Origin of the sequence: Salinicola corii (assembly GCF_008298015.1) — a bacterium.
GTDB lineage: Bacteria > Pseudomonadota > Gammaproteobacteria > Pseudomonadales > Halomonadaceae > Salinicola > Salinicola corii.
Genome location: NZ_VTPX01000008.1, coordinates 1 through 110,330, shown reverse-complemented (window position 1 = coordinate 110,330; position 110,330 = coordinate 1). Strand labels below are relative to the sequence as shown.

The 110,330-nt window shown below is 63.3% G+C and carries 117 protein-coding genes (1 of these 117 running past the window's edge); 66 read left to right on the top strand and 51 right to left on the bottom strand.

Annotated features, from left to right (window positions below; all coding sequences use genetic code 11):
• On the bottom strand, positions 1 to 846 hold the 5' portion of the coding sequence (locus F0A16_RS14490) for a LysR family transcriptional regulator (protein WP_149436115.1). It extends 81 nt beyond the left edge of the window; 846 of the gene's 927 nt are visible here — the first part of the coding sequence; its start codon is at positions 844 to 846; the stop codon falls past the left edge of the window.
• Positions 847 to 998: 152 nt separating this feature from the next.
• Between F0A16_RS14490 and F0A16_RS14485 the strand changes: the two genes are divergently transcribed.
• Positions 999 to 1,775: a ferredoxin--NADP reductase gene (locus F0A16_RS14485; protein WP_149436114.1), complete on the top strand. Its 777-nt coding sequence runs from the start codon at positions 999 to 1,001 to the stop codon at positions 1,773 to 1,775.
• A gap of 198 nt (positions 1,776 to 1,973) precedes the next feature.
• On the opposite strand, the gene glnK is transcribed toward F0A16_RS14485, so the two are convergent.
• The 3 genes from glnK to F0A16_RS14470 all read right to left on the bottom strand — a co-directional run bounded on the left by glnK (position 1,974) and on the right by F0A16_RS14470 (position 4,097).
• Positions 1,974 to 2,312, bottom strand: coding sequence for a P-II family nitrogen regulator (gene glnK, locus F0A16_RS14480; RefSeq protein ID WP_075568466.1), 339 nt, complete (start codon positions 2,310 to 2,312; stop codon positions 1,974 to 1,976).
• A gap of 170 nt (positions 2,313 to 2,482) precedes the next feature.
• Complete coding sequence (locus F0A16_RS14475; protein WP_149436113.1) at positions 2,483 to 3,733, bottom strand: ammonium transporter; 1,251 nt, start codon at positions 3,731 to 3,733, stop codon at positions 2,483 to 2,485.
• 25 nt (positions 3,734 to 3,758) lie between these two features.
• On the bottom strand, positions 3,759 to 4,097 hold the full coding sequence (locus tag F0A16_RS14470; RefSeq protein WP_071231037.1) for a P-II family nitrogen regulator: 339 nt from the start codon (positions 4,095 to 4,097) through the stop codon (positions 3,759 to 3,761).
• Between the two features lie 267 nt (positions 4,098 to 4,364).
• Here F0A16_RS14470 and F0A16_RS14465 point away from each other — a divergent pair, with 267 nt between their 5' ends.
• Positions 4,365 to 4,691: an accessory factor UbiK family protein gene (locus F0A16_RS14465; RefSeq protein WP_149436112.1), complete on the top strand. Its 327-nt coding sequence runs from the start codon at positions 4,365 to 4,367 to the stop codon at positions 4,689 to 4,691.
• Between the two features lie 171 nt (positions 4,692 to 4,862).
• Complete coding sequence (locus F0A16_RS14460) at positions 4,863 to 6,383, top strand: YifB family Mg chelatase-like AAA ATPase (protein ID WP_149436111.1); 1,521 nt, start codon at positions 4,863 to 4,865, stop codon at positions 6,381 to 6,383.
• 12 nt (positions 6,384 to 6,395) lie between these two features.
• On the opposite strand, the gene F0A16_RS14455 is transcribed toward F0A16_RS14460, so the two are convergent.
• From F0A16_RS14455 to F0A16_RS14445, 3 genes are read right to left on the bottom strand one after another with little or no spacing between them, the layout of a single operon-like run.
• Positions 6,396 to 7,508, bottom strand: coding sequence for an aminotransferase class I/II-fold pyridoxal phosphate-dependent enzyme (locus F0A16_RS14455; protein WP_149436110.1), 1,113 nt, complete (start codon positions 7,506 to 7,508; stop codon positions 6,396 to 6,398).
• A gap of 24 nt (positions 7,509 to 7,532) precedes the next feature.
• Positions 7,533 to 8,030, bottom strand: coding sequence for a hypothetical protein (locus F0A16_RS14450; RefSeq protein WP_149436109.1), 498 nt, complete (start codon positions 8,028 to 8,030; stop codon positions 7,533 to 7,535).
• Positions 8,027 to 9,022 (bottom strand): alpha/beta hydrolase, encoded by a 996-nt coding sequence (locus tag F0A16_RS14445; protein WP_149436108.1) that lies wholly within the window; start codon positions 9,020 to 9,022, stop codon positions 8,027 to 8,029. Before F0A16_RS14445 ends, F0A16_RS14450 begins: the two co-directional genes overlap by 4 nt.
• A 249-nt stretch (positions 9,023 to 9,271) precedes the next feature.
• Here F0A16_RS14445 and F0A16_RS14440 point away from each other — a divergent pair, with 249 nt between their 5' ends.
• Both F0A16_RS14440 and F0A16_RS14435 read left to right on the top strand, forming a co-directional pair.
• Positions 9,272 to 11,452, top strand: a complete 2,181-nt coding sequence (locus F0A16_RS14440; protein ID WP_149436107.1) for a malate synthase G — start codon at positions 9,272 to 9,274, stop codon at positions 11,450 to 11,452.
• Between the two features lie 157 nt (positions 11,453 to 11,609).
• Positions 11,610 to 12,026 (top strand): PaaI family thioesterase, encoded by a 417-nt coding sequence (locus F0A16_RS14435; protein WP_149436106.1) that lies wholly within the window; start codon positions 11,610 to 11,612, stop codon positions 12,024 to 12,026.
• Between the two features lie 62 nt (positions 12,027 to 12,088).
• Here F0A16_RS14435 and F0A16_RS14430 read toward each other — a convergent pair whose 3' ends face one another.
• Entirely contained in the window at positions 12,089 to 13,306 is a 1,218-nt protein-coding gene (locus F0A16_RS14430; protein ID WP_149436105.1) for an MFS transporter, read from the bottom strand.
• A gap of 103 nt (positions 13,307 to 13,409) precedes the next feature.
• Between F0A16_RS14430 and F0A16_RS14425 the strand changes: the two genes are divergently transcribed.
• The gene (locus F0A16_RS14425) at positions 13,410 to 14,327 is read left to right on the top strand and encodes a LysR substrate-binding domain-containing protein (protein ID WP_149436104.1); all 918 of its coding nucleotides are present in this window, start codon (positions 13,410 to 13,412) and stop codon (positions 14,325 to 14,327) included.
• 190 nt (positions 14,328 to 14,517) lie between these two features.
• Here the strand turns inward: F0A16_RS14425 and F0A16_RS14420 are convergent, their stop codons facing one another.
• Positions 14,518 to 14,898 (bottom strand): DUF423 domain-containing protein, encoded by a 381-nt coding sequence (locus tag F0A16_RS14420; protein ID WP_149436103.1) that lies wholly within the window; start codon positions 14,896 to 14,898, stop codon positions 14,518 to 14,520.
• A 194-nt stretch (positions 14,899 to 15,092) separates the two neighbouring features.
• Here F0A16_RS14420 and F0A16_RS14415 point away from each other — a divergent pair, with 194 nt between their 5' ends.
• The 4 genes from F0A16_RS14415 (at position 15,093) to trmB (ending at position 18,528) form a co-directional block, all read left to right on the top strand.
• On the top strand, positions 15,093 to 16,571 hold the full coding sequence (locus F0A16_RS14415) for an alanine/glycine:cation symporter family protein (RefSeq protein WP_149436102.1): 1,479 nt from the start codon (positions 15,093 to 15,095) through the stop codon (positions 16,569 to 16,571).
• 86 nt (positions 16,572 to 16,657) lie between these two features.
• On the top strand, positions 16,658 to 16,858 hold the full coding sequence (thiS, locus tag F0A16_RS14410) for a sulfur carrier protein ThiS (RefSeq protein WP_149436101.1): 201 nt from the start codon (positions 16,658 to 16,660) through the stop codon (positions 16,856 to 16,858).
• A 33-nt stretch (positions 16,859 to 16,891) separates the two neighbouring features.
• Complete coding sequence (locus F0A16_RS14405) at positions 16,892 to 17,689, top strand: thiazole synthase (protein ID WP_149436100.1); 798 nt, start codon at positions 16,892 to 16,894, stop codon at positions 17,687 to 17,689.
• Positions 17,690 to 17,790: 101 nt separating this feature from the next.
• A complete protein-coding gene (gene trmB / locus F0A16_RS14400; protein WP_149436099.1) occupies positions 17,791 to 18,528 on the top strand; it encodes a tRNA (guanosine(46)-N7)-methyltransferase TrmB in 738 nt (245 codons plus the stop codon).
• Between the two features lie 36 nt (positions 18,529 to 18,564).
• On the opposite strand, the gene F0A16_RS14395 is transcribed toward trmB, so the two are convergent.
• Positions 18,565 to 19,464, bottom strand: a complete 900-nt coding sequence (locus F0A16_RS14395; protein ID WP_187776024.1) for a DMT family transporter — start codon at positions 19,462 to 19,464, stop codon at positions 18,565 to 18,567.
• Positions 19,465 to 19,555: 91 nt separating this feature from the next.
• Between F0A16_RS14395 and F0A16_RS14390 the strand changes: the two genes are divergently transcribed.
• A complete protein-coding gene (locus tag F0A16_RS14390; RefSeq protein WP_149436097.1) occupies positions 19,556 to 20,491 on the top strand; it encodes a LysR family transcriptional regulator in 936 nt (311 codons plus the stop codon).
• Between the two features lie 182 nt (positions 20,492 to 20,673).
• Here the strand turns inward: F0A16_RS14390 and F0A16_RS14385 are convergent, their stop codons facing one another.
• Complete coding sequence (locus F0A16_RS14385) at positions 20,674 to 21,594, bottom strand: AEC family transporter (RefSeq protein WP_149436096.1); 921 nt, start codon at positions 21,592 to 21,594, stop codon at positions 20,674 to 20,676.
• 92 nt (positions 21,595 to 21,686) lie between these two features.
• Between F0A16_RS14385 and F0A16_RS14380 the strand changes: the two genes are divergently transcribed.
• A complete protein-coding gene (locus tag F0A16_RS14380) occupies positions 21,687 to 22,223 on the top strand; it encodes a hypothetical protein (protein ID WP_149436095.1) in 537 nt (178 codons plus the stop codon).
• Positions 22,224 to 22,296: 73 nt separating this feature from the next.
• On the opposite strand, the gene F0A16_RS14375 is transcribed toward F0A16_RS14380, so the two are convergent.
• Together F0A16_RS14375 and F0A16_RS14370 are read right to left on the bottom strand one after the other, a co-directional pair.
• On the bottom strand, positions 22,297 to 23,046 hold the full coding sequence (locus F0A16_RS14375; RefSeq protein ID WP_149436094.1) for a BamJ family beta-barrel-assembly machinery protein: 750 nt from the start codon (positions 23,044 to 23,046) through the stop codon (positions 22,297 to 22,299).
• A gap of 86 nt (positions 23,047 to 23,132) precedes the next feature.
• On the bottom strand, positions 23,133 to 23,645 hold the full coding sequence (locus F0A16_RS14370) for a TIGR02444 family protein (RefSeq protein WP_187776023.1): 513 nt from the start codon (positions 23,643 to 23,645) through the stop codon (positions 23,133 to 23,135).
• A 67-nt stretch (positions 23,646 to 23,712) separates the two neighbouring features.
• On the opposite strand from F0A16_RS14370, the gene F0A16_RS14365 reads away from it, so the two are divergent.
• Both F0A16_RS14365 and F0A16_RS14360 read left to right on the top strand, forming a co-directional pair.
• Positions 23,713 to 25,641: an ABC-F family ATP-binding cassette domain-containing protein gene (locus F0A16_RS14365; protein ID WP_149436092.1), complete on the top strand. Its 1,929-nt coding sequence runs from the start codon at positions 23,713 to 23,715 to the stop codon at positions 25,639 to 25,641.
• A gap of 66 nt (positions 25,642 to 25,707) precedes the next feature.
• The gene (locus F0A16_RS14360) at positions 25,708 to 25,938 is read left to right on the top strand and encodes a ChaB family protein (RefSeq protein WP_149436091.1); all 231 of its coding nucleotides are present in this window, start codon (positions 25,708 to 25,710) and stop codon (positions 25,936 to 25,938) included.
• A 200-nt stretch (positions 25,939 to 26,138) separates the two neighbouring features.
• On the opposite strand, the gene dtd is transcribed toward F0A16_RS14360, so the two are convergent.
• The gene (gene dtd, locus F0A16_RS14355; RefSeq protein WP_149436090.1) at positions 26,139 to 26,576 is read right to left on the bottom strand and encodes a D-aminoacyl-tRNA deacylase; all 438 of its coding nucleotides are present in this window, start codon (positions 26,574 to 26,576) and stop codon (positions 26,139 to 26,141) included.
• 285 nt (positions 26,577 to 26,861) lie between these two features.
• Between dtd and F0A16_RS14350 the strand changes: the two genes are divergently transcribed.
• Complete coding sequence (locus F0A16_RS14350) at positions 26,862 to 27,482, top strand: TRAP transporter small permease (RefSeq protein ID WP_149436089.1); 621 nt, start codon at positions 26,862 to 26,864, stop codon at positions 27,480 to 27,482.
• Between the two features lie 187 nt (positions 27,483 to 27,669).
• Positions 27,670 to 28,953: a TRAP transporter large permease gene (locus F0A16_RS14345; protein ID WP_149436088.1), complete on the top strand. Its 1,284-nt coding sequence runs from the start codon at positions 27,670 to 27,672 to the stop codon at positions 28,951 to 28,953.
• Between the two features lie 802 nt (positions 28,954 to 29,755).
• Here the strand turns inward: F0A16_RS14345 and dctP are convergent.
• Positions 29,756 to 30,799: a TRAP transporter substrate-binding protein DctP gene (gene dctP / locus F0A16_RS14335; protein WP_149436087.1), complete on the bottom strand. Its 1,044-nt coding sequence runs from the start codon at positions 30,797 to 30,799 to the stop codon at positions 29,756 to 29,758.
• A 222-nt stretch (positions 30,800 to 31,021) separates the two neighbouring features.
• Positions 31,022 to 31,843 carry a bifunctional hydroxymethylpyrimidine kinase/phosphomethylpyrimidine kinase gene (gene thiD / locus F0A16_RS14330; RefSeq protein ID WP_149436086.1) on the bottom strand — a complete coding sequence of 274 codons (822 nt, stop codon included), beginning with the start codon at positions 31,841 to 31,843 and terminating at the stop codon, positions 31,022 to 31,024.
• Between the two features lie 261 nt (positions 31,844 to 32,104).
• On the opposite strand from thiD, the gene ndhC reads away from it, so the two are divergent.
• The 13 genes from ndhC (at position 32,105) to nuoN (ending at position 47,430) form a co-directional block, all read left to right on the top strand.
• Positions 32,105 to 32,560 (top strand): NADH-quinone oxidoreductase subunit A, encoded by a 456-nt coding sequence (gene ndhC, locus F0A16_RS14325; protein WP_149436085.1) that lies wholly within the window; start codon positions 32,105 to 32,107, stop codon positions 32,558 to 32,560.
• Positions 32,561 to 32,694: 134 nt separating this feature from the next.
• Complete coding sequence (locus F0A16_RS14320; RefSeq protein ID WP_149436084.1) at positions 32,695 to 33,372, top strand: NuoB/complex I 20 kDa subunit family protein; 678 nt, start codon at positions 32,695 to 32,697, stop codon at positions 33,370 to 33,372.
• Positions 33,373 to 33,455: 83 nt separating this feature from the next.
• The gene (gene nuoC / locus F0A16_RS14315; protein WP_149436083.1) at positions 33,456 to 35,258 is read left to right on the top strand and encodes an NADH-quinone oxidoreductase subunit C/D; all 1,803 of its coding nucleotides are present in this window, start codon (positions 33,456 to 33,458) and stop codon (positions 35,256 to 35,258) included.
• Positions 35,259 to 35,268: 10 nt separating this feature from the next.
• Complete coding sequence (gene nuoE / locus F0A16_RS14310) at positions 35,269 to 35,781, top strand: NADH-quinone oxidoreductase subunit NuoE (protein ID WP_149436082.1); 513 nt, start codon at positions 35,269 to 35,271, stop codon at positions 35,779 to 35,781.
• A gap of 31 nt (positions 35,782 to 35,812) precedes the next feature.
• The gene (gene nuoF, locus F0A16_RS14305; protein WP_149436081.1) at positions 35,813 to 37,153 is read left to right on the top strand and encodes an NADH-quinone oxidoreductase subunit NuoF; all 1,341 of its coding nucleotides are present in this window, start codon (positions 35,813 to 35,815) and stop codon (positions 37,151 to 37,153) included.
• Positions 37,154 to 37,168: 15 nt separating this feature from the next.
• The gene (gene nuoG, locus F0A16_RS14300; protein ID WP_149436080.1) at positions 37,169 to 39,943 is read left to right on the top strand and encodes an NADH-quinone oxidoreductase subunit NuoG; all 2,775 of its coding nucleotides are present in this window, start codon (positions 37,169 to 37,171) and stop codon (positions 39,941 to 39,943) included.
• Positions 39,940 to 40,923, top strand: coding sequence for an NADH-quinone oxidoreductase subunit NuoH (nuoH, locus tag F0A16_RS14295; protein WP_149436079.1), 984 nt, complete (start codon positions 39,940 to 39,942; stop codon positions 40,921 to 40,923). The genes nuoG and nuoH overlap by 4 nt, the downstream gene beginning before the upstream one ends.
• A gap of 12 nt (positions 40,924 to 40,935) precedes the next feature.
• Positions 40,936 to 41,484, top strand: coding sequence for an NADH-quinone oxidoreductase subunit NuoI (nuoI, locus tag F0A16_RS14290; RefSeq protein ID WP_110707131.1), 549 nt, complete (start codon positions 40,936 to 40,938; stop codon positions 41,482 to 41,484).
• A gap of 72 nt (positions 41,485 to 41,556) precedes the next feature.
• Positions 41,557 to 42,177 (top strand): NADH-quinone oxidoreductase subunit J, encoded by a 621-nt coding sequence (gene nuoJ, locus F0A16_RS14285; protein WP_149436078.1) that lies wholly within the window; start codon positions 41,557 to 41,559, stop codon positions 42,175 to 42,177.
• Positions 42,174 to 42,482: an NADH-quinone oxidoreductase subunit NuoK gene (nuoK, locus tag F0A16_RS14280; RefSeq protein ID WP_110597770.1), complete on the top strand. Its 309-nt coding sequence runs from the start codon at positions 42,174 to 42,176 to the stop codon at positions 42,480 to 42,482. The genes nuoJ and nuoK overlap by 4 nt, the downstream gene beginning before the upstream one ends.
• The gene (gene nuoL, locus F0A16_RS14275) at positions 42,479 to 44,344 is read left to right on the top strand and encodes an NADH-quinone oxidoreductase subunit L (RefSeq protein ID WP_149436077.1); all 1,866 of its coding nucleotides are present in this window, start codon (positions 42,479 to 42,481) and stop codon (positions 44,342 to 44,344) included. The genes nuoK and nuoL overlap by 4 nt, the downstream gene beginning before the upstream one ends.
• 93 nt (positions 44,345 to 44,437) lie before the next feature.
• Positions 44,438 to 45,964, top strand: a complete 1,527-nt coding sequence (gene nuoM, locus F0A16_RS14270) for an NADH-quinone oxidoreductase subunit M (RefSeq protein WP_149436076.1) — start codon at positions 44,438 to 44,440, stop codon at positions 45,962 to 45,964.
• Entirely contained in the window at positions 45,961 to 47,430 is a 1,470-nt protein-coding gene (nuoN, locus tag F0A16_RS14265; RefSeq protein WP_239023841.1) for an NADH-quinone oxidoreductase subunit NuoN, read from the top strand. The genes nuoM and nuoN overlap by 4 nt, the downstream gene beginning before the upstream one ends.
• A 95-nt stretch (positions 47,431 to 47,525) precedes the next feature.
• Here nuoN and F0A16_RS14260 read toward each other — a convergent pair whose 3' ends face one another.
• Both F0A16_RS14260 and F0A16_RS14255 read right to left on the bottom strand, forming a co-directional pair.
• Positions 47,526 to 48,347 (bottom strand): endonuclease/exonuclease/phosphatase family protein, encoded by an 822-nt coding sequence (locus tag F0A16_RS14260; protein ID WP_149436075.1) that lies wholly within the window; start codon positions 48,345 to 48,347, stop codon positions 47,526 to 47,528.
• Positions 48,348 to 48,351: 4 nt separating this feature from the next.
• Positions 48,352 to 48,990: a thiol:disulfide interchange protein DsbA/DsbL gene (locus F0A16_RS14255; protein WP_149436074.1), complete on the bottom strand. Its 639-nt coding sequence runs from the start codon at positions 48,988 to 48,990 to the stop codon at positions 48,352 to 48,354.
• A 303-nt stretch (positions 48,991 to 49,293) separates the two neighbouring features.
• On the opposite strand from F0A16_RS14255, the gene yihA reads away from it, so the two are divergent.
• The gene (yihA, locus tag F0A16_RS14250; RefSeq protein ID WP_149436073.1) at positions 49,294 to 49,926 is read left to right on the top strand and encodes a ribosome biogenesis GTP-binding protein YihA/YsxC; all 633 of its coding nucleotides are present in this window, start codon (positions 49,294 to 49,296) and stop codon (positions 49,924 to 49,926) included.
• Positions 49,927 to 50,264: 338 nt separating this feature from the next.
• Here the strand turns inward: yihA and F0A16_RS14245 are convergent, their stop codons facing one another.
• The 7 genes from F0A16_RS14245 to argH form a co-directional block, all read right to left on the bottom strand.
• Positions 50,265 to 51,002 carry an HAD family hydrolase gene (locus tag F0A16_RS14245; RefSeq protein ID WP_149436072.1) on the bottom strand — a complete coding sequence of 246 codons (738 nt, stop codon included), beginning with the start codon at positions 51,000 to 51,002 and terminating at the stop codon, positions 50,265 to 50,267.
• 12 nt (positions 51,003 to 51,014) lie between these two features.
• Positions 51,015 to 51,929 (bottom strand): tyrosine recombinase XerC, encoded by a 915-nt coding sequence (locus F0A16_RS14240; RefSeq protein WP_239023839.1) that lies wholly within the window; start codon positions 51,927 to 51,929, stop codon positions 51,015 to 51,017.
• Positions 51,913 to 52,653, bottom strand: coding sequence for a DUF484 family protein (locus F0A16_RS14235; RefSeq protein WP_149436070.1), 741 nt, complete (start codon positions 52,651 to 52,653; stop codon positions 51,913 to 51,915). Before F0A16_RS14235 ends, F0A16_RS14240 begins: the two co-directional genes overlap by 17 nt.
• A 68-nt stretch (positions 52,654 to 52,721) precedes the next feature.
• Positions 52,722 to 53,555, bottom strand: a complete 834-nt coding sequence (gene dapF, locus F0A16_RS14230) for a diaminopimelate epimerase (protein ID WP_149436069.1) — start codon at positions 53,553 to 53,555, stop codon at positions 52,722 to 52,724.
• Positions 53,555 to 54,817, bottom strand: a complete 1,263-nt coding sequence (gene lysA / locus F0A16_RS14225) for a diaminopimelate decarboxylase (protein WP_149436068.1) — start codon at positions 54,815 to 54,817, stop codon at positions 53,555 to 53,557. Before lysA ends, dapF begins: the two co-directional genes overlap by 1 nt.
• On the bottom strand, positions 54,814 to 55,080 hold the full coding sequence (lptM, locus tag F0A16_RS14220) for an LPS translocon maturation chaperone LptM (protein ID WP_149436067.1): 267 nt from the start codon (positions 55,078 to 55,080) through the stop codon (positions 54,814 to 54,816). Before lptM ends, lysA begins: the two co-directional genes overlap by 4 nt.
• Positions 55,070 to 56,482, bottom strand: coding sequence for an argininosuccinate lyase (argH, locus tag F0A16_RS14215; RefSeq protein WP_149436066.1), 1,413 nt, complete (start codon positions 56,480 to 56,482; stop codon positions 55,070 to 55,072). Before argH ends, lptM begins: the two co-directional genes overlap by 11 nt.
• Before the next feature lie 269 nt (positions 56,483 to 56,751).
• Here argH and hemC point away from each other — a divergent pair, with 269 nt between their 5' ends.
• The 5 genes from hemC (at position 56,752) to F0A16_RS14190 (ending at position 62,356) form a co-directional block, all read left to right on the top strand.
• Entirely contained in the window at positions 56,752 to 57,702 is a 951-nt protein-coding gene (gene hemC, locus F0A16_RS14210; RefSeq protein WP_149436065.1) for a hydroxymethylbilane synthase, read from the top strand.
• A complete protein-coding gene (locus F0A16_RS14205) occupies positions 57,702 to 58,490 on the top strand; it encodes a uroporphyrinogen-III synthase (RefSeq protein WP_149436213.1) in 789 nt (262 codons plus the stop codon). Before hemC ends, F0A16_RS14205 begins: the two co-directional genes overlap by 1 nt.
• A gap of 6 nt (positions 58,491 to 58,496) precedes the next feature.
• Complete coding sequence (locus tag F0A16_RS14200) at positions 58,497 to 60,071, top strand: uroporphyrinogen-III C-methyltransferase (protein WP_149436064.1); 1,575 nt, start codon at positions 58,497 to 58,499, stop codon at positions 60,069 to 60,071.
• On the top strand, positions 60,068 to 61,291 hold the full coding sequence (locus F0A16_RS14195) for a heme biosynthesis protein HemY (protein WP_149436063.1): 1,224 nt from the start codon (positions 60,068 to 60,070) through the stop codon (positions 61,289 to 61,291). Before F0A16_RS14200 ends, F0A16_RS14195 begins: the two co-directional genes overlap by 4 nt.
• A 132-nt stretch (positions 61,292 to 61,423) precedes the next feature.
• On the top strand, positions 61,424 to 62,356 hold the full coding sequence (locus tag F0A16_RS14190; protein WP_149436062.1) for an ROK family protein: 933 nt from the start codon (positions 61,424 to 61,426) through the stop codon (positions 62,354 to 62,356).
• Between the two features lie 43 nt (positions 62,357 to 62,399).
• On the opposite strand, the gene F0A16_RS14185 is transcribed toward F0A16_RS14190, so the two are convergent.
• Positions 62,400 to 64,886, bottom strand: coding sequence for a mechanosensitive ion channel domain-containing protein (locus tag F0A16_RS14185; protein WP_149436061.1), 2,487 nt, complete (start codon positions 64,884 to 64,886; stop codon positions 62,400 to 62,402).
• Between the two features lie 417 nt (positions 64,887 to 65,303).
• Here F0A16_RS14185 and F0A16_RS14180 point away from each other — a divergent pair, with 417 nt between their 5' ends.
• Positions 65,304 to 65,567: a hypothetical protein gene (locus tag F0A16_RS14180; protein WP_149436060.1), complete on the top strand. Its 264-nt coding sequence runs from the start codon at positions 65,304 to 65,306 to the stop codon at positions 65,565 to 65,567.
• A gap of 2 nt (positions 65,568 to 65,569) precedes the next feature.
• Positions 65,570 to 66,583, top strand: a complete 1,014-nt coding sequence (locus F0A16_RS14175; protein WP_149436059.1) for an alpha/beta hydrolase — start codon at positions 65,570 to 65,572, stop codon at positions 66,581 to 66,583.
• A gap of 413 nt (positions 66,584 to 66,996) precedes the next feature.
• Here the strand turns inward: F0A16_RS14175 and F0A16_RS14170 are convergent, their stop codons facing one another.
• From F0A16_RS14170 to F0A16_RS14065, 25 genes are all read right to left on the bottom strand, one after another.
• Positions 66,997 to 67,722 (bottom strand): DUF3800 domain-containing protein, encoded by a 726-nt coding sequence (locus F0A16_RS14170; protein ID WP_149436058.1) that lies wholly within the window; start codon positions 67,720 to 67,722, stop codon positions 66,997 to 66,999.
• A 323-nt stretch (positions 67,723 to 68,045) separates the two neighbouring features.
• On the bottom strand, positions 68,046 to 69,059 hold the full coding sequence (locus tag F0A16_RS14165) for a coiled-coil domain-containing protein (protein ID WP_149436057.1): 1,014 nt from the start codon (positions 69,057 to 69,059) through the stop codon (positions 68,046 to 68,048).
• 309 nt (positions 69,060 to 69,368) lie between these two features.
• Complete coding sequence (locus tag F0A16_RS14160) at positions 69,369 to 70,073, bottom strand: hypothetical protein (protein ID WP_149436056.1); 705 nt, start codon at positions 70,071 to 70,073, stop codon at positions 69,369 to 69,371.
• Positions 70,070 to 71,596: a YfjI family protein gene (locus F0A16_RS14155; protein WP_149436055.1), complete on the bottom strand. Its 1,527-nt coding sequence runs from the start codon at positions 71,594 to 71,596 to the stop codon at positions 70,070 to 70,072. Before F0A16_RS14155 ends, F0A16_RS14160 begins: the two co-directional genes overlap by 4 nt.
• Positions 71,593 to 72,543 carry a toprim domain-containing protein gene (locus tag F0A16_RS14150; protein ID WP_187776022.1) on the bottom strand — a complete coding sequence of 317 codons (951 nt, stop codon included), beginning with the start codon at positions 72,541 to 72,543 and terminating at the stop codon, positions 71,593 to 71,595. The genes F0A16_RS14155 and F0A16_RS14150 overlap by 4 nt, the downstream gene beginning before the upstream one ends.
• Positions 72,533 to 73,009, bottom strand: a complete 477-nt coding sequence (locus F0A16_RS21770) for a hypothetical protein (RefSeq protein WP_187776021.1) — start codon at positions 73,007 to 73,009, stop codon at positions 72,533 to 72,535. The genes F0A16_RS14150 and F0A16_RS21770 overlap by 11 nt, the downstream gene beginning before the upstream one ends.
• Positions 73,006 to 73,326 carry a hypothetical protein gene (locus tag F0A16_RS14145; RefSeq protein ID WP_149436053.1) on the bottom strand — a complete coding sequence of 107 codons (321 nt, stop codon included), beginning with the start codon at positions 73,324 to 73,326 and terminating at the stop codon, positions 73,006 to 73,008. Before F0A16_RS14145 ends, F0A16_RS21770 begins: the two co-directional genes overlap by 4 nt.
• Positions 73,323 to 73,580 (bottom strand): hypothetical protein, encoded by a 258-nt coding sequence (locus F0A16_RS14140; protein ID WP_149436052.1) that lies wholly within the window; start codon positions 73,578 to 73,580, stop codon positions 73,323 to 73,325. Before F0A16_RS14140 ends, F0A16_RS14145 begins: the two co-directional genes overlap by 4 nt.
• The gene (locus F0A16_RS14135; protein ID WP_149436051.1) at positions 73,577 to 73,762 is read right to left on the bottom strand and encodes a hypothetical protein; all 186 of its coding nucleotides are present in this window, start codon (positions 73,760 to 73,762) and stop codon (positions 73,577 to 73,579) included. Before F0A16_RS14135 ends, F0A16_RS14140 begins: the two co-directional genes overlap by 4 nt.
• A 277-nt stretch (positions 73,763 to 74,039) precedes the next feature.
• Entirely contained in the window at positions 74,040 to 74,237 is a 198-nt protein-coding gene (locus tag F0A16_RS14130) for a helix-turn-helix transcriptional regulator (protein ID WP_149436050.1), read from the bottom strand.
• 638 nt (positions 74,238 to 74,875) lie between these two features.
• A complete protein-coding gene (locus tag F0A16_RS14125) occupies positions 74,876 to 76,108 on the bottom strand; it encodes a tyrosine-type recombinase/integrase (protein ID WP_149436049.1) in 1,233 nt (410 codons plus the stop codon).
• A gap of 366 nt (positions 76,109 to 76,474) precedes the next feature.
• Positions 76,475 to 77,464, bottom strand: coding sequence for an Abi family protein (locus tag F0A16_RS14120; protein WP_149436048.1), 990 nt, complete (start codon positions 77,462 to 77,464; stop codon positions 76,475 to 76,477).
• Between the two features lie 131 nt (positions 77,465 to 77,595).
• On the bottom strand, positions 77,596 to 78,759 hold the full coding sequence (locus F0A16_RS14115; RefSeq protein WP_149436047.1) for a site-specific integrase: 1,164 nt from the start codon (positions 78,757 to 78,759) through the stop codon (positions 77,596 to 77,598).
• A 233-nt stretch (positions 78,760 to 78,992) separates the two neighbouring features.
• On the bottom strand, positions 78,993 to 79,151 hold the full coding sequence (locus F0A16_RS21765; RefSeq protein WP_187776020.1) for a hypothetical protein: 159 nt from the start codon (positions 79,149 to 79,151) through the stop codon (positions 78,993 to 78,995).
• The gene (locus F0A16_RS14110) at positions 79,148 to 79,408 is read right to left on the bottom strand and encodes a Rieske (2Fe-2S) protein (protein ID WP_149436046.1); all 261 of its coding nucleotides are present in this window, start codon (positions 79,406 to 79,408) and stop codon (positions 79,148 to 79,150) included. The genes F0A16_RS21765 and F0A16_RS14110 overlap by 4 nt, the downstream gene beginning before the upstream one ends.
• On the bottom strand, positions 79,405 to 80,010 hold the full coding sequence (locus tag F0A16_RS21900) for a hypothetical protein (RefSeq protein ID WP_149436045.1): 606 nt from the start codon (positions 80,008 to 80,010) through the stop codon (positions 79,405 to 79,407). Before F0A16_RS21900 ends, F0A16_RS14110 begins: the two co-directional genes overlap by 4 nt.
• 87 nt (positions 80,011 to 80,097) lie before the next feature.
• Positions 80,098 to 80,904 carry a DUF2303 family protein gene (locus tag F0A16_RS14100; RefSeq protein WP_149436044.1) on the bottom strand — a complete coding sequence of 269 codons (807 nt, stop codon included), beginning with the start codon at positions 80,902 to 80,904 and terminating at the stop codon, positions 80,098 to 80,100.
• A gap of 95 nt (positions 80,905 to 80,999) precedes the next feature.
• The gene (locus F0A16_RS14095; RefSeq protein WP_149436043.1) at positions 81,000 to 81,374 is read right to left on the bottom strand and encodes a hypothetical protein; all 375 of its coding nucleotides are present in this window, start codon (positions 81,372 to 81,374) and stop codon (positions 81,000 to 81,002) included.
• Positions 81,375 to 81,414: 40 nt separating this feature from the next.
• Positions 81,415 to 81,792 (bottom strand): pyocin activator PrtN family protein, encoded by a 378-nt coding sequence (locus tag F0A16_RS14090; RefSeq protein WP_149436042.1) that lies wholly within the window; start codon positions 81,790 to 81,792, stop codon positions 81,415 to 81,417.
• Positions 81,785 to 82,063: a phage antirepressor KilAC domain-containing protein gene (locus tag F0A16_RS14085; RefSeq protein ID WP_149436041.1), complete on the bottom strand. Its 279-nt coding sequence runs from the start codon at positions 82,061 to 82,063 to the stop codon at positions 81,785 to 81,787. The genes F0A16_RS14090 and F0A16_RS14085 overlap by 8 nt, the downstream gene beginning before the upstream one ends.
• 12 nt (positions 82,064 to 82,075) lie before the next feature.
• The gene (locus tag F0A16_RS14080) at positions 82,076 to 82,378 is read right to left on the bottom strand and encodes a hypothetical protein (RefSeq protein WP_149436040.1); all 303 of its coding nucleotides are present in this window, start codon (positions 82,376 to 82,378) and stop codon (positions 82,076 to 82,078) included.
• 259 nt (positions 82,379 to 82,637) lie between these two features.
• Positions 82,638 to 82,967: a hypothetical protein gene (locus tag F0A16_RS14075; RefSeq protein WP_149436039.1), complete on the bottom strand. Its 330-nt coding sequence runs from the start codon at positions 82,965 to 82,967 to the stop codon at positions 82,638 to 82,640.
• Positions 82,964 to 83,245, bottom strand: coding sequence for a hypothetical protein (locus tag F0A16_RS14070; RefSeq protein WP_149436038.1), 282 nt, complete (start codon positions 83,243 to 83,245; stop codon positions 82,964 to 82,966). Before F0A16_RS14070 ends, F0A16_RS14075 begins: the two co-directional genes overlap by 4 nt.
• Entirely contained in the window at positions 83,242 to 83,418 is a 177-nt protein-coding gene (locus tag F0A16_RS21755) for a hypothetical protein (RefSeq protein WP_187776019.1), read from the bottom strand. Before F0A16_RS21755 ends, F0A16_RS14070 begins: the two co-directional genes overlap by 4 nt.
• A gap of 159 nt (positions 83,419 to 83,577) precedes the next feature.
• The gene (locus tag F0A16_RS14065) at positions 83,578 to 84,306 is read right to left on the bottom strand and encodes an XRE family transcriptional regulator (RefSeq protein ID WP_149436037.1); all 729 of its coding nucleotides are present in this window, start codon (positions 84,304 to 84,306) and stop codon (positions 83,578 to 83,580) included.
• Positions 84,307 to 84,384: 78 nt separating this feature from the next.
• Between F0A16_RS14065 and F0A16_RS14060 the strand changes: the two genes are divergently transcribed.
• From F0A16_RS14060 to F0A16_RS13920, 29 genes are all read left to right on the top strand, one after another.
• On the top strand, positions 84,385 to 84,573 hold the full coding sequence (locus F0A16_RS14060) for a Cro/CI family transcriptional regulator (RefSeq protein ID WP_149436036.1): 189 nt from the start codon (positions 84,385 to 84,387) through the stop codon (positions 84,571 to 84,573).
• Positions 84,574 to 84,759: 186 nt separating this feature from the next.
• Positions 84,760 to 85,260 carry a phage regulatory CII family protein gene (locus tag F0A16_RS14055; RefSeq protein WP_149436035.1) on the top strand — a complete coding sequence of 167 codons (501 nt, stop codon included), beginning with the start codon at positions 84,760 to 84,762 and terminating at the stop codon, positions 85,258 to 85,260.
• A complete protein-coding gene (locus F0A16_RS14050) occupies positions 85,260 to 85,469 on the top strand; it encodes a TraR/DksA C4-type zinc finger protein (RefSeq protein ID WP_149436034.1) in 210 nt (69 codons plus the stop codon). The genes F0A16_RS14055 and F0A16_RS14050 overlap by 1 nt, the downstream gene beginning before the upstream one ends.
• Positions 85,466 to 86,494 carry a PriCT-2 domain-containing protein gene (locus F0A16_RS14045; protein ID WP_149436033.1) on the top strand — a complete coding sequence of 343 codons (1,029 nt, stop codon included), beginning with the start codon at positions 85,466 to 85,468 and terminating at the stop codon, positions 86,492 to 86,494. Before F0A16_RS14050 ends, F0A16_RS14045 begins: the two co-directional genes overlap by 4 nt.
• The gene (locus tag F0A16_RS14040; protein ID WP_187776018.1) at positions 86,494 to 87,954 is read left to right on the top strand and encodes a virulence-associated E family protein; all 1,461 of its coding nucleotides are present in this window, start codon (positions 86,494 to 86,496) and stop codon (positions 87,952 to 87,954) included. The genes F0A16_RS14045 and F0A16_RS14040 overlap by 1 nt, the downstream gene beginning before the upstream one ends.
• Positions 87,955 to 88,265: 311 nt before the next feature.
• Positions 88,266 to 88,649 carry a hypothetical protein gene (locus F0A16_RS14035; protein ID WP_149436031.1) on the top strand — a complete coding sequence of 128 codons (384 nt, stop codon included), beginning with the start codon at positions 88,266 to 88,268 and terminating at the stop codon, positions 88,647 to 88,649.
• 252 nt (positions 88,650 to 88,901) lie between these two features.
• Positions 88,902 to 89,519, top strand: a complete 618-nt coding sequence (locus F0A16_RS14030; RefSeq protein ID WP_239023838.1) for a glycoside hydrolase family 108 protein — start codon at positions 88,902 to 88,904, stop codon at positions 89,517 to 89,519.
• The gene (locus F0A16_RS14025; RefSeq protein ID WP_149436030.1) at positions 89,516 to 89,833 is read left to right on the top strand and encodes a hypothetical protein; all 318 of its coding nucleotides are present in this window, start codon (positions 89,516 to 89,518) and stop codon (positions 89,831 to 89,833) included. The genes F0A16_RS14030 and F0A16_RS14025 overlap by 4 nt, the downstream gene beginning before the upstream one ends.
• Positions 89,830 to 90,294: a 3TM-type holin gene (locus F0A16_RS14020; RefSeq protein WP_149436029.1), complete on the top strand. Its 465-nt coding sequence runs from the start codon at positions 89,830 to 89,832 to the stop codon at positions 90,292 to 90,294. The genes F0A16_RS14025 and F0A16_RS14020 overlap by 4 nt, the downstream gene beginning before the upstream one ends.
• The gene (locus tag F0A16_RS14015; RefSeq protein ID WP_223119798.1) at positions 90,281 to 90,595 is read left to right on the top strand and encodes an HNH endonuclease; all 315 of its coding nucleotides are present in this window, start codon (positions 90,281 to 90,283) and stop codon (positions 90,593 to 90,595) included. Before F0A16_RS14020 ends, F0A16_RS14015 begins: the two co-directional genes overlap by 14 nt.
• Positions 90,596 to 90,769: 174 nt before the next feature.
• Positions 90,770 to 91,285: a phage terminase small subunit P27 family gene (locus F0A16_RS14010; RefSeq protein WP_149436027.1), complete on the top strand. Its 516-nt coding sequence runs from the start codon at positions 90,770 to 90,772 to the stop codon at positions 91,283 to 91,285.
• Positions 91,248 to 92,969, top strand: coding sequence for a terminase large subunit (locus F0A16_RS14005; RefSeq protein ID WP_149436026.1), 1,722 nt, complete (start codon positions 91,248 to 91,250; stop codon positions 92,967 to 92,969). The genes F0A16_RS14010 and F0A16_RS14005 overlap by 38 nt, the downstream gene beginning before the upstream one ends.
• A gap of 13 nt (positions 92,970 to 92,982) precedes the next feature.
• Positions 92,983 to 94,290 (top strand): phage portal protein, encoded by a 1,308-nt coding sequence (locus F0A16_RS14000; RefSeq protein WP_223119797.1) that lies wholly within the window; start codon positions 92,983 to 92,985, stop codon positions 94,288 to 94,290.
• Complete coding sequence (locus F0A16_RS13995; protein WP_149436210.1) at positions 94,241 to 94,954, top strand: head maturation protease, ClpP-related; 714 nt, start codon at positions 94,241 to 94,243, stop codon at positions 94,952 to 94,954. The genes F0A16_RS14000 and F0A16_RS13995 overlap by 50 nt, the downstream gene beginning before the upstream one ends.
• A gap of 69 nt (positions 94,955 to 95,023) precedes the next feature.
• A complete protein-coding gene (locus tag F0A16_RS13990; protein WP_149436025.1) occupies positions 95,024 to 96,271 on the top strand; it encodes a phage major capsid protein in 1,248 nt (415 codons plus the stop codon).
• Between the two features lie 56 nt (positions 96,272 to 96,327).
• A complete protein-coding gene (locus tag F0A16_RS13985) occupies positions 96,328 to 96,840 on the top strand; it encodes a hypothetical protein (protein ID WP_149436024.1) in 513 nt (170 codons plus the stop codon).
• Positions 96,837 to 97,367: a head-tail connector protein gene (locus F0A16_RS13980; protein WP_149436023.1), complete on the top strand. Its 531-nt coding sequence runs from the start codon at positions 96,837 to 96,839 to the stop codon at positions 97,365 to 97,367. The genes F0A16_RS13985 and F0A16_RS13980 overlap by 4 nt, the downstream gene beginning before the upstream one ends.
• A complete protein-coding gene (locus F0A16_RS13975; RefSeq protein WP_149436022.1) occupies positions 97,364 to 97,699 on the top strand; it encodes a phage head closure protein in 336 nt (111 codons plus the stop codon). Before F0A16_RS13980 ends, F0A16_RS13975 begins: the two co-directional genes overlap by 4 nt.
• Positions 97,675 to 98,115, top strand: coding sequence for an HK97-gp10 family putative phage morphogenesis protein (locus F0A16_RS13970; protein WP_223119796.1), 441 nt, complete (start codon positions 97,675 to 97,677; stop codon positions 98,113 to 98,115). The genes F0A16_RS13975 and F0A16_RS13970 overlap by 25 nt, the downstream gene beginning before the upstream one ends.
• Entirely contained in the window at positions 98,112 to 98,441 is a 330-nt protein-coding gene (gp17, locus tag F0A16_RS13965) for a tail completion protein gp17 (protein ID WP_149436021.1), read from the top strand. The genes F0A16_RS13970 and gp17 overlap by 4 nt, the downstream gene beginning before the upstream one ends.
• A 45-nt stretch (positions 98,442 to 98,486) precedes the next feature.
• The gene (locus F0A16_RS13960; protein ID WP_149436020.1) at positions 98,487 to 98,957 is read left to right on the top strand and encodes a phage tail protein; all 471 of its coding nucleotides are present in this window, start codon (positions 98,487 to 98,489) and stop codon (positions 98,955 to 98,957) included.
• Positions 98,958 to 98,960: 3 nt separating this feature from the next.
• A complete protein-coding gene (locus tag F0A16_RS13955; protein ID WP_149436019.1) occupies positions 98,961 to 99,380 on the top strand; it encodes a phage tail assembly chaperone in 420 nt (139 codons plus the stop codon).
• Between the two features lie 26 nt (positions 99,381 to 99,406).
• Positions 99,407 to 99,685 carry a phage tail assembly protein T gene (locus tag F0A16_RS13950; protein WP_149436018.1) on the top strand — a complete coding sequence of 93 codons (279 nt, stop codon included), beginning with the start codon at positions 99,407 to 99,409 and terminating at the stop codon, positions 99,683 to 99,685.
• Between the two features lie 12 nt (positions 99,686 to 99,697).
• Positions 99,698 to 102,700: a tape measure protein gene (locus F0A16_RS13945; protein ID WP_149436017.1), complete on the top strand. Its 3,003-nt coding sequence runs from the start codon at positions 99,698 to 99,700 to the stop codon at positions 102,698 to 102,700.
• A complete protein-coding gene (locus tag F0A16_RS13940) occupies positions 102,684 to 103,040 on the top strand; it encodes a hypothetical protein (protein WP_149436016.1) in 357 nt (118 codons plus the stop codon). Before F0A16_RS13945 ends, F0A16_RS13940 begins: the two co-directional genes overlap by 17 nt.
• Positions 103,041 to 103,055: 15 nt before the next feature.
• Positions 103,056 to 103,547: a DUF1833 family protein gene (locus tag F0A16_RS13935; protein WP_149436015.1), complete on the top strand. Its 492-nt coding sequence runs from the start codon at positions 103,056 to 103,058 to the stop codon at positions 103,545 to 103,547.
• Positions 103,544 to 103,969 (top strand): C40 family peptidase, encoded by a 426-nt coding sequence (locus F0A16_RS13930; RefSeq protein WP_149436014.1) that lies wholly within the window; start codon positions 103,544 to 103,546, stop codon positions 103,967 to 103,969. The genes F0A16_RS13935 and F0A16_RS13930 overlap by 4 nt, the downstream gene beginning before the upstream one ends.
• Positions 103,970 to 104,007: 38 nt before the next feature.
• A complete protein-coding gene (locus F0A16_RS13925) occupies positions 104,008 to 104,421 on the top strand; it encodes a hypothetical protein (protein WP_149436013.1) in 414 nt (137 codons plus the stop codon).
• 63 nt (positions 104,422 to 104,484) lie between these two features.
• A partial coding sequence (locus tag F0A16_RS13920) for a host specificity factor TipJ family phage tail protein (RefSeq protein WP_149436012.1) occupies positions 104,485 to 110,330 on the top strand: 5,846 nt, incomplete at its 3' end.

Sequence of the window (110,330 nt, the reverse complement as noted above, 5' to 3'; positions counted from 1 at the left end):
CATGCCGGTCGTCAGGTACTTCTGGCGGTGCCAGATGAAGGCGAAGCGTCGGGTGAGATCCAGCTCCGGTGTCGCGATCGGCACCAGGCTGCCGCGGCGAAAGGCATCCCTCAACGCCAGGCGGGAGACGCAGCCGATACCGAGGCCTGATTCCACGGCACGCTTGATCCCCTCTGTGTGCTCCAGTTCGAGCAAGATATTGAAGCGTCCCCGACGATGGCGCATGGCATGTTCCAGCGTCCGGCGCGTACCGGAACCTACCTCGCGCATGATCCACGCTTCGCGCAGCAGCCGCTCGACATCGGCGCTGCCTGCCTGGGCCAGTGAGTGGCGCGGCGAGCAGAACACGGTCAAATCGTCTTCGATCCAGGGTTGTATAATGATGTCGTCGTGCTGGCAGTCGCCCTCGATCAGGCCCAGATCCAGCTCGTGGAGCGCGATGCGCTCGACGATGGAGGCGGTGTTGCGGACGTGCAGCCGGACCCGGCTTTCCGGATAGCGCTGCATGAAGTCGCTGATCAGCAGTGTCGCCAGGTAATTGCCGATCGTCAGCGTCGCCCCTACTTCCAGGGAACTGATGCCGCTCTGGCCCTGCAGCAGCTCCTCGATCTCCTCGCCGCGGTCCAGCAGCGCGACCGCCTTGGGCAGCAACTGAAAGCCCAGCGCATTCAGCTTGAGCCGCTTGCCGAGCCGATCCAGCAACTGGCAGTCGAACTGTCTCTCCAGTTCCGCCAGAGCGGTACTCGTCGCCGACTGCGACATCGAGAGCGTCTGCGCGGCGCGAGATACGCTCTGATGCTGGGCAATCGCGACGAAAACCTCGAGTTGCCGTAGGGTGTAGCGCATGGGCAATGCCCTTTATCGATTTTGTGGATATAGGTTATCCAAACAATCCACTTAACAGAATACCATTCTGTTTTTATAGTTCGCACATCTACTCGGCATCTCGTTTATGCCTTTTAGCTATTATCGATTATCGTCATCGCAAGGAGCTGGTCATGAGCAAGTTTGCGCTGGAAGAAGTCCTGAGCGTTCATCACTGGAACGACACCCTGTTCAGCTTCCGTACCACGCGCGAGCGTAGTCTGCGCTTCAAGAACGGACAGTTCGTGATGATCGGTCTGGAAGTGAATGGCAAACCTCTGGTCCGGGCCTACTCCGTCGCCAGCCCCAACTACGAGGACCATCTCGAATTCTTCAGCATCAAGGTGCAGGATGGCCCGCTGACGTCGCGCCTGCAGCATCTCAAGGTCGGCGACCAGGTCATGGTCAGCCGCAAGCCCACGGGCACGCTGGTCTGCGACGATTTGCTGCCGGGGCGAAACCTCTACATGCTCTCCACCGGCACCGGTCTGGCGCCGTTCATGAGCCTGATCCAGGATCCCGAGGTCTACGAGCGCTACGAGAAGGTGGTGTTGATCCACGGCGTGCGCACCGTCAGCGAACTGGCCTATGCCGACTTCATCTCCAAGGAGCTGCCGGCACACGAGTACCTGGGCGACGAGATTCGCGACAAGCTGGTCTACTATCCGACGGTGACCCGCGAGGAGTTCCACACCATGGGTCGTCTGACCGATCACATCCGCAGCGGCAAGCTGGTTGAGGATACCGGCCTGCCGCCGCTGGATCCGAAGCAGGACCGGGCCATGATCTGCGGCAGCCCTGCGATGCTCGAAGAGACCAGCGGGCTGCTCGACGAACTCGGGTTCTCCATCTCGCCGCGCATGGGCGAGCCGGGCGACTATGTCATCGAGCGGGCCTTCGTCGAGAAGTGAACAAAACGTGGCTGCGCTCGGTCAGGCGGTGTTAAAAATCGGCTCATAATGCTCATTTACACCCTGTAAACTCCGTCTATTCGCCGGTTTTTGCCTAGCCTGACCATCGCTCGCCTACGTTTTAACGTGCACGATAAAGCCCTCGCCGACCATAGTCGACGAGGGCTTTATCGATGGTGCTGCACACGAGCTTGGAACTTAAACTGCGTCCTTGCCGGTTTCGCCGGTACGAATCCGGATGACCTGTTCCAGCGGCGAGACGAAGATCTTGCCGTCGCCGATCTTGCCGGTATTGGCCACCTTGGTGATGGCATCGATCACCTGATCGCTCATGCCGTCGTCGACAGCAACCTCCAGCTTGATCTTGGGAAGGAAGTCGACCACGTACTCTGCGCCACGGTAGAGCTCGGTGTGACCCTTCTGACGACCGAAGCCCTTGACCTCGGTCACGGTGACGCCCTGCACGCCGATCTCGGACAGAGACTCACGCACGTCGTCCAGCTTGAACGGTTTGATAATGGCGGTAACCAGTTTCATGGAAGTTCTCCTCGCGTGCGATAGGCGGATAGTGTGCGCTTAACTCTTCGGGTGGCCGTTACGAATGCTCGACGACTAAGTAGTTTAAGCATACACCGCCGGTCGCGGGAATTAAAAAAGGCCCCCCGAAGGGGGCCAGGGGAGCACGCCAGCTCACTCGGTGTGTCGGCTCACTTCTTGCCGACGTTGAATTCAGGATAGGCTTCCATACCGCATTCCGCGATATCGACACCTTCATATTCTTCTTCCTCGGAGACTCGGATACCCATCACTGCCTTGATGATTCCCCACACCACCAGGCTGGCGATGAAGGTCCAGGCGAAGATGGTCACGATACCCAGCAACTGAGCACCGAACGTGGCATCGCCGTTGGAGAGCGGTACGGCGATCAGGCCCCAGATGCCGACGACACCGTGGACCGAGATGGCGCCGACCGGATCGTCGATCTTCACCTTGTCGAGCGTCACGATGGCGATGACCACCAGCAGACCACCGACGGCACCGATCAGCGTTGCGGCGAGGGCGGTGGGGGCCAGCGGTTCTGCGGTGATGGCGACCAGGCCGGCCAGCGCGCCATTGAGCGCCATGGTCAGGTCTGCCTTGCGGAACCACAGCTTGGCCAGGATGATCGCGGCGATGACACCGCCGGCAGCGGCCGCGTTGGTGTTGACGAAGACCTGAGCGACGGCATTGGCCTCATCGACATTGGAAACCATCAACTCCGAACCGCCGTTGAAACCGAACCAGCCCAGCCACAGAATGAAGGTGCCCAGCGTGGCCAGCGGCAGGTTGGAGCCCGGGATCGCGTAGATAGCGCCGTTCTTGCCGTACTTGCCCTTGCGCGCGCCCAGCAGCAACACACCGGCGAATGCGGCCGTGGCACCACACAGGTGGACGACGCCGGAGCCGGCGAAATCCTGGAAACCGGCCGCGTCGAGGAAGCCGCCACCCCATTTCCAGTAGCCCTGAATCGGGTAGATAAAGCCGGTCATGACGACGGCGAAGAGCATGAATGCCCACAGTTTCATGCGCTCGGCGACGGCGCCGGAGACGATCGACATCGCCGTGGCGACGAAGACGACCTGGAAGAAGAAGTCGGAGCGAGCGGAATAGTAGACATCGCCGCCACTGGACATCACGTCGTCGACGTTGTTCTCCGCGCCGATCAGGAAGCCGAGGTTGGGCAAAAAGCCGCCGCTCTCGCTGGAGTACATGATGTGATAGCCGACCAGCAGGTACATGGTGCAGGCAATGGCGTAGAGGACAACGTTCTTGGTCAGGATTTCGGTGGTGTTCTTGGCGCGGACCAGCCCCGCCTCGAGCATGGCGAATCCGGCCGCCATCCACATCACCAGAGCGCCCGTCACCAGGAAGTAGAAGGTGTCGAGTGCGTAGGAAAGTTGGACTACTTGATCATTCATTCTTTTGTCTCCTCGTTCCGCGCCGTCAAACGGCGTCGGCCCCGCGTTCCCCGGTTCGAATCCGGATCACATCTTCGAGTGGCGTGACGAACAGCTTGCCGTCGCCGATCTTGCCGCTGTTGGCGGCATTGCGGATCGAGTCCAGAACGCCATCGACACGGTCGTCCTCGACAGCGACCTCGACTTTCACTTTTGGCAGGAAGTCGACGACATACTCCGCGCCGCGGTAAAGCTCTGTATGGCCTTTTTGACGACCGAACCCTTTCACTTCCGTGACGGTGATGCCCTGCACGCCGTTATCGGCCAGCGCTTCGCGCACATCGTCGAGCTTGAAGGGTTTAATGATGGCGGTGATGAGTTTCATCCCTTGTCTCTCCCGTAATCGGCTTGCGCCTTCAGGTGACAGGCAGGACACATGCCATTTGTCGTCGAGGATAGAAAAATCAATGAGTTGTCTTTGATCTTGGGGGCTGCTTTTATCAATGCTTCACGACTGATGCTATCGATTGCACCAGAACCATGCAGCCCGGTTTTTCGGTTGCACCTTTTGTGCGCAGGCGTAAAGCCGGGAGTTTGCGTAGACTTGAGTGACAGGTCACCGAAGACATCGGGAAATCAAGGAGACAGTTTCATGTCGGCACAGGATCGGTTCGAGCGTCTGACCAAGCAGTTGGGTGACAAGCTTCATGGTGCCTCTCAGGCACCCGGTGATATTCAGCGCAACATGCAGGGCGTATTGCGGGGCGCCATGGAGCGTATGGAGATCGTTTCCCGGGAGGATTTCGACATCATGATGGAAGTACTCCAGCGCACGCGGGAACGCGTCGAGGCGCTGGAGGAGCAGGTCGCGGCGCTGGAGAATACGCTGCAGAGCGAGCAGGCGGCCCAGCCCCGGGTCGAGCCCAAGACGCCGCCCGTCGATGATACCGATGGCAGCGCCCACGGAACCCGGCCCTGATCGCGGCAGGATCGGAGGCTCCCGGTTCAGTTCGTCGCTGGGCGGTCCGATTGTCGGCACCGCTCGAGTTGCGATATCACGTAACATTATGTAGTTGTAGGGCTGCAAGGGATGTCGCGCCGGCATCCCCCGGCCTGGGGCGACTGCCCAGGTGCCGACCTGGGAGACGACATGACGCTTGCCATCGTGCGCGCCCGCGCCAGCCTCGGACTCGAGGCCCCCGAAGTGCTGATCGAGGTTCACCTCAGTAACGGTCTGCCGGGATTGACGCTGGTGGGCCTTCCGGAAACGGCGGTCAAGGAGAGTCGCGAACGGGTTCGCAGCGCGCTCATCAACGCCGGTTTCGAGTTTCCCTCGCGTCGCATCACGCTCAACCTGGCGCCTGCCGACCTGCCCAAGGACGGCGGCCGCTTCGATCTCCCCATCGCCCTGGGCATCCTGATGGCATCCGGCCAGGTTCCCGTCGAGGCGGCCGGGCAGCTCGAAGTCGTCGGCGAACTGGCGCTGGATGGCGCGTTGCGGCCGGTCACCGGCGTACTGCCGACCGCACTGGCCGCACGGCGGGCGGGCCGCGGTCTCATCGTCCCGCTCGCCAATGCCGACGAAGCCGCGCTGGCCGATGGCGTCGAAGTGTTCGCGGCGGGGCATCTTCTCGAGGTGGTGAGCCATCTGCTCGGTCGCGAGAAACTCGTTGCGCACCAATTTGGCGCGCCCGTCAACGCGGAGCTCCCCCAACCGGACATGGCGGATGTCAAAGGGCAGCACCAGGCGCGCCGGGCGCTGGAGGTCGCGGCGGCGGGTGGCCACAATCTGCTGCTGGCGGGGCCGCCAGGCACCGGCAAGACCATGCTGGCCAGTCGGCTGGCGGGCATTCTGCCGCCACTGACACAAGATGAATCGCTCGAGGTGGCGGCGGTGAGGTCGGTCTGCGGACTGCCGATCATGGAACGCTGGGGACAGCGGCCGTTTCGCAATCCTCACCACACGTCGAGCAGCGTGGCGTTGGTGGGCGGCGGCTCGCGGCCGCGGCCCGGCGAGATCTCGCTCGCGCACCAGGGCGTGCTGTTTCTGGACGAGCTGCCGGAGTTCGACCGCCACGTGCTGGAAGTGCTGCGCGAGCCGATGGAATCGGCGCAGATCCTGATCTCCCGGGCCAATCACCAGCGCCGCTTCCCGGCCCGCTTCCAACTGGTCGCCGCCATGAATCCCTGCCCCTGCGGCCATCTCGGCGATCCGCGTCAGCGCTGCCACTGCAGCCCCGCGCAGATCCAGCGCTACCAGTCGCGATTGTCCGGGCCGCTGCTGGACCGTATCGACCTGCAGGTCGAAGTGCCGGCGCTGCCGGCCACGCAGCTCACCGACCGGACGCCGGGGGAAGCATCGGCCAGCGTGAGGGAACGGGTTCTCTCCGCCCGCCGCCGCCAGCAGGCGCGGGGATATCTCAACGCCCATTTGCCAGGCCCCGAGCTGGAGGCCGCCTGCGCCTTGTCCTCGGATGAGCGTCAATGGTTCGCCAGCGTGCTGGATCGCCTCAACCTCTCCGCACGGGCCTATCACCGTGTGCTACGGGTGGCGTTGACGCTGGCCGACCTCGGTAGTGAAGCGCGAGTCGACAAGGCGCAGTTGATGGAGGCGATCGGCTACCGTCAACTGGATCGCATGCTGAAGACCAATGATCCCATGCAGGCCTGAATCGGGGGCGACTCACCCCCCGTCCCGCAGTGCCGACGCCAACGTCTCGAGTCTGCCCGGCACCAGCGCATCGTCGAGCGCGCTGATGCGCAGCACATGGCCCAGCGCTGGGTGCGCCGGGCGATGGATCAGGGTGCCTTCCGCCAGCAGTTGCCGATGGATCGACGTGGCGCGTTCGGCGTCGTCCAGTCGCAGCGCCACGAAATTGGTCGTGCTGGGCAGCACGTCGGCGCCGCGTTCTCGCAGCCATTCGCTCAGGGCCTCGCGTCGGTTTACCACCGCGGTCACGTGCTCCCGGGTCTCGTCGGGGTGTGTGAGCACCGTCTCCGCGGCCGCCAACGCCAGTGACGAGACGGCGTAGTGAATCCTCACCTTCATCAGCATGGTGTGGACTTCCGGCGTGGCGATGGCGTAGCCCACACGCAGGCCTGCGAGACCATGGGCCTTCGAAAAGGTGCGTAGACGAATCACCCCTGACCAGACCACATTGTCCGCTGACGACCACGCATCGTCGCGGAAATCATGGTAGGCCTCGTCAAGGACCAGCGTGCAGCCGTCGGGGAGGCTGTCGCGCAGCGCCAGCACGTCGGCGTCGCTGTGGAGGTGGCCGCTGGGATTGTCGGGGTTGGCGAGATAGACGACGCGGGCGTTCTCGCGATTGGCTTTGGCCGCCAGGGCACCGAGATCCGGCGCCAGCAGGTCGGCGCAACTGGCGTACGCGACTTCCACCTGGCGGCAACCGTGTCCGTGCACGAAGTAGCTCCAGGTGGGATAGGTGCCGGCGCTGGTAACCACGGTGTCGCCCGGCTCGCACAGGGCGCGTAGCGCCAGCGCCATCAGGCTGTCCGCGCCTGCATCCACCAGTAGCGCTTCCATCGATAAGCCCAGGCTCTCGGCCAATCGCTGACGAACCTGCCACGCCTCGGCGTCGCCGTAGGTGCGGGCGAGGTCGGCGACATCCTTTCCGAATCGGGCCGTCAGTGCCCGGTGCGGCATGTCGAGTCCTTCGTTGGAGCCGATACGGTGAGGCAGGGCATGCCCGAGCCTGCGCTCCAGCGCCTGCAACCCGGGGAACGGATTGTGGGGGCCATCTTGATTGCCGAGGTGGCGAGCAAAGCGTGACATGAATCTCTCTCTCGGACGTGGAAATCAGGGGGACTCGGTGGTCTTAGGCAAGGCATCGGGGTCGAGCGCGCCACTGGCGTGCCACTGCCAGTGCTCACCGCCAGGCTGGGAGAGATCGAACTGCAGCAGATAGGGCTGCAAGGTCCGGTCGCTCAATCGCAGCGGAGGCGAGTCGGCCGTCAGCTTGGCCTGGAGCAGCCATTGTCCGTCGGCATGCGCCGACATCGAGGCAGGCGCCCAGTCCAGGACATGGGGGGCATCCTCGTTGCTCAGCAGCGCTCGGCCCAACGCCTCGTTCAGCGCATTCGGCGTGATCGGGAGCGTTTCGGCGACTTCCGCGGGGCGTAGCAGAATCGTGACTGCCGGTGTGTTCTCCGCGGGCCAGGGCGGGGATGCCAGCAATCCCCGAGCGGCATTGGCGGCCAAGCCCTTCAATGCTTCGCGGGCATCCGGCGGCGACTGGCTGATGCCGGCGCATCCGCCCAGTGTGAGCAATACGAGCCCGATGAGCAGCAACTTCATGGGGCGGACAACGGGCCGGGAGGATGCGTCGCGGCGAAGCGCGTCAGGAAATCGTCGAGCGCCTCGAACAGCACCCGACGAATCGGTTCCGCCTCGTTGACCAGATGGTGACGGGCATCTGGATGACGCACGATCTGGGCGCGGGGGAACTTCCTTCGGAGCGCCTTGAGATTCCAGCTCCAATCGACGGTCAGATCCTGCTCACCCTGTAGAATCAGCACCGGCAGCTCGCTGGGTGGCCGCTTGAGCAGAGTCGGCATCCAACGGCGCATGGCAGTGACCCAGGTCAAAGCCAGATGGTCGTCCTGCAGGGGGTCGTGCAGACGCAGAAAGTCGGCGAAATCGAGATTGGTAGTGTTGGCGCGATACTTTCGGGGGATGGTATCCACGAAAGGGCTGGCGATGCGGTGTAGCCAGCGGGACTGATTCCAGCCCCAAGGGCGGACCAGAGGTGCCAGCATCACCAGCCCTTGCCACGGCGCCTGGTCGCCGCGAGCCAGGGCGTCGGTGGCCACGATCGATGCGCCAGTGCTCTGGCCGATTGCCAGCCACGGCCCCGGCGCCAGATGTCGCTCCGCTATCTGGCGTTCGACGTCATTGAAGCATTTCACGTAATCGGTGAAGTCATCGATGGTCGCGCGGGCACCGCTGGAGAGTCCATGACCGGGCAGATCCCACATCACCACCTGCCAGCCAAGTACCAGCAGGCGTTCGAGCAGGTGGCCGTAGAGACCGAGATGATCGAAGTAGCCGTGGACTACGAAGATTGTCCCCCGAGGCGAGGGGGGAGCCCAGACCTGAGCCCAGAGTTCGAACGTTCTGCCTTGCTCTCCTTCGGCCCAAAGAAAACCGGCATGGAGCTCCAGGTTCTCGTTGTTGTTCAGAAGCGCCGACAGCCGGTAGTGGTCGAGATAGTCGGCCAGTGGCGAATCGGAAAGCGTTTTGATGTGATGAAGCGGGCCAACAGCCTTCAATGGCGAAAAGTCGAGCATGTACGTGTCTCCTGATCCACCTATGCTACTCGTCGTGCGCTACCGAGACCATGACGCGGTGCAGGAGGCAGGCGATCGATAGCTCGAGATGCGGAGGGTGACGAAGGTCGAGGGAGACAACATCCGGGAGGCCGATTATGATGTCGTATAATTTATGGAAATATTTTCCACAAACGGTCTGGTGGGTACGGTGGCGGCGAGAATGAGACGGCGGCCGTAACCTGAGTGACTACCGATCTGGAGGCGAACATGATATCCGACACGACGAAACGTACCACTCATCACCGATTGCGGGTAGCGACAGCGCTCGATCGCTTCATTGTCGACGAGGTCCTGCCGGGCACCGATATCGAGGTCGACGCCTTCTGGGCCGGCTTCGACGCGCTGATTCACGACCTGGCGCCCCGCAATCGGGCGTTGCTGGCCGAACGCGATCGCCTGCAGGCCGAACTCGATCAGTGGCATCGCGACAATCCCGGCGAGATCGAGGATATGGCGGCCTATCGCGCCTTCCTCGAGAAGATCGGCTATCTGGTCGATGCCCCCGCGAAGGTCCAGGCCACCACCACCAACGTGGATGACGAGATCGCGCGGCAGGCCGGGCCGCAGCTGGTGGTACCGGTCAACAACGCCCGCTACGCGCTCAATGCCGCCAACGCTCGCTGGGGGAGCCTCTACGATGCGCTCTACGGCACCGACGTGATCAGCGAGGCGGATGGCGCCGAGAAGGGCAACGCCTACAACCCCAAGCGCGGCGCCAAGGTGATCGCCTACGCCCGCAACGTGCTCGACATGGCCGTGCCGTTGGCTACCGGTTCGCATCGGGAGGCGGTCGGCTATGCCATTCGCGATGGCCGGCTGTCGGTGACCCTCGAGGGCGGGCGCGATACCGGCCTGAAGAATCCGGGTCAGTTCGTCGGCTTCCGGGGCGAAGCGTCATCGCCCGAGGCGATTCTGCTCTCCAACCATGGTCTGCACCTCGAGATCCAGATCGACGCGGAGCACTCGATCGGCAAGACCGACCCGGCACACGTCAAGGATCTGCTGGTCGAGGCGGCGGTAACCACGATCATGGATTGCGAGGATTCGGTGGCGGCCGTCGACGCCGAAGACAAGATACTGGTCTATCGCAACTGGCTCGGCCTGATGAAGGGTGATCTCGAGGAGCGGTTCGACAAGGGCGGCAAGACCATCACGCGGCGACTCAACCCGGATCGCGACTACACCTTGCCGGATGGTGGCTCCCTGACCCTGCCTGGCCGCTCGCTGATGTTCGTGCGCAATGTGGGCCATCTGATGACCACGCCGGCCATTCTCGACGACGAGGGTAACGAGATCCCCGAGGGCATACTGGATGCGGTAATGACCTCGCTGATTGGTTTGCACGACCTGAAACGGGAACGAGGCAACTCGCGTGCCGGATCGTTTTATATCGTCAAGCCCAAGATGCACGGGCCGAAGGAGGTGGCGTTTGCCGACGAGCTGTTCGGTCGCGTCGAACAGCTGCTCGGGCTGCCGGCGACTACGCTGAAGATGGGCATCATGGACGAGGAGCGTCGGACCTCGGTCAATCTCAAGGCCTGCATCGATGCGGCAGCCTCGCGCGTCGCCTTCATCAATACCGGCTTTCTCGACCGTACTGGCGACGAGATGCATACCGCCATGAACGCGGGGCCGATGCTGCGCAAGGGCGACATGAAGGGCAGCAAGTGGATCGGCGCCTATGAGCGCAGCAACGTCCAGATCGGGCTGGCCTGCGGACTGCGGGGCCGGGCCCAGATCGGCAAGGGCATGTGGGCGATGCCGGACCTGATGGCGGCGATGCTGGAGCAGAAAGTGGGCCATCCCAAGGCGGGTGCCAATACCGCCTGGGTGCCGTCGCCGACCGCGGCGGTGCTGCATGCGCTTCACTATCACCAGATCGACGTGGGAGCGATTCAGCGCGAACTGGAGGATCAGGGAGAGGTGGATCTTCTCGACGATCTGCTGACCGTGCCGGTCGACCCCGAGGCGGCCTGGGGAGCCGACGAGATCCAGCAGGAACTCGACAACAACTGCCAGGGCATTCTCGGCTACGTGGTGCGCTGGGTCGAACACGGGGTGGGGTGCTCCAAGGTGCCGGACATCCACGATGTCGGCCTGATGGAGGACCGCGCGACGCTGCGCATCTCCAGCCAGCACATCGCCAACTGGCTGCACCACGGCATCGTCGACGAGGCGCAGGTGCGCGAGACATTGGAGCGCATGGCCAAGGTGGTGGACGGGCAGAATGCCGACGATCCCGGCTATACGCCGATGACATCGCATCTGGCGGACTCCACGGCCTTCCAGGCGGCGTCGGACCTGATCTTCAAGGGCCGCGAGCAGCCTTCCGGCTACACCGAACCGTTGCTGCATCACTGGCGCGCCGTGGACAAGGCGAAGGGCTGAAGAGATAAGAACCAAGAGCGCCGCTTGCTTTGCTGGGCAAGTGGCGCTCAGCCTCTTTCCTCTGTGACTTCACGGTGGCTTGCGCTATCTTGACGGCGGCGCCGTTGTTCCCGTCGATGCTGCGCCACCCGTCGAACAGCCATCCAGGGAGAGCCCGATGACCGTGATGACCGCCGCCGAAATCGAGGATTTCCTCGATGATGTCTTTCCCCAGCGTCAGGGCACCATCGAAGCCGTCGATCATATGCGGGCGACCATGAGCCTGGCGATCGAGGACGAGCACCTGCGCCCAGGCGCCTGTGTCTCCGGCCCGTCGATGGTGAACCTTGCCGATGTCTGTCTCTACGTGGCGGTCCTGGCCCAGATCGGGCCGGAAGCGATGGCGGTGACCAGCAGCCTCAACTGCCACTTCCTGCGCCGCGCCCGCGGCGACCGGGACCTGATCGCCAACGCGCGCATTCTCAAGCTCGGCCAGCGGTTGGCGGTAGGCGAGGTGCAGCTCTTTTCCACCGGCGACAACGAGCCCGTGGCGCTGGTCACCGCGACCTACGTGCTGCCGGATCGCGACGATTGATCGAGGGCCTCTCGGTTACGGTGAACACGCCTGTTTATTCTCATGCCCAATCTTTGGAGAACTCAATGTGGTAGACGCCATAGGCGTCCCACGGCGAGTATTTGGAGGGCGATCACCAGCGAAAAGGTCCAGCGCCAAGCGGCGTCCGGATAGTGCCCGTTCGTTGGCGGCCAGAGTTCTATCATCCAACCCACGGCGTACTGGAGCATAAATCCGCCCAAGGTTGCGGCCATATTGAGCAGGCTGATCAGTCGTCCGGAGAGATGTGACGGTAATTCGGCAGCGAGCCAGGCGTAGGTGAGAATAGGGCCGACGGTGAGCAGCCCGAATGCGATCCACAGCAGATTGATTCCAGGCAGCGGTAGCCAGACGATCATGCCCTGCACCGCCACGAAACCGATCGACATGATTCTCATCGGTCGAATCAACGGCACGCCACGCTGAAGCAAGCGGTCGGTGATCGCACTGAGTAACAGTTGGCCTACGACGATGGCTGTCGCCAATCCCAGCAGGTAGAGGGCAGTGACTCTCTCGCTCAACCCGACGACCTCGCGCATCCAGCCGCCCGCCCAGAGCCCTTGCCAGGCCAGCCAACTACCTTCGCACAGCAATGTCATCGGCCAGAGTCGCATGAACAGGGGGTGGCGCATCACCGCCATTAGCCCGTCCAAGGAAGCCCCACCGGCCTCGCGCTCGCTGGGATGGGTAGGCACCACTGTCCAGATCAATAAAGCCAGTAGCAGCGTAACAGCCGCCAGCGCTTGGAAGAGCGTTTGCCAATCGAGCATCTGAAGCAGCATCTCGGTGGGCAGGGTGGCCAGTAGCGCACCCAATCCTGACAGACCCAGCAGCGCACCATTCGCCAGCGCCAGCCGCTCGGCGGGCCACCACAACACATTGGCCCGGTACGCGCCCGCCCAGCAGGCGCCCAGCCCCACCCCCATCAGCAGCCGCCCGGCTAGGGCGGCCCGGTAGTCCGGAAGGGTGAACAGCCAGGCGCCTAGTGCTGCCACGACCATGAAGGAAGCGACGGTTCGGCGCGAGCCACAACGATCCAGCAGCAGGCCTGCCGGGATCTGCACCAGCGCCAGTGCCAACAGAAAGACGCTGGAGAGAAGTCCCAACTGCTCGGGACCGATATTAAGGTTCTGGCGCAGTGCCGGCGCGATCACGCCATTGACGTTGCGATAGAGCTCCGAGATCAGGTAGGCCAGCATGAAGGGAGTAAAGACCAGCAAGATACGGGCTTTGCCAGAGATGTGATTGTCGCAGGTTTTCACGAGGCTCGCCGCTGTTGGAATTTGCTGACATAGTAGTCGCCGGGGCTCGCAGCGACGATCGCGTAATACGACGTCAAAACCTGCAGTTTTTTCAGGTGTTGAAATGACGCGAAGCACACTTCCCTATCATGCCCTGCATGTCTTGGTCGCCGTGGCCGATCGTGGCAGCATCCGCGCAGCCGCACGACACATCGGCCGCTCGGAATCGGCTGTCAGTCACCTGCTCAAGGACCTGGAGCGACGTTTGGGGCGGACACTGCTGGAACGTAAAGGACGCGGCATCGAGCTGACTCCGCTGGCACTGCGCTATGTGAGCCGGCTGCGCGAGCCGTTTCAACACATTGACCAGGCAACGACGGAATTCGTTGCCGAGCCGCTAACCCACCATGTCGTGCTGACGTTGCCACCGGTGCTCGCGACGCTGTGGCTGGTGCCAGCCATCACGGCTTTCGAGCAGGCGTTGCCGGAGGTCGAACTGCGCTTGGTCACGACCAATCGGACGCTGGATTTACGCCGCGACGGTATCGATCTGGCGATCCGCTATCGCGCCGATGGCCGCTCCTGCGAGCAGGCCATGCTGACGTTGCCGGAGTATGCCTTTCCGGTCTGCGCCCCGTCGCTGGCCGAGAGGCTGCGAACGCAGCCGTCGGCACTGAGGGAAATGCGGCGCCTCATCAACGACGCTCATTATGAAGAATGGTCTCTCTGGCAGCGCACTCTGGATGAGCCGGTCGCACTTTCCGCGCGGACCGAGCGATTGGCCGATTCCACCCTGACGCTGGAGGCGGCGGCGCAGGGTTATGCCGTGGCCATAGGGCGTACGCCGCTGGCCAACGCCCTGCTGACATCGGGGCGCCTGTCCGCGCCGCTGGGAGCTCACTATCCTACCGGCGCTATCTATGAGGTGGTCTTCAATGACCAATCCGCGCATTCGGAGGCCTGCTGGCGCGTCATCGACTGGGTCGGTCGGCAATTCGCTCTCCCTCCGATGACAGGTCCAACATCGACGCTCACAACGTAGTCTTGGTCGATGCCACCATATTGATTCTTGTTATCCTCTGGCGACGACGAGCCCGTCGCTCTGATAAAGACAACGTATGTGCTGCCGAATCGGGACAATTGATCGCTGGCGCTATTGCCAAGGCCATTCGTAGAGCCCTGCCCAGGCGCGCTCCAGCATCGATTCTCTTTTCTCGTATCTCTTTTTCGATCTATGCCGGCCGCTGACGCCAGGCGCTCCACGCCAACACCAGCCAGCCCGCCATCAACAGCAGACCGCCGAAGGGCGTGACGATCCCCAGCGGCCGTATGCCACCGAGCACCAGGCAGTAGAGCGAGCCGCTGAACAGCACCATCCCCGCAAACCAAAGCCCGACGGCGAGCATCTGCCCCCGCAGGGCGCGTTGCCCATGCCAGGCGAGCACGGTCATGACGGCCAGGGTGTGCCAGGCCTGGTAGCGCACGGCGGTATGAAAGACTTCGAGATCGCGCGGAGAGAGTGTGTTGGCCAGCGCATGGGCGCCGAAGGCACCGGCCGCCACAAGAACGAACCCGCTCAGGGCAGCGAAACTCCAGGCCCACTTTTGGTGCATGTTGCGACTCCTTGATGGCGGCTATGCTTTAGGGCCTGTTGACACTATTCACGCGGCTCGCGGCGCATAGTGTCAACAAGCCCTAGGGGCGTCAGCCGCGGAATTGACGCCCGCCAGTCTAGCGCGTAAAAAACCGCCTCGGCAGCCGCCTGCCAGCGCTTGCGACGTCATCGTTACCCATAAGGACTTCCGAAATGGAATTCATCAACACGCTTCACGACGCGGTCTATGCCGTCATGACTCCGGTCAGCGATTTTGTCTGGACTTACATTCTCCTGTATCTGCTGCTGGGTGCCGGACTCCTGTTTACCGTGCTCACGCGCTTCATGCAGTTCCGGCTGTTCGGTCACATGGCGCGAGTCACCTTCAACAGCCGGGGAGCCGGAAGTGGCGTCAGCGGCTTTCAGGCCTTTGCGACCTCTCTGGCGGCCAGGGTCGGTACCGGAAACCTCGCAGGCGTGGCCATCGCGCTATGGGTCGGTGGCCCCGGGGCGATCTTCTGGATGTGGATGACGGCGCTGGTCGGCTTTGCCACCTCGTTCATTGAGTCGACCCTGGCCCAGACTTACAAGAAGCGCAACGAGGATGGCGTCTTCCGCGGCGGTCCGGCGTACTACATCGAACGGGCGCTGGGGCAGCGCTGGATGAGCGTGCTGTTCGCGACCTTCCTGCTGATCGCCTACGGTCTGGCCTTTAATGGCGCGCAGTCCAATACCATCGCGCAGGGCCTTTCCCAAGCGTTCTCGATTCCCAACTGGGTGACCGGCGTCGTGCTGGTGATCATTACAGGGCTGGTCATCTACGGTGGGCTCAAGTCCGTGGCGCGCACCGCCGAGAAGATCGTGCCGATCATGGCCATCGGTTACTTCCTGGTGGCGCTGTACGTACTGATGGTGAATATCAGCGAAGTGCCCGCCATGCTGGAGCTGATCGTGAAGAGCGCCTTCGGCTACGGTCCTGCCGTCGGCGGTGCGGTGGGTTACACCATCAAGATCGCGATGGAAAATGGCATCAAGCGCGGCCTGTTTTCCAACGAGGCGGGCATGGGCTCGGCACCGAATGCCGCCGCACAGGCCGACGTCAAGCACCCGGCGGCGCAGGGGCTAGTGCAATCCTTCGGTGTATTCATCGATACCCTGGTGATCTGCAGCTGCACCGCGGTGGTGATTCTGCTCTCCGGCGTCTATGAACGTCTGATGACCAGCTCTCCGGGGCAGGATATCGTCGGTATTCAGCTGACCCAGGATGCGATGGTCGATCACCTCGGCAGCTTCGGCGAGATCTTCATCGCGATCGCCATCTTTCTGTTTGCCTTCACCTCGATCATTGCCAACTTCTCCTACTCGCAGATCAATATCGAATATCTGTTCCGGAGCCGCAGCAAGGCTGCCGTGTCGGTGCTACGTATTGCCGTCCTGGCGATGGTGATGATCGGTTCCGTGGCGCAGCTGCAGTTCGTATGGGACTTCGCTGATCTCGCTATGGGCTTGATGGCCACGACCAACCTCGTCGCCATTCTGCTGCTGTGCCCTGTCGCCCTGCGCGTGCTCAAGGATTACGAGCGCCAGCGCAAGGATGGCGTACGCGAGCCGATCTTCGATCCCAAGGGCGTGCTAAAGCGTCCCGAGCAGGTCGATGCCGATGTCTGGCCTGCACGCGAAAGCACCGTATGAGTTCTTTGCGGCGCCTGGCCGGGATGCCTGATTCTCTCTGAGGCGCTACAATGCGGCTCCTCGAAATCTGCTTTAGGGAGGCCGCCATGCAGATTCAGCTCAACGGTGAGCCCAGTCAGCTCGACGGCGAGCAGACGCTGGCTCAACTGGTCGAGTCGCTCGGCCTGGCAGGGCGGCGCATCGCCATCGAGGTCAACGAGGAGATCGTGCCACGCAGTCTGCACGCGCAGACGCGCCTGAATGACGGCGACAGCGTGGAGATCGTGCATGCCATCGGCGGTGGCTAATTGTCATCGGTTCCATGACCAGGAGAGTCACCCATGTCCCAGTTGATCCAGGACACTCCGCTGACCGTGGCCGGACGTCGCTTTGCGTCTCGTCTGTTGGTCGGCACTGGCAAATATCGCGACTTTGACGAGACCGCCGCGGCGATCGAGGCCAGCGCTGCCGACGTGGTGACGTTCGCGGTTCGGCGGACCAACCTGGGCCAGAATCCGGACGAGCCCAATCTGCTCGACGCCATTCCGCCGTCACGCTATACGCTGCTGCCCAATACCGCCGGCTGCTATACCGCCAAGGATGCCGTGCGCACCTGCCGACTTGCCCGTGAGCTGCTCGACGGCCATAACCTGGTCAAGTTGGAAGTGCTGGGCGACGAGAAGACGCTCTATCCCAATGTGGTCGAGACGCTCGCCGCCGCTGAGACTCTCGTCAACGACGGCTTCGACGTCATGGTCTACACCAGCGACGACCCGATCGTAGCCAAGGAGCTGGAGCGGCGTGGCTGCTGTGCGGTGATGCCGCTGGGTTCGCTGATCGGTTCCGGCAATGGCCTGCTCAATCCGGCGACACTGGCGATCATCCTCGAGCACGCTGAGGTGCCGGTACTGGTCGATGCGGGCATCGGCACGGCGTCCGATGCGGCGCTGGCGATGGAGATGGGCTGCGATGGCGTACTGATGAACTCCGCCATCGCCCACGCCAGGCATCCGGTGATGATGGCGAACGCGATGCGCAAGGCGATCGAGGCCGGGCGCGAAGCGTTTCTCGCCGAGCGCATGCCGCGCCGCCCGAGCGCCAGCCCATCCTCGCCGTTTGCCGGGCGGATCAACGGCTGAGCTGTCCTCAGCTGACCCATCGGTCGACTTGTGCGTCGATCGACACAGGGCCGCCGCCAGCCGGCGGCCATTTCCCCTCACTTGCCTGCTGACCCCACTGGATGACTGACAAGAAGCCCCCTTATACCGAACCCCCCGCCGCCGGTGCGCCCGAGATACCCGCGCGCCGTGGCATCAAAAGCTATGTGCTGCGTGCCGGTCGCATGACGGCGGCGCAGGAGCGCGGCTTGAAAGACGCATGGCCCAAGTGGGGGTTGACGCTGGCCGATGGCCGCCAGGACCTCGAGCAGTTGTTTGGCCGCCAGGCCCCGTGCGTGGTGGAGATCGGTTTTGGCATGGGCAAGTCGCTGGTCGAACAGGCGGAACGCCATCCCGAGACCGATTTCATCGGTATCGAAGTCCACGCACCCGGCGTGGGCAAGCTGCTCGACGAAGCGGACAAGCGCGGGCTCACCAACCTGCGGGTCTATCGCGAGGATGCGCTGGCCGTGCTGGCGGACTGCCTGCCGGAAGCGAGCATCGACACGCTGCAGCTCTTCTTCCCCGACCCGTGGCCCAAGAAGAAACATCATAAGCGGCGTATCGTGCAGTTGCCGTTCGTCGAGCTGGTGCGTTCCCGCCTCGAACCGGGCGGCAAGCTGCACATGGCGACCGACTGGCAGGGCTACGCCGAATTCATGGCGGAGGTGATGGCCGAGGCGCCGGGCTTCATCAATACCGCGCCGGTCGCAACGGCACCGTTCGTTGAGCGCCCGGACTTCCGCCCGCTGACCAAGTTCGAACAGCGCGGCGAGCGCCTGGGGCATGGCGTCTGGGATCTCATCTATCGCCGCGATTGATCGCGCCGGCGTCCCTCGTGGTGACGCCTCGATGGGCTAGGCCTCCAATGTGCCGAAACGGTGCTGGGCGATCAGCGCGATCGCCACGCCCAGCAGCGCCAGGGCCATGCCACCGAGCTGGAGCGTGTCCACGCTCTCGCCGAACATCCATGCGCTCCAGGCCAGCGTGACCGGTGGCGTGATGTAGATCGCGCTCGACACGGCGTTGACGCCGACTCGACGCAGGCAGGCGGTAAAGAAGCCGTACCCGCCGAAGCTCGATAGCACGATCAGCCAGCCCAGCGTCTGCCAGGTCATCAATTCGCTGCCAGGGCGCTCGAGCTGTCCGTCGCCGAGTGCCGCGATCAGAAAGATCAGGCTCGCCGCGGCAAGCTGAGCCGTCAGGGTGGCCGGCATGTCGAGGCCCGACGGACGCCGGGCGGCGAGTATGCTACCGAGTGTCACGCTGATCACCGCCAGCAGTGGAAGTGCATAGGCCCAGCCGCTCGCGCTGCCGGCCCCTTGCCAATCTCCTGCGATGCACAAGGCGACGCCGGTCGCCGCGATACCGAGGCCTAGCCAGGCGACCCAGGGGAGCTGTTCGCGCAGCCAGAGCGTGGTGATCGCGGCTGCCAGCAGCGGCTGTTGGGCGGTGATCAAGGCAGTGGCACCGGCGCTGACGCCTTCTCCGATGGCCAGCACAACGCCAAGCAGATAGCCACCCATGGTGAGCGCGCCGACCCCCATCTCGCGCAACCAGCCAGTCGGCGTGACACCGCGCTGGCGGCTCAGCGCCCACCACAGTGACGCGATCAGCGTCGCGGCGATGAAGCGCCAGGCGAACATGTCCATCGCCGATATCGGTGCCTCGTCCGCCAGACGACTACCGATGAACCCCGAGCTCCAGCAGATCACGAACCCCGTCATCAACATCACGTTCAGCGATAGATTGCACATGCCAAGCCCCTTGCCGGTGTCGTCGAAGTGGCTTGAGTCTGCGCGCTCTTGCGGGTTCAATGAATCGAATAAAAATCGATCGGGATTCAATATGATTGAAGCCAGCTCCACGCTCGATCTCGAACTGCTGCGCACATTCCAGGTGGTTGCCCAAACGGGTTCGCTGGCGGCGACGGCGGAGATCCGCCACCGCACGTTGAGCGCCATCAGCATGCAGATGAAACGGTTGGAGACCGAGCTGGACGTGCGGCTGCTCGAGCGTGGGTCGAGAGGCGTATCGCTGACCCCGAGTGGTGAAGTGCTGTTGCGCGAAGCCCGCGAACTGCTACGCGTTCACGACACTCTGGTCAGCCGGTTCAGCGGCGAGCGCCTGAGTGGCCGCGTTCGACTGGGAATCCCCGAGGACTATGCCCGCGAGCTGCTCGATGACACCCTTCCGCAGTTCATGGCGTGCTATCCGGGCATTCTGCTGGACGTCAACACCGATACCAGCGGTCGACTGGCGCGGGCACTCAGGAAGCGCCAACTCGACCTGGCCATCGTGCTCGACCATGCCACGGGGCTGGAGGGCGGCGAAACGCTATGGCATCCCACGCCGGTATGGGCGGGGCCGATTCAGGGCGCCATTCACCGGGAGGCGGTGGTACCGCTGGCGGTCCATCCCGAGCAGTGTCCCTATCGTCATCTGGCGATCGAGGGGCTCGATTCGATCCAGCGACCGTGGCGAACCGTCTTCACCAGCACCAGCATCCACGCGGTGGAGAAGGCCATCGAGACTGGAATGGCGATCGGTGTGCTCGATCGCGAACGGGTCACCACGGCGATGCGAGCGCTGGACGAGAGTGACGGTCTGCCGCCGATCCGGCGATGTGTCGCCCGACTGCACTTCGCCCAGGCGATCGATGTCGCGTCGCAACCCGCCGTCGAGGCACTGGCCCAGTTGCTCCGGGAGCGATTGCACGGTCGCGGGCCCTGGCAGCGGGACGCCTTGAGTGGACGCGATACCGGACAGCGGCCGCGAGCATGAAAAAAAGCCGCCCCTGGCGGGGCGGCACTAAGGACCGTGACTAGCTTGATGAGGAGATAACCATGGCAGGAACCTGACATTCGCTGCTGTGGTCAGTGGCGTTTGGCGACGCCACGAGAGAAAGGTTAATCATTCTCATTTGTGATTGCAAGCGTAACGAGAATCTTTTTTATTTGCACGCATCAACTCACACCGACGGCGTGCAACAGCAACGGCAGGGTCGCCATCGCCAGTAGCGTCTGACCGGTGATCATGGCGGCCATCAGTTCGGCGTCGCCGCCCAACTGACGGGCCAGAATGTAGGCGGAGGTGGCGGTCGGCAGCGCGGCGAACAGCAGTGCCACGTCGCGATCCGCGCCATGAAGACCGACGGTCCAGGCTAGTGCCACCACGATCAGCGGCGTGACGATCAGCTTGAGCCCGCTCGATAGCCAGAATGCCTTGCCGCTGTGCCAGAGCGCCTGAGGCCGCAGGGCAACGCCTACCGCCACCAGCCCCAGCGGCAGCGCGGCATTGCCGAGCAGGCCGATGGCCTCGAAGCTCCAGCCGGGCAGGCCGATGCCGCCGAGATTCAAGGCGATGCCCAGCAGGCAGGCGAGAATCAACGGATTACGCAGTAACGCCATGGCGCTACTACCCAGGCTGGCGCTACCCAGCGTGCCGGAGGCGATGAACGCCAGCACGCAGAGGATGTTGGCCGCGGGTACCATCAGCGCGACGGCGACGGCCGCTACCGTGGTGCCGGCCGCACCGTGCAGAGCCGTGGCACCGGCGACACCGACATAGGTGTTGAAACGCACCACGCCCTGGAAGGCGGAAGTGAAGGCGGCCGGCGCCAGCTGGAGGCGATGCCGAATCAGCCAAAGCCCCAGACCCATCAGCGTCATGGTGCCGAGGAGCGTCATTCCGAGCCGAATGACCGGCACCTGGCTGACGTCGGCGGTCGCCAGTGTCGCCACCAGCATGGCCGGGAACAGCAGATAGTAGATGAGGCGTTCGAGCCATGGCCAGAAATCGCCGCCGGGAAAACGTGCCCAGCCCAGCGCCGCACCGAGTAAAATCAACAGAAATAGCGGGCCCAGGGCGTTCACGATGTCGCTCATGTGTCATCCTTGTCGAGCGCCTTGATGATGTATAGCGCCGGTGCCGGCTAGTCTATCGACTAATGCCCAACGCTTGGAGTCTCTGAAAGTCCATGGCTGCCTATGAAGAGGAAACTACTCGACCTCGCATGCTCAATCTGCTGATCGGGGTCACCTTGATGACGATCGTCATCGCGCTCTGGTACTTGCTCGATTACTACTATCTGCGAGAGTCGACCCGTGACGTGACCTGGTATCCGCCGGCGCAGGGCTGTGTATTGCTGGAAGGTGGGTGCCACGCCAACCTGGGGATAGACTCGTCCGTGGCGTTCGCGCTGCAGGAGGCGCATGACGAGGCCGACACGCTGACGTTCGAGGTTCGCGTCCAGGGCCGCTCGCCGCAGTCGGTAACAGTCCAGTTCATTGGCCGCGACATGAACGTGCGGTCACGCCGTCTCGCGTTGCAGTCGAAAGGGGATGGGCTGTTCGTCGGACAGGGGCATCTGGGACTCTGCAGCGCGCATGTGGACGCCTGGCGGGCCCAGGTGGTCGTGCTCAGCGATCATGGTCTGAAAGGGAGCTGGTTCGATTTCGACGGTCATGATCTGGGGGCCGCAACGGTGGGTCGGAAAGATAAGCGCTGTCTGTAAACGCAGGCGCCGGTCAGGCGTCAACCTGACCGGCGTCGGAAGAGGCAGTGACTGAGGGCCACTGAGTCAGCGTTTAGTTGCCGCTGTCGTCGCCGTCATCGCTGCTGCTGTCACTGTCCGCATCATCGGGGTTGATGGCGAGGAGTTCGACCTTGAACTGCAGCGCCTGGTTGGGGCCGATGGGGCCACCGGTGCCGGCCGGACCGTACGCCAGGTCGGAGGGGACGGTGATTTCCCAGGTATCGCCGACATGCATCATCGTCAGCGCTTCCTGCCAGCCCGGGATGACCTGGTCGACCTTGAACGAGATCGGCTCGCCGCGCTTGTAGGAGCTGTCGAAGACGGTACCGTCCGGCAGGGTGCCCTCGTAGTTGACGCGGACGGTATCGTCGGCGCTTGGGGATTCGCCGTCACCGGACTCGAGAACTTCGTATTGCAAGCCGGAATCGGTGGTCTTGACGCCATCTTTCTTGGCGTTTTCCGCGAGGAAGGCTTCGCTCTTCTTGCGGTTCTCGTCGGCAACTTTCTTCTGCTCGGCCTTCTGTTCGGCCACCTTCTTCTGTTGATACTGGGTCAGCGTGGTGCTGATCTCGTCCTGGCTCATCTGCAAATCGTCATCGCCATAGACATCCTTGACCGCCGCCGCGAACGCGTCGACATCGAGATCCTTGATGTCCTTGGACAGGCCCTGACCGAGTGTGGCGCCGATGCTATAGCTGAGTTTCGCCTGATCATTGCCGAGATCGACCTTGTCCTGGGCGAGAGCCGTTAGCGGCAGTGTCATGACGCTGCCGAGGGCGACGGCGGTTACCAAACGTTTCATGCAAACTCCTTGGGTCAGGATTGAAACCGATGCTGGCCAGTGTGCGAAAGAAGCCTCAAACACCGGTGGGTGGTCGTGATGTGACTCTAACAGGTGGGTTTTGGTTCCGCATCCGGGGCATCGATTATCCAGCGCGCCAGCAGACGACGTAACGGCGGGTAATCCTCGGAGGGCACCTCGCGCAGCATCCGACAACTGTCCAGCGCCTGTTCGAGGGCCGCGGCCGTCGTGGCGTCGAGGGCGGGCAAGGCGGCGAGCCGCGCCAGCATTTCGCGCTCGGCCTGCAGTTCCGCCTGCTTGAGGGTCTGGCGCAGCGGCTCCAGTCGGTGGTGGCGCGACACTTCGGCTTTCAGCGCCCGGCGGCGACTGCGCAGCGGCACGGTCATTTCCTGTTGCCAGCGCCTCGCCGCGGCCAGGGCCTGGTCGGCTGCGGGGTCTGGGCGTAGATGGCGTTCGCTCAGCCAGGCGACCCACAGCAGTTCGCAGACATCCCAGCCATGATCGTCCTGAAGCCTCAGGCATTCGGCTTCGACGCCGGGGCGGGCGTAGCGGTCCAGGGCGTAGGCCCAGAGCGAATCGGATAGATCGTCGACGGGCATGGCACTCCATACCGGTGGCGGATGGCTGGTAGAATGAGCGCCCATTCGACGCGCCCTGGAGCCCGGCATGATCGCATTTCGCCAACTCGCCCTGCAACGCGGCACCCGACGGCTGTTCGAGGGTGCCGATCTGGTGCTGCACGAGGGCCAGAAGGTCGGCATCGTCGGTGCCAACGGCGCCGGCAAATCGAGCCTGTTCGCACTGATCCGGGGGAAGCTGGGCGCGGATGCCGGCAGCGTCGAGATTGCCGGTGGCAAACGCATCGCCCATATGGATCAGGAGGTCTCGGCCATCGAGCGGCCGCTGGTGGAGTTCGTGCTCGACGGCGACGTGGCCCTGCGCGAGACGGAAGCGGCGCTGGCCGAGGCCCAGGCCAGTGGCGACGTGCAGCGCGAGGCGTCGCTGCATGGTCAGATCGAGGCCCTCGACGGCTATACCGCCCGGTCCCGGGCCGAGCAGCTGCTGGCCGGTCTGGGATTCGCGCAGGAGGATCTCTATCGCCCGCTGGCGGCATTCTCCGGTGGCTGGCGAATGCGCGTCGGCCTGGCCCGGACGCTGTTCACGCCCTCCGAGATTCTGCTGCTCGACGAGCCGACCAACCACCTGGACCTGGATGCGCTGCTATGGCTCGAGCAGTGGCTGACGCGTTACCCCGGCACGCTGATGCTGATCTCCCACGACCGCGATTTTCTCGACGCGGTCTGCGATCACATCCTGCATATCGACCAGGCGCAACTGATGCTCTATCGCGGCCACTACAGCGCCTTCGAGCGCGCCCGTGCCGAGCGGTTGGTGCAGCAGCAGGCGGCGTTCGAGAAACAGCAGGCCCGACGCGCCGAGATCGAGAGCTTCGTCGAGCGCTTCCGGGCCAAGGCGACCAAGGCGCGCCAGGCCCAGAGCCGCCTGAAAATGCTCGAGCGGATGGAAAACATCGCCGCCGCCCGCGCCGATTCTCCGTTCCGGTTTCGACTGCCCTGCGCGGACAAGACCTCGACGCCGCTGCTGGCGCTGGACCATGCCATCCTGGGCTACCCTGATCGCCAGATTCTCGAGGAGGTGAAGGTATCGATCCTGCCCGGCGAGCGCATCGGGCTGCTCGGCCCCAATGGGGCGGGCAAGTCGACGCTGATCAAGACCCTGATCGGCGACCTGCCGCCGCTCGCCGGTACCCGTGTCCCCGGCGAGAATCTGGTGGTGGGTTATTACGCGCAGCATCAACTGGAGCACCTGGACGTAACCGCCACGCCATTCATGCATGTGCAGCGGCTCTCGCCGACGGCAAGCGATCTTTCGATACGCAACTTCCTGGGCGGTTTCGGTTTCCGCGGCGACGACGTGTTCGGTGACGTCTCGCGCTTCTCTGGCGGCGAGAAGGCGCGTCTGGCGCTGTCGTTGGTGGCGTGGGAAAAGCCCAATCTGCTGCTGCTGGACGAGCCGACCAACCATCTCGATCTCGACATGCGCGAGGCTCTGGCCGAGGCGCTGGCGGAGTACGAAGGCGCCGTGATCATCGTCTCCCACGATCGCCACCTGCTGCGGGCCAGCGTCGATACCTTCTGGCGTGTCGCCGAAGGCCGAGTCGAGCCTTTCGATGGCGATCTCGACGACTACCATCAGTGGCTCAAGTCTCGCGAGGCGGAGTTGCGGCGCGACCTGAAGCAGGACGCGCGGCAGGAGAAAGGGACGATGGATGGCGGCGATCGCAAGGCGGCGCGACGGGCGGCCGCCGAACGGCGCGAGCATATGAAACCGCTGCGCAAGCAGCGCGATGCGGCGGAGAAAAAGCTCGAGAAGGCGCAGGCGGTGCTGTCGGCGCTGGATGCGCGTCTGGCCGACCCGGACATCTACGATGCCGGGCGCAAGGACGAACTGACGCAGTTGGTGCGCGAGCAGGGTGAGCGTCAGGCCGAGGTGGAGCGGCTCGAGAGTGAATGGATGGCGGCGGAAGAGGCGCTGGAAGCGCTGGAGACGGAACTGATACAGGCGGAATCCTGAGCCGTTCTTGACGCCTGTCCCGAGCGTCTACACTGAGAAGGAACGTCGCACTCAAGGAGAGAGTCCATGCCTTACGATTCCCGTGACGATATCCCCGACAGCGCGCGCAAGGTGCTGCCGCCGCATGCCCGCACGATCTACAAGGAAGCGTTCAACGACGCCTGGGAAGAGTACAAGAACCCCGAGGATCGGCGCGGCGACAGCTCCCGCGAAGAGGTCGCCCACGCCGTGGCCTGGAAGGCCGTCGAAGCGAAGTACGCGAAGGGCGACGACGGCAACTGGCATCCGAAGGCTTAACTTGAGCCGTAAACCGGAAGAGCGGCGCTACGCGCCTGGAAGCTGGAAGAAAAACCAGCGTTGAAATTAAATATCGCGCGCTCGTGGTGATGCCTGCAGTGGCATCCCGGCTTCCACCTTATTCCGCGTCAATCATCTGCTTGGTTATTCCTCCATCGACGCTGATGTGCTGGCCGGTAATGAACTCCGCCTTGTCGCTTCTATGTCTCCAGCATGAATGTCACCGGGCCGTCATTGGTCAGCGTTACCTGCATGTCGGCACCGAATCGACCAGTCTCTACCCGCGGCCACGCTCGATTGGCCTGCGTTACCAAGTAGTCGTACATCGCCTGACCATGTGCCGGCGGGGCGGCACTGGAGAAGCTCGGGCGCAGCCCTTTGTCGGTCGCTGCCACCAGCGTGAACTGGGACACCAGCAGCAATCCTCCATCGATTTGCTGGAGGTTGCAGTTCATGCGTCCGTCCTCGTCGGCGAACACGCGGTAGTGCAGCAGCTTGTGCAGCAGGCGATCGGCATGGGCGCGATCGTCGGTCGCTGCGACCCCGACGAGGGCCAGCAACCCGTGGTCGATCGCGCTGACGCGTTCGCCGTCGACCGCCACGCTGGCGTGGGTGACGCGTTGAATCAGGGCTCGCATGGTAGGCCGGGGCTCCATCAGGGGTCGCTGAACGAGCCCTAAGCTTAGCACTGCTTGGCACCAGCGGCAGGTCGTGCACATGATGAGCCCGAACCGCTCTCCGAACGAGGCAAGACACGCTGTTACGTGGCAGACACCGGGCTTTACGCGCTAACCTTGGGTAAGCGCCCCGCAGTCATGGCGCCGCGCTGCTCGCGCCGGCGAGGTCTCCGGAGGGCAGCGCCGGCGGAGGGTACGTAGGCGGTGGCGCGGACAACGACTCACCTTGATAATAAGGACAACGTCATGAACTCGACTTCTGCCAAGCGTGACGAGCAGCGCTCTCGTGGCGGGTTTCTCGGGGCCCTGCTGGCGTTAGACCGGCTGCTGGGGCTGCTCGAACGTGTGGTGATCGGCGGCTGCATTCTGGCCATGGCGCTACTGATGAGTGCCCATGTGGTTGGCAACCTGCTTTTCAGCCAGGGCATCGCCGGCACCTACGAGATCACCGAGATGCTGATCGTGGTGATCACCTTCGTCGGGGTGAGCTACGCCGCCCGTCACGCCCGCCATATCAGCATGTCCGCGATCTATGATCAGCTTGAGGGTCGCGCGCGCAAGGCGCTGCTGATCGTGATCTCGCTGGGTACGGCGCTGTTGATGTTCTACTTCTGCTTCAAGTCCTTCGAGTATGTGGTGGCGCTGCACGATCGCGGTCGAACCAGCGCGGCGCTGCACATTCCCTTCTGGATGGTCTATACCGCGCTACCGATCGGCTTCGTACTGGCGGGTATCCAATATGTGCTCACCGCACTGCGCAACATGATCAGCCCCGGCGTGTGGCGCTCGCTCACCGAGCGCGAGGGCTACGACGAGAGCGTGCTGGACGACGCGGCCGCCGAACGCGCCGCCGACACCCAGCCGTGAAGGAGGCAGGGCAGGGCCGCATCATCCGACGGCTGACGGCCCCGACGGTAATCGCGCAGGTCACGCTGCTTGGCGTCGGCTCGCGCCCGCTCCCCGTTCGGGCCGCGACGCCGACGATGACGGTGCCAATGAAAACCACGCCAATACCGACCGTGCCAATAACGACAATCGAAGAAGGATGCCTCTCATGCTGATGGGATTGGGCTTGATCATGCTGGTGCTGCTCCTGCTGGGTTTTCCCATGATGGTGCCACTGGCGGCCGGTACGCTTTACATGATGTTCACCGGCATGACGTTCTTCGGCCCCGATCAGGCGGTCAGTTGGATGATCAGCGGGGTCGGCAGCTGGGTGCTGGCGGCGGTGCCGATGTTCATCTTCGCCGCGGATATCCTGACCAAGGGGCATACCGCCAATCGCCTGCTCGACGTGGTCGATGCCTTTACCCGGCATCTGCGCGGCGGGCTGCCGATCACCACCGCGGCCTCCTGTGCGCTGTTCGGTGCGGTCTCCGGCTCGACCCAGGCGACGGTGGTGGCGATGGGCGGGCCGATGCGTCCGCGCTTGTTGAAAAAGGGCTACTCGGACGACTTCACCCTGGCGCTGATCATCAACGCCAGCGACATCGCGCTGCTGATCCCGCCGAGTATCGGCTTCATCATCTACGGTGTGGCGATGCAGACCTCGATCGGCGATCTGTTCCTCGCCGGCATTCTGCCGGGGCTGTTGATCCTGGTGTTGTTCGCGATCTACTGCTGGATCGATTCGCGAGTCAAGGGCATCGACCCCGAGCCCAGGGCGAGCTGGGGCGAGCGTGCCCGGGCGCTGAAGCGGGTGGTGCTGCCCATGGGCTTCCCGCTGCTGGTGGTGGGCGGCATCTACGGTGGCTTCTTCAGCGCGGTCGAGGCATCGGCGGTGGCGGTGGCCTATGCGCTGCTGCTGGAGGTGGTGATCTATCGCCAGGTGTCGATTCGTGATCTCGGCAGCATTGCCCTCTCTACTGGTCTGATCACCGCGGTAGTATTCATCCTGGTGGCGATCGGCGCCGCCTTTTCCCAGGCGTTGGCGACCGCCGGGGTGCCGAACCAGATCCTCGGGCCGCTGATCGACTCGATCGGTGACAATCAGTTCCTGGCGCTGTCGCTGATCGCGGCGGCGTTCTTCGTCGGCTGCATGTTCGTCGACCCGATCGTGGTGATCCTGATCCTGGTGCCGATCTTCAAGCCGCTGGTGCAGTCCGCCGGGCTCGATCCGATCCATGTCGGCGTGATCGTCACCCTGCAGGCGGCGATCGGCTCGGCGACGCCACCCTTCGGCTGCGATATCTTCACCGCCATCGCGGTGTTCCGGCGCCCCTACATCGACGTGATCCGCGGCACTCCGCCGTTCATCGCCATCCTGCTGCTGGCGACGCTGATCCTGATCGCCTTCCCTGAAATCTCGCTGCTGCTGCCGTCTCTGGGCGGCGATTAGAGCACCTAGGTAGCCAAGGGGGGCCGCGCCCGGCGATCCCCCTGACGGACAGCTAGACGAGATGGATCGAGTAGGAGGGGGAGTCGCCTCCCCCGTCCTCTCACACCACCGTACGTACGGTTCCGTATACGGCGGTTCCTGTCTCCCATTATTGGGCTGAGCTTCGTTCCGCTGAATTCGCCCGCCTATGTGCTCTGAGCGCTTCGACAGTCTTTGGGCTTCCGGCCCGCCATACAGTTATCGAGAGCCCTCCGGGGAGGCTTCTGCTCGTACACAGTAGAGAGCGGTCAACTATCCACTCGTGACAGGTTCAGCCCTTCAGCTCTAGGTTAGAGAGCCTACTATGGCCTCTGCTGACTCCTGTTCCCCCATCCCGATACCTCACGGTGTCGGTAGCCAGTGGCAGGCGAACAGGCCTCCCAGGGTAAGACGCGCGGCCTTCCTCCCATCTACCCGCCGCATCTACTTCCACATCTTCTGGATAGCTATTGGGCTTCGAGTTTCATGGCCCTCTCGCCCAGATGTGGCTGCCTCATATGCGGTTCCTGTTCGTCGGGCCAGGAGTTTGCCTACAGCTTCCTTCAGATTCCGCCTCGCGGCGGACACCCTTGCTGTTCAGCTAACGGTTCCCGCTATCAGGGTCCGTAGGGGACTTTCACCCCCAAGTCATCCAGCCAACCACCACGGCGGACCGGATAGCGCCTAGTCGGCGCTGCACGCCATGCCTGGCGCACCATGAAAAACGCCCCGCCAGCATGACGCTGGCGGGGCGCTTCGGGTCTTGGGTAGTTGGTGCGAGCGGTCAGCTGCTCTGGCTGTCGCCGTCCGACTTGTCGCCGCGGGCTTTTTCCTGCTCGAGCAGAATGTCCAGTGCCTTGCCGCCACGCTCGCCGACCAGGTTGACGAAGTCGTCGCGGATCGGCTTGGCGAGCTTGCGGAACTCGTCGCGCTGCGCCTGATCGAGATGAATGATCTTGATGTCACTCTTCTCTTCGATGGTTTTCAGGCGATCCTGGTTGAGCTGCTTCTGAATCTCGTCACCTTTCTTGACCATCTCGTGGATGGTGGTGTCGAGCAACTGGCGCTGGTCGTCGGAGAGACCGTCGTACCAATCTTCGTTGGCGATCAGGTTGGCGATGAACTGCGACTGCTCGGCGAAGATCATGTAGTCCTGAACTTCGTAGAAGCCCATGTTCTCGTGGGCCCAGACAGGCTGGATATTGCCCTCGGCCTGGCCTTGCTGCAGGGCGCTGTAGAGCTCGCCGTAAGCGATGGTGATGGGCGAGGCGCCGTAGGCCTGATAGGTCGCGCGCAGCAGGCTGTTGTCCATGACCCGGATCTGCAGCCCTTGCATGTCTGCCGGGGTATGGATGGCCTTGTTGGCGGTCCACACCTGGTAGCCTTCGGGCAGTGCCGCCAGCGGGACCAGCCCGCGTGTGCGGAAGGACTGCTGCCAGGCATCGCTCTTCATGAAGGCGTCGGAGTTGAGGATCTCGGTCGCTTCCAACTGGTCGTTGGGCATGACGTAGTTGAGACTCATCAGCTGGCTCTCGGGCACCGTGCCGCCGAGGAAGCCCGAGCCGAAGGAGAGCGGGATGGAGCCGTTCTGGATGGCGTCGTAGAGCGTCGAGTAGCTCGAGCCCCAGACGCCATAGGGCAGGATCTGCACTGTGATGTCACCGTCGCTCTTCTTTTCGATGAGCTGCTTGAAAGCCTGTGCGTATTCGTACTGCACGCTGCCTTCCGTTTCTTCGAGGCCGAATCGCCAGGTGTCGGCGAGGGCGATCGAAGCGCTGCCCATCATGCTCAGGGCCAGAATGCCGGTGGCGATATGTCGCGTCTGCATACGGATACCTCTAGTAGGTCGTTGTATTTAATCGTTCTTTCAATACCGTTTCAGAAGATAACAGGAAGCACGGAGTGTCAAATCGCGTGACGCGATGGTGGCCTCCCGTGATCGCGCCGATTCACTGTACCACGTTAGCCGCTATCTGCCGGTCGTGCCCGGCGACGGCCACCGGGTCGCCAGGTGACCCGAATCCGACATCACCGCCAGGCGTGGAAGACATCACCACCAGGCATGAAAATGGTGCGGCGGCCCCTTGCCTTGACCCACGTTCAGGCGTTCGCTTGCCGTGAGCGCCTGATGCAGCCACTGCTTGGCGGCGTCGATGGCCGCCTCGACGTCGGGGCGGGCTGGCGGGAGGTGCGCCAGCTGGGCCGCGATCGCCGAGGAGAGCGCGCAACCGGCACCATGAAGATTGCGCGTCGACAGGCGCGGGGCGTCCAGCCATCGGGTGCCATCGGGCATCCATAACAGGTCCGGACAACGCTCCAGCGGTAGGTGGCCGCCCTTCAATAAGCCGTAAGGCGCTCCGAGCGCGGCGAGATCGCCGACCATCGCTTCCATGGCGGAGAGGCTGCGGGGTGTGTCCGTGCCGAGCAGTGCGGCGGCTTCCGGCAGGTTGGGCGTGATGATGTCGGCCAGGGGGACCAGGATATCGCGCACGGCGCGCAGCCCCTCATCGTCCACCAGCCTGTCGCCGCTCTTGGCGACCATCACCGGGTCGAGCACGATCCAGCGCGGCCGGCGCCGCGTCAGCGCCTCGGCGATCGTCTGCGCCACGTCGCGGCTGGCAACCATGCCGATCTTGACCGCATCGATCTCGACGTCGTCGAGCAGGTTGTCCAGTTGGGTGCGGATCAGCGCCACCGATACCGGCTCCACCGCCACCACGCCTCGCGTGTTCTGCGCGATCACGGCGGTAATCACATTGGTGGCATAGACGCCGAGCGCCGAGAACGTCTTGATATCGGCCTGCAGCCCGGCGCCACCGGACGGATCGGATCCGGCGATCGTCAAGGCATTGGGAGTCGAATGAGAAACCATGGCTGGACATTGCAAGCGGCAGGAAAGCGTCTAGCCTAAGACAAGATGCTGCCATTGCCCAATGGCAATGACGCCGATAAAGGATAGAGTGACGAAGACGGCCGCCTGATCCCGGCCCGCCAGATTTGTCGGCGGGGTGCAATAGGACTAATTAGCAGGCTTGTTACCAAGTCGTCATCGTGTAAACTCGTAAACTTACGAACCTGTCAGTCTGGTTCGATATCGCCGAGTTCAGGTTCCATCACGTCTGCGAGGGAAGGCATGTCCGATCCGGTCTCCGCATGGATTGCCAGCTACTGGGCTACCGGGCTGTTCGTGGTGGCCGTCGTTGCACTCTGTGGATTGATGATCGGCGCTGCCAGCCTGCTCGGTGGCCGCAGTCATGGCCGCAGCAAGTCCCTCCCGTTCGAATCCGGCATCGTTGGCGCCGGCACTGCGCGCCAGCGGTTCTCGGTCAAGTTCTATCTCGTTGCCATGCTGTTCGTCATTTTCGACATCGAAGCCGTCTACCTGTTCGGCTGGGCCGTCTCCGTGCGCGAGGTGGGCTGGACGGGATTCGCGGCAGCGACAGTTTTCATCCTCATCCTGCTGGCCGGACTCGTCTACGACGCTCGCGTCGGTGCGCTCGACTGGGCGCCGCGCAAGAGAGGGCGCGAAGACGCCTCGAGAGCGCGCGAGCTGGCCGCCGTGCCGGGAGTCGAGCGTCATGCACGCTGACAACGTCCGTCGCGCCGAGCCCGGCAGGCAAGGTCGCCATGGCGATCGCCAAGATTATAACGATGGGAGCCAGGCATCCGTGACCGACCTGCGCTTCCTCGACCGTTTTTCTATCAGGTTTGTTGAGGCCCACTATGCAGTACACCCTGACCCGTGCGGAGGGAGGCGATTCCGCGGCTGATCGTTACCCACTTGGCGAGCGTGAGATCGTCGATGATCCGATGAAGCAGCAGGTTCATCGCAACGTATTCATGGGCAAGCTCGAGGACGTGCTCCATTCGGCCGTCAACTGGGGGCGCAAGAATTCGTTGTGGCCCTACAATTTCGGGCTCTCCTGCTGCTACGTGGAAATGACCACGGCATTCACAGCGCCCCATGATGTCGCCCGTTTCGGGGCCGAGGTCATCCGCGCCTCGCCCCGGCAGGCCGACTTCATGGTCATCGCCGGCACCTGCTTCATCAAGATGGCGCCCGTCATCCAGCAGCTCTACGACCAGATGCTCGAGCCCAAGTGGGTCATCTCGATGGGATCGTGCGCCAACTCCGGCGGCATGTACGACATCTACTCGGTGGTTCAGGGCGTCGACAAGTTCTTGCCTGTGGATGTCTACGTGCCCGGCTGCCCGCCGCGCCCCGAGGCGTTTCTTCAAGGTCTCCAGCTCCTGCAGGACTCGATCCAGGAAGAGCGTCGCCCGCTCTCCTGGGTGGTCGGAGACCAGGGCGTCTATCGTGCCGAGATGCCGTCGCAGCGTGAAAAGCACCGCGACCGGCGCATCGCGGTCAAGGAGCTGCGCACCCCCGATGGCATCTAGCCCGATCGCCCACGTCGATCGTTCCTGCCATTGATCCTTGTGGTCATTTTCGACCATTGATTCTGCACCGGGGGCCGCCAGCCATGACTGCAGCCGATGATTCTCAAAACGAGAGCGCGACCACCTTTAGCGCCACCCATGCCGCCGGTCAGCCCGACGTCGTGGCCGAACTGGCGCGCCAGTTCGGCGAGGCCGCCTTCACGCCACAGACGACGCTGACCGCCATGCCGGTCATCTGGGTCGCCCGTGAGCAACTACGGGACGTGCTCGGCTTTCTGCGGCGCGTGACCGGTCCGTTTTCGATGCTGTTCGACTTGAGCGCCGTCGACGAGCGCCTGCGAACCCATCGCCGGGGGCTACCGCCGTCCGATTTCACCGTCTTCTACCAGCTGCTGTCGGTCGAGCGGAACGCCGATCTGATGATCAAGGTCGCGCTGCACGAGCGTGATCTGTCGTTGCCCTCGATCAGCGATATCTTCGTCAATGCCAACTGGTACGAGCGTGAAGTGTTCGATCTGTTCGGCATCGATTTTGCCGGACATCCGCATCTGACCCGGATCATGATGCCACCGACCTGGACCGGTCACCCGCTGCGCAAGGATTACTCCGCCCGCGCCACCGAGTTCGACCCCTACACCCTGACGGTCAAGGGCCAGGAGGTCGAGCAGGAAGCGCTGCGCTTCGATCCCGCGGCCTGGGGGATGAAGCGCGAAGGGGAAGAGACCGAGTTCATGTTCCTGAACCTCGGGCCCAACCACCCCTCGGCCCATGGCGCGTTTCGCATCGTGCTGCAGCTCGATGGCGAGGAGGTGGTCGACTGCGTGCCGGACATCGGCTATCACCACCGCGGCGCCGAGAAGATGGCCGAGCGTCAGTCCTGGCACAGTTTCATCCCCTATACCGATCGTATCGACTACACCGGTGGGGTGATGAACAACCTGCCCTACGTGCTGGCGGTGGAGAAGCTGGCCGGGATCACGGTCACCGATCGCGCCAAGACGATCCGGGTGATGATGGCGGAGATGTTCCGTATCAACAGCCATCTGCTGTTCCTGGGGACCTATCTGCAGGATCTGGGTGCGATGACGCCGGTGTTCTTCACCTTCACCGATCGCCAGAAGGCCTACGAGGTGATCGAGGCGATCACCGGCTTCCGCATGCATCCGGCATGGTATCGCATCGGCGGCACCGCCCACGATCTACCCAAGGGCTGGGACAAGCTGGTGCAGGGCTTCGTCGACTGGATGCCCAAACGCCTGGCCGAGTACGAGAAGGCGATGATGGACAACGCCATCGTGCGCGATCGCACCCGCTTCGTCGCCGCTTTCGATACCCAGCAGGCGCTCGACTGGGGCGTCACCGGCCCCAACCTGCGCGCCACTGGGCTCGATTTCGACCTGCGCAAGAAGCGCCCCTACTCCGGCTACGAAAATTTCGATTTCGAGGTGCCTACCGCCGTCAACGGCGACGCTTTCGATCGCGGCATGCTGCGGATCGAGGAGATGCGCCAGAGCGTGCGCATTCTCCAGCAGTGCATCGATCACATGCCGGCGGGCGACTACAAGGCCGACCATCCGCTGACCACGCCGCCGCCGCGGGAGAAGATGCTGCAGCACATCGAGACTTTGATCACCCACTTCCTGCAGGTCTCGTGGGGGCCGGTGCTGCCGGCCGCCGAATCGATGCAGATGATCGAGGCGACCAAGGGCATCAACAGCTACTACCTGACCAGCGACGGCAGCACCATGAGCTACCGGACGCGCATTCGCACGCCCAGCTTTCCGCATCTACAGCAGATCCCCGCCGTCATGCGCGGGGGGTTCGTGCCGGATCTGATCGCGCACCTGGGCAGCATCGACTTCGTCATGGCCGATGTGGACCGATGAGGCAGCCATCATGACTACTACCGCGACTATTGGAACGACCATTGCCAGCGACGGTTTTGCCCTCGATCCCGCCGACCGCGAAATGATCCTCGAGGAGCGGGGGCACTATCCCTATCCGCAGGCGGCATGCATCGAGGCGTTGAAGATCGTGCAGAAGCGCCACGGTCACGTGCCGGATGGCGCGATCCCGGCGATCGCCGAAACGCTGGGCATTCGCGTGGCCGACGTCGAGGGCGTGGCGACATTCTACAGCCTGATTTTCCGCCAGCCGGTCGGCCGCCACGTTATCCTGATCTGCGACAGCAGTTCCTGCTTCCTGACCGATTACGAGGAACTGCGTGACGCCTTCACCGAACATCTCGGTATCCAGATGGGGCAGACCACCGCAGACGGCCGCTTCACCCTGCTGCCGGTGTGCTGTCTCGGTGCCTGCGATCGCGGGCCCACGATTCTGATCGGCGAGGATCTGCACGGCCCGGTGACCCCGGGCGAGATCCCCCGGCTGCTGGAGGCGTACGCATGACGTTCAAGAACCTGATGCGGGAGGGCGAGTCATGAGCCGCATTCTGCAATCCGCCGGCGAACGCCGCGCCGAGACCCATCCGCTGACCTGGCGCCTGCACGACGATCAGTCGCCGGTGCTGCTCGAGGAGTATCTCGACACGCAAGGCTACGCCGCGGTCACCAAGGCGCTCGAGCAGCACACCTACGAGTCGCTGACCGAGGAAGTGAAGAGCGCCAATCTTCGCGGCCGTGGCGGCGCCGGGTTCTCCGCCGGGTTCAAGTGGAGCCTGACCATGAAGGGCGAGGGCGTCCCCCGCGGTTACATCGTCTGCAACGCCGACGAGATGGAGCCGGGCACGTTCAAGGATCGCCTGCTGATGGAGCAGCAGCCGCACCTGCTGATCGAGGGCATGATCCTGGCCGGTATCGCCAACCGTGCCAAACAGGGCTACATCTTCCTGCGCGGCGAGTACCATCTGGCTGCCGCCGCGATCCAGCGTGCCCTGGCCGACGCCCGGGCCGATGGCTGGCTGGGTGCGGACGTGCGCGGTAGCGGCTGGGACTTCGATATCGCCCTGCACACCGGTGCCGGTCGCTATATCTGCGGCGAAGAGACCGCGTTGATCAACTCCCTCGAGGGCAAGCGCGCCAATCCTCGCGCCAAACCGCCGTTTCCCGGTCAGTCCGGCGCCTGGGGGCTGCCGACGGTGGTCAACAACGTCGAGACGCTGTGCAACGTGCCGGGTATCGTCAATCACGGTGCCGACTGGTTCCAGGCGCTCTCCGGCGATCTCAGCAGCGACGGCGGCACCAAGCTCTACGGCGTGTCCGGCAAGGTCAACAATCCCGGGCTGTGGGAACTGCCGATGGGCACCACCGGCAATCGGATCCTCGAGCTCGCTGGCGGCATGCGTGACGGCCTGACCCTCAAGAGCTGGCTGCCCGGCGGCGGCAGTACCGGCTTCCTGCTGCCCGAACATCTCGAGCTGGCGCTCGATTTCGACACCATCGGCAAGACCGGCAGCCGCATGGGAACGGGGCTGCTGACCGTGGTCGCCGACAATCAGAGCATGGTCTCGCTGACCCGCAACCTCGAGGAGTTCTTCTCCCGCGAGTCCTGCGGCTGGTGTACGCCGTGCCGCGACGGCCTGCCCTGGAGCGTCAAGCTGCTGCGGGCGCTGGAGGCCGGCGAGGGCGAGGCCGGCGATATCGAGCTGCTGGAGCAGATGGCCCGCGACCTGGGGCCGGGCAAGACCTTCTGCGCGCATGCGCCGGGGGCGGCGATGCCGCTGGCATCCGCGATCCACTATTTCCGTGACGAGTTCGAGCGCGGCATCACCCGACCCAAGGGTGAGGCGCACGCGGACCCGATCCCGGTCGGCAGCGTGTAGGAGGAGTTCGACGCCATGGCCACTATTCACGTCGACGGCAACGACTACGAAGTCGAAGACAGCGACAACCTGCTCCACGCCTGCCTTTCGCTGGGACTGGATATTCCCTATTTCTGCTGGCATCCGGCGATGGGCAGCGTCGGCGCGTGCCGCCAGTGCGCGGTGAAGCAGTACAAGGACGCCGACGATGACCGCGGCATGCTGGTGATGTCGTGCATGGCCCCGGTCAAGGACGACGCCTACATCTCCATCGCCGACGAGGAGGCCAAGGCCTTCCGCGAGACGGTGATCGAGTTCCTGATGGTCAACCATCCCCACGACTGCCCGGTCTGCGAGGAAGGCGGCCACTGCCATCTGCAGGATATGACGGTGATGACCGGTCACGACCGACGCCGTTACCGTTTCCGCAAGCGCACCCATCGCAACCAGAACCTGGGGCCGTTCATCGCCCACGAGATGAACCGCTGCATCACCTGCTATCGCTGTACGCGGTTCTACCAGGATTACGCCGGTGGCGAGGACCTGGGTGCCTTCGGCGCCCATGACAACGTCTACTTCGGTCGCGTCACCGACGGCACCCTGGAGAGCGAGTTCTCCGGCAACCTGACCGAGGTCTGCCCGACCGGCGTATTCACCGACCAGACCCACTCCGATCACTACACCCGCAAGTGGGACCTGCAGTTCGCGCCGAGCGTCTGCCACCAGTGCGCCAGCGGCTGCAACATCAGTCCCGGCGAGCGCTACGGCGACATTCGCCGGATCGAGAATCGCTACAACGGCGACGTCAACGGCTACTTCCTCTGCGACCGCGGCCGGTTCGGCTACGGCTACGTCAACCGCAAGGATCGGCCGACGCGCCCCGAATGCCGGGAGATCGATGGTGAGGCGCGTACGATGGAAGTCGATGAAGCACTCGATCTTGCCGCGGATCGCCTGCGTGGCGCCAGGCGGATCATCGGCATCGGCTCGCCCCGGGCCAGCTTGGAGAGCAACCATCGCCTGCGTCAGTTGGTCGGTGCGGCCAACTTCTCCACCGGTATCGAGGCCGGAGAACTGGCGCGGATCCGACGGATGGAAGCGCTCAACCGAGAGGCGGGGCTGGCCACGCCGAGCCTGTGCGAGATCGAGCAGTGCGACGCGATCCTGGTGCTCGGCGAAGACCTCATCCAGAGCGCCGCCCGTGTCGCGTTGTCGGTGCGTCAGGCGGTGCGCGGCAAGGGCGCGGAGCTGGGCGCCGAGCGCGGCATCCCCGAATGGAACGCCGAGGCGGTGAAGACCATCGCCCAGGACGCCGGCCATCCGCTGTTCCTGGCCACGCCCGATGTCACCAAGCTCGATGGAATCGCCGCTCACGCCGAGCGACTCGCGCCCGACGATATCGCCCGGCTCGGGTTCGCCGTGGCTCATGCCCTGGATTCCACCGCGCCGGCCGTCGACGGCCTCGACGCGGCAATGTCACGGTTGGTCGAACGCATCGCCGATGCCCTGCTGGCGGCGAAGAAGCCGCTGGTCATTGCCGGCGAGTCACTGGGATCGATGGCGATTCTGGAAGCGGCCGGCAACATCGCTCGGGCGCTCGGCCGGCGCCAGCGTTCGGACGCCGGCCTGACCCTCGTTCGCCGCGAGGCCAATAGCGTCGGTCTCGGGTTGCTGGGCGGCGAATCCCTCGATTGGGCGCTGGAACGGCTGGAAACGGGCGACGCCGACGGTGTGGTGATCCTGGAGAACGACCTCTATACCCGGCTGCCGGCGCCACGCGTGGACAGCGCGCTCGGGTGGGCCGCGGCGATCGTCGTGGTCGATCACCAGCGCACGCCGACCTGGGAGCGCGCCAACATCGGCTTGCCTGCGGGCACGTTCGCCGAGAGTGACGGCACCCTGGTCAGCCTAGAAGGCCGCGCGCAGCGGTTCTATCAGGTCTTCGATCCTAGCTATATGCGCCCGGATACCCGGATTCGCGAGAGCTGGCGCTGGCTGCATGCGCTTCACGCCACGCTGGAGCGCCAGCCGGTGGAGACCATCCTGCTCGACGACCTGACCCAGGCCGTCGCCGAGGATGCCCCCGCCCTGGCGCCGCTGCATCAGAACACGCCGGAGGCGATGTTCCGTATCCACGGCCTGAAACTGGCCCGTGAACCCCACCGCTACAGCGGCCGCACCGCGATGCGTGCCGATCTTGACGTCAACGAGCCGCGCGCGCCGATGGATCTCGACACCCCGTTCGCGTTCTCGATGGAGGGTTATGCCGGCTATCGGGAGCCGCGCCGAGAGGTTGCCTTCGCCTGGGCGCCGGGCTGGAACTCCCCGCAGGCCTGGAACAAGTTCCAGGACGAGGTCGGCGGCCATCTTCGCGCCGGCGATCCGGGCAAGCGGCTGTTCACGGCGGCAGCCGCCGGTGGCGACTACTACACCGAGATTCCCGCGGCATTCAAGCCGCGCGAGGGTGAGTGGCAGGTGATCGATCTGCCCCAGCTGTTCGGCGGCGACGACATGTCGCGCCGGGCCGAACCGATCCGCGAGCGCATGACGCCGCCGCAGGTCGCGCTCAACCAGACCGACGCCGCGGAGCTGGGTATCGGCGCCGGCGATGCGGTCTCGATCGCTGTCGATGGCACTCGCTTCAGGCTGCCGGCGAGACTCAGCGCCGGTCTGCCGCCAGGTGTCGTCGGTCTGCCCGCTGGTTCGATCCAGGAAGTCACCGGAGGATTGACGCCAGCTGCCGTGCGCTGGGGAGCGGTCGCGAAAGCGGATCACGATAGCCAGGCGCCGGCCGGGGAGGCGCGCCCATGAATTGGTGGACGCCGCAAGTCGAGGCGACGTTGATCGCCATGGTTCAGGCCGTGGTCATTCTGCTGGCCGTGGTCGTTTCCGGGGCGCTGTTGAGCATGATCGAGCGGCGCCTGCTGGCGCTGTGGCAGGACCGCTACGGCCCCAACCGGGTCGGTCCGTTCGGGCTTTTGCAGATCGCGGCGGACATGCTCAAGATCTTCTTCAAGGAGGACTGGATCCCGCCGTTCGCCGACCGGACCTTCTTCGTGCTGGCGCCGGCGATCGCCATGGCCTCGCTGCTGCTGTCGTTCATGGTGATCCCGATCACGCCCGGCTGGGGGGTGGCGGATCTCAACATCGGCATCCTGTTCTTCTTCGCCATGGCGGGCATCAATGTCTATGCGGTGCTGTTCGCGGGCTGGGCCAGCGGCAACAAGTATGCGCTGCTCGGCGCATTGCGTGCCTCCGCCCAGACGCTCTCCTACGAGGTCTTCATGGGCCTGGCGGTGATGGGCATCGTCGCCATGACCGGCTCGTTCAACATGCGCGATATCGTCAATGCGCAGGAGAACGTCTGGTTCATCGTGCCGCAGTTTTTCGGCTTCTGCACCTTCGTCATCGCCGGTATCGCGGTGACCCACCGCCATCCGTTCGATCAGCCCGAGGCCGAGCAAGAGTTGGCCGACGGCTACCACATCGAATACTCCGGGATGAAATGGGGCATGTTCTTCGTTGGCGAGTATATCGGCATCGTGTTGATCTCGGCGCTACTGGTGACGCTGTTCTTCGGTGGCTGGCACGGGCCGCTGCTGCCGCCAATCGTCTGGTTCCTGCTCAAGACGGTGTTCTTCGTCATCCTGTTCGTGCTGCTGCGCGCGGCGTTGCCGCGGCCGCGCTACGACAAGGTGATGAGCTTCGGCTGGAAGGTGTGTCTGCCGCTGACACTCGTCAATCTATTGATCACCGGGGCGATGATTCTGCTCATCGACCCGGGCGTGTAAGGGAGAGCGACCATGCTGAGTCAGATCCGGAAGATCGTATCCGGCACCGGCACGCAACTGCGCACGCTGTGGATGGTGTTTTCGCACGCCTGGCGCAAGCGCGAGACGCTGCAGTACCCGGAAGAGCAGGTCTACCTGCCGCCGCGCTATCGCGGCCGCATCGTGCTGACCCGCGACCCGGACGGCGAGGAGCGCTGCGTTGCCTGCAACCTGTGCGCCGTGGCCTGTCCGGTGGCGTGCATCTCGTTGCAGAAGGGGGAGAAGGAGGATGGCCGCTGGTATCCGGAGTTCTTCCGCATCAATTTCTCGCGCTGTATTTTCTGCGGGATGTGCGAGGAGGCGTGCCCGACCTCGGCGATCCAGTTGACGCCGGATTTCGAGATGAGCGAATTCCGACGCCAGGAGCTCGTCTACGAGAAGCAGGACCTGCTGATCGATGGCCCGGGCAAGGATCACAACACCAACTTCTATCGCGTGGCCGGCCTGTCGATTGCCGGCAAGGACAAGGGCGAGGCGCAGAACGAGGCCGAGCCGATCGACGTCAAGTCGCTGATGCCGTGAGTGGGAAACGTCAGCCGGTATCGTCGAGAAGGCGGTAGCGGCCAGGAGCCGTTTGCTGGGGGAGAGAGAAGCATGCAAATCGCGTTTTACTTGAGTGGCCTGGTCGCGATTCTCGCCACCCTTCGCGTGGTGACCGGCACCCATCCGGTCCACGCGCTGCTGTATCTGATCGTGTCGCTGATCGCGGTGGCGATGGTGTTCTTCGCCCTCGGCGCACCGTTTGCCGGTGCGCTGGAGATCATTGTCTACGCCGGTGCGATCATGGTGCTGTTCGTGTTCGTGGTGATGATGCTCAACCTCGGCGAGTCGGCGGTGGAACAGGAGCGGGCCTGGCTCCAGCCCAGGGCGTGGATGGGTCCGGCGATACTGACGGCGGTGCTGTTGATCGTGATGGTCGTGACGCTGGCCAGCGGCGACTACGACGGCAGTATCAGCGGCGAGACGTTGACGGCCAAGATGGTGGGCATGTCGCTGTTCGGACCCTACCTGGTCATCGTCGAACTGGCGGCGATGCTGCTGCTGGCGGCGTTGGTGGCGGCGTCTCACCTGGGTCGCAGTGAAGCGCACGATGAAGCCGATCTCGCCCGCGAGCGCCAGCGCGAGCTGAACGAACAGGCTTCCGCCGTGGCGTCAGGCGAGACATCGATCCACACCCGCGAGGAGAGTCGCGATACGCAGGAGGGCAAGGCATGACGGGCATTCCGGTGGAGCATGGCCTGTGGCTGGCGGCGATCCTGTTCGTACTGGGGCTGGCGGGGCTGATGACGCGGCGCAACATGCTGTTCGTGTTGATGAGTCTGGAGATCATGATGAACGCCGCCGGGCTGGCGTTCATTGTCGGTGGCACCCACTGGCAGCAGGCCGACGGTCAGGTCATGTTCCTGATGATCATCACCCTGGCAGCGGCCGAGGCGAGCGTGGGGCTGGCGCTGCTGATGCAGCTCTACCGCCGCTTCAAGACTCTCGATATCGATGCGGCTAGCAGGTTGCGCGGATGACTACTTTTCACGATGTCTTGCTGATACTCACGTTTGTCTTTCCGCTATTGGGTTCGCTGATCCTGGCGCTGTCGTTCGGGCGTCTCTCCGAACGGGCCAGCGCCACCATCGGGGTGGCCTCCATCGGCCTGGCGGCGCTGTGTACTCTGTGGGTCGGGATCGAGTTCTACGACCAGGGCAAGTCGGCCCAGACCTTGACCCTGTGGCACTGGGTCACGGTGGGCGATTTCCGGCCGACCGTGGGGCTGATGCTGGATGGCCTATCGCTGACCCTGCTCGGCGTGATTACCGGCGTCGGTTTCTTCATCCATCTGTTCGCGGCCTGGTACATGCGTGGCGAGGACGGCGTGACCCGCTTCTTCTGCCACATGAACCTGTTCGTATTCAGCATGATCCTGCTAGTGCTGGGGGACAATCTGCTGCTGCTCTACTTCGGCTGGGAAGGAGTGGGTCTCTGCAGCTACCTGCTGATCGGTTACTACTATCGCACCCCCGCCAACGGCTGGGCGGCGTTCAAGGCGTTCATCATTACCCGCACCGGCGATGTCTTCCTCGCCATTGGCATGTTCCTGCTCTACGACCAACTGGGGTCGCTCAATCTGCAGACTCTGCTGGCGCGGGCGCCCGAGATTTGGAGCCAGGGCGGATTGATGCCGCAGCTCACGGCGCTGATGCTGCTCGGTGGCGCGGTGGGCAAGTCGGCGCAGCTGCCGCTGCATACCTGGCTGGCGGACGCCATGGCCGGCCCCACGCCGGTGTCGGCACTGATTCACGCGGCGACCATGGTCACGGCGGGTGTCTACCTGATCGCACGGATGAACGGCATCTTCCTGATGGCACCGGACGTCCTTCTGCTGGTCGGTGTGGTCGGTGCGCTGACGCTGCTGGTGGCAGGCTTCGCAGCGCTGGCGCAGACTGACATCAAGCGAGTGCTGGCCTACTCGACCATGAGCCAGATCGGCTACATGTTCCTGGCGCTGGGCGTCGGCGCGTTCGATGCGGCAATCTTCCACCTGATGATCCACGCCTTCTTCAAGGCGCTGCTGTTCCTCTCCGCCGGTTCGGTGATCATCTGTACCCATCACGAACAGGACATGCGCCGTCTTGGCGGGCTGTGGCGCAAGCTGCCGCTGACCTACGCGGGTTTCATCGTCGGCGGGGCGGCGCTGGCCGCACTGCCACTGGTCACGGCGGGTTTCTACAGCAAGGACGCCATCCTGGTCTCGGCACTCGCTTCCGGTCATGGCGTGCTGATGCTCGCCGGGCTGTTCGGCGCGCTGCTGACCTCGATCTATACCGTGCGGCTGATTCTCGGCACCTTCCACGGTAAGCCCAAGAGCGACAACGCCCGCAGCGCCCATGCCGGCAAGGGGCTGGTGCATGGCACGCCGCTGGTGGTGCTGATCGTGATGTCGACGGCCGTCGGCGCGCAGTTGACCCCGCCGCTGGACGAAGTGCTACCGCCCGGTCCGGTCGCCGAGGGCATGGCGGTCCATATCCTCGAATTCACCGCCATGATCGTGGCCGTCGGTGGCGTGCTGTTCGCGGGTTGGCTGTTCAAGCGCCGGCGCGATCTGATTCGCCGTGGCATGGCGGACCCGCGCGGCGCCCGGCTGTGGACGTTCTGGCACAACGCCTGGGGTTTCGACACGCTCTACGACTGGCTGTTCGTGCGTCCCTACCAGGGCGTGGTCAGGGTCAACCGGGGCGACTGGATCAACTCGCTGTGCAATATCCTGCCGTGGCTGGCACGGGCTTCTCATCAGGGGCTGCGAACGACGCAGACGGGCCTGATGCGTCACTACGCCGTATCGATGGTGCTGGGGGCGACGCTGCTGCTCGTCTTCCTGCTGGTGGGCTGACGGGATGAGCGCAGATACGGTAAGCGGCGTCGAGGCCCCGACGACCCTTGTTCGGGCGCCAACGGAATTCACTCTATCGCGGATGGCTGATTCATGACTCTGGTCTGGCTGATACTGATCCCCTTCATTGGCGGCCTGCTGTGCTGGCAGGCGGAACGCTTTGGCGACCAGGCGCCTCGCTGGATCGCACTGGGCACCATGCTGCTGGAATTGCTGATGGTGCTGGGGCTCTGGGTCAGCAGCGACTTTCAGCTGCCGGCGGAGGGCGCCGCCAGCGCCTGGACGCTGGAGTGGCAGGCGGACTGGATCCCGCGCTTCGGCATTCAGCTGCATCTGGCGATCGACGGCCTGTCGCTGCTGATGATCGCGTTGACCGGCCTGCTCGGTGCCATGGCGGTGGTCTGTTCCTGGAAGGAGATCGTGCGTCGGGTCGGATTCTTCCACCTCAACCTGCTGTGGATCCTGGGCGGGGTGGTCGGGGTCTTTCTCGCCATCGACCTGTTCCTGTTCTTCCTGTTCTGGGAAATGATGCTGGTGCCGATGTACTTCCTGATCGCGCTGTGGGGGCACAGCGGCTCCCAGGGCAGTTCGCGCATCGGTGCCGCGACCAAGTTCTTCATCTACACCCAGGCCAGTGGCCTTTTGATGCTGATCGCCATCCTGGGTCTGGTGTTCGCCCATCACGGGGCGACTGGCGAATACACCTTCGCCTACGCGGATCTGTTGAACACGCCGCTGTCGGAGACCACGGCCTGGTGGTTGATGCTCGGCTTCTTCGTCGCCTTCGCGGTCAAGTTGCCGGTGGTGCCGCTGCACGGCTGGCTGCCGGATGCCCACGCCCAGGCGCCCACCGCCGGTAGCGTCGACCTCGCCGGCATTCTGCTCAAGACGGCGGCCTACGGCATGCTGCGCTTCGCGCTGCCGCTGTTTCCGGAAGCCTCCCAGGCCTTCGCGCCGGTGGCGATGACGCTGGGCCTGATCGGTATCTTCTACGGGGCGATCCTGGCCTGCGGCCAGCAGGACCTGAAACGGCTGATCGCCTATACCAGTATCTCGCACATGGGCTTCGTCTTGATCGGTATCTATGCCGGTACCGAACTGGCGCTGCAGGGCGTGGTGGCGCTGATGGTGGCGCACGCGTTCTCCGCCGCCGGGCTGTTCATCCTCTCCGGACAGCTCTACGAGCGACTGCACACCCGCGACATGCGCCAGATGGGCGGCCTGTGGGGGCGTATCCGCGGCCTGCCGGGCTTCGCACTGGTGTTCGTGGCGGCCTCGCTGGGGCTGCCCGGTACCGCCAATTTCGTCGGTGAGTTCATGGTGATGTTCGGTGCCTTCGGCGTGGCGCCCTGGATCGTGGTCATCGCCAGCGCCGGCCTGATCCTGGCCGCCGTCTACTCGCTGTTCATCATGCAACGGGTCTACTACGGGCCGCCGGCGGAGGAGACGCCGCTGGCCGGCCTCGACCGGCGCGAGACGATACTGCTGTTTGGCATCGTCGCGCTGGTGGTGTTCTTCGGTATCTACCCCCAACCGCTGCTGGATACCTCTGCCAGCGCCATGCAGGTGGTACAGCAGAGCGTTCAGCAAGCCGCAGCGATGACGGGAGGTGCCCAATGAGCGATGTCGTCAATCAAGGTGCCATGATGGCCCTGCTCGCCATATCCCCGCTGATCCTGGTCTGCCTGACCGTGATCGTGGTGATGCTCTCGATCGCCTGGAAGCGCAATCACACCTTGAGCGCCATTCTCACCGCCGTCGGTCTCAACGCGGCGCTGCTGGCGCTGCTGTTCGGCTGGACGCTGGGCACGGTGGACGTCACTTCGGTACTGGTGGTCGACGATCTCTCCCGCTTCGGCGGCGTGCTGGTGCTGATGTCGACGCTGGCCTGCGTCACCCTGGCTCACCACTATCTGGAAGGCTACGAGGGGCCGCGGGACGAGTTCTACCTGCTGCTGACGAGCGCCGCCGCGGGTGGCCTGGTGCTGGTCTCGGCGCGTCACATGACGACACTGTTCTTCGGTATCGAGCTGTTGTCGATGCCGCTGTTCGGGATGCTTGCCTATACCTTCCGGGACCGCGGCGCGCTGGAGAGCGGCATCAAGTACATGGTGCTGTCGGCGGCGGCGACGGCGTTCCTGCTGTTCGGCATGGCGCTGCTCTACGCGGTGACCGGCACGCTGGACTTCGCCGAGCTGGGGGCGGCGCTCTCGACTCGTGGCAGCGACCCCTGGCTGCTGGCCGGGGCCGGCCTGCTATTGGTGGGGCTGGCGTTCAAGCTCTCCATCGTGCCCTTTCACTTGTGGACCCCGGACGTCTATCAGGGTGGCCCCGGGCCGGCGACGACGTTTCTGGCTACCGCCAGCAAGGTGGCGGTGTTCCTGGTGCTGCTGCGGCTGTTCCAGTCGACGCTGGCCTTCCACGAGAACTGGTGGCACGACCTGCTCGGCTTCATCGCCGTGATCACCATGCTGGTGGGTAACCTGCTGGCGCTGACCCAGAACGATCTCAAGCGCCTGCTGGGCTATTCGTCGATCGCCCATTTCGGCTATCTGCTGGTGGCGCTGGTGGTCAACCAGGGCCTGGCGGTCGAGACCGTCGGCATCTACCTGGTCACCTATGTCCTCACCACGCTCGGCGCCTTCGGCGTCGTCACCCTGGTCTCCAGCCCCTACGTCGCCACCGGCGGTACGGCGGATGCGAGCCCGCTGCACCATTATCGGGGCCTGTTCTGGCGTCGGCCCTATCTCACCGCGGTGATGACGGTGTCGATGCTATCGCTGGCGGGGATCCCGTTCACGGCCGGCTTCATCGGCAAGTTCTATATCATCGCCGTCGGTGTCGAGGCGCACCGCTGGTGGCTGGTGGGCAGCGTGGTGGTCGGCAGTGCCATCGGGCTCTACTACTACCTGCGGGTGATGGTGACCCTGTTCCTGCACGAGCCCGGCATGCAGCGCCGCGACGCGACCCACGACTGGGCCGAGCGCGCCGGCGGCATGGTGGTGCTGGGCGTCGCCACACTGGTGATCCTGCTGGGACTCTACCCGACCCCGATGATCAATTGGGTCAATTGGGTCGCGGGGTGACGGCCGCCAGCCGTCGAGCGTCCTGCATCACCGTACGAAAAAGCGCCCGCGACAGGGCGCTTTTTCTTGCTATTCCACCATCCCGCCATCCCGGGTCAGGTGTCGGTGCCACGATCGCTGGCGAGGCCGATGCTGCGACGACAACTGACTGGCAGATGGATGTCCACGGCGATGGGGAGATGATCCGAGAACATCGCCTCCAGCACGCGCGGCTGCTCGGCCTTCAGCGACGCGGAGAGCAGGATATGGTCCAGCGCGCGGCGGGGCTGCCAGGCCGGGTAGCTGAGCTGCGGCTTGAGCGGGTTGAGATCCAGGGCCTTGCAGAACCGGGGGTGCGCCAGCAGTTGTTCCGGCGTGCAGTTGAGATCGCCCATGACCACCACATGGTGCAGCGGCTCGACGATCTCGCCCAGGTAGTCGAGCTGACGCCAGCGCCCGCGCTGGCTGAGTGCCAGGTGTGCGACGAAGACGTGCAGCGCATCCGGCCCTTCGCCGTAGCGGGCGTGAATCGCGCCGCGCCCGCGCATGCCGGGCAGGCGGTGTTCATCCACCTGGTTGGGCGTCAGGCGCGATAGCAGCCCGTTGCTGTGCTGGGCGACGCGACCGAGGTTGCGGTTGAGCTGCTGAAAATGAAAATCGAACGCCGAGCGATGGGCGAGATACTCGACCTGATTGACATGATTGGATCGAAAACTGCCCCCATCGACCTCCTGTAGGCCGACGATATCGTAGGCCGACAGGGTGCTGGCGACGATATCCAGCCGCGAGCTGCGCTTGGGGTGGGGCAGCAGGTGCTGCCAGCTCCGGGTGAAGTAGTGATGATAGGCCGAGGTATGGATGCCGACCTGCAGGTTGCAGGTCAGCAGTTTCAACGTCGACGCGATCTCGCTGGCGGGTGTCGAGACGGCTAGAGACATGGCGTCACTCGCTCTCGGTGCGTTCCTCGCGGACTTTCTCGATCAAGGCGCTGGCAATCTTCGGCATGTTTTCCAGTGAGCCGGCGGAGTCGGGCGTGACCACATAGCGGCCATCGACGATCAAATCCGGTACGCCCATCAGCTGGTAGCCACGCATCTTGGCCGAAGCCTGCTGGATCTCGCTCTTGACGCCGAAGGAGTCGAGCGCCTCGAGGGCTTCATCCTTGCTGACGCCATAGTGGGTGAAGAATTCGGCGATGTCCTCCTTGTCGGTCAGCCGCTTGCCCTGCTTGTGGATGGCGTCCATGAAGTCCTGGCGCATCTCGTGCTCGATGCCCAGCTGCCGGGCTGCGTAGAAAGCGATGGCATGCTGTTCCCAGACCCGACCCAGCGGGGCTGCCATGCGATCGAAGGTGACGTCGTCAGGCAATTGGGCAACCCACTCGTTGAGCGGCTTTTCCAGGGCATAGCAGTGCGGACAGCCGTACCAGAACACTTCGGTGACTTCGATCTGGTCCGCCGGCACCTCGGTTTTCATCGGCTCGTCGACGACCTGATAGTCCTGGCCCTCGACGATGTCCGCCGCCATCACCGCGCCCGAGAACGTCAGCCCGGCCAATAGCGCCACGAAAGACTTGATCATGCGTTACTGCTCCTGAAGGTCGATAAAGTTGTTGTGAAACGGATGTCGAGGAAATCACCGCCAGGCGACGGCGCCTCGGTCGATGGTACGCCACGGCTATTGGAGCCGCGAGGGGCCGCGAGGTTCCCTCGCTAGCCTGCTACCGACCGCTTTCCCTTAGCCTGACAGAAATGGCCGGAAAAGCGTAGGGCACCCAGGCCGTTGTCGGGCGCGGGGAGGTCGACCGCGTTGCCGGAGGCCCGGCCTTGGCGCTCATCCGATGGCCGGCACGCGTGATACACTGCGCGGCGCCACCGTCTCAAGATGATCGAGCCCACCATGACCGCCACGCCCGAGCGCCGCAATTACCAGACCGCGACTTTCCTGATCAGCGCGCCGACGCTGGCCAAATGCCCGTCGGATCGCGGTGTGGAGATCGCTTTCGCCGGTCGTTCCAACGCCGGCAAGTCCAGCGCGATCAACGCACTGACCCAGCAGCGGGCGCTGGCGCGCACCTCGAAGACGCCCGGCCGCACCCAACTGATCAACTTCTTCACCCTGCAGAACGACGAGCAGCTCAGACTGGTCGACCTGCCGGGTTACGGGTACGCCAAGGTGCCGGAAGCGATGAAAAAGGAGTGGCAGGCCCATCTTGCCGATTATCTGCATCGCCGCCGCTCGCTGGCCGGCCTGATCCTGCTGATGGACGTGCGCCATCCACTCAGCGACTTCGACATCCAACTGCTCGAAATGGCCGACGACCGCGAACTGCCGGTTCACATCCTGTTGACCAAGTCCGACAAGCTGAAACAGGGGCCGGCCAAGGCCTCGCTGCAGCAGGTCAAGCAGCGTCTGGCCGAATGGGAAGATCTGGTCAGCGTGCAGCTGTTCTCCGCGCTCAAGCGCCAGGGGCTGGATCAGGCTTATTCCGTGATGGATCGGTGGTTGGCCCGTTGAAGTTCCCTCGGGTTAGCGACTCATTTGAGTTTCCCGCTTACCACTGACCGAGCACTGGCCACCCTTTTGCTCGTTGATGCGAGGGGCAGGCCCCTCGCGCTCCCCTTTTTGACGCCCAGGGCGGCGAAACCCTTCGCGCGCCATCGCTGAGCTCAGGCCGGCGCGAAAGGGCATCCTGCCCAACGCGCCTCTTGCATCATCCATGATGCAAGACCCGGCTCATCGATTCCGCGCGTAGCGCCGCCCTGAACAGGCGTCGAATGGTGGCCGATTCAAGGTTTGTCATGATCTGGTGAGACGAGAATAAGCCATCCGATTGGCACGGTGGCGGGAATCCATTACGGCGGCGTGCCGCCATCCAGTTTAGCGACGATCTCCGGCAGCTCGCGTACGTGCGTCACGCGGTACACCCGTGGCGGCAGTTCGCGTTCGCCCTCGTCCTTGGCGTCGATCCACACCGCATGCATGCCGAGACGCTGGGCCGCCATCACGTCCTCCTCCCAGTTGTCGCCGACGTGCAGGGCGCGATAGGGCTGCGTGCCGAGCCGGGCGACGGCGGTCAGGAACGGACGCGAGTCGGGCTTGGGAGCATGCATCTCACCAGCCAGAATGATCACGTCGAAATGATGCCCTAGACCCAACCGGCGCACGTCTGCGTTACCGTTGGTGATTACACCCAACCGATAGCGCCTCGCCCAGGTCTCGAACATCGGAACGACTTCCTCATAGGGTGTGATGGCGTGACGCAACTCCATATTGTATTCAAATCCAGCTCTCGCCCAGCGCTGCGCGTCCTCGGTCGACAGACCATGCTCGATCAGCAACTCATACATGGCACGTTCGCGAATCCAGCTGTGGTCGCCGCGGCTCAGCGGATAGCGCTGCATCAGCGATGCGCGCAGGGACTGGTAGGCTTCCAGCGGGAAGGCTTCGGCCAGCGGCGTCGCGGTGGGGCCACGGTGGGTGTCGATCTGTTCGGCGAGCCATCGATAATGGGTCGGCTCGGCATGGGCCATGACCGGGCCGTTGTGCCACAGCGTGTCGTCGAGGTCGAAGGTGATGGCGTCAAGCGGCATGGCGAGTGATCCCTAGCGGTTGTCTGAACTCTCGTCCGAGGAGGAAGCCGGCCTGCGCCGTGCCCGGGGATGGGCCTGGTCGTAGACCTCGGCGAGCTGCTGCCAGTCCAGGCGGGTGTAGATCTGCGTCGTCGAGAGATTGGCGTGGCCCAGCAGTTCCTGGACCGCCCGCAGATCCTGGCTGGACTCCAGCAGGTGGCTGGCGAACGAGTGGCGCAGCCGATGCGGATGGAGGTGTTCCGGCAGGCCGCGCTTGCGGGCGGTGTCAGCCAAGCGGACCTGGATCGAACGATGACCCAGGCGACCACCGTGCTGGGCGACGAATAGCGCGGTCTCGCCCTCTCCCGCCAGTGCGCTGCGAAACCCGAGCCAAGTCTGGATGGCTTGCCCGGCGCGTTGGCCCAGCGGTACCTGGCGCGGCTTGCCGCCCTTGCCCACGACCCGAACGTGGCGCTCGTCGAGGCTGGCGAGATCGAGCGCCGCCAGTTCGGCCAGGCGCAGGCCGCAGGAGTAGAACAGCTCCAGCATTGCCTGGTCGCGCACTTCGAGCGGGTCGCCGTCGTGCGGCGTATCCAGAAACCGGCCGAGCAGGTCGACGTCCACCGGACTTGGCAGGTGGCGCGGCTGACGGGGCGCCTGAGTCAGTTGGACCGGGTTGTGATCCAGCTCGCCACGCCTGACCAACTCATCGGCGAAGCGGGACAGCGCGGCGCGTCGCCTCGCCAGGGTCCTCGGCGCCATGCCACGGGTACGCTCATGGGCCAGATAGCGCCGTAGCAACGTGACGTCGAGCTCGCGCCAGGCGTACACGTCCTGTGTTTCGAGATAGCCGATCAGACCGCCGATATCGCGCCGATAGGCATCCACTGTCGCCGGGCTGGCGCGCTGCGCCAGTCGCTTCAGAAAGGCGTCAAGCGCGGCCTGCACGGGGGACCTCGGCACGCCGCAACAATCGGCTGACCACCTCGCCCAGATACTCCGTGAACAGCGTATCCAGGGTGGCCCGGAAGTGCTCTCCATCGTGACTGGCCAGCAGCAGGAAGCCCAACGACTCTCCCTGTGTCAGCCGGGTGATGGCGCAGGAGCCGGATTCCGGCGGGGCGCTGCAGTGCGGAAGCAAGGCCTCCCAGTCCTCCCGGTTGAGAGTGGTGCAGCGGCTGGTCTGTTCGTTGAGCAGCAGTTCCAGACGCTGACGCGCGCTGTCAGTCAATTCGAACCGCGGTGGCTGCCAGGTGGTGGTATCCCGGGGCATGGCGTGGCAGGCCGGTGGCGCTTCGAGCCACAGGCCGATGCCCTGGGTACGGAAGCGTTCGGCCAGCTGCGTCGACAGCGCTTCGGCCAGGGCATCGGCGTTCTCGGCTTCGATCAGGCCCAGTACCAGCTCGCGGGTACGGCGATACTGCGCCTCGTTGTAGCGTGCCGATTCGAGCAGGTTCTCGAGCCGCCACTCCGCGTCCTCGGCCCGGTGGCGCAGGTCGTGCACCAACCGCTCCAGTAGTGATACGGCGCCTGGGATATGCGGGTGCGGTACCTTGAGTTGCTGTAGCAGCCCCTCTCGGCCGACGAAAAAGTCGGTATGTTGTGCCAGCCATTCGGCGACCCGATCGGGATCCAGTGTCTGGCGAGGCTTGGGGACCTGGGCGCGTGACATGCGTTGGTTCTCCTGTGAATCCCTGACGAGGCAGCAGCCTGCCCGTCGTATCTTTTTGTTAGAATTTGCTAGTTCAAGGCTATGCGCCCTTCGAAGACGCGTTCGGCGGGGCCGGTCATGACGATAGGCGTTTCGCCGCCTTTCCACTCGAGTGTCAAGCGACCGCCGCGAAGTTCCACGTCGACGGGGCTTTGCAGCACGCCCCGGCGAATGCCGCAGGCCACCGCCGCGCAGGCGCCGGTGCCGCAGGCCAGTGTTTCGCCGACGCCGCGCTCGTAGACGCGCAGGCGGATGGCGTGGGGTGACTCGATCTGCATGAAGCCGACGTTGACCTGACGCGGGAAGCTCGGGTGGCGCTGCAGCGCCGGGCCGAGCGTCTCGACCGGAGCGCTATTGACCTCCTCGACCTCGATCACCGCATGCGGGTTGCCCATCGAGGCGACGCTGAAGGTGACGGTCCGGCCGTCGATATCGAGATGGTGCGACGCCTCGTCGCGATCGGCGACGAACGGTACGTCCGCCGGTGCGAAGTGGGGGGTGCCCATGTCGACCCGCACCCGGCCGTCGTCATCGACTTTCAGCGACAGCGGCCCGCCCAGGGTCTCGGCCTGGAACTCGCGCTTGTGGGTCAGGCGCTGGTCGATGACGAAGCGGGCGAAGCAGCGTGCACCGTTGCCGCAGTTCTCCACCTCGCCGCCGTCGGCGTTGAAGATCCGGTAGCGGAAATCCATGTCCGGCTTGCGCGGCGGTTCCACCAGCAGCAACTGATCGAAACCGATGCCGAAATGGCGGTCGGCCAGCTGGCGGATCTGGTCGTCCCGCAGGTAGGCGCGCTGGGTGATCAGGTCCACCACCATGAAGTCGTTGCCCAGGCCATGCATCTTGGTGAAGTTCAGCAGCATCAGCTCCCCCCCGGCAGCCGTGACTCCAGCGCCCACAGCGAGTCGAGGCTCTCGCGACGGCGTACCAGATGGCTTCGGTCGCCGTCGACGAGGACTTCGGCGGGGCGGCCACGGCTGTTGTAGTTGGATGCCATGGCGAAACCGTAGGCACCGGCCGAACGCACCGCGAGCAGATCCCCCTCGGCGATTGCCAACTCGCGCTCCTGGCCGAGAAAGTCGCCGCTCTCGCAGATCGGACCGACCACGTCGTAGACGGCGGATTGCCGCGACGGCCGCGCATCGACGCGTTCGATGCGTTGCCATGCCTGGTACAGCGACGGCCGGATCAGATCGTTCATGCCGGCATCCACGATGGCGAAGTTCTTGGTCTCGCCGGGCTTGAGGTACTCGACTCGCGTCAGCATCACGCCAGCGTTGGCGGCGATGGAGCGGCCTGGCTCGAGCAGCAGGGTCAGTTCACGGCCTCGCAGGCGCTCGCGCACCGCGTGAACGAAATCGCCAGCCGCCGGCGGATGTTCATCCTGGTAGGTGACGCCCAGGCCGCCACCGATGTCCAGGTGCTCGATCACGATACCGTGGCCGGCGAGCCGGTCGATCAATGCGAGCAGGCGATCCAGCGCATCGAGATACGGCGAGAGCTCGGTCAACTGCGAGCCGATATGACAATCGAGCCCCATGACCTTGAGGTTCGGCCGTGCGGCGGCCCAGGCGTAGAGATCGAACACCTCTTCCGCTGCCACGCCGAACTTGTTGGCCTTGAGCCCGGTTGAAATGTAGGGATGGGTCTTGGCATCGACGTCCGGATTGACCCGAATCGAGATGTTCGCAACCTGGCCGTGCTCGGTGGCGACACGATCGAGGCGCTCGAGTTCCGGACGCGACTCGACGTTGAAGCACTTGATGCCGACTTCCAGGGCGCGCGCCATCTCGTCGGCCTGCTTGGCGACACCGGAAAAGACGACCTTGGCCGGATCGCCGCCGGCCGCCAGCACCCGCTCCAGCTCGCCGACCGAGACGATGTCGAAGCCGGCACCGAGGCGGGCGAGCACATCGAGCACGGCCAGGTTGGAGTTGGCCTTGAGCGCGTAGCAGACCAGATGCGGCATGTCGCCGAGGGCATCGCTGTAAGCGCGGAAATGTCGGGTCAGGGCGGCGCGGGAGTAGACGTAGCAAGGCGTGCCATACTGCTCGGCCAACTGATCCAGCGCGATGCCTTCGGCGTGCAGCACGCCATCGTGGACGGGGAAAGCGTCGGACGTCACGGCAGCTCCTCGGCGGTCGGCGAGGTGGCTGCCGGCGCCGGGCTTGCCTCAGGCGCTGCCGGCTGGCGACGCTGCGCGTCGGAGCGGCTTTCTCCAGGCGTCTGCTTCGAGGAGGCTGGCTGCGACTGTTCGTAATCCCCTTGCGGATCGTAGGTCTTCGAAGCCTCGCTATCGCCGGGCAGGTAGAGGGGGCCTTTCTGACCGCAACCGGCCAGCGCCAGCAGCATCGCGGCCAAGGCGATGATAAGTGCGTTACGCGACATGACGGCGCTCCTGCAGCGTGGCGAGGGCATCGCGTGCACGCTGGGCGGCGGCGCGAACCTGATCGGGCGCGGTTCCGCCGATATGGTTGCGAGCGGCGACCGAGCCTTCCAGCGTCAGCACCTCGAAAACGTCCCCACCGATCACGTCTGAGAACCGCTTGAGCTCGTCGAGCGACATCTCGGATAGGTCCTTGCCCTGCTCGATACCGTAGGCGACCGCCTTGCCGACGATCTCGTGGGCATCGCGAAACGCGACACCGGCCCTGACCAGATAGTCGGCGAGATCGGTGGCGGTCGAGAAGCCCCGGCGCGCCGCTTCGAGCATGTTGTCCGGCTTGGCTACCAGCGCCGGCGCCATGTCGGCGAAAGCCCGCAGACAACCCTTGACCGTGTCGAGCGTGTCGAACAGCGGCTCCTTGTCCTCCTGATTGTCCTTGTTGTAGGCCAGCGGCTGTGACTTCATCAGTGTCAGCAGGCTCATCAGGTGGCCATAGACACGACCGGTCTTGCCGCGTACCAGCTCGGGCACGTCCGGGTTCTTCTTCTGCGGCATGATCGAGGAGCCGGTGCAGAAACGGTCCGGCAGATCGACGAAATCGAACTGGGCGCTGGCCCACAGCACCATCTCTTCACTCATGCGCGACAGGTGCATCAGCAGAATGCTGGCAAAAGCGGTGAATTCGATGGCGAAGTCGCGATCGCTGACCGTGTCCAGCGAGTTTTCCGACGGGCGCTCGAAGCCCAGCAACTCGGCGGTGACATGACGATCGATGGGGTAGGTCGTACCAGCCAGCGCCGCGGCGCCCAGCGGCAGCACGTTGACTCGCTTGCGGCAGTCGAGCAGGCGCTCGTGATCCCGCGTCAGCATCTCCTGCCACGCCAGCAGGTGGTGGCCGAAGGTCACCGGCTGGGCGGTCTGCAGGTGGGTGAAGCCGGGCATGATGGTGTCCGCTTCGCGGTCGGCCAGCTCGATCAGGCCACTGCGCAGGCGCGAGAGCTCGGCGGCCACGGCATCGATCTCGTCGCGCAGATAGAGCCGGATATCGGTGGCGATCTGGTCGTTGCGCGAGCGCCCGGTATGCAGTTTCTTGCCGGTGATGCCTATCTTGTCGGTCAGCCGCGCTTCGATGTTCATGTGGATGTCTTCGAGCGCGATCGACCATTCGATGTCGCCGCGCTCGATCTCCGTCTCTATGGCATTGAGGCCATCGACGATGAGGTCCCGCTCGTCGTCGGTCAGCACGCCGACCCGGGCCAGCATGGTGGCGTGGGCGATCGAACCGCGAATATCGTGATGATAGAGACGCTTGTCGAACGGGATCGAAGCGGTGAAGGCGGCGACGAATGCATCGGTGGGTTCGCTGAAACGTCCGCCCCAGGATTGGTTGGTTGCCTGCGTCATCGAAAATCGAGCTCTGCGTGGTCTGCGGGTGAAAACTGCGAAACGATTATCCGAGTGTATCAGAGACCGCGTCGGCATAGGACGCTGAAACTCGCGGTCGAAAAGCGGGATGCACGGCCTGTCGCGCTGCGCGCTGCCCGGTTTTTACTCGGTCGGCGACTGCTTTATCATGGGATCCTGAGGTTCGCGCAGACGAACACCCACTTGATGACGAAGCCCGAAGCGCATGCCCTGGCGTTTTGGGGCGTCCATCCGACCCGGAGAACGGCGTGCCCGACGCTAACAGATTGAGAATCGCAACCCGCAGGAGCGCTCTGGCGCTATGGCAGGCCGAACATGTCAAGGCGCTGCTCGAACATCATCATCCGCACCTGAGTATCGAACTGGTGCCGCTGTCCACGCGGGGTGACCAGATCCTCGACACGCCGTTGGCCAAGGTCGGTGGCAAGGCGCTGTTCGTCAAGGAACTCGAGGAGGCGATGCTCGATGGTCGGGCGGATCTGGCCGTGCACTCGATGAAAGACGTGCCGATGCAGTTCCCCGAGGGGCTGGGGCTCTCGGTGATCCTGGAGAGCGGGGCGCCCACCGATGCTTTCGTCTCCAACCACTATGCCGGCGTCGATGGGCTGCCCGAGGGGGCGCGTGTGGGCACTTCCAGCCTGCGCCGCGGCCTGCAGGTCAGCGCGCGCCGGCCGGATCTCGAAGTACTCTCGCTGCGGGGCAACGTCCAGACCCGCCTGGGCAAGCTCGACGCAGGCGATTTCGAGGCGATCATCCTTGCCACGGCCGGGCTGGAGCGGCTCCAACTCGCCGACCGGATCACCGCGGAGCTCACCCCGGAAGAGAGCCTGCCAGCCTGTGGCCAAGGGGCGCTGGGCATCGAGTGTCGCCATGACGATGCGGACCTGGTCTCCCTGCTGGCGCCGCTGGACCACGCCGCGACGGCAACCCGGGTGCGCGCCGAGCGGGCGCTCAATACGCGCCTGGATGGCGGCTGCCAGGTGCCGATCGGCGGCTACGCCGTGCTCGAGAGCGATGGCGATACGCTATGGCTGCGCGGGCTGGTTGGCCATCCGGACGGTTCGACCGTACTGCGCGCCGAGGGCCGGGGATCGGCCATGGAACCCGAGTCGCTGGGCATTCGGGTGGCGGAGGATCTGCTGGCCCAGGGGGCCGGCGAGATCCTCGCCGAGGTCTACGGAGGCGCTGGCAGCGAGTGATGTCAGGCCGCGTACTGCTGACGCGCCCCGGGGAGCGTGGCGAGGTACTGGCGCGGACGCTGGAAGAGAGCGGCTTCGTCACGGCTGCGCTCGATGTCCTGCGCTTCGAACCCGTGGCGCTGTCGGACGTCGGTCGTGCAGCGTTGCTCGATCTCGATCGATTCCACGGTGTCATCGTGGTCAGCCCGCAGGCGGCGACGTGTCTTGCCGAGGCCATTGCGTCATACTGGCCGCAGTTGCCGCAGCGGCTGCGTTTCTATGCCGTCGGCGAAGCCACTGCGGAGAAGCTTCACACGGAATTGGGTGTGCCGGCGGTCATTCCCTCGCGCACGAGCGGCGAACACAGCGAAGCGCTGCTGGAAGTGGCGTCGCTCAGGGCGGTGGCCGGCAAGCGCATGCTGCTGGCTCGTGGCGAGTCAGGTCGCGAGCTCCTGCTGGAACGCCTGCGAGAGCGGGGAGCGAATATCGAGGTCCTGGCGCTCTATCGGCGCCGTTACCGGACGCCCTCGCCGCTCGCGACAGAATGGCTCAAGCACGGTGATTTCGCCGCGCTGGTGGTGACCAGCGGAGAAATATTGCAACATTTGGTCACGTGGTGTGGCCCGGTTGCGTTGAACCAACCGCTAATCGTCTCGAGTCCGCGGTTGGCTACACTGGCGGGGACGTTAGGGTTCGGCTCGCCTCACATGGCGTCGAGCGCCTCTCCCGCGGCATTGGACGCAGAGATTCGCGCGGTGCTCGATCCACGGAGCGCCACCTTCGATCAGGGTGATCACGAAAAAGGCTAGCGATAGATGAGCAAGCAGAGCAAAGATCAGCAACCGCAGTCGGCACCGGCTTCCGATGGCGAGCAGACATCGGACGGCCAGCCCAAGTCGACCGGGCAGGATTCGAAGGCGACGTCGTCCGAGGCATCCAACACGGGCAATGACCGGACGCCATCATCCGCCGGTTCGCCAGGCAAGGCCGGTTCGACCGATCCGATCAAGCCCTATGTCGCTCAGCCAGTCTCCGCCGACGGTGCGACCGGCAAGCCGGGAACCGTGAGCGACTCGTCTTCGACCGATGTGACCGGCAAGAGGGATACCGACGGCAAGTCGCAATCGGCGGGCAAGTCCAAGGCGGGGTCTGGGCGGGAAGCCGGAGCCTCGGCGTCGAGCGCTACCCCGCCGCCGACATCCGGCGCCGCCGCGCAGCCCAAACCCGCGAACGGTAACTCCGGTCACGCTGGCAAAACGTCCTCGGGTGACGGTCAGCCACCAGCGGGCAGTGGTGCGACCTCGGGTGGCGGCAAGCGCGGCACTGGCGGCAAGTTGGGTCTGCTGGCCCTGATACTGGTGATTCTGCTGGCGATCGTCGTGGCATTCGTCGGCTACCGGGGATGGCAGAAACTGCAGGCACAGCAGGCGCAGTTGAGTCAAATCGGCACCAATAGTACCACTCTCGATCAACTCGAATCGAAAGTCGGCGAGCTCGATCAGAGTCGCCAGCAGAACCTGAAGATGATGCGTGGCGAGTTCGATCAGTATCGCCAGAATCTCGACAATACGCTGGACAAGGTGCTCAAGGAGCTGGCCCAGCAGCAGCAGGCCGACCCGCGCGAGTGGCTGCATGCCGAGGCCGAATATCTGCTGCGTCTGGCCAATCAGCGGCTTCAGCTCGAACGTGACGTCAAGGGCGCCAAGGCGCTGTTGAAGGCGGCAGACGACCGGCTTCGGGAGGCGGACAACCCGGCACTGGTACCGATTCGTCGCGCCATCCAGTCCGAACTGGCATCGCTCGATTCGGTGTCGGTCATCGATCGCACCGGCCTTTACCTGGCGCTGATGGCGCAGCAGGAGCAGCTGGCGCGACTGCCGCTCAAACAGGATATCGAAGAGATCGCGGCCGGCAAGGGCGATGCCCAGCCGACCGGCGGATGGCGCCAGCAACTGGCAACGCTGGGTCGCGAACTCAAGGATCTGGTGACCGTGCGACGACATGATCAGCCGCTGGAGGCCTTGATCACGCCACAACAGGAGTCCTATCTGCGCCAGAACGTGCGGTTGCTGCTGGAGCAGGCGCAACTGGCACTGCTGAAGTCCGAGCCCGAGCTCTATCAGGCCAGCCTCGGCAAGGCGACGGAACTGGTCGAGGGCTATTACGCCACCGACAACGACGGTGTGGCCAAGTCGATCGACAAGCTGAAAAGCCTGCGTGACAACGATGTGCGCCCGGACCTGCCGGACATCAGCGAATCCTCGCAGCTGCTCAAGCGCTTCATCGAGCAACGCTTCGACAACGGCAGCGGGAACCAGCAAGGTTCGCAGGGCAGCGGTTCGCGAAGCGGTAGCGCGAACCAAGGGTCGGCACAGGGAGAGGGCGCATGAGGAAGCTGATCCTGCTGATCGTCTTCGGTCTGGCGGTCGGCGCTCTGTTCGGGCAGTTGATGCAATCGCTGCCGGGCTACTGGTTCATTCGTGTCGGTGACACTTCCGTCCAGACCTCGTTCTGGTTCGGCTGCGTCCTGTTGCTGGCGGCCTTTCTGGTGCTGCATTTCCTGCTACGGGCCCTGACGCGGCTGCGTCGTCCCGTGAGCCGGCTCAAGGTATGGAACAGCCGTACCCGCCACCGTACCGCGATGAAGCGCACCGTCCGCGGGTTGGTGGCTCTGGCGGAAGGTCGCTGGAAGCGTGCCGAGAAGTCACTCACCAAGGCGGCCGACGATTCCGGCACGCCGCTGGTCAACTATCTCTCCGCGGCGCTGGCGGCGCATTACCAGGGGCGCTATGAGCAGGCGGACGTTCTGCTCAAGCGCGCCCATCACAGCACCGAGGGTGCGGATACGGCGGTCGGTCTGGTGCAGGCGCAGTTGATGCTGGATCGTCAGCAGTTCGAAGAAGCGTTGGCGACGTTGACGCGCCTGGAACAGCAACTGCCGGAACATCCCCAGGTACTCAAGCTGCTCAAGCAGGCCTATCTCAGCGTCAACGACTGGGACGGCATGCGTCGTCTGCTGCCGCGTCTCGACAAGCACCGTCTGATTACCGAAGACGAGCGTCGGGCACTCGACCAGCGGGTCTATCGCGAGCTGCTGGTGCAGGCTGCGCAACAGGAGGACAACTTGCCGCGCGTTCGCTCGTTGTGGGCCGACATGCCGGACAATCTGCGCGGCGATGTCGAACTGGTCGGGCTTTACGCCGAAGCGTTGATCAAGGGGGGGGAAGAGGGCGACGCCGAACGCCTGCTGCGTAATTCGCTCAAGGAGCATTGGGACACCCGTCTGGTGCTGCGCTACGGTCTGCTCAACGTCGATGCGGCGCGCCAGTTGGTATACGCCGAGAAGTGGCTTCAAGAGCGGCCCAACGATCCCGATCTGTTGCTGACGCTGGGCCGCCTGTCGCTGCGCAATGCCTACTGGGGCAAGGCGCAGGAGTACTTCGAAGCGAGCCAGCGCCAGCGTCCGAGTGGCGTCGTTTGCGCCGAGCTGGCGAGGCTCTACGCCAATCTTGGCGACCACAGCAAGAGCCAGCTCTACTATCGTCAAAGCGTGACGCTGCTGGACAAGTCGCTACCCGCGCTGCCGCAGCCCAGCGACATGACGCGCTGATCTCGGCCTTCGACCGGTTGCTCTCCTCGGCGCCTGCGGGCGCCTTTTTTGTGGCCACCGGGAAATTGCCCTCGGCGACGTCTCGAGGCAGGCTACCGATCGAAATGAAGTCGTCACGAGGAACAATGTCCCATGCACTATGGTATCGATGTCGGCGGCACCAAGACCGAGATCGCGATCTATGACCGGGATTGGGTCTGTCTCGATCGCTGGCGCAAGCCGACGCCGTCGGACGATGGCGAAGCCTTCCTGTCGATGCTGACCGCGCTGGTGCGGGAGGCGGACCGCCGCTGTGACGGGCGCGGCACGCTGGGGCTCGGGTTTCCGGGCGTGCTCGATGAGCGCGGGCATCTGATCACGGCGAATCTGTCGGGACTGCGTCCGTTCGTGCTCAAAACGGCGCTTGCGGCGGTTCTCGATCGTGCCTTCGTGATCGAAAACGACAGCCGTTGTTTCGTGGTGTCGGAAGCCGGCCCCGGTGGAGCGGCAGAGGGGGCGAGTCATGCCTTCGGCGCGATTCTGGGGACCGGGGCGGGCGGCGGCGCGATCGTCGACGGCCGTCTTCTCAGGGGCGGGGGCCGGTTTGCCGGAGAGTGGGGGCACCTGCCGCTGCCCGCCGCCGCGGCAAGAGACTACGGGTTGCCGTGCCCGACCTGTGGCTGTGGCCTGTCGGGATGCCTGGAAACCTACATCGCCGGGCCCGGCCTGGTGAGACTGCATCGTCACTTCGGGGGTGCGTCGTCATCCGCCGAGGAGTGGCACGTGGCCTGGAGGACGGGCGAGGAAGCGGCGCAACGCGCGCGGGAGTGTCACCTCGACCTGCTGGGCGGTGCCCTGGCCAACGTGGTCAAGCTATTGTCGCCGCAGGTGATCGTGATGGGCGGAGGTCTCTCGACCATGGATGGATTGTTGACGGCGTTGCCGGCGGCGATAGCGGCGCATTTGTTCCCCGGTGTCGAGACGCCAGGCGTCGTCCGCTCTCGCTTCGGGAACTCGAGCGGTGTACGTGGCGCGGCGATGCTCGGCGCCGACGTATCGGCGAGCGCCGGGAACGAGCGAATATAAAAAGACCGCCCGAAGGCGGCCTTGAAGAGACAGCGGGATCGGCTCAGCGAGGATCGCCGGCCTCGCCACCGTCGACATCGTCATTGGTAGGCTTCCGATGCGTCCGGTCTTGTGCTTGTTGGTTCGGCGTTGTCTTCGACTGGCTTTCACCCTCGATTGCCGCAGGAGTCCCGGTTTCATGGGCTTTCGGCTGGCCGGCGGGGCTGCCATCGATGGTGAAGTCCTCCTGCATGATGCGCAGGTTGGCGGGCGGTGCCGAGCCGGTGCGGTCCTGGCCGAAGTAGAGCGTGGTATGCGGGAACGGAATCTCGATACCGGCTTTGTCGAAGTAGAGTTTGACGAGACGATTGTATGCGCGTCCGACGCCCCACTGATCCCCAGGCGTGGTCTTGATCACCACGCGGATATTGACCGAGCTATCGGCCAGAGCGATGACGCCTGCTACCGTCATTGGCGCCAGCAGTTTATGACCGTGCTCTTCGCTCGCCTTGAGCTCGTCGAAGGCAGCCTGCAACTGCTCGATGGCATAGTCGATGTTCTCGCGATAGGCGATGCCGTACTCGCCGACGTGATTACCGAATTCGCGCATGTAGTTGGAAACCGTGTCGACCGACGAGAACGGCACGATATGATAGGTGCCCGACAGGTCGCGGATCGCCACCGAGCGGATGCTGACTCGCTCGGCGGTACCGGTGACTCCACCCACGGTGACCACGTCGCCTGTGTTCATGGCGTTCTCGAGTTGAATGAAGACGCCGGTGATGACGTCCTGCACCAGCTTCTGAGCGCCGAAGCCGATGGCCAGGCCCAGCACCCCGGCACCGGCGATGAGCGGCCCGATATTGATACCGATCTGCGACAGCACGATCATCAGTGTCATGATGACCAGCGTGATGGCCAGAGCATTGCGGAATAGGCTCATCAAGGTTTTGGCTCGTGCAGTGGGAGCACCGCCACCCGTATCCGGATTGAGATAGTTCTCGATCAGGCTGGCCAGACCAATCCAGACGATCGCGGCAATGATCAGAATCAGGATGACCTGGATTACCGTCGCGACGGTATGTGCTCCCGAGTCACTCGCGTACCAGGCGGCGAGATTGAAAGCTTTCCAGGCGTCGAGCGTGTACATCACCACGGCGATCAGGATGATGGCACGGATGATCTTCAGCAGCGTCGGGATATAGGAGTTCAGCCTCGCCTCGAGCAGTGGCAAGCGGGTACGCATGTTCTCGCCGAGGTCGATACGTCGCCCGATGAGTTGGGTCAGAATGCTGGAAACCAGCATGCCGACCCCGACGTAGATGATCGTCTTGAGCGTTGCGATCAACACGAATGGCAGTGCCGTCTCGGGATGCAACAGTGTGACGGCGAACACCATGATGGCGTAGAGCAGCGCGATAATGTGCCAGGTCCGTGCGAACAGCCGAAGTGCCACGCGGGAGGCGGCCATCTGTGCCGCATCAGCCTTGGCGATGATCATGTCGCGGACGCCGTTACGGTTCTTGAGGATCACACCCATTGCCCAGATCAGCGCGATGAGCATGATCAATACACCCACGGCCTTGCCGAACGCGAGTGAAAGATTGGTATTGAGAATCGGTACCGCGACCAGCATGCCGTAGCCGACGAAACCTGCCAGCGTTGCCAGGAAGCGGTTGCAGCGCCTTGCCTGTGCGGCCTCGATTGATACCAGGCGCAACCCCTCGTGACGCGACGAGAAAAGAATGCGCAGCGCGCACTTGAACAGCTCGATCATCAGGAAGGCGTTGAGGAATAGCGAGAACCGGGTATTGAGGCTGCCGCTCTCGCCGACAAGGAAGGTCGCGACCAGATTGCCGGCTACGTAGGCAAGCACGACGACGATGACGTCGACGATGGCAGCCAGTACCACGGCGAGGATGACCCGCAGCAGATGGCTGCGCCCGCCATCATGCAAGGCCCACTGGCTGAACTTCGAGAACAGCGGACTCGCTATCCGGCGCAGAATCAGGAAGGCGGCAACGGTCGCGATGATGACCAGCGCGAGCTCGATCGCCGCACTGAGGAAGTCGCTCATGCTGAATGAGGGGCCACTACTTGCCGCGGCGTCTCCGCTGGCGAAGAAGCCGCCGATCATGGCGGCGAGGCTGGTGAATTGCCCGCCGATGTCACCCGCGATATCGCTGGTCATTTGCGCCATTCTACGGGGGAAGGAGACCGTGGCAGGGGAACTCTCGCCATTGTCGCTCGAAGCCGTGGATTCCTGGCTGCTCTGGGAGGTCTCGCTGGCGGCGCCTTTGCCGGATTCCTGCGCGTCGCTTTCCTGCGTATTGCCGGATTCCTGCTGCGCGGCCAACTCTCGCAGCTGGTCGATCAGCACCTGACGCGACTGCGAGTCTTCGAGTAGGTCCGCCATCGTGGAATAAGCCGGGCCACCCTGAGCATTCTGCCCTTCGGAGCCACTTTCCTGAGCCAGTGCCGGCGCGGCGAATATCAAAAGTAGTAGCAACAGCCAGCAACTGAGCCAGCGATCGGGGCGAAGGACTGTCAAGCTCCAATCTCCTTGTCTTATGGATGGATCGATCTGGCGGTATTGCACCAGCCTGATCGTCGGTAGGGTAACACTTTATCGTTTGGGACAAACTGACGCGTCCATGAGGATGACGGCGACTCTATGATGAGGCTAGCCGATATGATCGAGCTTTCCAGAGTTTCGGCAGTGACGTTCGATCCGGATTCCCGTTGCCTCTTCTCGCGAACGTCTGCCGAGTGAGCGCTGGGGGATGATCGGCGATGAAGGCGCCATCCCTGCGAACCATGACAAAGTTCATGCTCGGCGGGCGATGTCCGGCCAGTTGAAGGTTGCGATATAGTCGGGATGAACCAGCAAGCCCGGGCAGCGTGATTCCGCGATTCGCCGGCAGCGTCGTTTCCGGGATTTCTTGTTGCACGCCACCATGGAGTTGTCATGAGTCCATTCTCTTTTGCCGAACGTCTCGAGCGAGCTCCCGAGCTGGTGGCCGAAGCGACGAGGCGTCTGGATCGCCAGGATTTTGACGGCGCCATCTCATTGCTGGAGCCCGCGTTTCGAGCCGGAATCGACAGCCTGGAACTCGCTCGGGCGTTGATGCAAGCCTACGAGGGTGCGGGTGAAACCGCCAAGCAGGAAGCCTTGATGGCTTATGGGCGGCCCGGCCACCAGTTTTCCTGGCTCGAAATGAGAGGAAAATAGCTATGCCGGAAACCAAAGAGTCTGAGGTGCAGGGTGTCCGCATCCACGAGCGCCTGATCCCCGTCCCTGCATCGATCAGCGCCGCGGCGCGAGGGATGCTGCAAGCCGCCGTACGCTACGACGGCACGCCACTGAATGCGCTCTATCCCTCGCCTGCACCGCAAGATCATGACGGCTGGAGACAGATGCAGGAAGCCGCCGACGTGCACTACGCGGAGGCGGTCAGGGGGCTCGCGGGCGAGGTGGAAGCTGAGATCGAGACTCAGTACATTGGCCCAGCAACCGTGCATATCGCGACGCCGCACGATCTTCGCCACGAAGACTGTGTCTGCATCGATCTCCACGGCGGCGCGCTGGTCTTTGGTGGTGGAGAAGCCTGCCGCCAAAGTGCGCGGATGCAGGCGGACCGGCATGGCATGGTATGCTGCGGTGTTGACTACCGGATGCCCCCGGATCACCCCTATCCGGACGCTCTGGAGGATTGCATGGCAGTCTACGGACACGCGATCGAAGCGTACGGTGCCGGTCATGTCATCCTTTGCGGCCGCTCGGCCGGCGGCAATCTTGCGATGGCCATGATCCTGCGCGCGCGGGACGAGGGGCTGCCTCTGCCGGCCGCCGTCGTCCTTCTATCCCCGGAAGTCGATCTGACGGAATCGGGCGACAGCTTCCAGACCAACCGAACCATCGATGTCGTGTTGCCGAACTCCCTGATGTCATGCAACTTGCTCTATGCGGGCGACGCGGACCTGACGCATCCCTATGTCTCGCCACTGTTCGGAAAGATGACGACCGACATGCCGCCAATGTTCCTGCAGAGCGGAACCCGTGACCTCTTTCTCTCCAATACGGTACGCCTCCACCGCAAGCTGCGCCGGGCAGGAGTACCGGCAGAGCTACACGTCTTCGAGGCAATGCCGCATGGCGGGTTCGGAGGTACAGCCCCCGAGGATCTCGAGCTTGTGCAGGAGATTACCCGTTTCATCACGGACAATCTGCCACAGCGCAAAGTGTAAAGCCGGAGTACCCGTCATGCGCGATGTCCCCAAAGCAACATTCAAGGCCCATACGCTCGATACGGGTATCCGGACCAAATAGTTGGCTGCAATATTCTGAGAGGGTTAAGAGGTGGGGATGTAGGAAGGTTCCATCAACCACTTAATCTGGATACCCTACGCGACGAAATTCGATTCAGAGGTTATATAGAAGAAAAGAGCCATGGGCAGGAAAAGCTGACCATGCCATGCCTGATACAGACCATTTCAGGCCATAGAAACAAAAACAGCCACTCTTAAGTGGCTGTTTTCATTTGAAATGTGGTGGAGGCGGGGTCCACTTAAAAGATCGCATATACATCAGTAAAGTAAGCATTTTTTGTAATCCATAGTCAGACGTGCCCCCAAATATGCCCCCAAGCATGATTGGATGGCTAGGGCCCAAATATCTCGTTCGCTGCGTATTCTTGCCAGACCTGCTGCACATTTGGCCGCGGGAAATAAAGCTCTTTGCAGTCCCGGAGGCAGGGCCTGAGAAGATCGAAATACTCGGAGGTCTTGCCTTCATAGTGAAGCTGGATAGCACCAGCCAACATGTCGGCGAATTGGATGCCGTATTCTGCTGCGCTGTCTATCTGCTTTACCCCAAGTTCCGTGAGGTGATGACCATCCACAAACTTCTCGTAGAGCCTGCCTTGTAGGTAGGTGCTCAATGGATGTCCGGCGTTAGGAGCGATCCCACGCGGATCAGGAAAAAGCGTTACGCGTTGATATCTTGAAATCGGCTCGAGAAGAGAACACTTAATTAGATAGTTGTAGAGCATGGCGTCATCGTGTCTAAGGCGCTCCAGTACTCCCTGTTTCGCGATAACTAAGGCTCTATATTCAATCGTTTGATGCTTTTCACAAAGCTGGGCAGCCTTCTCGCAAAACTCTAATCTCAACTCGTGGGGAGTATGTACCCACTTCATCTCATCTTTTTTTGCCCAGCCAGCCTTCTTCTTCAGGTTTATAATTGTTCTCGCTAAATGCTTTTTTGCCTCAATGCAGGTGAATGCGCTGGCGATGGTCAAATGCCGAGAAGATCCGCCTTTGCCAAAAGGCGCATCGAATTTCCAACCTAAATCGCCGCTTTCATCGAGAAATATTAAGCGCTGCATATATAACTTTTTGTTCAGGCAAGAAAAAAGGCCAATGACGGGCATTGGCCTTGGAAGCTGTGTGTGACCCCTAGGGCCGGCGCACCAAACAGTACGCTTACGATGCTATACGCTGTCGCGGCTACCTAGGCCTTACTCACACGACCTCATTATTGGCGCAGCGTGACACAGTGTCAACACCGCTCCTCTCTTTGGAATTGGTCGTGCGGATTCTGCGGATTTGCGGATAAGCCGTTATCACGGAGCTCGGCGGTTGCGGATGAGTTGCGGACGGCTGCGGATATGGCGAAAAGGGTACACAGATGCGCGTACCCTTCCCTGACTCAGATCGGCTGGACGGTGCGACGCTCGCCGGACAGCTCGGCGCGATCGGGGTGGAAGTACAGGACTGGGAGCTCAACCGTGACTTCGGGCGGCAAGCCATAACTTGCCCCTGGCTGGGCTTCCTCGAGCGCCCGCCGATGGCGGCCGATTTCTTCCAGCAGGCACGTCAGATCGCTACCCGTCAGATATTCGACCAGATGGGTTTCCAGCTGCGCCAGCTTCTCACCGTGAACGTGCGTCGCTGCGGCGCTATAGGCTAGCTCCAGGTGGGCTAGGCTGACGTTTGCTTCCGACAGCTTTCGACGTAGACCGCGCTGGAGCGCTTGATGCCGGCTCACATCGGCTTGTGCCTTCTCGACCTGTGTACGTGCCTTGGCGTGCTGTGTGTTCGCGGCCTTGGTTTCGGTCTCGTCGCCGTAGCCGATTGCCGCCAGGGCCTCTAGTTCCTCGAGCTTTTCCTGGGCTGCCACGGCTTCCTGTGCTGCAGTTGTCAGCGAGCCGCTTTCGCCCTCGAGACTGGCCAGCTTCTCGGCAATGCCATCTCGGTAGGCTTGGGCCTCGTCCATATCCTTCTGGATGATTTCCAGCGTGGTCGCGGTGGCTTTCGGGATTCTTCCCTCGACCTTGGCGAGAGATTCAGCCCGCTCATCTTTCAGCTCGCCCGCGGCCTGCTGCGCTTCTCCGGCCTGCTGTAAGTTCTGATAGGCCTGCTGGACGTTATGCAGATACGCTTGGGCCTCTTCTCCTTTCTGTGTCTTAGGCCCTGAGCTTGCCAGTTGCTCGAGCCGAGTCATCAGGGCTTGGATATCCTGTGCGCTGGGTTCCTCTCCGATTTCCCTGGATGTCATGTGACGGGCGTTGCGGACATGGAACGTCAATGCGTGCTGCGATGCCTCCCGTTCTTTCTTGGCTTCCGACAGACTGCTGTCTGCCTCTGAAAGCTCATCGCGCTTTGCCTTGACCGTCTGATACCAGGCGGCCCATTCATCGGTGGCTTTTTTAGATTTGAACATTTGATTCTCCTGCGGTGAGTTAAGTGCCCGTCGTGGGCGGGTTTGACCTGAGCATGAAAGGCGGCAAATTCACTGCATCCATGTACAGGTGGTACAGGTCTCTAGACGCTCAACAGCGGGCCTCATTGCCACCTGTGGTGGAGCATCATAGATCGCCGAAAAAATGCCGAATTCCGCGATGCTCGTCCCCCGTGGCCTGGGGAATCTGGGTGGGGAAGGACCCGCCATTTTCGGCAGGCTGCGGCGACTGAGCGATATCAGGGTTTTGTTGGAGGACGGGGCGAAACGCCCCATCCTTTCGGCTAGCTGTTAGCGCACCAACGCCAGTAGTGAGCGATTGGCCGCGGCTCTGCCGGCGTTCTCTTGCTTCACTGGGCTGGGCTCAACTTCGACGGCTGAGTGCCAGATCGCCACGTATCGCCGGGCGGTGCGCTCTGCGGCCCTGGGTGGCAGGGTCCGCATACGTCGACAGATGAACGTCCTATCCTCCGCCAGTAGCGGGCAACGGCCGGCGATCCAATCGATCCAAGGCTCTCGATTGCCGATCGTCTCCCGGTGTGGTGCCTTGGGGGACGCTTCGCCCAGCAGGGCCAGCGCTCGCCGGCTTGTCTCGTCCGGGTCGCTGGTCGCCGTCATGGCGTCTTCCACGGCTATGGCCAGATCGGCGCGGTCACGCCGGGACAGTGGCGCCATCGTTTCCCGCAGCCGATGAGCCAATCTCGCATCCACGTCATGGCCAGCGGCTACCAGGCTGGAGATGATCGCCTCGATCTCCCGCATTGGCGCGGGGTGCTGCGGATTCTGCGGATCTGCGGATAAGCCGGTATCATTAGGCTCGGCGTTTGCGGATGAGTTGCGGATGGTTGCGGATGAGCTCTCTGCCGTCTCGTCATCCCATAGCTGGCGGCCCAGCTCCATCAGGTCCAAGGCTGGCCGCGCTTGGGTGAAGGACGTACTGGCTTGGGTATCTCCGCTCTCCCATAGTCGGCGTCCGACTTCCATCAGGTCGATCATGATTGCACCTCCCGAATCCGCCAGCCTGTCGGCTTTCCGCTCTGGTTGCTGCTGGCAATCTGCATGTGCCCCGTGTCGACCAGGAAGGTCAGCAGGGCGCGGGCCTTCGTGGCGCTGCGGTACTCGCTGCCCAGTCGCTTGAAGTCGCGGGCGTGTAGCTCTCCGCCGTGCGCCTTGATCCATTCCATCAGGTCGCGAGCCTGTAGCTCCTGCACGTCCTGACGTGCTTCGGCTGTGCGGATCGCCATCGACTCGAGGTAGTACGCCATCAGGCGTCCGGCTCTCTCGATATGCTGGGGTGTAGGGCTGTGTTCTCCCTCGACGATTGCCAGCACGGTGGCGATGCGCGCGGCGTTGTCGGCTGCCTTGCTGGCGAACGCCTGCACGTCGCGAAAGCGACCATCGGGGCTGAGCTGCCACTCGATACTGTCGTGAAGGCGGGCCCACGTATCGAAGGCTGCGCCGTCGATGCTGGCAAGCCTGGGCGACAGGGCGCCGTTCTCGTCGGTGTGAAGTGGTTCACGGATGAGGCTGGCCAGCGTCTCCCAATAGCGGCCGATCGCCGGATCATGATGGGCGCCACGCTTGGGATCTCGTCCTTTCAGCAGTCGGCTACCTACCAGGCTCGTCTCCTGCACAATCAGGAAGCGGGCCAGGAAGCCTTGGCCTTGCAATAGCGGGTCGCCCAGCACCTTGGCAGCTACTACGGGTTGCACCATCAGGTGGGCCGACAGGCGCCGGCCAGACAGAAAGCCAGACTCCCCAGCGGTGCCTCGAGTCCGGGTGATCGGTGAGCCATCCCACAGCTTGGAAACCATCGCTACCGTGCGGCCCCGGCTCTCCTCACTCATTCCATGCCCACCGAAGAATCCCACGCCTTCGTCGCTGAACAGCCCCGCGCTTGGGTAGCTGTGCTGGAGATGTCGGTAGATGCCCTCGGCGGTGGGCTCGGCAAAGGTCATGCTTGGCGTGGCTGGCGGCTGGGGCTCTTGTCCGTCGATCTCCGCCAGTTGCTCTTGGAGAAAGGTTTGCTCCGCCTCCTTCATGGGCTGGCGGCCCTTAGGCTTGCTGGCGCTGATAACAGACTCTCGGCGCATCTCCCACGCTTCACGGGCAGCCTTGAAGCTCGCCATGGCCTCGGGGTGCCCCTGACGCTTCTCGGCTTCCAGGTCGCGGATCGGCGCCAACGCCAGACCGTCCAGGCTTGACTTGCGCTCTCCGCTACCGGCCACGGTCATGCAGAACAGCGAGACCGGACCGCGGCCGATCGGTCCTCGTGCAATATCGATTTGGCCTTGCACCGCCAGCGCGGCGGCCGCCAGCACGGACTGGCCAGCCATGCCCGGCGGTGTCTGAACGTGGAAGGCCAGGCGCTCGGCAGCCTCTCCCAAGATCGGACCCAGTGCCTCAAGAGGAAAGGCGGGCGGCTGCTCTCGTTCAGCGAGAGGAATAGGGTTCAGCTCGAGCACGCTCCCGCGCTCTATGGGCTGCCCCAGTTGCTGTTTAACGGCGGCGTTACTCATGCGGCGCCCTCCTGGGGAGACTGGCAGCGAGCCAGATCGTTGAAGTCGGTACAGGTGCAATCCGGACAGGGGAAGCGTGGCCAGGTCAGATCGGCGCGGACGGCGGCCGCGATCTCTCTGGCGGCGGTGATGCCGGGATTGCCTTCGGTGTGCTGGTCGTTGTCGGCGGCGACGGTGATGGCAACGCTCGCCGGCAGACGCTGACGAAGGGCTTGCCCGACCGGTGCCAGGTTGTTGGCGGTCATGGCGGCGACCACGGGGCAGCCGGTGGACTCATGCAACGTCGCGGCCGTTGCCCAGCCTTCGCAGAGGTACAGGCGCGGTGCATCCGCCAGCCGACCGATGATCGTCGCGCAGCCTTTGAGGCGAGCGCGGGGCATGAAGCGCTTGGTGCCATCTGGTCCGATGCGTTGCAGGTTCACCAGTTGGCCCTCGGCGAACAGTGGGACCAGCAGCCGGTCGCCATGCTGGCGGATGCCGTAGGGTGCTACCTGCTTGGCGACCAGGTAGGCATGGCGTCGATCGGCAGCGCTGGCGCTTGCCCACAGCCGGCGGACGCGTTTGGCCGCGTGCGCCTGCTCTCGCTGCCGCTGGCTTTCCCTTGCCTGCCGGGCTCTCTGCGCAACCTGTCGTGCTTGCTCGGCGGCGATGGGGTCATGCTCTCCCGCCAGCGTCACCGTGTGCTGTTCGCCTGTATGCCAGAAGCCATAGACGGCGATCTCGTGAGTGGGGCACACGTACCAGCCGGAGAGATTGCCGCGACGCTTGTCCGGGGCATCGAAGCGATGGACGCTACCATCGGCGATGATGGAGAGGCCGGCCACGCCTTGGCCTAGCAGGGCGTCGATCAACGCCGATTCGATGCTATGATGGTGATGTGTGGGGAGCACACAACGCGGCTCTGGCGCCCGGCCCTTGTGGTCGGGCGTTCTCGTTTCAGACTTCACGGAACGGCCCTCCCATGCCCTCGTGGGCGTTCTCCAGCGCACGGAATACCGCATGCAACGTGGCGCCGATATGCCCGCTGGCCTTGGCCAGTGGTAGACGCTCGCGGGCCGGCACCTTGGCATGCCCCATCTCCTTCTCGATTCGCTCGATCCGGTTGCCCAGCGTCAGCAGATCGCTTGTGGTCTGCACCAGCTCGATGGCTTGGCCGATCGTCATGCGGGGCTGTCCATCTGCCTCAGCCTGAGGCGGGGTCTCAACGGTGCCGATGTGAGTCGGGAAACGTGTGCCGCTGGCGGACTCGTCCAACGCCACCATGCGGGAGGTGGGCAGCTTGCCGCCTTGCTCACACTCCACGGCCAACTGACGCAGGATCGCCGCCAGCTCGAACCCCGGTGATTCCTCGAGGCGTCGACGTTGCTCGTCGTCGGTCAGGCGGGCGGTGTCGAAGGTGATAATAGTCTTCATCGTTTCGCCCCCCTTGCCTTGGAGACGGGGGTGTCTTGCACACTATCGGCACACTCGGCCAAGGCGCGGCGGGACTCCTCGCGATTCCGTGATTCTTCCAGGCTGCGCAGGCTGGCGGCCTGCTCGTTGGCGAACAGGTCCATGTAGTCGCCCAACATGCCGGCGGCTTCCATCAGGCCGCGCAAGGTGCTGTCGGAGAGCGTGCCGTCATCCTCGGAGGCGGCATCGCTGATCGCGTTGAGGGCGACTTGTAGGCGGCTGGATTCGAGGGTGACGCGCTCCACCATCAGCCGGGCGACTTGAAGGTCATCGCTCATGACTGGCCCTCCTGCTCGTTCTGGCTCAGGTAAGCGATGGAATCCGCCAGGTCGGTGGCCTGATCGCTGAGCGCCAGCAGTGCCTCGAACAGATTCCCTCGGGTGAAGTTGTCCACCAGCGCTGGGCGGCCCTCGTCGCGCTCCATCTCGTCGTTGTGCAGCACGGTGGTAATGCCCGCCAGCGCGGACCCGATGCGGGCGGCCGTATCGGCGCGGTGCTTGATGGCGGTTGGAGTGATCGAGACCATTTTCATGCCTGCACCTCCTGGCCGGCGTTGAAGGTTTCCAGGTGGTGGGCTTTGCTGATGTGGTGGTTGTAGCGCTTGAGCCGGACGGCGGCGCTTGAGTTGCTGAACAGGGCTGCTCTTGCCATAGCGCGATGGGCTGCGGCGCGTGCAGACGGATTGCGGATAGGGAATAGGCGCGGGAAGGCCATAGGGTGACTCCTTTTGGTATTGGAGTCGTCCCCGGTTGCCGCCAAGCAACGGATGGGGGCGACTGTACGCAAGTTGGCGGACCGGCCCAAAAGGAAACACCGGCATGCCCGTAGGCATCTCGCGCACAGCCGCCATAACGCATCAGTCGGGCACAAAAAAAGCGCCGACATGATGTAGGGGCGCTGATGCGCCTTTTGGGATTCGATCCGCCAAGATCGGTTACGGATTTTGCCGTAACGCCTGCAGCATATCGGCGGGGAGTGGCTGGGGCAAGCATTAGGCAGTCTCCCCGTTGTTGCGCGCCCCTTGGATGCGGCTGTCGATCCACTCGCGCACTTCGTTATCGACCCACGCGACCGCTCTCGGGCCTAGGTTGACCGGCTGCGGGAATTCGCCGGACTTGATGAGCCGGTAAACGCTGCTGCGGCTCAGGCCTGTTTCCTTCATTACTTGGGGAAGCCGAATCATGGCCATTGCACTTTCTCCAGGCATAAAAAAACCCGCTCGAGGCGGGTTCGGGTTTCCTTTGGGCACAAAAAAACCGCCTCTCGTGGGCGGTTTATCTAGTTATCGCGGATGCCAATCGGTAACTGTCACTACCGTTCGGCATCTGAAATACCAGCATGGGAGAAAGAATACCCCAAAAGGTCACCTTTTTGAACAACTTCTTGGAATCGCTTGGCACGCTATGGCTATTTGGTGGACTCTAGTTAGCGTCGGCGTGCCATGGTATAGCGAAGGCAATCAACGCAGTAGCGCCGCTTGTCGATGACTTCGGAGGTTGCTCGCTCGGTTTTCTTGCCACAGGCATGGCACCTCATCGGCCGGCCTCCTTTGCGGTAGCCTTTGATTGAAAGGTTGTCGTTTTCCATGTCGCCTCCGCGTTCTCGATGTTATCCGCAGCCGTCCGCAATTCATCCGCAAACGGTATCGCCCGCCGTGGCGGGGCTATCCGCAAATCCGCAGAATCCGCAGGCCCCGTCCGCGACTGCTGGCCACTGCCCTGAAACGGGGGGATGAATTGGAGCTATCCGCAGCCGTCCGCAACTTATCCGCAACGGCAAATACCCGGAATGGCGGGGCTTTCCGCAGATCCGCAGCATCCGCAAGGTTCATGCGCCAGCTTTCCGCAATGGCACCACGTTGGTGGTGCCTGCCTTGAGAGCGTCGAGGTAGTCCGCCCATGCTTGTAGCATTTCCCGGCGCTGCTCGAGGTGCTGGGTGCGGTTGTATGCCCGGCCATTGGCATCGCGTACTGAGTGGGCCAGTTGCTGCTCGATGTATTCGCTGGGGAAGTTGAGACGTTCCGCCAGCACCGTGCGGGCCATGGCTCGGAAGCCGTGGGCGGTCATCTGCCCCTTGAATCCCATCGTGTCCAGCGCGGCCTTGATGGCGGCATTGCTCATCGGGCGAGTATGGCTACGGGCGCCGGGGAATACGTATCGACTGCGCCCGGTCAGCCCTTGGAGGTCGGATATGATCGCCACGGCCTGGGTGGGTAGAGGCACAATCAGCGGCGCGGCGTTCTTGCTGGGCTGGAATGACCACTCGCCAGCCTTGAGGTCGATATCCTCCCACAGCGCCTGGCGAAGCTCTCCCGGCCGGACGAAGACCAGGGGCGATACCTTGAGCGCGGCGATAACGGTCGGCGTGCCGCCGTAGCCGTCGATCGCTCGTAACAGCGGGCCTATCTGCTCGGGATCCGTCAGCGCGGCGTGGTGGCTGCCTCTGGCGCTGCGCAGGGCGCCCTTGAGGTCTGGTGTTGGGTCTCGCTCGGCACGGTCCTTGGAGATGGCGTAACGGAATACCTGGCCACATAGCGTCTTGACGCGGTGGGCGGTCTCCAGATGCCCGCGGTCCTGTATCCGCTTGAGGCAATCCAGCAGCTCCGGGGCGGTGATATCGGCGATCGGCCGGCGGCCAAGTATGGGGAACGCGTCACGCTCCAGCCGGCGCTTGTTGCGCTGGTAGTGCTCTGGCACCACTTCATGCTGGTGTACCTGCTCCAGCCACTCCACGCCCACGGTCTGAAAGGTGCTGGCGGCATTCTCCACGCCATGCTGGCGTGTCAGGCGCTTGGCCGTGCTGGGGTCGATATCTTGAGTCAGTAGCCGGCGGGCCTCGTCTCTCGCTTCCCGGGCATCGGATAGGCTCACATCGGGATAGACGCCGATGGCCAGGCGCTTCTCCTTGCCGTGGATCCGGTATTTCATCCGCCAGTAGCGACCACCTGCTGGAGTTATCTCCAGATATAGCCCTCCACCATCCGCCAGCCGTTGGATCTTCTCTCCAGGCTTGGCGGTGCGAACGGCGGTCGCGCTGAGCTTATTGGTAGGGCGGGACATTGGGGGCACCTCGTGGCGTTATGGTCGCCATGTGCCCCCAATCTTGGAGCTTATGCCCCCACGCTGGGGGCATCTCTCGTTCTCTGCCTGAGCCCATGGGGCGGGGATTTCCTGCCGATTTGGGGGCATAAGATCGGGCGCTATGGCGATGTGCCCCCAAATATGCCCCCATAGAACGGCGGATGTCTAGGAATCTTGTGGGACGTTATGACAACAAAAAAGGGCCCGAAGGCCCTTGTTTGCTGGTCTCATGACACTTTCTGATATGCCCTGAAACCCTTATTTGGTGGAGGCGGGGGGAATTGAACCCCCGCCATGTCTTCTATAAACAACGACTTACATAGATTGCTGACCATTCCCTGACTATCAGCCAATCCCAAAAGCTGCTCTAGGAAAGCCGTCTTCAGGTATCCCCATTGCGCTCAAAGAGCAAGATGGTGGGTTGGGCTTATCATCTATCAATGCCGCTACATCCTCGATCCAGCGTGATCCCGGACCGATCTGTTTCGTGAGATACCCAATCACAGCGATCAAGCCCAACATGCGCTTCTTGCTTTCTCCATTAGATGGCAGACCATGAAAAAAAGGGTCGTTCTCATAATTGAGTGGATTAGAGCTAGACTGATTCCAGATTCTTGCATGATGGGCGCATCTATTACGTAACGTATTTATCTCACGCAGCCAATTAACTAAATTTTTGACTGTCGAGACACCTACTTTTTCTGCGACTCTTGTTTGATGAGACATTTTGAGAAGTTCGAAATATTTTGACATTGTTCCGAAGTCCCAAGCTTCGACAGCCACCCAAAAGGGAATGGCTTTTTGGCTCCGCTTATGCCATTCAATATGGTCTTCTCGGCTCCTGTTGATTTTAGCTTTATGGTTGCCGAGCCAGTCGTGCCATTGATTCCTCACATTGCCATTCTGAAAATAGGTGGCTAGCTTTTTAGGGTTTATAAATGAGGGGTTCTCGTACGCTAGGGCGTCTTGCTGTCCGACAACATGGGCAATAATGGTCCGAATATTGACTTCTATTCGTTCAACTGCGTCGAGAATTAGTTGCCTTAAGCGTTTATCAAAAATATAGAGACGAACAATATCATCGAAGTTAGTGCCTTCTTGAAAGGCGCTAGATCTCATTGGTAGTCCATATCTCTTAACCTGCCTGCCGGTATCATCCAATTCTATCTGGCGACACGGATACCAGTAACCACTCAGCCGGTAGTAGCCGATCTGCGAAATCTTGCGCTCTGCTCGCGCCCGATCAGGAACAATCATGCCGTTGTTCTCAAGCCTACTGACGAGATCGGTGTAGTCTTTCCAGGGTTTCGGCGCAATGGGATTCGGCTGAGACATATTTATTTTTGGACCAGAAACGAGAAGGCCCGCACGTAGCAAGCCATATAGGCAGGCCAGAGGAGCGGGCGCGATTGAGTGTTAAGGTACCTTAACACTACTTTTCCGTCAAATTTTTTCGCGAAATGCTTTCAAGCAATGCTTCCGCGTGAATCAGCATATGCGCGTGTCGCCAAGGCTCCCGCCTGGCTATTCGTAACCGGTATCCACCTGGCGTAGATCCTCGTGGTGGTGATGACGCTGGTGTGGCCCATCTGCCGCGATACCCAGGCGAGGGGCTCCCCGGCGGAGACCATCATCGATCCGAAGGTGTGGCGTGTCTGGTAGGGCCGGCGGTACCGGACGCCAGCGCGCTTGAGTGCGTGGGTCCACATCGTTTTTCGGATCGCCTGGTCGCCGGTCCAGGGTTCGCCGGTTCGCGGGTTGAGGAAGACGTGGCCGCTGGGGTGCAACGCACTCAGCGGCTTCTGCTTTGTGAGAGCGTCGTGGGCGATAGGCAGTAGGTCGATCGTGCGGGTGCCGGCGGCGGTCTTCGTTGCCTCGGCGGTACCGCGGGCCGCTTGCGTCATCGCACGGGTCACGCGCAGTCGTTTGTGCTGCCAGTCGATGTCCTCCCAGCGTAGCGCGACCAGTTCGGACGTGCGCAGTCCACTCCAGAATGCGAACTCGAGTAGCGGCCGTGCCGCCGCTGGGGCTGCCGCAACGATCGCGCGCTGCTCTTCGGCGGTGAACGGATCGATATCGTCGACTTCCCGCGGGGCCTCTTGCTTACGGTAGTGCCAGCCGGCGAGTGGGTTGGCTGGGATCAGCTCGTCGTGCATGGCGTCATCCAGCGCTGCGCGTAGCGGGCTGACCATGTTGGCGATCCGCTTATTGGTGCAAGTAAGCGTGGCCGCCCAGTCACGCACATGGCCACGCTTCAGCTCGCCGAGAAGCAGGTGGCCGAACTCCGGTATCAACTGCCCGTCGATGATCTTGCGGTAACCCTGAAAGGTGCTGGTTTTCAGCGTTGGGCGTTTCTTCTCGAGCCAGCCGGTCAGGTAGTGGTCCAGGCGATCGCCGCGGATGAACTTGCGGGCGTTCTTGCTGCGGGGAAAGGTGACGGCGTAGTCGAAGGTGCCGTTGTCGATGCTGTCCAGGATCGCGGCGCGGTGGCGCGCCGCTTTCTTCAGATTAGCGGGGGTGGGCTGCAGCTTGATTCGTTCGCGGCAGCGCGCTCCCTGGTAGTAGAAGTCGATCTCGATTGTGCTGGCCGAAGCGGCCCGGACGCCGTCGAAGTCGGTCGGTTTACCCACTGTTCGTATCCCTGAATTGAAACGAGGATGCGCCCGTCTGGCGCCTTCTTATACTCGTGCCCTTCGCGCCATACGCCGGTTTTGATCTTCGAGCGAATCGCGCCGGGAGAGTAGCCGCTGTGTTCAGCGAACTTCTCGACGGTGAGATGATCAAGCGCGAGCATCGGGGCCCTCCGTGTCTATCACGTTCGCCGATGCCTGGCATGGCATCCTGCACCCGGTAATGCCAGCACTCATCGCTCCATGCCCTCCCGTTGCCGGCGGGCTTGCTCGGCACGCTTGGCCTTCTGGCGGGCCCGGCGATCCGCGGCGGCGGCTTTGCGGTTCTTCCAACCGAGGCCGGTACCGAACGCGCCGGCGATGGCGGCGATCAGGGTGTGCTTGCTGCTCATTCCAGATCTCCCCGGCTGCTGGCGCCACCCCGGCGGCGGTAGAGTTCCTGGCCGGCGAGCAGGGCCTCGAGGGGACCGAACTGCTGGATGTACTGGCGCAGTTCTTCCGGCGAGAGCCAGAGCACGTCCTCGTCACCTTCGCCATGAACCACGCGCATGCTGAGCGGTGCGAGGCCGCGCTGTAGACGGCGCTTGCTGAACTCGATGACTTCGAATTGCGGGTACTGGCTGATGGGGTGCTGAGCTGGCTGATTCATACCGCACCGCCTTCGCGCTGCTTGGCGCGGGCGATGCGTTCCATTTCGGCGAGGGTGAGGGCGCCGGCTTTTTCGAGGTTGCGCAGGTCGGTGGTCGGGTTCCACCAAGCGCCATCCCATGGCCACAGGGTCATCACGTGCCGATCGCGGCGCGGCATGTCTTGGGGTAGGGCATAGCAAGCCGCCGCTTTCGCGATCTCACCTGTGACGTGTGTATCATCATGCTCTGCCGTCCAGCCTTCGGCATCGACCTGGCGGCGGCGTTCACGGGCCACGGCGGCGAGTGCTTCGCCGGTCTCTTCCTGTGCCAGCAGAAGCTCGGCCAGGGGCGTCAGCGGCTTGAGCGCGAGCAGGACGATGTTGTCCTCGTTCTCGTAGCGCGCGACTTCCACAAAACCCGCGGGTAGCTGAAAGGACAAGGCATCGATGTAGCCCTGCGGATCGCGGGCGTAGTGGTCGAACGCTTCGAGGCCTTCGTCTTCTTCGTCGAGCGGTGGCTCGTGGCACTCGGTGTGCACCTCGAGGCCCAGCGGGGCGAAGATGCGTTCGGGTGCTAACTCGTCGAACTGTGCGTGGTTGTAGACGATCTCGATTAGTCGCATTGGTTTGCTCTCGTGTAGTGGAGGCCCGCCGCCGGTGGTGGTCGGCGGCGGGTGGTCAGTCGTCAAGGATTCCTTGACCGCTGGGGCTCAGCCCTTATTGAAGTTGCCGAGCAGTAGCGTTGCGTTCGCGCCAAGGTGGCTGGCCAGCACGCGCTTGAACTCTTGGGCGATCTCCTCTTTCACCGCCTCCAAGCCGATCAGGCGCAGCTTGAGCTTCGGTTTCTGGTCGTCGGCGATGATGGAGACGCGCAGCGCAAAGGTCCGCAAGCTGAGCCCTTCGTACGGGATGCAGCTGAAGCGGATGATCGCCGGCGTGCGGGCGCCGGTGTTGGCGTCCAGGCGGTCGAGGCCGGATCGGCTGGCGCTCCAGTCGTTGTCCTCGTGGGCACTTTCGCTGCTGGCCTTGATCTCGATGCGGCGGACGGCGGCGGCGAGCTGGTTGGGGCTCATGCTGTCGCCGGTGCTGTCCTCGCCTTCGATGTTGCCGTTCCAGTCCTCGATCCAGGCGGCCAGGTCTTTCTGGCCGTAGGCGGTGCCATCGGCGTTGAGCAGGGCGGCAAAGGGTGCCGTCTTGTCGAGCGCGAGCGTGGCGGTGTGGTCCGCATGGCCGGGATCGAGATGGGTGCCGAGGTCGAAGAAGCCCTTGGCTCTCATGCTGTCGATATCGACGAACACGCGAGACTTGTCCTCGGCGTTGACGTAGGCGGCGTAGTCTTCGATGGAGGAGGTGGCGAAGTTGCCCCGGAAGCGGCCCGGGTTCTCCATGTACTTTTCGAGCGAGACCAGGTCATAGCCACGCGGCACCAGCATCGTCGGCACGTGGGTGCCGGGGTGGCCAATATTGGCGGCTTGGGTCAGGTCCTGGAGCTTGTCGAGTGCGTCGGCATCGAACATGGTTCATTCCTTCATTGGTTTGGTTTGGTGTGGTGGTGCCGGGCTTGGCCCGCCCGGCGTCGGGCTCCGCGACTACCTGTGGTGCTGCGGCTGGGTCAGGCGTTAGCGTTCTGCCCAGCCTTTTCGCCATCGAACTCGAACTTGCCCTGGTTCTCCGGGAACAGCGTCAGCTTGCCGCCCTTGCCGACGTAGAGCGGGGTGGAGGTGGTGTTCTCCTCCGAGCGCTTGCCCTTGGCGGTGGGCTCGACATAGCTGAGCTTGTGGCTGACATCGACCTGCCGGCTGGTGGCGATCTGCTTGACGTCCAGCGTGATGGTGACCTTGCCGGCCTTGCCGTTCTGGATGACGCCGAGGGCAACCGCGGACAACGCGTGGGCGATCTTCTCGTGGAAGACGCCGGCATCGAGATCGCCGAGCAGCTCGGCGAAGTTGGTGCCGGTACCGGTGGTGGTCGGTTGGTTCTGGCTCATGATTGGTTTCCTCGTGGTGTGGTGGAGGCTGGGCGTTGCCTCAGCCGGTGCTACCCGTCGCCTCGGCGATCAGGGTGTGCTCGGTGGTCGGCAGGGCGCGGTGGTAGTGGTGCCACTTGCGCGGGCTAAGCTGCCGAACGCTGTCATGGGCCTGGCGCTCGATCAGCACCGCCAGGTGGTAGATGCAGATGAACCCTTGGGCCTTCTGGCTGCGGTCCAGTGTGATCACGGGCAGGTCGATACGCCCTTCGCGGATCGCGGCGCGGAAGTTGGCCTCGTTGAGGTTGCGGAAGTAGCGGCCGCGCACGGCGTCCAGCGGGATCAGCACGTCGCCGAACTGCTCGAACAGCAGGGCGACGGTGCTGCTGTCGCCGGGCGCGTCTTCGCTCTGCCATTCGGGCGGGGTGATCTCAGGCATCGTTGGCGGCCTCGCGGTGGATGCGCACGCCCAGCTCGCCGGCAAGCCAGAGCAGGCCACGCTCGGTCACCAGCGTCTTGCCGTAAGGCATTTCGCGGCCCAGGCCGGGCGTGACGACGGACTTCGACTCGACCGCGAATCGGCCGGCGCGGATGTGTACCGGCATCGGCAGGTTGTAGCGGTCGAAGATGTGGCGTTCTCGCAGCTGCCGGCAGAGCGTGGTGCGGCCCGTACCGAGCAGGGTGGCGGCGGTTTGCAGGTCGTATCGCATCGGTGGCCTCCGTCAGGTCAGGCGTTCCAGCAGCTTGGCCAGCGCCCAGGTGGCATCCGCCGGTGTGCCGTTGTGCAGGTTGAGCACTCGGACGCCCTGGGCGTTGGTGAGCGTGAGCGAGATGCCGGCGCCGGTGTCCTCGATGTGGCCTTGGGCGACGACCTCGCCGACCCGCTCGATGGAGAGCGGGTAGTGGGTGCGTTCGAGCAGGTTGCCGGTGAGGCTGGCCGCGTTGGTGTGTGCCGGCATCAGCCCGACGATCAGGCAGCGCGGCTGGCCGGTACGGGTGAGCAGGTCATGGGCGGGCGCGTTCATGAGCGAGCCTCCGATGGGCGAACAAACTCGTAACAGTCGATGGCTCGTTCTTTGCCAGTCTTCAGATTTAGGACGACGATTTTCGGGCCGTAGCTCGCCCTCTGATCCCGATGAGCAGTTACGCGGCAGGGTCCTATCCATCGACCGCCGACGTTGTAATCAACGACTTTTCCGACCGGTAGCTCGGCGACAACCAGATGATGCATCGTTGTTATTGCGAGGGAAGCTTGCTGCTCGCATCGCTCAAGGAGAGTGCGGTTCATGAGCAAGCCTCCGGCCTGGCCAGCAGGCTCTGCAGATAGGCGATGGTCTCGCTGAGATCGTCCAGCGCGCATTCGGAGAGCGCGGGGCGACCATCCTGGTTGCGTGGGAGGTAGATGGTCTTCGCCCAGATCGATTGGCAGCCCATCTTGTGTGGCGCCCTGGTCACGCGAATATCAAGCTCGAAGGTGTGGGCCCAGAAGTGCGTGTGGACGTGGTGCTGGCCCTGAGCGGTGATGTCCAGCGCAAGATCCTGAACGCCGTACATCAGGGCACGCATGCCGCTGGTGATCGCCGGCGCGGCAGCGGGGAAGCTGAGAACGGTCATGATCGGGCCTCCGGTGCATCGTCGGCATCGGACAGCACCTGGTACTGGTCCTCGATCCGCTCTGCCAGGTCGGCGTATAGCTCTCGAGGCGACCAATCATTGAGCTTGAGGAAGGTCGTCGGACTGGTAGAGAGCATGGCATCCGCGCGGTCGGGGTGGTTGGCGCGTTGCCTGAGCGTGACCTCGATGGTCAAAGGGCCATCGGTCGTCGGCAGGGTCAGGGTGCCGCCTTGGCGGCAGACATTGCGCAGCGCGCGTTCTTGGGTGCGGTTCATCATGCCGTCACCGCCTGGCCGCGTGCTGCGGTCATCGGGATCAGGCGTGCGGCGTTGGTGCCGAGGACGACGAGCATGCCGGTTTCACGCTGAATGCGTTGGATGCTCTCGGGGCTGGTGCCCGATGCCGGGTGCAGATACACCCGGCCCGGGGTCTTGCGGGTATTGGTTTGCATCTTGCTGTCCTGTGGTGGTGGTTCAGCTGGCGTTTGCAGACGCCGTAATGCCAAACGTAAACACATTTACCATCGCGGTCAATATGCAAAGTGAATTTACATTCGCGGGGCAAAAAAACCGGCCATGAGCCGGTTCGGAGGGCGGGTTAGGGTCGCCTGCTACATTTTGCCGAACGCCCAGCGACCCAGAAAGCGTGCGCAGATCTGGAAATCGTGTGTTTCGTCTATGTCGTAGCTTTCGTAGAGAGGGTTATCAGATATCACCCGGATACGCTTGCTGGGAACGTGCTGCAGGCGTTTGATGTGGACATAGCCATCGAGCTGGAAGATATAGACGCCGTCGTCCTGCATCTCGGTGACGGCTAGGTCAACGATGGCGAGGTCCCCATCGTTCAGTGTACCGAGCATGGAGTCACCCCGGACATTGATGATGCGCAGATGTTTGGTCGGTTCGACCCCAATCGCCCGCAATATCTCACGGGGAACTTCCATGAAGCTGGTCGTCGCCTCTGATAACACGATCGCGCCATGCCCTGCGCTCGCAGTAACCGCGAGAATGGGGATGCGATAGTCGCTGGCGTTCTGGGCTTTGCTGGCTGAGTAGTTGCGTAAAGGCTCCATGACGTTGAATTCCCCGGCTTTGTTGTGCATAGGTATCACGTTGTTGCCGGGAGTTACCTTTTCACGTTTGCCGTAAAGAATCCATCCAGTCGCAACCGAAAGTGCCTTGGCCAGTTTCTCGAGGTTCTGCGACCCGAGCTGCACGGACGGGTTGTTCTCCCATATGGAGATCGCCTCGCGGGTCACTCCGATCCGTGAGGCTAGCTCTTTCTGGGTGAGTTGCAGTTCCCTGCGGCGCTGCTTGATTCTAGATGCCTGATCGTTCATGTAAATAATCTTACGCCTTGCGAAGTAATTGCATTTCGCCTTATGATGCGTAAAAGCATTTACACGGGCTGAACAGGAATGCGTAAATCCGATGTCATCGACCACTTCGGCAGCATCACGGCTGTAGCCGAGGCGCTAGAGATCACCACTCAGTACGTCAGCATGTGGCCTGAAGTGGTGCCGCGCTCACGTCAGTGGCAAATCGAGGTTTTGACGGACGGGAAACTGAAGGCGCAGCGCAAGTTGGCGTCCAAGGCTTCCGCCTGAAAGGTGCCGAGCGGGACTGCAATCCCGCTCGGCGGGTGCCAGCGGCGGTGTTCCCACCACAGAAACGAGCCGTCGCTGGGCTTTGTGTGACGCAGAAGAGCAAACCAATAAAGCTGTCTGCGCCACGGTCTCAATAGTACACCACCTAGAGACCGTGGCGCATGGCAACGATTCAGGAGTAATGCCATGGGCAAGCAGTGGCCTACGTCGCGCGATCGTGCGATTACCGAAGTCCTCTCGTTGAACCTATCCCTTTACCATGCTGCCCGCGACTATCCCGGCGGCATCAAGGCCGTCGCCGCGGTTCATGGTCTCAATCCGACCACGCTGCAGCACAAGTTGAGCCCGACCCACGAGCCGCATAAGCCGAATATCGATGACCTGGAAGCGGTGCTGTCGACGACCGGTGATCCGCGCATCCTCGATAGCCTCGGCGAGATGGCGGGCGGGGCGATCTGGGTGCGACCGCAGGAGGCGACACAGCACGTGCCCGAGTTGGGGATGCTGGGCTCGCTGAAGCAGCTACACCGAGAGGTTGCCGAAGTCGTCGAGACGCTGAGCGACAGCCTGGATGACCAGGTTATCGATATCGTCGAGGCGAAGAAGCTCGACCTGCGCATTCGCCGATTGTTGGGGGCGGTGCTGGCCGTGGAGAAAGCCGCCGAGCTGTACGAGGAGGGCGAGTAATGGCGGACAAAGCGGATATCGCCCAGGAGCTGATCGACGAGCGGATGGCGCAGACCCTGGCCGCTCGCCAGACGCCGCGCCGGCACGCGGTACCGGTGGATGACCACTGCGTCGATTGCGGCGAGACGATCCCGGCGGCGCGCCGGGAGCGCATGCCGTACGCGCTGCGGTGTGTCGAGTGTCAGTCGGCAAAGGAGGGGCGGCGGTGAGTCTCATCACAACATTGGAGGAAGCGGCCCAGGTGGTCGCTTTTATTGCGCCCGATGACCGTGATCTCTGGATCAACGTCGGCAACGCGCTGAAAAGCGAGTTCGGCGAGGATGCGTTCGATACGTGGGATGCGTGGAGCCAAGGCGCGCAGAGCTATAACGCCGCTGATGCCAAGTCGGTCTGGCGCAGCCTGAGCCTGGGCTGTGTGTCGTTCGGGTTCGTGGTCAACGAGGCCAAACGCAATGGCTGGAAGCCGACCCGGCGCGAGCTGAGCGCAGCGGACAAGCGCCAGATGCGGCAGGAAGCCGAGCAGCGGCGCAAGGATCGACAGGCGAGCATCGAAGCCGACGCGGCGAAGCTGGAGGCGATGCAGCGGCAGGTAGGTATGGCATGCCGCCTGATCCTCAAGAATCACGTGCAGCCCACCGGGCCGAGCCAGTACCTGGGCACGAAGCAGGTGCAAGCGCACGGCGTGCTGTTCCCGCGGCACTCTGTGCTGATCGGCATCGACGACCAGGCGCAGCGCGTGGAGGTCTGGCCTGGCGAGGAGGTAAAGCGCTACTTCGAGGCGCTGCCCAAGCCGCGGCCGGATCACATCTCGTTTCTGCTGATCAAGAAGGGCGACATCATCATCCCGCTACGCGATGGCACGGGGCACGTGTGGTCGATCCAGGTGATCAAGCCGGAGGGCAAGAAGCTGTTCCCGAAGTACGGGCGCAAGGCGGGGTGCTTCCATCTGATCGGCGATCCGACGGCTGCCGACACGATCGCCGAGGTGGAGGGGTATGCCACGGGCGCCAGCGTGCATGAGGCGACCGGCTGGCCGGTGGCGGTGGCGCTGGATTCGGGCAACCTGCAACGGGTGGGGCAGACGCTGAAGTTGGCCTACCCCGAGCATCGTCTGGTGATTGCGGGTGACGATGATCCGGATAACCCGAAGAATCCCGGCCGCAAGAAGGCCGAGGAGGTCGCGCGCGGCCTGGGTGCGGTTGCGGTGTTCCCGACGCTTGGCGAGGTGGCATGATGGCAGACTGGAATGATCTGCGCGTGGCGCAGGGGCTGCCGGCAGTGCGCGAGCAGTTGATGCGGGCGGTCGAGGCGGCGAACGACGAGCCTTCATACCCCACCGGAAGCCTTGCGGCGAGCAATGATCAGAACCCCGACGAGGGGCGCAAGCCTGACGTGGGGTATGAGCCCCCTCAGGACCATGACGCGGAACTCGATGCGCTGATGGAGCGGCTGCGCTTCACCGACAAAGGGGCGATCAAGCCCGAGCTATCCAACGCCTACGAGATCTTCAAGCACCATCCGGTGTGGAAGGGCATGCTGGCCTTCAACGAGTTCACGCGGGAGGTGGACAAGCTGCGGGCGCCGCCATTCCCGAACGGGGAGGCCGGGGCCTGGCGTGATGCGGATGCTGGCCACGCCCTGGTGTGGCTGCAGCAGAAGATGAGCATGGGCCTGGGGCATGTGCCCACCGCAGACAAGGCCGCGATGACCGTGGCCGACGAGTTTCGGTACCACCCGGTGCGACAGTTCCTTGAGCGGTTGCCCGCCTGGGATGGCAATTCGCGGCTTGGCCGGCTGATGCCGGATGTGTTCGGTGCCGATGAGACCGCTTACACCGAGCACCTCGGCAAGGCGATGCTGGTCTCGGCGGTGGCGCGAATCATGGACTCGGGCTGCAAGGTCGACGAGATGATCATTCTCGAGGGCGGCCAGGGGCTGGGCAAGTCGACGTGCATTCGGCAGCTGTTCGGCGCCGAGTGGTACGTCGAGCTATCCGAGGCGCCGGACAACAAGGATTTCTTCCTGACGATCCAGGGGGCGTGGGCGGTCGAGATCGGCGAGTTGCAGTCGTTCTCCAAGGCCAATATCACGATGGTGAAGATGGCGATCACCCGCCGCGATGACAAGTTCCGGCCGCCGTATGCGGTGAGGCCGATCTCGCACCCTCGGCAGTGCATCTTCATCGGGACGACCAACGCGACCGAATACCTGATCGACAGTACCGGTGCCCGGCGCTTTCTACCCGTGGCTTGCCGTAAGGCTGACGTGGGGTATATCGAGCAGTGGCGGATCCAGCTATGGGCCGAGGCGCTGCGGGAGTACCGTAAAGGCTTCCGATGGTGGGATGTGCCGAAGAGTGAAGCCGAGGACGAGCAGGACCAGCGCTACCTGGAAGACCCTTGGGAGGAGCGCATTCACGACTATCTGGAGGGGCACGCGCCGGCGAACGCTTACCCCGATTGGCGCAACGGTGGCGCCCGTGGGGAGCCGGTGAACAAGGTGACCACTCGCGAGCTGATGGAGAACGCCTTGCGCCTGGATGTCGGCAGACAGGGCATGCAGGAGCAGCGACGTGTTGGTAACGTGATGCGGCACCTGGGCTGGATGAAGCAGAAGCAGCAGCGCTCGGCGCTCACTGGCCAGCGCATTCGCCCCTATCTGCGCCCCGGCGCCGATCCAGACGCGGAGAAATGAGCATGATCTGTCACAGGTCTACGCAAGTGTCACAGGTGGTGTCACAGGTCTTGAGCCAAAAAAGTGCTTACGATTCAACCGTGTCACAGGTGTCACAGGTGTCACACGTCTCCCGCGCACATACACGCGCACGCGCGCGCACGCATTCATATTCATTTTCTTGTGTGACACCTGTGACAGGTGTGACAACGTTGTTTTAAAAGGGGTTTTGGTGTCACAGGTCTAAATCGGTACCTGTGACACCTGTGACGGCACCAGGCTGCGCTGAAGCCACCACCTCTGCGCAGTCTTGAACACCACGGAGCAAACCAATGATCAAAGAAATGGACCAGTTGCTGAACCATTGGGCGGAGCAGCACGCCCGCCGGGGCGGTCAGCCGCAGTCGATGCTGGCGCAGGCGATTGAATTCGGCGGCATCCCACCGCGCGGCACGGGCCCGAAGAAGTCACGCGACCTGTTGAACCTGGGCGAGCTGGATAACGTGGCTTGGGAGGTGGAGCAGGGGCTGCAACGTTTGGAGTGGCACCACCAGATGATGGCCGATGAGCATTACCGCGATGGCGGCTACAGCCAGGCCAAGTGCCAGCGGCTGCAGATCTCGTCCAGCAGTTACTACGAACGCCTCGACCGGCTGCACAGGAAGCTCAAGGAATCGCTGAAGGACTTGGCAGCTCGTCGGCAGATGCGTTCATGACACCCGCCTATTGTGATGCGTTTCCGGTACGTTGCCCCTGTATTGCGATGCTGGCATTACCGACCCGTTGATGCCACCGGAATGGGCCGATATAAATCAGTCAGACTTCACAGAGTTATGCCCGCAGCGTCCATGGTAGTTCCCCTTGACCCGGCTCCCGCCGGGTCTTTCTTTTGGCGCTGGGGTCACCACGTTGCTCCTGTCTGTGGTGGACAGCCGCCCGGCGCTCGCCGGGCACCTATTCGAGGTTCGATGATGACGACGCTCAAACGCCGGTTGGTCACGGAAGTGATCGATCGCGAGGGTGGGTACGTCGATCATCCGGCGGATCGCGGCGGTCCGACCCGCTATGGCATTACCGAGGCCGTCGCCAGGGCCGAGGGCTATACCGGCGACATGCGCGACTTGCCGTTGAGCCTGGCCATCGCGATCTACGAACGACGCTATTGGGATTCGTTGGCGCTGGACAGCATCGAGCCGATCAGCGAGGCGCTGACGAGCTACCTATTCGATTACGGCGTGAACAGTGGCCCGGGTCGATCCGGCCTCGAGCTGCAGATGACGCTGAACGCCTTGAACGATCAGCAGCGGTTGTATCCGGACGTCGGCGAGGATGGTGCTGTCGGCGGCAAGACGCTGGCCGCGTTGGATGGCTTTCGGGTTGCGCGTGGTGCTGCTGGTATCGAGGTGCTGGCCGGGGCGATCAACGGTTGCCGTATCGCGTTCTGCCGTGAGTTATCCCGAAAACGCCCATCTCAAGAGGCGTTCACGTTCGGCTGGTTCAGCCGCATCGTGAATCTACGCAATGAAATCGCAGGGCCGCTATCAACCCAGCGCGCCATCAATCTCTATACCGAGGCCGCGCGATGACTGAGGAACAGGACATGCCTGTCCGTTCGCGCCCGATCATGGAACGTCACATCCAGACGGTTCTGCTGTCCGTCATTGTTGCTGCATTGCTCTGGTTCGGCAGCAGCGTCGTCGAGGTGCGCGAGGGATTCGCGCGGCAGGACGAGAAGATGATCGGCGTGCAGAGTCAACTGGCACAGATCCAAGCTGATCTACGTAGCCAGTCTGACAAGTATTATCCGAGGGCGGATGCCGAGCGCGAGATGACCTCATTCCGCAGCGACATCCGCACGCTGCGAGAGCGCGTGACCGTGCTCGAGGGGAAGGACGAATGAGCATCATCGATAAGGCGCTCGGTGCCGTGGTGTCGCCGATCCTGGATATCGTCGATAAGGCGGTGACCGATAAGGACCAAGCGGCGGCCATCAAGGCTGAGATCACACGTGCGCTGATTCTCGAACGATCCAAGTCGGTTGAGGCTCGCATGCAGGTCGTGCTGGCCGAGGCGAACGGCGAAAGCTGGCTTCAGCGCAACTGGCGGCCTCTCCTGATGCTCACCATCGTGGCGATCGTAGCCAACAACTACCTGGTGGCGCCTTACCTCGGTGCCATGTTTGGCGTCGGTCTGACGCTGCCGCTGCCCTCGGCGCTATGGGATCTCATGACGCTTGGCGTCGGCGGGTACATCGCGACCCAAGGCGTGCGCGAGGGCGTCTCGTCATGGCAGCAGGGACAGGTGGCGAGGGAGCAAGCGAAAGCGGGGCGGTTGGGTGATGAGATCGATGCACGACGATAAACGAGGCAACGCCAACGCTCGTGGCTATGGTCGCAAGTGGCGCAAGGCCCGCGAGCAGTTCCTCCAGCAGCATCCGCTCTGCGTGTTCTGCCAGCGTCGCGGCCGCGTGACGGCGGCGACAGTAGTCGACCACATCGTGCCGCATCGTGGCGATCTCAAGTTGTTCTGGCGCCGTTCCAACTGGCAGTCGCTGTGCAAGCCGTGCCACGACACTGAGAAGAAGCGCATCGAGAACGGTGGCAGCCTGCCGGGCTGCGACCTCGACGGCGTGCCGACCGACCCGAGCCACCACTGGGCCTGAGCCGCGATCCCGTGCGGATTCACGAAATGCGAATTTTTCGCGTTTGAGGCGGGAGGGGTGGGTCGAAAGTTCACAGGGTCAGCGCCGGAGACCGTCCGCTCATCTCTTTTCGTGAAAGCGGGAAAAATGGCAGGGGGGTATTCGGCCCCGGGTATTCATCAACGGAGGTTCGCCATGGCGGGCAATCGCAATTCAGGTCGCAGAGCGCTGCCGTCGAACGTCCACGCGCTGCGCGGCAACCCATCGAAGAAGTCGGCGCACGAGCTGCATGACAATTCGGCGCCTTCGCTCAATGCGGAAGCTCCGCCGTGCCCCAGCTTCCTGACAAAGGACGCCAAGGCTGAATGGAAGCGGGTCGTGCAGGACCTGGTCACGCTCGGGCTGATGACGAAGGTCGATCGTGGCGAGCTCGCCGTCTACTGCCAGGCCTGGGCCGACTGGAAGAACGCGCGCGAGAAGATCAGCGCCGCCGAGAACGACACGGGTTACGTCGCCAACACGCCCAGCGGCTACAAGCAGATGAGCGTCTGGATGCAGATCGCCAACCGCGCCGAGGAACGTATGCGCACCGCCGGCAATTCGTTCGGGCTGAACCCCAGCGCTCGCGCCAAGCTCGGTACCGGCACGGTCAAGCAAGGAGACCTCTTCCCCAATGAGCAAGCGGAGACAGCCGCCAAATACGGTCTCTGATGACCGGGCGACCGCGTACGCTCAGGCGGTAGTGGCGGGCGACATCATCGCAGGGCCGCAGGTTCGGCACGCCTGCGAGCGCCATCTCAATGACCTCGAGACCGGGGCCGAGCGCGGCCTGACCTGGAGTCTGGAGCATGCCCAGCACGCCATCGGATTCTTCGAAGACGTGTTGCGCCTCAACGGCGGTCGGTTCGAAGGCGAGCCGTTCAAAGTGCTGCCCTGGCAGGCCTTCATCGTTGGATCGCTGTTCGGGTGGATGGGGCCGGACGGCTGGCGTCGGTTTCGCGTCGCCTACGTCGAGACGGCCAAGGGCTCCGGCAAGTCGCCGCTGGCCGGTGGCGTCGGGCTCTACGGCCTAGTCGCCGACGGTGAGAACCGCGCCGAGGTCTACGCCGCGGCAACGAAGAAGGAGCAGGCCCAGATATTGTTCCGCGATGCGGTGGCGATGGTCGACCAGTCGCCGTTGCTGGCCTCTCGGGTCGTGAAGTCCGGGGCGGCGGGCAAAGAGTACAACCTCGCCTTTCACCGCACGTCGTCGTTCTTCCGCACCGTGGCGGCGGACGATGGCCAGTCAGGCCCACGGCCACACATTGCGCTGCTGGACGAGATCCACGAGCACAAGACCGCGCTGGTCGTCGAGATGATGCGCGCCGGCACCAAGAGCCGCGACCAAGCGCTGATCTTCATGATCACCAACAGCGGCACCGACAAGCTCACAGTGTGCGGTGACTATCACGACTACGCCGACAAGGTCGCGTCGGGCGTGCTCGAAGACGACGCCTTCTTCGGCTTCGTCTGCGGGCTCGACGAGACCGACGACCCGTTCGAAGACGAACAGTGCTGGTACAAGGCCAACCCCTCGTTGGCCTACGGCATCCCCGGGCTCAAGTATCTGCGTGAGCAGGTGACCCAGGCTCGCGGCATGCCCTCGAAAGAGGCCACCGTTCGGCGCCTGAACTTCTGCCAGTGGGTGCAGGCGGATAACCCCGCGATCAGCCGTGACGCCTGGCTGTCGACCCAGGATAAGGACTTCGACGAGACGCTGCTCGAAGGCCGGCGCTGTTTCGCCGGGCTCGACCTGTCAAGCACGCAGGATCTCACGGCGTTAGTGCTGCTCTTCCAGCCGACCGAGGCCGATCCAGTATGGCGGATGAAGCCGTGGTTCTGGCTGCCCGAGGAGGGGCTGGCCAAGAAGGCCGAGCAGGACCGGGTGCCTTACCTGGTCTGGCGTAGGGATGGGCACCTCGACACGACGCCAGGACGCGCTATCAACAAGCGCTTCGTTCTACACCAGCTTTCGGAGGTTGCCGCTCGTTACGACCTGGTTGCCATCGGCTACGACGAGTGGCGCATGGCAGACCTGCAGGCGCTGATCGACGACGAAGGCGTTAGCCTGCCGCCGCTGGTCGCGGTGCGTCAGGGTTTCAAGACCATGGCGCCTGCCGTTGACGAGTTCGAACGACGATTGATCAACGCGCAGCTTCGGCACCAGGGTCACCCGGTGCTGACCTGGTGCGCCGCCAATGCGGTCTATCAGGAAGACCCGGCCGGTAATCGCAAGATCAACAAGGCCAAGTCAACCGGCCGCGTCGACGGCATCGTCGGCGCCGTCATGGCGACCGCGCTGACACTGACCGAGCTCGAGGAGTCCACTCCCGAGCCTGACTTCATACTGCTATGACGACGGAGACGCCGTGTTCGAGCTACTCAACCGACTGACCGGCGGCCGATCGGTCGCGGCGACGCGTGAAGAGCCGACGGTCACCCCTGATCCCGGCCTCCAGAACGCCGCCGATGGGGCTCCCACCGTCAGCAGCAGCGATAGTCCGGGGATGATGGAGCTGTTCCAGCTCAACCCTAGCGCTGCCGGGCCGGTGGTCAACGCCAATACCGCGATGCGTGTTACTGCGGTCTACTCATGCGTGCGGCTGCTGGCCGGCGCGGTGGCCACCATGCCGGTGCACATCTACGAGCGCACCGCCACCGGACGTACTCGTGTCGATCACGACGCTTGGTGGCACCTGAACCAGCAGGCATCGGAACTGTTCACCGCCTCGGCGATGTGGGAACACGGTATTGCCGAGATGCTGCTGCGTGGCGACGGCCTTGCCTGGTTGCAACGTAATCGCCGTGGTGAGCTCACCGGCATTGAGCCGCTACCGCGTACCCAGACGATCATCGAGAAGAAGAACGGCCGCCTGCGGTATCACGCCTCGCTGGACGAGGGTTATGTGGGGCTGGACCAAGATGACGTCCTGCATATTCCCAACATCGGCTTCGATGGCATTTCCAGCCCCTCGGTAATTGGATTGGCCGCCAAGCAGGGGATTGGCCTGGCCATGGCTGCCGAGGAGTACGGCGCTCGCTTCTTCAGCAACGGGGCGCGGCCGGATCACGTGATCACGATGGATGGTTCGCCGACTCAAGATCAGGTCGACCGGATTCGCGACAACTGGCTCAAGCGGCATACCGGCGTCGCCAACGCCCACCTGCCGGGCATGCTGGTCGGCGGCGCCAAGTTGCAACAAGTGACGATGAGCGCCGAGGACGCCCAGATCATGCAGGTGCGACAGTTCCAGGTGGTTGATATTGCCCGCGCCTTCGGCGTGCCGACCTGGATGATCGGTGCGATGGATAAGACCACGAGCTGGGGCAGTGGACTCGAGCAGATGGGGCTTGGCTTCATCATCTACACCCTGCAGCAGCACTTGAACCGCGCCGCCCAGGAGATCAATCGCAAGATCCTGCGCGACCGCCGGCTCTTCGCCGAGTTCAACGTCAACGCGCTGCTGCGTGGCGATGCCAAGACGCGCTCCGACTACTACAAGTCGGCGCTCGGCGGCACCCAGAACCCCGGCTTCATGACCCCCAACGAGGTGCGCGCCAAGGAGAATCTGCCACCGATCGAGGGCGGTGACACGCTCTACACTCCCAAGGGACAGACCAATGCCGATGCCGAAGCTACTCCAGCTTTTCCTGGACAACCAAAACCGACCCCGTGACTTCCACGTCAAGGCCGAGGGCAACGAAGCGGAGATTTACCTCTACGACGCCATCGGTGCCTGGTTCGGTGTTGCCGCCGAGGATTTCGTTCGCGAGCTGCGCAACCTGGACGGCGTGGAGACCATCCACCTACGCATGAACAGCCCGGGTGGTGACGTGTTCGAAGGCCGCGCGATGGCGACGGCGCTGTCGCAGGTGAAGGCCCGGACGATCTGTCACATCGAAGGCCTCTCGGCATCGGCTGCGACGTACGTCGCGGCGGCTTGTGACGAAGTGGAGATCGCCGATGGCGGCTTCTACATGATCCACGAAGCCTGGACGCTGACACTGGGCAACAAGCGCGACCACGAACACCAGATCGGCCTGCTGAGTAAGGTCGATGACAGCATCATCAACGACTACGCCAAGCGTACCGGGAGCGACCGGCAACAGCTGATCGACTGGATGGAAGCCGAGACCTGGTTCAGTGCCGCCGAGGCGGTCGAGCACGGTTTCGCTGACCGGATGCTCGAGACCAACCGCTCGCAGAACCGCAAGCGCGCCCAGTGGAATCTGGCCGCCTATCAAAACGTACCGGCGGCACTCACGGATCAGCCGCCGCCGGAGCAGCTTTTTGATCGTGTCCAGGCCGAACGCCGCCTGGCGCTACTCGAACGGCGATAGCGGGCTCCCGCGCGCCTCACCATGACCGCCATCTGAGGCGGTTTTTTTGTGCCCGAAAGGAGAGAAGACATGCCCAAGAGCATTCAGGATCTGCGGGAGCAGCGCAGCAAGGCCGCCAAGAGCGCCCGCGAGTTGCTCGATGCCAACCCCGGCGACAAGTGGGGCCAGGAGCAGCAGGCCCAATACGACAACCTGGTCGGTGAGATCGACCGCTGCGATGGCGAGATCGAGCGGCACCAGAAGCTCATGGACCTCGAGTCCGAAGAGACGCACCGCACCCAGAATCGCGCAACGCGCGAGGGCATTTCTGAAGACGAGGCGCACCACCTGCAGGACAAGGAGCGCCATATCTTTACCGCCTGGATGCGGGGCGGTGCCGACAACCTGAACGAGGAGCAGCGCCAGCACGTGCAACAGCAGCGTCAGCGTATGCTGCAGAACTCGATGAGCACGGGCACCGGCAGTGAAGGCGGCTATCTGGCGCCGGATCAGTTCAGCGGTGAGCTGCTGCAGGCGCTCAAGGCTTTCGGCGGGATGCGCGAAGTCTCGCAGGTCATCCAGACCAATAGCGGCGTGGCGATCAACTGGCCCACCACCGATGCCACCAGCGAAGAAGGTGAGATCGTTGGCGAGAACCAGCAGGTATCCGCGGCCGACACCAGCTTCGGCACGCTGCCCCATGCGACCTACAAGTTCAGCTCCAAGTCGATCGCGATCCCGTTCGAGCTGCTTCAGGATTCCGAGATCGACCTCGAGGCCTATATCCGCGGTCTACTGCAGCAGCGTCTGGGGCGTGTCACCAACCGCATGTTTACGGTCGGCACGGGCACGGGGCAGCCGCATGGCATCGTCACCGGCGCTTCGGCAGGCAAGATCGCCCTGACCGGGCAGGTCGATACCGCCGGATACGACGACTTGGTTGACCTGGAGCACAGTGTCGACCCCGCCTATCGGATGGGGTCGTGCCGCTGGATGTTCCACGATCAGACGCTCCGCGACCTGAAAAAGCTGAAGGACGGCGAGGGCCGGCCGATCTGGGTGCCTGGCGTGGCGACCAAGGAGCCCGACACTCTGGCCGGGTACGCCTATGCCATCAACCAGCACATGCCCAAGCTCGGCGCCGGCAACAAGCCAATCCTGTTCGGCGATTTCAACAAGTACATCATCCGTGACGTCATGCAGCTGCAGTTCTTCCGCATGACCGACTCGAAGTACACCGAAAAGGGTCAGGTCGGATTCCTGGCGTTCATGCGTTCCGGCGGGCGTCTGATGGACGTCGGTGGTGCGGTGAAGGCCTTCCAGAACGCGGCCAGCTAACGTCACCCCAGTGCGGGGCCGACAGGCCTCGCACTCACGGATGGAGGAGAGCGAACATGGCTCGAAGCAAGTCACAGCAGGCGCAGGAGACGAAAGCCGATGATCCCGCAGCCGAACAAGACGCCCGTGACCAGGAAGCGACCGCCGGGCAATCCGACCAATCGGAGCAACCCTCAGCCACCGATGGTGTCGCCGCCGATGCGCAACCCTCGATCTCGGCATCTGCCGATGGGGAGCAGTCGCAACTGACGGGGATGTCCGATGTTCCGCCGGAGACGCCACCGACGAATATCGAACAAGGCGGCGACCAGGGCGGCGATGAGCAGGGAGACGATGAAGGGTTCAAGGATCCTAGTGATTTGGATCCCGAGCGTCCCATCGAGGTGCTAATTCTGCGAGATGAGACGGTAGACGGCATCGATTACCGACCGGGTGCGACTCCCACGCTGCCGGCACGCATCGCTGAGCGACTGCTCGAACGGCGGGTCGCGGACTCCCACCCTGCGGCGATTCGCGCATTCAGAAGCGCACAAGGCGGCGCACGAGAATCCGAGCAGGTGATCGAATGATTCGCAGCCGCCTGATCGTGCCGCCGGCAGCCGAACCGGTCACTCTGGACGAAGCCAAGGTCCAGGCGCGTGTCGAGCACGACGACGATGACGAGATGATCCAGCGGCTGATTGCCTCGGCCCGCAGCTCTGCCGAGCAGCGGACCGGCAGGGCGCTAATCACCCAAACCTGGGAGCAGCGCGGGCGGCCGCAGGATGGCGTGGTCGAGCTGCGGCGTTGGCCTGCGGTTGAGGTGGTATCCGTGAGCGGCGTGGACGGCCCGCTGGATGCTGATAGCTGGCGAGCTGAGCTCGGGGAGTTCCCGGAAGTCGCGCTGATCGATTGCCTGGATGGCGACGTGACAGTGGAGTATGTCGCCGGCTACGGGGATTCCGCCGACGCTGTGCCAGCGCCGATTCGCCAATGGATTCTGGTCGCCGTCGATACCATGTACGAGCTTCGCGAGGCTGAGGTTACCGGGACCATCGTTAGCCGAGTCGGCTATGTCGATGAACTGCTCAACGACTACAGGGTACCAGTGGGATGAGAGCCGGACGCCTACGACATCGCGTGACGATCCAGCGCCAGGGCGAGGGCAAAGACGAGCTCGGTCAGCCGGTCGAAGGCTGGGAGGACGTCGCCACCGTCTGGGCCGAGGTCACCGGCCTCTCTGGCCGCGAGTACATCGCGTCCGGTGGCGAGCAAAGCGAAGTCTCCATGCAGGTCCTGATGCGGTACCGGACTGGCATCGACGAGACCATGCAGGTGATCCATCCGCCGCCGACCGGTGGCGGCGAGATCTACGAGATCATCTCCGCGCTGCCGGACGCACGCCGTCGGCAGTTGATCCTGATGTGCAAGTCAGCGAGACGCTCATGAACACGACCCATTTGGACTGGTCAACCCTGCCCGACCTCGAGGCCGAATTGCGCCTGCTCGAAAAGGCGGAAAGCGAGCGCGTGCTACGACAGGGCGCCCGGGCCGGTGCCGGTGTGTTTCGAGATGAGGCGCGTCGGCGTGTGAAGAAGCGCACCGGCAAGCTGGCGAAGAACATCGTCAGCGATACCGCGAAGGTCACCAGCAGCACCAAGGCCACCGCAGGGGTCAAGGTTCGGGAGGAAGGCAAAGCGAGCAACCCGCGCAACGCCTTCTACTGGAAATTCATCGAATATGGCACGTCGACGATTCCCGCGGCGCCGTTCATTCGGCCCGCGTTCGAGGCCAAGCAGGAAGAAGCCGCGCAAGCTGTGTTCATGAAGTGCAACGAGGCCATCGACAAGGTGCTAACGCGATGATCGAGGCGCAGATTTATGCCGTGCTCAAGGACCTGCAGGGCGGCCGGGTGTTTCCGATGATCGCCCCCCAGGGCACGGCGCGGCCATATCTGGTCTACATCCTCCCCAGCGATATCACCGAGAAGATGCTCCAGGGCTTTGGCGCGCAAGAGGTCACAGTCCAGGTGGACGCCTACGCCGACACGCTGATTTCGGCGGGTCAGGCGGGTGACGAGATCGTCGAGGCCCTGATGCCACTCGAACCCGGCGATATCGAACGAACGCCTGGATACGAGGACGACACCAAGCTCTATCGGCAATCGATAGAAACCCAAATCTGGCTGTAACCCATACCCGCCGCCGGCGGGTTTTTCATGCCCAGGAGGCACGACATGGCAGGAAAAGCGAAGTTTCATCTTACCGCCGGTACCAGCATCGGGGTCACCGAATCGACCGTTGCCACTATCGAAGCGATCGCCAGCGCCACGCTTCTCGAAATCGGCACGACCCAGAAGGAGATCAGCTACAACGGTGGCCAGAAGCAGGACGTGGATGTCGGCGTGCTCCTCAGTGAAGAAGAGGAAATGGAGAACGGCCTGGAGTCGCCGGGCGAGCTGTCTCTCTCTGGCAACTGGTTCCCCAGTGACGAAGGCCAGGCATCGCTGCGCGCCGCCGACGCGGACGACTCCACCCGTGGCCTGGTGCTGACATTCAAGAGCGGCGCCACGGCCACCATGCTCGTCCAGGTGCGGCAGGAAACGTGGGGCGTTCAGAAGAGCGGCGTTGCCACCGGCGGCTTCACGCTGCGAGTGAAGGGCAAGCCGGTCTACGCATCGGCGCCGTCCGGCGGGACGGGAGAGTAATCGATGGCGAAATCCCAATCCCCCCAACTCGATCTGCGCGCCCTGGCGCTATCGCCCCTCGCCGGGTTTCGGCACGAGTCGATCAAGGTCGACGAATGGAAGGGCGCCACCGTTACCATTCGCGAGCCCTCGGCGGGTGACTGGACGACATGGCAGTCCAAGCTGGCTGCGATCACTGGCGAAGAGGTCACGCAAGACAACGTCGGTGAGCTCGAATCGGGGATCGACGGTAACGACAGAACGCTCGAGGCCACGTTGTTCGTCCGCGTTCTCTACGACGCGGATGGCAAACGAGTCTTCAGCGATGAAGACGTGGCCGACGTCGCCGCGATCTATGGCCCGGTGCATGAACGTCTCCTGCGTAAAGCGATGGAGTTGGCAGGTCTGACCGAAACGCCGCTGGAGCAAGCGGAAAAAAACTGAGCGAGAGCCCCTGGCTGTTCTTCCTCATGACGCTGGCGCTGCGCCTCGGGCGAACGCTCGATGAGTTGGGCCAGCACATGACAGCCCGGGAGCTCATGCTTTGGTCCGCGTTCGACAAGCAGTCGCCGATCGGTGATCACCGGGGCGATATCCAGCACGCCAACACTGCGGCCGCCATCTGCCAGGTGCTGGGCGGAGAGGCGAAGTTGAGCGACTTGCTGTTGAAGTGGGGCGAGTCAGGTGAGGAAGACGCCGGCAATGACGACGACGCCTTCGAGTCGCTGTTCGCGGGGCTGTCCCAATAATGGAGAATCTGCATGGCGTCCAAGCTCCGTGAGCTGATCGTCCGCATCAGCGCGGATTCCAGCCAGTACCAGCGCGAGATGAGTCGTGCGTCCCGCATGGGCAGCGACTACTACAAGAGCATCGAGGGCGGCGCCCGCCGCGCCGATGCGGCGATGCGTCGCAACCAGCAGCAGCTCGAAGCAGTACGGACCTCTCTGGGAGCCGCTCGTCAGCAGGCGATTGCCTTCTTCGCGGCTTACGCCGGAATTGAAGGCGCCCGGGGCATCGTGCGCCAGGCCGACGCCTGGAAGAACACCAGCGCCCGCATCAAGCTCGCCACGCAGGATCAACGCGAGTTCACCCAAGCGCAAACGGGCCTGCTGGAGCTATCGAACCAGACCCGAACCTCGTTCGAAGCCAATGCCAACCTGTTCGCTCGTTCCGCTCAGTCCGTTCGGGACTACGGCGGCTCGGTAGAAGACGCGCTTGGGCTGACGGAATCTATCGCGTTGGGCCTGCGCCTCTCAGGCGCCACCGCCGAAGAATCCAGCTCGGTCATCACGCAGCTATCCCAGGCGCTTTCCTCTGGCGTACTGCGGGGTGAAGAGTTCAACGCCATCAACGAGTCGGGCAACCGCGCTGCGCAAGCGCTAGCGGATGGTCTCGGTGTCGCGCGTGGTGAGCTTCGCGCGATGGCGGAAGCTGGGCAGTTGACGACTGGTCGCGTGCTAAAGGCGATGACCAGTCAGCTCGTTACGCTGCGCAAGGAAGCTGCCACACTGCCCGACACCGTGGGCGCCAGTTTGCAGGTGCTCAACAACCAGTGGACGGCCTACGTGGGGCGGCAGGATGCGGCCACCGGTGCAACCCAGGTCATGTCGACCGCCATCCTTGGCCTGGCCAACAACCTCGACACTGTCGCCAACGCAGGCGTCGCCCTGGCTGGCGGCGTGCTCGCCGGCTACTTCACCAAGTTGAGCCGATCGGTTGGAACCGCAACGCTCGAGGTGGTGCAGGGAACCCGCGCGCAAATCTCTCACGCGGCGGCACAACGCGAGGCTGCCGCGCAGCTCGTGCGGCGTACCGCTGCTGAGCAGGCATCGGCCAAGGCGGCGCTTGCCACGGCTCAGGCGCAATACAACGCTGCCCGTGGTACCAACGCCCAGGCGTTCGCCACCCAAGCGCTCAGCGGGGCCCGCGACCGCTATGCGGTGGCGACGTCGGAGGCCGCGGCGGCCACCACCGCGCTGAGCGCTGCCAACAGCCGCTTGAATACCGTTATGGCCGTCACCCGCAGAGTGGGCTCTGGTGTGCTCGGCTTGCTGGGCGGGCCGGCCGGATTGGTCGGTATCGTCGCCTCAGTGGCCGCCGGCTGGCTGCTGTACCGCGACAATACGCAGAAGGCGTCCAGCGCGAATATCGACATGTCGGCAACGCTGGACGATCTCCGCACCAAGTTCCGCGCGCTCAACGACGACCAGCAGCGCGCCGAGCTGGTCGCCTGGGGGCAGAAACAACGCGAAGAGATCGAGAAGGCCCAGCAAGGTTACGAACAGCTGCGCGAATCGATCACCAGTACGTTCGGCGGTCAGTTCGGTCAGCGCGTCGCCCAGGAGTTCGACCAGGCTCGCCAGAGCGGCGAGTCGCTCTCCGCTGTAGTTGCCCGCATTCAAGAGCGTTACGGCCTCAGTGATGAGCAGACCGAGTCCTGGCTGGTGCTGGCGGGCAATATCGCCGACGCCGATCAGGCAGCCCAAAAGGCGGAGCAACGCCAGAATGCGCTGAGCGGTGCGTTGGTCAAGGTCAGCGACACGGCGATTCGCGCCTCTCGCTCCCTCGCTGGGCTCAATGACACCGCCAATGAAGGCCCAAGCCAGAAGGTGCTCGACAAGTGGCGCACGTTCAACGAGCGCCTGCGCGATCAGATGGCCGCCATTCGGGATCCGTCAGAGGTCGGCGCCGCATCCCGGGAGCTCGATAGTCTCGGCATCGACGACTCGGTGCTGCGTGGCTTCACTATCTTCCAGGCGTCGCAACTAGATGCCATCCGGCAGCAGCAGGAGGCGCGAAAGGCTGCGGCCGCCGAGGCCAAGCGCATTACCGCCGAGGCGATTCGCAATGCGCAGCGAGAAGCGGAGGAGGTGAAGCGGGCGCTGGAGCAGGAGAAAAATCAGTACGTCAGCCTGCTCGACACACTCTACCCCGTGCAGGCCGCGCAGAAGGAATATGCCCGCGACAAGGAACTGCTGGTCGCCTGGATGATGCGCGAGGGCAAGACGGCCGATGAGTTGGCGGAAGCGCAACGGCGGCTGAAGGATAGCTATGCCTCCGACGAGGACTTCCAGAAGGTCTACGGTTTCGACCCGAAGGACACCAAGAAGCTCGAGCAGACGACCAGCGTCGCCAAGAGCCTGGGGCTGACGTTCAGCTCCGCGTTCGAGGATGCCGTGATCGGCGGCAACAAGTTCCGCGATGTGCTGTCTGGCATCGCCGATGACATTCAGCGGATCCTGATTCGAAAGAGTGTCACCGAGCCAGCGGCGAATGCCCTGGGTAGCTTTGACTGGGGCAGCCTTTTCAGCTCGAGTAGCTCTGGCAGCTACAGCTCAGGATGGGCGGCCAGCGCTACCAGTTTCTCCGGCGGTGGCTATACGGGCGCCGGTGGTAAGTACACGCCCAAGGGTGTCGTTCATGCCGAGGAGTTTGTCGTTCGCAGCGAGGTCGTCAAGCAGCCAGGAGTTCTCGAGTTCCTGACCGGTCTGAATCGCGGTTATGCCAATGGCGGCTACGTGGGTTCCAGCGTGCCGGCAATGCCTGCGGTGGCGCCGGCCACTGCAGGTGATATGTCGATCGTGATCCACAACGAGGGCGAACCAGCGCAAGTGACCAGAACTGAGCAGCGTCGGAGCACCGGCGGTAAGCGGGAGATTCACATGTGGCTGAAGTCCGCTTTCAGCTCGGGAGCGCTCGACACGACGATGGCAGACAACTTTGGCATCCAGAGGAGGGGCAGAGGCAATGGCAACCTGGCCTAGTGATCTGCCGGATTTCTTGCGCGATGGCTATCAGGAAGCGCCGGTGTCTCAGACCATCGAGTCGAGTGTCGACGGCGGGCCGCCCAAATCCCGTCGTCGCTTCACCGCTGCCTATCGAACCATCACCGGGCGGGTGGCGATGACTACCGAGCAACTGGATACATTCGAGACCTTCTTTCGCGATGACGCCCCGGATGCCGTGCCATTCACCATCCCGCACCCGCGTACGGGGCAAGACGTCCGGTGTCGAATCATCGGTAGCCCGCCCTACACCATCGAACCGACTGGCGCACCGCGCCGGCCCTGGCGGGTTTCATTCCAGATTCAAACAGTGCCCTGAGACCAAGGAGGTAGCATGGCCGTACGCTCCATCTCAGCGGAGGGGCTCCGCGATCTATTCGCCCAGCACACCGACTCGGTAATGCTCGCCCTGGTTTCGTTCTACGAGCCCGACTCGACCAATTACGCGAGGGTGGTCAACAACACAGAATCCATCGAGCACAACGGTGCCACCTATATTGGCTTGCCGTTCCAGCTCAGCCTGCCCTCCAGCTCGGATGAGCAGGTTCCTCAGTTGACCATGACAGTGGACAACGTCGAGCGAACGCTGGTGGAGCTCCTGCGCAGCGTGGATGAGCCTCCGAGCGTGTCGATCGAGGTGATACGCGTGAACCGTCAGGGCGGCACCACGTCCGAGTTGGGCCCCATGGAGTTCTCTCTGCTGGGCGCGGACATCACTCCGGAATCGGTGACCCTGCAAATCGGCTACGCCAACGATATTCTGAACAGCCCGGCCACGGGGGACATCTTCAACCCCGGGACGGCCCCGGCGATGTTCTCGTCATGATCGACGTCAGCGAATACATTGGCTTGCCGTACCAGGTCGAAGGCCGCGGACCAGACGCCTATGACTGCTGGGGGCTGATCCGCCTCGTCTACGCTGATCGGCTGGGGATCGAGCTGCCCTCGAACCTCGGCTACGACGAGACACTGACCGCACACACCGCCGAGATGATCGAGCAGGGCCGTTCCGGATGGGGGTCGGTGACCACGCCTGACGCCTATGACGTGGTGCTGCTCAATGTCGCAGGTTCTCCCAACCACATCGGTCTGGTCATCTCGCCCGGCTGGATGCTGCATACCACCCACCAGAAAAACGCCTGTATCGAAAGCTATGCGCGCCCGATGTGGCGAAGCCGGGTTGAGGGGGTCTATCGCCGATGCGGCGATTTGTTTGCGAACCCCGATAAGCCTATTCTGGCCGAATAGCCGCCCCAGAGCGGCGTTGTGCATTCAGGGGAGACAGAATGAAAGCACTCGCAGTAGTAGCCGCCATCGTCGCGCTTGGGCTGGCGGGATGCGCCAACCAGCCGTCGACGCCCGAATCAGCGGCCGCTGTGCCGCCCGACCGCCTCTACAGCATGCAGGCGCCCCAGCCTGGATACGGCACCGTCCAAGTTTTGCGTGACACCGGGGTGACTGGATCCGGCTGCTCGATCGACGTGTACATCAACCGCGAGCGTGTCGCCACCCTGGAGCCAGGGGAAGCTGCAACGTTCCAGGTGAAGCCGGGGCGGACACTGATCGAAGCCGCGTCGAGTGGAATGCTATGCAGTGGGAGGGATACCTCCGTCGAGACTGTAGCATCCGACGAGACCTACTATTTCCGCACGGCCAGCGACGGGGCGTTCTCGGTAACGCTCTCGCCAACCATGTTCTGACCTAGCTCCCGACTACTTTCGAAACCCAGCCAAGCGCTGGGTTTCTTCGCTTCTGAGGTATGCATGACGACGCTTATCGCCCGCCCGCACCCGCTGCGCAGTGATATCTACGAGGTCGACCTCGGCGAGGGTGCCGTACTCTCCAGCATCGTTCCACAGATGGAAGGCCTGCACGCCCAGGTAAACGGGACTCCGTGGCCCCAATCCCGCTGGGGAGAGGTATTGCCGGCTGGCGTCGTACACGTGGTGGCCGTTCCTGGCGACGATGGCATTCTCGGTTCAGTCCTCCAAGTGGCGGTTGCTGTGGCGGCGGCTTACGTCGGCTTCACGATCGGTGGCCCCTGGGGCGCGGTTGCGGCGGCGGGGATCAATATCGCCGGCAGCACGGCGATCAACATGCTCATCCCCCCCAAAACCCCCGATGCCAGCACCGGCACCCAATCCGGCAGCACCATCCGCAGCTCGCTCACCGGCAGCCAGAACCGGGCCAACCCCTACGGCGTGATCCCGCGCGTCTACGGGAACCCGCGCTGGTTCCCGCCCAAGGCGGGCAACGACGTCACTGAGTCGGCCGGCGATGACCAGTACCTGCGCATGCTGCTGTGCCTCGGCTATGGCCCGCTGGAGATCGCTGGCCACCGGGTCGGCCCTGGACTGCCGTTGCTGGCTAACGCCGATGTCGGCGCTGCTATCCGTATCGGCGAGACAAACCTGGGCGAATACGACGAGGTGAGCTGGGAGATCGGTACCCGCGACCAACTGACGCTCTACACCCAAGATATCGTGGAGGAGGTGCCGGGCGTAGCCCTGGACCTGCAGGACCGCACCACCGGCAAGAATCTGCTGAGTTCCCAGGATGACGTCTCCGCCGTGCGCACGACTGCCGTCGATGCGACCGAGATCAGCGTCGATGTGGTCTGGCCGTCAGGGCTTTACGCCATGAACTCGACCGGCGATATGTCCCCGGTCAATGTCGAGATGCTGATCGAACAGCGCGAAGTCGGGCAGAGCGAGTGGATCACCCAGCGCAGCGTTGTCGTGTCGTCGGAGTCCAAGACGACCGTGCGCAAGAATTGGAGCTGGAGCGTCCCCAAGGGGCAGTACGACGTCCGTGTGACGCGCGTGCGCACCGATGGGCCCAACCGCGAGGCTGTCGTTTCCGATGCCCAGTGGTCGGCGCTGCGTACGATTCAGGGCGATAACGAGGCTTACGGTAACGATCGGCACGTGCTGATGGCACTGCGGATCAAAGCCACTGATCAGCTCAACGGTGTTGTCGATCAGCTCTCGATCCGCACGCAGTCGGTGCTCCGCGTATGGAACGGTGAGTCGTTCACGCTCGATGCGACCAACAATCCGGCATGGGCCTACCTCGATGCGCTCACCGGCGAGCAGGTGCCACGCCCGATCACCGACGACCAGGTCAACCTGCCCGAGATTCAAGCCTGGGCGGCGTTCTGTGACGAGACCGGCCTCGGCTACTCCTGGGTGCACGACGGCAACGAGACGCTGTTCCAGCGCTGCCGTGCCATCGCATCGACCGGGCAGGGCTCGTTCTCACTGCAAGATGGACTGTACGGCGTCGTCCGCGACAGCCCCAGCGAGCCTGTCACCCAGATGATCACACCGCGTAATGCGTCCAACGTGCGTGCCAGCCGTCAGTATCGGAAGCTGCCACACGGGATCCGCGTGAAATACGTCGACTTCGAGACCGGCGCGGCTACCGGCACCGATGCCGAGCTGATCGTCTATCGCGATGGCTTCACCGAGCAGAACGCCACCATCTTCGAAGACTTCGAGACGCAGGGCGTGACCAGCGCCACTGAGGCGTCGTTCCAGGGCAACTACTATCTGCGCCAGGCCATCCTCCGACCCGAGACGTTCACCGCCGATATGGATTGGGAGAACCTGGCTGCAGTGCGCGGCAACCGTTGCTCGCTGGCCTCCGACGTGCTGAAGGTCGGCCTGGCCAGCGCGCGGATCTCGGCCATCGACGACGTCAACAATCGCATCACGCTGGACAGCGAAGTCGAGTACACCACCGAACGGCAGTATGGGCTGCGCGTGCGCCAGCAGGATGGCGAGCAAGTGCTGATTCCGGTCACTGCCGACGAGGTGGGTTACGTCGATACGCTCTCGATCGGCGACGAGGACTACGATCTGCAGCCGGGCGACCTGGTTACCTATGGCGTGCTGGATCGCGAGACCATCGACACCAAGATCACCCGGGTGGACCCGGGCCCCGACTTCACCGCGACGTTGACGCTGGTGCCGGCGGCGATCGATATCTACGACTTCGCCAACGACCCGATCTACGACCCAGGCATCACCAACCCGATCGACCCCAACCAGGTTGCGCCGCCGGCGCCGGTGATCACCTCCGCGCGGGGCGACTCCACTGCGGCATCGCGCAATGCGGATGGCAGCTACCGGACGCTGATCCGGGTGTCGTACATCTTCCCGGTTCGTGTCGGCTCGCCGACGGTACAGGTGGAGGCGCGCTATCGGCTGCTGAGCAATCCGCAGTGGAGCCATGCCGGTCCGTTCCCGGCAACGGGGTCGCTGGCGATCGCCGACATCGAACAGCACGCTGAGTACGGGATCCAGGTACGGGCCCGTAACCGTGACCGCGTCTCGGCATGGTCTGCCGAGGTGGCGCTGGACGTGATCGGCCAGGCCGCCATCGCGCCCACTGGCGTCGATGCCGAGGTCGGCACGTTCAGCGTGACCCTGCGCCCGGTGACGATCTACGCCGGCAGCCTGTTCCGCTTCTACCGCTCAGCCGTCGAGCTCCAGCCGAGCCAGGTCGAGAGCGGGGCGGTCAATCTCGGCGTCGCCGCGGTCATGGTCGACACCGACCTGCAGCCCGGTACCGATTACTGGTATTACGTTCAGGCCTACACCGTGTACTCGTCGTCCGAGTTCTACGTACTCAAGGTCACTACGCGGGAAGACTTCGACGCCATCCTTGGCGCCGTCGACGAAGACCTGCGCAAGCCTGGCGGTCTGGTCGACCAGTTCGAGAACGGTATTAACGACAATGCCGAGCAAATTGCGGCCGCACGTACCGACTTCGAGGACGGGCTGGCCGAGGCCAACGCCGGCATCGAGCGGACCGATGCACTGATCGGCGAAATCGGTACCGAGGTCGATCAACTCACGAGCAACGTCGATACCGAGTTGGCAGGCGTCAATCAGCGTATCGGTGCCGCCAATGATCGGATCGATGGCATCGAAACCGATCAGGCTGCCGCCGAGGAAGCGCTGGGCAACCTCGATACCGAGATTGATCAATTGTCGAGCGACGTCGAAACCGAATTCTCGGGGGTCAACGACCAGATCGCCGATGCCAACCAGCGCATCGACGGGGTGGAATCGATCGCCGAGGGTGCGGATACCAAAGCGGACATTCTCGCCGAGGACGTCTCGACGCTCGACTCGCGGGCCGACGGCCACGACGCGGAGATCTCCGAGACCAATCGTATTGCCCGGCTGAATGGCATGCTCGAGGCGTTCGAGCGTCAAGCGGCGCAGGTGCAGACCGCAGCGGGTAGTGCAGCGTACACGGTCGAGCGCATCCAGCGGATCTCGCAGGGTCAGTCGCTATCACAGGCCACTGAGGAACTGGACGCGCGTCTGAGCGGCAACATCGCCACGGCACGCAGCCAGATCACCACGCTGGTGGATACGACCCAGTCGATCACCGATAGCCTGACCGAGCTGCGCAGCGAGTACGAGGGCACCTCGGCGGAGTTTGATAGCCGGATTACAGCGGTGACGACTCAAGCCCAGGCGATTGCCGATTACGTTCTGAACCTGAAATCCGAGGTAGAGGATGGCTTCGCCACGGTTCAGTCGCGGATCACGACCGTGGCGAACGAGTCCGAGGCGCTGTCTCAGGACATCCGCACGCTGCGTAGCGAATACGAGGGATTCTCCGCCGAGGCCGACCAGCGGCTGACCACGCTGGCAAATGATCAGCAAGCCATGACGCAGTCTCTGCAGGCGTTGAGCGCGAGCTACGATGCGTCGACGGCCGACTTCGACGAGCGCATCACGACCCTGGCCGACGAGCAGAAAGCGACGGCGCAGTCACTGTCGCACCTGTCCACGGCTTACGGCGAGACGACGTCGGATTTCGAGCAGCGGATCTCGGCGCTGAGTAGTGCGACCGAGGGGTTGGTCGAAGAAACCTCACGCCTCTCGACGCAGCTAGGCGATGCCGAGGCGGCGATCGAGAACGTACGTCGCGTGCAGCGCTTCGATGGGCTGTTGTCAGCATTCGAGCGCCAGGTCTCGCAAGTGCAGACCGCCGCCGGTAGCGCGGCGTATACGGTCGAGCGCATCCAGCGGATCTCGCAGGGTGAGTCGCTATCACAGGCCACTGAAGAACTGGACGCGCGTCTGAGCGGCAACATCGCGACGGCGCGTAGCCAGATCACCGCGCTGGTGACGACGACCGAATCGATCACCAGTCAGCTAACTGGACTGCGCAGCGAGTACGAGGGCACATCGACCGAGTTCGACGACCGCATCACGCTGCTGGCCAGCGAAGCCGAATCGCTGGGCAGCCATCTCGAGGCGCTGACGTCGGAGACCGACGGCAGCCTGGCCGACGTGCGCTCGCAGATCGAGACGGTGGCCAACGATGCCGAGGCCCTGGGGCAGTCACTCGACAGCCTGCGAACGTCCTACGAGGGGTTTTCTGCCGAAGCCGATCAACGGCTGACCGTGCTATCGAACCAGCAGCAGTCGATGGCCCAGTCGCTGGCCTCGCTCGGGGCGAGCTACGACGATTCGACGGCCGACTTCGACGAGCGCATCACGACCCTTGCAGACGAGCAGAAAGCGACCGCGCAGTCACTGTCGCAACTGTCCACGGCTTACGGCGAGACGACGTCGGATTTCGAACAGCGGATCTCGGCGCTCAGCAGCGCAACCGAGGGGCTGGTCGAAGAAGTCTCGAGTCTCTCGACGCAGCTCGGCGACGCCGAAGCGGTGATCGAGAACGTGCGTCGCGTGCAGCGCTTCGATGGGCTGCTGACCGCGTTCCAGTCGTCCGCGACCCAGGTGCAAACCAGCGCCGGGGGCGCCGCGATACGGTTCGACCGCCTGGTGAGTGTCAACGAGCGACAGGCGCTGGCCCAGCAGACCGAGGAGGTGAAGACCGAGTTCGGCCAAACGACGTCGAACCTGCGCTCGGCGCTATCGTCGCTCTCGAGCGAGCAGCAGGCGCTCGCGCAGGATCTACTCGATCTCAATGCCGAGCTGGGCGACACGTCGGCCAACTTGCACTCGGAGCTGGCGGCGCTATCGGATGGCGTGAGTGCCGTCAGTCAACGGCAGGACGAGTACCGGGTCGAGGTCGATGATCAATTCGCTTCAGTTGAAGACAACATCAGCGCCGTCTATGACCCGGATACCGGGGCCGTCGCCCAGGCGATTACCACGGTCAACGTCAACGGCAAGACGGGAATGCTGGGCCTGCAGGCGTTCGGCGAGGAGATCCAGATTGTCGGTGTCGCCGATGAGTTCGCGATCCTCAACCCGATTTCCGGTGAGCTGGTGACGGCATTCGTCGTTACCGGGGGGAAGGTCGTCATTCCCCAGGCGCTGATCGACTCCCTGGTCGTGACCAAGCTGCGCTCGACGAACGGCAACCTGGTGTTCGATGGCAACAAGCTGAAAGCCGACTACATCGATGCCGTCAATCTCAAGGTCAAGTGGGCCAACGTCCAGGACATCATCATCCAGTGGGCCGATATCCAGGATGTGAAGATCAAGACGGCCGATATCGAAGACGCTGCGGTGACCACGCTTAAAATCGCTGGCCAAGCCGTAACGCTCCCGCAAAGTAACTATCAGGAGGGGAACAGATATTTCAAACGATCAAATACAGGCTCTAGTGG

Excerpts from the sequence above, each read along its gene's own strand:
- F0A16_RS14485 (WP_149436114.1), top strand. The coding sequence starts at position 999 with ATGAGCAAGTTTGCGCTGGAAGAAGTCCTGAGCGTTCATCACTGGAAC.
- glnK (WP_075568466.1), bottom strand. The coding sequence starts at position 2,312 with ATGAAACTGGTTACCGCCATTATCAAACCGTTCAAGCTGGACGACGTG.
- F0A16_RS14475 (WP_149436113.1), bottom strand. The coding sequence starts at position 3,733 with ATGAATGATCAAGTAGTCCAACTTTCCTACGCACTCGACACCTTCTAC.
- F0A16_RS14470 (WP_071231037.1), bottom strand. The coding sequence starts at position 4,097 with ATGAAACTCATCACCGCCATCATTAAACCCTTCAAGCTCGACGATGTG.
- F0A16_RS14465 (WP_149436112.1), top strand. The coding sequence starts at position 4,365 with ATGTCGGCACAGGATCGGTTCGAGCGTCTGACCAAGCAGTTGGGTGAC.
- F0A16_RS14460 (WP_149436111.1), top strand. The coding sequence starts at position 4,863 with ATGACGCTTGCCATCGTGCGCGCCCGCGCCAGCCTCGGACTCGAGGCC.
- F0A16_RS14455 (WP_149436110.1), bottom strand. The coding sequence starts at position 7,508 with ATGTCACGCTTTGCTCGCCACCTCGGCAATCAAGATGGCCCCCACAAT.
- F0A16_RS14450 (WP_149436109.1), bottom strand. The coding sequence starts at position 8,030 with ATGAAGTTGCTGCTCATCGGGCTCGTATTGCTCACACTGGGCGGATGC.
- F0A16_RS14445 (WP_149436108.1), bottom strand. The coding sequence starts at position 9,022 with ATGCTCGACTTTTCGCCATTGAAGGCTGTTGGCCCGCTTCATCACATC.
- F0A16_RS14440 (WP_149436107.1), top strand. The coding sequence starts at position 9,272 with ATGATATCCGACACGACGAAACGTACCACTCATCACCGATTGCGGGTA.
- F0A16_RS14435 (WP_149436106.1), top strand. The coding sequence starts at position 11,610 with ATGACCGTGATGACCGCCGCCGAAATCGAGGATTTCCTCGATGATGTC.
- F0A16_RS14425 (WP_149436104.1), top strand. The coding sequence starts at position 13,410 with ATGACGCGAAGCACACTTCCCTATCATGCCCTGCATGTCTTGGTCGCC.
- F0A16_RS14420 (WP_149436103.1), bottom strand. The coding sequence starts at position 14,898 with ATGCACCAAAAGTGGGCCTGGAGTTTCGCTGCCCTGAGCGGGTTCGTT.
- F0A16_RS14415 (WP_149436102.1), top strand. The coding sequence starts at position 15,093 with ATGGAATTCATCAACACGCTTCACGACGCGGTCTATGCCGTCATGACT.
- thiS (WP_149436101.1), top strand. The coding sequence starts at position 16,658 with ATGCAGATTCAGCTCAACGGTGAGCCCAGTCAGCTCGACGGCGAGCAG.
- F0A16_RS14405 (WP_149436100.1), top strand. The coding sequence starts at position 16,892 with ATGTCCCAGTTGATCCAGGACACTCCGCTGACCGTGGCCGGACGTCGC.
- trmB (WP_149436099.1), top strand. The coding sequence starts at position 17,791 with ATGACTGACAAGAAGCCCCCTTATACCGAACCCCCCGCCGCCGGTGCG.
- F0A16_RS14395 (WP_187776024.1), bottom strand. The coding sequence starts at position 19,464 with ATGTGCAATCTATCGCTGAACGTGATGTTGATGACGGGGTTCGTGATC.
- F0A16_RS14390 (WP_149436097.1), top strand. The coding sequence starts at position 19,556 with ATGATTGAAGCCAGCTCCACGCTCGATCTCGAACTGCTGCGCACATTC.
- F0A16_RS14385 (WP_149436096.1), bottom strand. The coding sequence starts at position 21,594 with ATGAGCGACATCGTGAACGCCCTGGGCCCGCTATTTCTGTTGATTTTA.
- F0A16_RS14380 (WP_149436095.1), top strand. The coding sequence starts at position 21,687 with ATGGCTGCCTATGAAGAGGAAACTACTCGACCTCGCATGCTCAATCTG.
- F0A16_RS14375 (WP_149436094.1), bottom strand. The coding sequence starts at position 23,046 with ATGAAACGTTTGGTAACCGCCGTCGCCCTCGGCAGCGTCATGACACTG.
- F0A16_RS14370 (WP_187776023.1), bottom strand. The coding sequence starts at position 23,645 with ATGCCCGTCGACGATCTATCCGATTCGCTCTGGGCCTACGCCCTGGAC.
- F0A16_RS14365 (WP_149436092.1), top strand. The coding sequence starts at position 23,713 with ATGATCGCATTTCGCCAACTCGCCCTGCAACGCGGCACCCGACGGCTG.
- F0A16_RS14360 (WP_149436091.1), top strand. The coding sequence starts at position 25,708 with ATGCCTTACGATTCCCGTGACGATATCCCCGACAGCGCGCGCAAGGTG.
- dtd (WP_149436090.1), bottom strand. The coding sequence starts at position 26,576 with ATGCGAGCCCTGATTCAACGCGTCACCCACGCCAGCGTGGCGGTCGAC.
- F0A16_RS14350 (WP_149436089.1), top strand. The coding sequence starts at position 26,862 with ATGAACTCGACTTCTGCCAAGCGTGACGAGCAGCGCTCTCGTGGCGGG.
- F0A16_RS14345 (WP_149436088.1), top strand. The coding sequence starts at position 27,670 with ATGCTGATGGGATTGGGCTTGATCATGCTGGTGCTGCTCCTGCTGGGT.
- dctP (WP_149436087.1), bottom strand. The coding sequence starts at position 30,799 with ATGCAGACGCGACATATCGCCACCGGCATTCTGGCCCTGAGCATGATG.
- thiD (WP_149436086.1), bottom strand. The coding sequence starts at position 31,843 with ATGGTTTCTCATTCGACTCCCAATGCCTTGACGATCGCCGGATCCGAT.
- ndhC (WP_149436085.1), top strand. The coding sequence starts at position 32,105 with ATGTCCGATCCGGTCTCCGCATGGATTGCCAGCTACTGGGCTACCGGG.
- F0A16_RS14320 (WP_149436084.1), top strand. The coding sequence starts at position 32,695 with ATGCAGTACACCCTGACCCGTGCGGAGGGAGGCGATTCCGCGGCTGAT.
- nuoC (WP_149436083.1), top strand. The coding sequence starts at position 33,456 with ATGACTGCAGCCGATGATTCTCAAAACGAGAGCGCGACCACCTTTAGC.
- nuoE (WP_149436082.1), top strand. The coding sequence starts at position 35,269 with ATGACTACTACCGCGACTATTGGAACGACCATTGCCAGCGACGGTTTT.
- nuoF (WP_149436081.1), top strand. The coding sequence starts at position 35,813 with ATGAGCCGCATTCTGCAATCCGCCGGCGAACGCCGCGCCGAGACCCAT.
- nuoG (WP_149436080.1), top strand. The coding sequence starts at position 37,169 with ATGGCCACTATTCACGTCGACGGCAACGACTACGAAGTCGAAGACAGC.
- nuoH (WP_149436079.1), top strand. The coding sequence starts at position 39,940 with ATGAATTGGTGGACGCCGCAAGTCGAGGCGACGTTGATCGCCATGGTT.
- nuoI (WP_110707131.1), top strand. The coding sequence starts at position 40,936 with ATGCTGAGTCAGATCCGGAAGATCGTATCCGGCACCGGCACGCAACTG.
- nuoJ (WP_149436078.1), top strand. The coding sequence starts at position 41,557 with ATGCAAATCGCGTTTTACTTGAGTGGCCTGGTCGCGATTCTCGCCACC.
- nuoK (WP_110597770.1), top strand. The coding sequence starts at position 42,174 with ATGACGGGCATTCCGGTGGAGCATGGCCTGTGGCTGGCGGCGATCCTG.
- nuoL (WP_149436077.1), top strand. The coding sequence starts at position 42,479 with ATGACTACTTTTCACGATGTCTTGCTGATACTCACGTTTGTCTTTCCG.
- nuoM (WP_149436076.1), top strand. The coding sequence starts at position 44,438 with ATGACTCTGGTCTGGCTGATACTGATCCCCTTCATTGGCGGCCTGCTG.
- nuoN (WP_239023841.1), top strand. The coding sequence starts at position 45,961 with ATGAGCGATGTCGTCAATCAAGGTGCCATGATGGCCCTGCTCGCCATA.
- F0A16_RS14260 (WP_149436075.1), bottom strand. The coding sequence starts at position 48,347 with ATGTCTCTAGCCGTCTCGACACCCGCCAGCGAGATCGCGTCGACGTTG.
- F0A16_RS14255 (WP_149436074.1), bottom strand. The coding sequence starts at position 48,990 with ATGATCAAGTCTTTCGTGGCGCTATTGGCCGGGCTGACGTTCTCGGGC.
- yihA (WP_149436073.1), top strand. The coding sequence starts at position 49,294 with ATGATCGAGCCCACCATGACCGCCACGCCCGAGCGCCGCAATTACCAG.
- F0A16_RS14245 (WP_149436072.1), bottom strand. The coding sequence starts at position 51,002 with ATGCCGCTTGACGCCATCACCTTCGACCTCGACGACACGCTGTGGCAC.
- F0A16_RS14235 (WP_149436070.1), bottom strand. The coding sequence starts at position 52,653 with ATGTCACGCGCCCAGGTCCCCAAGCCTCGCCAGACACTGGATCCCGAT.
- dapF (WP_149436069.1), bottom strand. The coding sequence starts at position 53,555 with ATGCTGCTGAACTTCACCAAGATGCATGGCCTGGGCAACGACTTCATG.
- lptM (WP_149436067.1), bottom strand. The coding sequence starts at position 55,080 with ATGTCGCGTAACGCACTTATCATCGCCTTGGCCGCGATGCTGCTGGCG.
- argH (WP_149436066.1), bottom strand. The coding sequence starts at position 56,482 with ATGACGCAGGCAACCAACCAATCCTGGGGCGGACGTTTCAGCGAACCC.
- F0A16_RS14205 (WP_149436213.1), top strand. The coding sequence starts at position 57,702 with ATGTCAGGCCGCGTACTGCTGACGCGCCCCGGGGAGCGTGGCGAGGTA.
- F0A16_RS14200 (WP_149436064.1), top strand. The coding sequence starts at position 58,497 with ATGAGCAAGCAGAGCAAAGATCAGCAACCGCAGTCGGCACCGGCTTCC.
- F0A16_RS14195 (WP_149436063.1), top strand. The coding sequence starts at position 60,068 with ATGAGGAAGCTGATCCTGCTGATCGTCTTCGGTCTGGCGGTCGGCGCT.
- F0A16_RS14190 (WP_149436062.1), top strand. The coding sequence starts at position 61,424 with ATGCACTATGGTATCGATGTCGGCGGCACCAAGACCGAGATCGCGATC.
- F0A16_RS14180 (WP_149436060.1), top strand. The coding sequence starts at position 65,304 with ATGAGTCCATTCTCTTTTGCCGAACGTCTCGAGCGAGCTCCCGAGCTG.
- F0A16_RS14175 (WP_149436059.1), top strand. The coding sequence starts at position 65,570 with ATGCCGGAAACCAAAGAGTCTGAGGTGCAGGGTGTCCGCATCCACGAG.
- F0A16_RS14170 (WP_149436058.1), bottom strand. The coding sequence starts at position 67,722 with ATGCAGCGCTTAATATTTCTCGATGAAAGCGGCGATTTAGGTTGGAAA.
- F0A16_RS14165 (WP_149436057.1), bottom strand. The coding sequence starts at position 69,059 with ATGTTCAAATCTAAAAAAGCCACCGATGAATGGGCCGCCTGGTATCAG.
- F0A16_RS14160 (WP_149436056.1), bottom strand. The coding sequence starts at position 70,073 with ATGATCGACCTGATGGAAGTCGGACGCCGACTATGGGAGAGCGGAGAT.
- F0A16_RS14155 (WP_149436055.1), bottom strand. The coding sequence starts at position 71,596 with ATGAGTAACGCCGCCGTTAAACAGCAACTGGGGCAGCCCATAGAGCGC.
- F0A16_RS21770 (WP_187776021.1), bottom strand. The coding sequence starts at position 73,009 with ATGAAGACTATTATCACCTTCGACACCGCCCGCCTGACCGACGACGAG.
- F0A16_RS14145 (WP_149436053.1), bottom strand. The coding sequence starts at position 73,326 with ATGAGCGATGACCTTCAAGTCGCCCGGCTGATGGTGGAGCGCGTCACC.
- F0A16_RS14140 (WP_149436052.1), bottom strand. The coding sequence starts at position 73,580 with ATGAAAATGGTCTCGATCACTCCAACCGCCATCAAGCACCGCGCCGAT.
- F0A16_RS14135 (WP_149436051.1), bottom strand. The coding sequence starts at position 73,762 with ATGGCCTTCCCGCGCCTATTCCCTATCCGCAATCCGTCTGCACGCGCC.
- F0A16_RS14130 (WP_149436050.1), bottom strand. The coding sequence starts at position 74,237 with ATGGCCATGATTCGGCTTCCCCAAGTAATGAAGGAAACAGGCCTGAGC.
- F0A16_RS14125 (WP_149436049.1), bottom strand. The coding sequence starts at position 76,108 with ATGTCCCGCCCTACCAATAAGCTCAGCGCGACCGCCGTTCGCACCGCC.
- F0A16_RS14120 (WP_149436048.1), bottom strand. The coding sequence starts at position 77,464 with ATGTCTCAGCCGAATCCCATTGCGCCGAAACCCTGGAAAGACTACACC.
- F0A16_RS21765 (WP_187776020.1), bottom strand. The coding sequence starts at position 79,151 with ATGAGCAGCAAGCACACCCTGATCGCCGCCATCGCCGGCGCGTTCGGT.
- F0A16_RS14110 (WP_149436046.1), bottom strand. The coding sequence starts at position 79,408 with ATGAATCAGCCAGCTCAGCACCCCATCAGCCAGTACCCGCAATTCGAA.
- F0A16_RS21900 (WP_149436045.1), bottom strand. The coding sequence starts at position 80,010 with ATGCGACTAATCGAGATCGTCTACAACCACGCACAGTTCGACGAGTTA.
- F0A16_RS14100 (WP_149436044.1), bottom strand. The coding sequence starts at position 80,904 with ATGTTCGATGCCGACGCACTCGACAAGCTCCAGGACCTGACCCAAGCC.
- F0A16_RS14095 (WP_149436043.1), bottom strand. The coding sequence starts at position 81,374 with ATGAGCCAGAACCAACCGACCACCACCGGTACCGGCACCAACTTCGCC.
- F0A16_RS14090 (WP_149436042.1), bottom strand. The coding sequence starts at position 81,792 with ATGCCTGAGATCACCCCGCCCGAATGGCAGAGCGAAGACGCGCCCGGC.
- F0A16_RS14085 (WP_149436041.1), bottom strand. The coding sequence starts at position 82,063 with ATGCGATACGACCTGCAAACCGCCGCCACCCTGCTCGGTACGGGCCGC.
- F0A16_RS14080 (WP_149436040.1), bottom strand. The coding sequence starts at position 82,378 with ATGAACGCGCCCGCCCATGACCTGCTCACCCGTACCGGCCAGCCGCGC.
- F0A16_RS14075 (WP_149436039.1), bottom strand. The coding sequence starts at position 82,967 with ATGACCGTTCTCAGCTTCCCCGCTGCCGCGCCGGCGATCACCAGCGGC.
- F0A16_RS14070 (WP_149436038.1), bottom strand. The coding sequence starts at position 83,245 with ATGATGAACCGCACCCAAGAACGCGCGCTGCGCAATGTCTGCCGCCAA.
- F0A16_RS21755 (WP_187776019.1), bottom strand. The coding sequence starts at position 83,418 with ATGCAAACCAATACCCGCAAGACCCCGGGCCGGGTGTATCTGCACCCG.
- F0A16_RS14065 (WP_149436037.1), bottom strand. The coding sequence starts at position 84,306 with ATGAACGATCAGGCATCTAGAATCAAGCAGCGCCGCAGGGAACTGCAA.
- F0A16_RS14060 (WP_149436036.1), top strand. The coding sequence starts at position 84,385 with ATGCGTAAATCCGATGTCATCGACCACTTCGGCAGCATCACGGCTGTA.
- F0A16_RS14055 (WP_149436035.1), top strand. The coding sequence starts at position 84,760 with ATGGGCAAGCAGTGGCCTACGTCGCGCGATCGTGCGATTACCGAAGTC.
- F0A16_RS14050 (WP_149436034.1), top strand. The coding sequence starts at position 85,260 with ATGGCGGACAAAGCGGATATCGCCCAGGAGCTGATCGACGAGCGGATG.
- F0A16_RS14040 (WP_187776018.1), top strand. The coding sequence starts at position 86,494 with ATGGCAGACTGGAATGATCTGCGCGTGGCGCAGGGGCTGCCGGCAGTG.
- F0A16_RS14035 (WP_149436031.1), top strand. The coding sequence starts at position 88,266 with ATGATCAAAGAAATGGACCAGTTGCTGAACCATTGGGCGGAGCAGCAC.
- F0A16_RS14030 (WP_239023838.1), top strand. The coding sequence starts at position 88,902 with ATGATGACGACGCTCAAACGCCGGTTGGTCACGGAAGTGATCGATCGC.
- F0A16_RS14025 (WP_149436030.1), top strand. The coding sequence starts at position 89,516 with ATGACTGAGGAACAGGACATGCCTGTCCGTTCGCGCCCGATCATGGAA.
- F0A16_RS14020 (WP_149436029.1), top strand. The coding sequence starts at position 89,830 with ATGAGCATCATCGATAAGGCGCTCGGTGCCGTGGTGTCGCCGATCCTG.
- F0A16_RS14015 (WP_223119798.1), top strand. The coding sequence starts at position 90,281 with ATGCACGACGATAAACGAGGCAACGCCAACGCTCGTGGCTATGGTCGC.
- F0A16_RS14010 (WP_149436027.1), top strand. The coding sequence starts at position 90,770 with ATGGCGGGCAATCGCAATTCAGGTCGCAGAGCGCTGCCGTCGAACGTC.
- F0A16_RS14005 (WP_149436026.1), top strand. The coding sequence starts at position 91,248 with ATGAGCAAGCGGAGACAGCCGCCAAATACGGTCTCTGATGACCGGGCG.
- F0A16_RS13995 (WP_149436210.1), top strand. The coding sequence starts at position 94,241 with ATGCCGAAGCTACTCCAGCTTTTCCTGGACAACCAAAACCGACCCCGT.
- F0A16_RS13990 (WP_149436025.1), top strand. The coding sequence starts at position 95,024 with ATGCCCAAGAGCATTCAGGATCTGCGGGAGCAGCGCAGCAAGGCCGCC.
- F0A16_RS13985 (WP_149436024.1), top strand. The coding sequence starts at position 96,328 with ATGGCTCGAAGCAAGTCACAGCAGGCGCAGGAGACGAAAGCCGATGAT.
- F0A16_RS13980 (WP_149436023.1), top strand. The coding sequence starts at position 96,837 with ATGATTCGCAGCCGCCTGATCGTGCCGCCGGCAGCCGAACCGGTCACT.
- F0A16_RS13975 (WP_149436022.1), top strand. The coding sequence starts at position 97,364 with ATGAGAGCCGGACGCCTACGACATCGCGTGACGATCCAGCGCCAGGGC.
- gp17 (WP_149436021.1), top strand. The coding sequence starts at position 98,112 with ATGATCGAGGCGCAGATTTATGCCGTGCTCAAGGACCTGCAGGGCGGC.
- F0A16_RS13960 (WP_149436020.1), top strand. The coding sequence starts at position 98,487 with ATGGCAGGAAAAGCGAAGTTTCATCTTACCGCCGGTACCAGCATCGGG.
- F0A16_RS13955 (WP_149436019.1), top strand. The coding sequence starts at position 98,961 with ATGGCGAAATCCCAATCCCCCCAACTCGATCTGCGCGCCCTGGCGCTA.
- F0A16_RS13950 (WP_149436018.1), top strand. The coding sequence starts at position 99,407 with ATGACGCTGGCGCTGCGCCTCGGGCGAACGCTCGATGAGTTGGGCCAG.
- F0A16_RS13945 (WP_149436017.1), top strand. The coding sequence starts at position 99,698 with ATGGCGTCCAAGCTCCGTGAGCTGATCGTCCGCATCAGCGCGGATTCC.
- F0A16_RS13940 (WP_149436016.1), top strand. The coding sequence starts at position 102,684 with ATGGCAACCTGGCCTAGTGATCTGCCGGATTTCTTGCGCGATGGCTAT.
- F0A16_RS13935 (WP_149436015.1), top strand. The coding sequence starts at position 103,056 with ATGGCCGTACGCTCCATCTCAGCGGAGGGGCTCCGCGATCTATTCGCC.
- F0A16_RS13930 (WP_149436014.1), top strand. The coding sequence starts at position 103,544 with ATGATCGACGTCAGCGAATACATTGGCTTGCCGTACCAGGTCGAAGGC.
- F0A16_RS13925 (WP_149436013.1), top strand. The coding sequence starts at position 104,008 with ATGAAAGCACTCGCAGTAGTAGCCGCCATCGTCGCGCTTGGGCTGGCG.